General features: G+C 67.2%; 98 protein-coding genes and 1 pseudogene (1 of these 99 running past the window's edge). 54 read left to right on the top strand and 45 right to left on the bottom strand.

The genetic code is table 11. The annotated features are described in order from the left end of the window. The first annotated feature begins 688 nt into the window (after window positions 1-688). On the top strand, window positions 689-1,102 hold the full coding sequence (locus AvAM_RS13000) for a YkgJ family cysteine cluster protein (RefSeq protein WP_015011832.1): 414 nt from the start codon (window positions 689-691) through the stop codon (window positions 1,100-1,102). 77 nt (window positions 1,103-1,179) lie between these two features. Here the strand turns inward: AvAM_RS13000 and AvAM_RS12995 are convergent, their stop codons facing one another. From AvAM_RS12995 to AvAM_RS12975, 5 genes are all read right to left on the bottom strand, one after another. Further along, complete coding sequence (locus AvAM_RS12995; RefSeq protein WP_137747448.1) at window positions 1,180-2,820, bottom strand: AMP-binding protein; 1,641 nt, start codon at window positions 2,818-2,820, stop codon at window positions 1,180-1,182. 91 nt (window positions 2,821-2,911) lie between these two features. After that, window positions 2,912-4,234 (bottom strand): serine hydrolase, encoded by a 1,323-nt coding sequence (locus tag AvAM_RS12990; RefSeq protein WP_137747447.1) that lies wholly within the window; start codon window positions 4,232-4,234, stop codon window positions 2,912-2,914. A gap of 73 nt (window positions 4,235-4,307) precedes the next feature. Continuing rightward, window positions 4,308-4,880: a thioredoxin family protein gene (locus tag AvAM_RS12985; RefSeq protein ID WP_137747446.1), complete on the bottom strand. Its 573-nt coding sequence runs from the start codon at window positions 4,878-4,880 to the stop codon at window positions 4,308-4,310. A gap of 37 nt (window positions 4,881-4,917) precedes the next feature. Beyond that, window positions 4,918-5,640, bottom strand: coding sequence for a cytochrome c biogenesis CcdA family protein (locus AvAM_RS12980; RefSeq protein ID WP_137747445.1), 723 nt, complete (start codon window positions 5,638-5,640; stop codon window positions 4,918-4,920). Then, window positions 5,637-6,143 carry a DUF2147 domain-containing protein gene (locus AvAM_RS12975; protein ID WP_137747444.1) on the bottom strand — a complete coding sequence of 169 codons (507 nt, stop codon included), beginning with the start codon at window positions 6,141-6,143 and terminating at the stop codon, window positions 5,637-5,639. Before AvAM_RS12975 ends, AvAM_RS12980 begins: the two co-directional genes overlap by 4 nt. A gap of 179 nt (window positions 6,144-6,322) precedes the next feature. Here AvAM_RS12975 and AvAM_RS12970 point away from each other — a divergent pair, with 179 nt between their 5' ends. Genes AvAM_RS12970 through AvAM_RS12960 form a run of 3 tightly spaced genes read left to right on the top strand, consistent with a single transcriptional unit; the run spans window position 6,323 to window position 9,270 of the window. Next, window positions 6,323-7,081, top strand: a complete 759-nt coding sequence (locus AvAM_RS12970; RefSeq protein WP_137747443.1) for a response regulator — start codon at window positions 6,323-6,325, stop codon at window positions 7,079-7,081. Beyond that, entirely contained in the window at window positions 7,078-8,397 is a 1,320-nt protein-coding gene (locus tag AvAM_RS12965; protein WP_137747442.1) for an ATP-binding protein, read from the top strand. Before AvAM_RS12970 ends, AvAM_RS12965 begins: the two co-directional genes overlap by 4 nt. Before the next feature lie 60 nt (window positions 8,398-8,457). Further along, complete coding sequence (locus tag AvAM_RS12960; RefSeq protein ID WP_249368104.1) at window positions 8,458-9,270, top strand: DUF72 domain-containing protein; 813 nt, start codon at window positions 8,458-8,460, stop codon at window positions 9,268-9,270. On the opposite strand, the gene AvAM_RS12955 is transcribed toward AvAM_RS12960, so the two are convergent. Next, window positions 9,248-9,550: an acylphosphatase gene (locus AvAM_RS12955; RefSeq protein ID WP_137747441.1), complete on the bottom strand. Its 303-nt coding sequence runs from the start codon at window positions 9,548-9,550 to the stop codon at window positions 9,248-9,250. The two genes, AvAM_RS12960 and AvAM_RS12955, sit on opposite strands and share 23 nt — an antisense overlap. Before the next feature lie 69 nt (window positions 9,551-9,619). Here AvAM_RS12955 and AvAM_RS12950 point away from each other — a divergent pair, with 69 nt between their 5' ends. The 3 genes from AvAM_RS12950 to AvAM_RS12945 all read left to right on the top strand — a co-directional run bounded on the left by AvAM_RS12950 (window position 9,620) and on the right by AvAM_RS12945 (window position 11,606). Further along, entirely contained in the window at window positions 9,620-9,898 is a 279-nt protein-coding gene (locus tag AvAM_RS12950; RefSeq protein ID WP_137747440.1) for an ATP-binding protein, read from the top strand. 47 nt (window positions 9,899-9,945) lie between these two features. Continuing rightward, window positions 9,946-10,092, top strand: coding sequence for a hypothetical protein (locus AvAM_RS25660; RefSeq protein ID WP_171012212.1), 147 nt, complete (start codon window positions 9,946-9,948; stop codon window positions 10,090-10,092). A gap of 122 nt (window positions 10,093-10,214) precedes the next feature. After that, a complete protein-coding gene (locus AvAM_RS12945; protein WP_137747439.1) occupies window positions 10,215-11,606 on the top strand; it encodes a homoserine dehydrogenase in 1,392 nt (463 codons plus the stop codon). Window positions 11,607-11,707: 101 nt separating this feature from the next. On the opposite strand, the gene AvAM_RS12940 is transcribed toward AvAM_RS12945, so the two are convergent. Beyond that, window positions 11,708-12,343 carry an FMN-binding negative transcriptional regulator gene (locus AvAM_RS12940; protein ID WP_137747438.1) on the bottom strand — a complete coding sequence of 212 codons (636 nt, stop codon included), beginning with the start codon at window positions 12,341-12,343 and terminating at the stop codon, window positions 11,708-11,710. 2 nt (window positions 12,344-12,345) lie between these two features. After that, the gene (locus AvAM_RS12935; RefSeq protein WP_137747437.1) at window positions 12,346-12,825 is read right to left on the bottom strand and encodes an OsmC family protein; all 480 of its coding nucleotides are present in this window, start codon (window positions 12,823-12,825) and stop codon (window positions 12,346-12,348) included. 76 nt (window positions 12,826-12,901) lie between these two features. Here AvAM_RS12935 and AvAM_RS12930 point away from each other — a divergent pair, with 76 nt between their 5' ends. Next, a complete protein-coding gene (locus AvAM_RS12930; RefSeq protein WP_137747436.1) occupies window positions 12,902-14,359 on the top strand; it encodes a PLP-dependent aminotransferase family protein in 1,458 nt (485 codons plus the stop codon). A 32-nt stretch (window positions 14,360-14,391) separates the two neighbouring features. Here AvAM_RS12930 and AvAM_RS12925 read toward each other — a convergent pair whose 3' ends face one another. Beyond that, window positions 14,392-15,492, bottom strand: coding sequence for an MBL fold metallo-hydrolase (locus tag AvAM_RS12925; protein WP_137747467.1), 1,101 nt, complete (start codon window positions 15,490-15,492; stop codon window positions 14,392-14,394). Between the two features lie 120 nt (window positions 15,493-15,612). Here AvAM_RS12925 and AvAM_RS12920 point away from each other — a divergent pair, with 120 nt between their 5' ends. The 3 genes from AvAM_RS12920 (at window position 15,613) to AvAM_RS12910 (ending at window position 18,975) form a co-directional block, all read left to right on the top strand. Then, entirely contained in the window at window positions 15,613-16,311 is a 699-nt protein-coding gene (locus AvAM_RS12920; protein ID WP_137747435.1) for a TetR/AcrR family transcriptional regulator, read from the top strand. Between the two features lie 68 nt (window positions 16,312-16,379). Further along, window positions 16,380-16,958 carry a gamma carbonic anhydrase family protein gene (locus tag AvAM_RS12915; RefSeq protein WP_137747434.1) on the top strand — a complete coding sequence of 193 codons (579 nt, stop codon included), beginning with the start codon at window positions 16,380-16,382 and terminating at the stop codon, window positions 16,956-16,958. A 148-nt stretch (window positions 16,959-17,106) separates the two neighbouring features. Beyond that, complete coding sequence (locus tag AvAM_RS12910) at window positions 17,107-18,975, top strand: radical SAM protein (protein ID WP_137747466.1); 1,869 nt, start codon at window positions 17,107-17,109, stop codon at window positions 18,973-18,975. 211 nt (window positions 18,976-19,186) lie between these two features. Here AvAM_RS12910 and AvAM_RS12905 read toward each other — a convergent pair whose 3' ends face one another. Beyond that, on the bottom strand, window positions 19,187-20,605 hold the full coding sequence (locus AvAM_RS12905; RefSeq protein ID WP_249368102.1) for a hypothetical protein: 1,419 nt from the start codon (window positions 20,603-20,605) through the stop codon (window positions 19,187-19,189). An 89-nt stretch (window positions 20,606-20,694) separates the two neighbouring features. Here AvAM_RS12905 and dinG point away from each other — a divergent pair, with 89 nt between their 5' ends. Next, the gene (dinG, locus tag AvAM_RS12900) at window positions 20,695-22,857 is read left to right on the top strand and encodes an ATP-dependent DNA helicase DinG (protein ID WP_137747433.1); all 2,163 of its coding nucleotides are present in this window, start codon (window positions 20,695-20,697) and stop codon (window positions 22,855-22,857) included. A 50-nt stretch (window positions 22,858-22,907) separates the two neighbouring features. Continuing rightward, a complete protein-coding gene (locus AvAM_RS12895) occupies window positions 22,908-23,264 on the top strand; it encodes a zinc ribbon domain-containing protein YjdM (protein WP_137747432.1) in 357 nt (118 codons plus the stop codon). 18 nt (window positions 23,265-23,282) lie between these two features. On the opposite strand, the gene AvAM_RS12890 is transcribed toward AvAM_RS12895, so the two are convergent. Together AvAM_RS12890 and AvAM_RS12885 are read right to left on the bottom strand one after the other, a co-directional pair. Continuing rightward, window positions 23,283-24,317 carry a M28 family peptidase gene (locus AvAM_RS12890; RefSeq protein WP_137747431.1) on the bottom strand — a complete coding sequence of 345 codons (1,035 nt, stop codon included), beginning with the start codon at window positions 24,315-24,317 and terminating at the stop codon, window positions 23,283-23,285. Between the two features lie 69 nt (window positions 24,318-24,386). Continuing rightward, window positions 24,387-25,808 carry a serine hydrolase gene (locus AvAM_RS12885; RefSeq protein WP_137747430.1) on the bottom strand — a complete coding sequence of 474 codons (1,422 nt, stop codon included), beginning with the start codon at window positions 25,806-25,808 and terminating at the stop codon, window positions 24,387-24,389. 138 nt (window positions 25,809-25,946) lie between these two features. On the opposite strand from AvAM_RS12885, the gene AvAM_RS12880 reads away from it, so the two are divergent. The 4 genes from AvAM_RS12880 (at window position 25,947) to AvAM_RS12865 (ending at window position 28,153) form a co-directional block, all read left to right on the top strand. Continuing rightward, window positions 25,947-26,558, top strand: a complete 612-nt coding sequence (locus AvAM_RS12880) for a PolC-type DNA polymerase III (protein ID WP_137747429.1) — start codon at window positions 25,947-25,949, stop codon at window positions 26,556-26,558. 177 nt (window positions 26,559-26,735) lie between these two features. Continuing rightward, complete coding sequence (locus AvAM_RS12875) at window positions 26,736-27,317, top strand: NnrU family protein (RefSeq protein WP_137747428.1); 582 nt, start codon at window positions 26,736-26,738, stop codon at window positions 27,315-27,317. A 78-nt stretch (window positions 27,318-27,395) separates the two neighbouring features. Further along, entirely contained in the window at window positions 27,396-27,659 is a 264-nt protein-coding gene (locus AvAM_RS12870; RefSeq protein WP_056643594.1) for a DUF3297 family protein, read from the top strand. Beyond that, on the top strand, window positions 27,656-28,153 hold the full coding sequence (locus AvAM_RS12865) for a ribonuclease HI family protein (RefSeq protein ID WP_137747427.1): 498 nt from the start codon (window positions 27,656-27,658) through the stop codon (window positions 28,151-28,153). Before AvAM_RS12870 ends, AvAM_RS12865 begins: the two co-directional genes overlap by 4 nt. A 22-nt stretch (window positions 28,154-28,175) precedes the next feature. On the opposite strand, the gene AvAM_RS12860 is transcribed toward AvAM_RS12865, so the two are convergent. The 6 genes from AvAM_RS12860 to AvAM_RS12835 form a co-directional block, all read right to left on the bottom strand. Further along, the gene (locus AvAM_RS12860) at window positions 28,176-28,703 is read right to left on the bottom strand and encodes a GFA family protein (RefSeq protein WP_137747426.1); all 528 of its coding nucleotides are present in this window, start codon (window positions 28,701-28,703) and stop codon (window positions 28,176-28,178) included. 47 nt (window positions 28,704-28,750) lie between these two features. Continuing rightward, on the bottom strand, window positions 28,751-30,043 hold the full coding sequence (locus AvAM_RS12855; RefSeq protein ID WP_137747425.1) for an RNA polymerase sigma factor: 1,293 nt from the start codon (window positions 30,041-30,043) through the stop codon (window positions 28,751-28,753). A 6-nt stretch (window positions 30,044-30,049) separates the two neighbouring features. Further along, a complete protein-coding gene (locus tag AvAM_RS12850; protein WP_137747424.1) occupies window positions 30,050-30,457 on the bottom strand; it encodes a VOC family protein in 408 nt (135 codons plus the stop codon). 60 nt (window positions 30,458-30,517) lie between these two features. Beyond that, a complete protein-coding gene (locus AvAM_RS12845) occupies window positions 30,518-31,054 on the bottom strand; it encodes an SRPBCC family protein (protein WP_137747423.1) in 537 nt (178 codons plus the stop codon). Between the two features lie 33 nt (window positions 31,055-31,087). Continuing rightward, the gene (locus AvAM_RS12840; protein WP_137747422.1) at window positions 31,088-31,504 is read right to left on the bottom strand and encodes a YciI family protein; all 417 of its coding nucleotides are present in this window, start codon (window positions 31,502-31,504) and stop codon (window positions 31,088-31,090) included. Window positions 31,505-31,715: 211 nt separating this feature from the next. Next, window positions 31,716-33,044, bottom strand: coding sequence for a M20 family metallopeptidase (locus AvAM_RS12835; protein ID WP_137747421.1), 1,329 nt, complete (start codon window positions 33,042-33,044; stop codon window positions 31,716-31,718). Between the two features lie 112 nt (window positions 33,045-33,156). On the opposite strand from AvAM_RS12835, the gene AvAM_RS12830 reads away from it, so the two are divergent. The 4 genes from AvAM_RS12830 to AvAM_RS12815 all read left to right on the top strand — a co-directional run bounded on the left by AvAM_RS12830 (window position 33,157) and on the right by AvAM_RS12815 (window position 39,101). Beyond that, window positions 33,157-34,041, top strand: coding sequence for a LysR family transcriptional regulator (locus AvAM_RS12830; RefSeq protein ID WP_137747420.1), 885 nt, complete (start codon window positions 33,157-33,159; stop codon window positions 34,039-34,041). Between the two features lie 501 nt (window positions 34,042-34,542). Next, on the top strand, window positions 34,543-36,591 hold the full coding sequence (locus AvAM_RS12825) for a TonB-dependent siderophore receptor (protein ID WP_249368100.1): 2,049 nt from the start codon (window positions 34,543-34,545) through the stop codon (window positions 36,589-36,591). Between the two features lie 3 nt (window positions 36,592-36,594). Beyond that, window positions 36,595-37,155, top strand: coding sequence for a YfiR family protein (locus AvAM_RS12820; RefSeq protein WP_137747419.1), 561 nt, complete (start codon window positions 36,595-36,597; stop codon window positions 37,153-37,155). Beyond that, window positions 37,152-39,101, top strand: a complete 1,950-nt coding sequence (locus AvAM_RS12815) for a bifunctional diguanylate cyclase/phosphodiesterase (protein WP_137747418.1) — start codon at window positions 37,152-37,154, stop codon at window positions 39,099-39,101. Before AvAM_RS12820 ends, AvAM_RS12815 begins: the two co-directional genes overlap by 4 nt. Before the next feature lie 10 nt (window positions 39,102-39,111). Here the strand turns inward: AvAM_RS12815 and AvAM_RS12810 are convergent, their stop codons facing one another. Beyond that, window positions 39,112-39,477: a YciI family protein gene (locus tag AvAM_RS12810; protein ID WP_137747417.1), complete on the bottom strand. Its 366-nt coding sequence runs from the start codon at window positions 39,475-39,477 to the stop codon at window positions 39,112-39,114. Between the two features lie 417 nt (window positions 39,478-39,894). Here AvAM_RS12810 and leuA point away from each other — a divergent pair, with 417 nt between their 5' ends. From leuA to AvAM_RS12790, 4 genes are all read left to right on the top strand, one after another. Further along, on the top strand, window positions 39,895-41,574 hold the full coding sequence (gene leuA, locus AvAM_RS12805; RefSeq protein WP_137747416.1) for a 2-isopropylmalate synthase: 1,680 nt from the start codon (window positions 39,895-39,897) through the stop codon (window positions 41,572-41,574). Between the two features lie 132 nt (window positions 41,575-41,706). Beyond that, window positions 41,707-42,210, top strand: coding sequence for a C40 family peptidase (locus tag AvAM_RS12800; RefSeq protein ID WP_137747415.1), 504 nt, complete (start codon window positions 41,707-41,709; stop codon window positions 42,208-42,210). Window positions 42,211-42,384: 174 nt separating this feature from the next. Then, window positions 42,385-43,485, top strand: a complete 1,101-nt coding sequence (locus AvAM_RS12795; RefSeq protein WP_137747414.1) for a 3-deoxy-7-phosphoheptulonate synthase — start codon at window positions 42,385-42,387, stop codon at window positions 43,483-43,485. 310 nt (window positions 43,486-43,795) lie between these two features. Then, window positions 43,796-48,682: an EAL domain-containing protein gene (locus AvAM_RS12790; RefSeq protein ID WP_137747413.1), complete on the top strand. Its 4,887-nt coding sequence runs from the start codon at window positions 43,796-43,798 to the stop codon at window positions 48,680-48,682. 1,174 nt (window positions 48,683-49,856) lie between these two features. On the opposite strand, the gene AvAM_RS12785 is transcribed toward AvAM_RS12790, so the two are convergent. Continuing rightward, window positions 49,857-50,414, bottom strand: coding sequence for a Spy/CpxP family protein refolding chaperone (locus AvAM_RS12785; RefSeq protein WP_137747412.1), 558 nt, complete (start codon window positions 50,412-50,414; stop codon window positions 49,857-49,859). A 352-nt stretch (window positions 50,415-50,766) separates the two neighbouring features. Between AvAM_RS12785 and AvAM_RS12780 the strand changes: the two genes are divergently transcribed. Beyond that, window positions 50,767-51,831, top strand: a complete 1,065-nt coding sequence (locus AvAM_RS12780) for a recombination-associated protein RdgC (protein ID WP_137747411.1) — start codon at window positions 50,767-50,769, stop codon at window positions 51,829-51,831. Window positions 51,832-51,882: 51 nt separating this feature from the next. Here the strand turns inward: AvAM_RS12780 and AvAM_RS12775 are convergent, their stop codons facing one another. From AvAM_RS12775 to AvAM_RS12730, 10 genes are all read right to left on the bottom strand, one after another. After that, window positions 51,883-52,632 (bottom strand): gamma-glutamylcyclotransferase, encoded by a 750-nt coding sequence (locus AvAM_RS12775; RefSeq protein WP_137747410.1) that lies wholly within the window; start codon window positions 52,630-52,632, stop codon window positions 51,883-51,885. A 16-nt stretch (window positions 52,633-52,648) separates the two neighbouring features. After that, window positions 52,649-53,395 (bottom strand): pirin family protein, encoded by a 747-nt coding sequence (locus tag AvAM_RS12770; protein WP_137747409.1) that lies wholly within the window; start codon window positions 53,393-53,395, stop codon window positions 52,649-52,651. Window positions 53,396-53,518: 123 nt separating this feature from the next. Beyond that, window positions 53,519-53,926 carry a DUF3592 domain-containing protein gene (locus AvAM_RS12765; protein ID WP_137747408.1) on the bottom strand — a complete coding sequence of 136 codons (408 nt, stop codon included), beginning with the start codon at window positions 53,924-53,926 and terminating at the stop codon, window positions 53,519-53,521. Window positions 53,927-54,009: 83 nt separating this feature from the next. Further along, the gene (locus AvAM_RS12760) at window positions 54,010-54,810 is read right to left on the bottom strand and encodes an enoyl-CoA hydratase/isomerase family protein (protein WP_137747407.1); all 801 of its coding nucleotides are present in this window, start codon (window positions 54,808-54,810) and stop codon (window positions 54,010-54,012) included. 101 nt (window positions 54,811-54,911) lie between these two features. Then, entirely contained in the window at window positions 54,912-56,711 is a 1,800-nt protein-coding gene (locus tag AvAM_RS12755) for a long-chain fatty acid--CoA ligase (RefSeq protein WP_137747406.1), read from the bottom strand. Between the two features lie 178 nt (window positions 56,712-56,889). Then, the gene (locus AvAM_RS12750) at window positions 56,890-57,708 is read right to left on the bottom strand and encodes an ABC transporter ATP-binding protein (protein WP_094289924.1); all 819 of its coding nucleotides are present in this window, start codon (window positions 57,706-57,708) and stop codon (window positions 56,890-56,892) included. A 13-nt stretch (window positions 57,709-57,721) separates the two neighbouring features. Continuing rightward, the gene (locus AvAM_RS12745; protein WP_137747405.1) at window positions 57,722-58,903 is read right to left on the bottom strand and encodes an ABC transporter substrate-binding protein; all 1,182 of its coding nucleotides are present in this window, start codon (window positions 58,901-58,903) and stop codon (window positions 57,722-57,724) included. 17 nt (window positions 58,904-58,920) lie between these two features. Next, window positions 58,921-59,958, bottom strand: coding sequence for a branched-chain amino acid ABC transporter permease (locus AvAM_RS12740; protein WP_137747404.1), 1,038 nt, complete (start codon window positions 59,956-59,958; stop codon window positions 58,921-58,923). A 10-nt stretch (window positions 59,959-59,968) separates the two neighbouring features. After that, the gene (locus AvAM_RS12735; RefSeq protein ID WP_137747403.1) at window positions 59,969-60,859 is read right to left on the bottom strand and encodes a branched-chain amino acid ABC transporter permease; all 891 of its coding nucleotides are present in this window, start codon (window positions 60,857-60,859) and stop codon (window positions 59,969-59,971) included. Then, on the bottom strand, window positions 60,856-61,701 hold the full coding sequence (locus AvAM_RS12730) for an ABC transporter ATP-binding protein (protein ID WP_137747402.1): 846 nt from the start codon (window positions 61,699-61,701) through the stop codon (window positions 60,856-60,858). Before AvAM_RS12730 ends, AvAM_RS12735 begins: the two co-directional genes overlap by 4 nt. A 156-nt stretch (window positions 61,702-61,857) precedes the next feature. Here AvAM_RS12730 and AvAM_RS12725 point away from each other — a divergent pair, with 156 nt between their 5' ends. Further along, window positions 61,858-62,691 carry a TetR/AcrR family transcriptional regulator gene (locus AvAM_RS12725; protein ID WP_137747401.1) on the top strand — a complete coding sequence of 278 codons (834 nt, stop codon included), beginning with the start codon at window positions 61,858-61,860 and terminating at the stop codon, window positions 62,689-62,691. Window positions 62,692-62,756: 65 nt separating this feature from the next. Here the strand turns inward: AvAM_RS12725 and cueR are convergent, their stop codons facing one another. Both cueR and AvAM_RS12715 read right to left on the bottom strand, forming a co-directional pair. Continuing rightward, window positions 62,757-63,281 carry a Cu(I)-responsive transcriptional regulator gene (cueR, locus tag AvAM_RS12720; RefSeq protein WP_249368099.1) on the bottom strand — a complete coding sequence of 175 codons (525 nt, stop codon included), beginning with the start codon at window positions 63,279-63,281 and terminating at the stop codon, window positions 62,757-62,759. 142 nt (window positions 63,282-63,423) lie between these two features. Beyond that, entirely contained in the window at window positions 63,424-63,630 is a 207-nt protein-coding gene (locus AvAM_RS12715; protein WP_137747400.1) for a heavy-metal-associated domain-containing protein, read from the bottom strand. Window positions 63,631-63,797: 167 nt separating this feature from the next. Here AvAM_RS12715 and AvAM_RS12710 point away from each other — a divergent pair, with 167 nt between their 5' ends. The 4 genes and pseudogenes from AvAM_RS12710 (at window position 63,798) to AvAM_RS12700 (ending at window position 69,076) form a co-directional block, all read left to right on the top strand. Further along, on the top strand, window positions 63,798-66,146 hold the full coding sequence (locus AvAM_RS12710; RefSeq protein WP_137747399.1) for a cation-translocating P-type ATPase: 2,349 nt from the start codon (window positions 63,798-63,800) through the stop codon (window positions 66,144-66,146). A gap of 118 nt (window positions 66,147-66,264) precedes the next feature. Then, window positions 66,265-67,914, top strand: a pseudogene (locus AvAM_RS12705) (methyl-accepting chemotaxis protein); the annotation flags it as partial. Next, window positions 67,906-68,277 carry a CZB domain-containing protein gene (locus tag AvAM_RS25900; protein WP_375708155.1) on the top strand — a complete coding sequence of 124 codons (372 nt, stop codon included), beginning with the start codon at window positions 67,906-67,908 and terminating at the stop codon, window positions 68,275-68,277. The pseudogene AvAM_RS12705 and the gene AvAM_RS25900, both read left to right, overlap by 9 nt. Before the next feature lie 220 nt (window positions 68,278-68,497). After that, window positions 68,498-69,076 (top strand): hemerythrin domain-containing protein, encoded by a 579-nt coding sequence (locus tag AvAM_RS12700; RefSeq protein ID WP_137747397.1) that lies wholly within the window; start codon window positions 68,498-68,500, stop codon window positions 69,074-69,076. 292 nt (window positions 69,077-69,368) lie between these two features. Here AvAM_RS12700 and AvAM_RS12695 read toward each other — a convergent pair whose 3' ends face one another. Next, window positions 69,369-70,472, bottom strand: a complete 1,104-nt coding sequence (locus tag AvAM_RS12695) for an alkene reductase (RefSeq protein ID WP_137747396.1) — start codon at window positions 70,470-70,472, stop codon at window positions 69,369-69,371. A gap of 340 nt (window positions 70,473-70,812) precedes the next feature. Between AvAM_RS12695 and AvAM_RS12685 the strand changes: the two genes are divergently transcribed. Then, window positions 70,813-72,048, top strand: a complete 1,236-nt coding sequence (locus tag AvAM_RS12685) for a YbfB/YjiJ family MFS transporter (protein WP_137747394.1) — start codon at window positions 70,813-70,815, stop codon at window positions 72,046-72,048. Between the two features lie 8 nt (window positions 72,049-72,056). Here the strand turns inward: AvAM_RS12685 and gstA are convergent, their stop codons facing one another. From gstA to AvAM_RS12665, 4 genes are all read right to left on the bottom strand, one after another. Next, window positions 72,057-72,665: a glutathione transferase GstA gene (gstA, locus tag AvAM_RS12680; protein ID WP_137747393.1), complete on the bottom strand. Its 609-nt coding sequence runs from the start codon at window positions 72,663-72,665 to the stop codon at window positions 72,057-72,059. Window positions 72,666-72,847: 182 nt separating this feature from the next. Continuing rightward, window positions 72,848-73,618 (bottom strand): class II aldolase/adducin family protein, encoded by a 771-nt coding sequence (locus AvAM_RS12675; RefSeq protein WP_137747392.1) that lies wholly within the window; start codon window positions 73,616-73,618, stop codon window positions 72,848-72,850. Window positions 73,619-73,791: 173 nt separating this feature from the next. Next, window positions 73,792-74,253: a carboxymuconolactone decarboxylase family protein gene (locus tag AvAM_RS12670; RefSeq protein ID WP_137747391.1), complete on the bottom strand. Its 462-nt coding sequence runs from the start codon at window positions 74,251-74,253 to the stop codon at window positions 73,792-73,794. 149 nt (window positions 74,254-74,402) lie between these two features. Then, window positions 74,403-75,323, bottom strand: a complete 921-nt coding sequence (locus AvAM_RS12665; protein WP_137747390.1) for an RNA polymerase sigma-70 factor — start codon at window positions 75,321-75,323, stop codon at window positions 74,403-74,405. 182 nt (window positions 75,324-75,505) lie between these two features. On the opposite strand from AvAM_RS12665, the gene AvAM_RS12660 reads away from it, so the two are divergent. The 3 genes from AvAM_RS12660 (at window position 75,506) to AvAM_RS26030 (ending at window position 78,087) form a co-directional block, all read left to right on the top strand. Further along, window positions 75,506-75,931: a DUF4087 domain-containing protein gene (locus tag AvAM_RS12660; protein ID WP_137747389.1), complete on the top strand. Its 426-nt coding sequence runs from the start codon at window positions 75,506-75,508 to the stop codon at window positions 75,929-75,931. 508 nt (window positions 75,932-76,439) lie between these two features. After that, window positions 76,440-76,808 carry a VOC family protein gene (locus AvAM_RS12655; RefSeq protein WP_137747388.1) on the top strand — a complete coding sequence of 123 codons (369 nt, stop codon included), beginning with the start codon at window positions 76,440-76,442 and terminating at the stop codon, window positions 76,806-76,808. A 205-nt stretch (window positions 76,809-77,013) separates the two neighbouring features. Beyond that, a complete protein-coding gene (locus AvAM_RS26030; protein WP_137747387.1) occupies window positions 77,014-78,087 on the top strand; it encodes a hypothetical protein in 1,074 nt (357 codons plus the stop codon). Between the two features lie 28 nt (window positions 78,088-78,115). Here the strand turns inward: AvAM_RS26030 and AvAM_RS12645 are convergent, their stop codons facing one another. The 4 genes from AvAM_RS12645 to AvAM_RS12630 all read right to left on the bottom strand — a co-directional run bounded on the left by AvAM_RS12645 (window position 78,116) and on the right by AvAM_RS12630 (window position 80,366). Then, window positions 78,116-78,370 carry a YkgJ family cysteine cluster protein gene (locus AvAM_RS12645; protein WP_137747386.1) on the bottom strand — a complete coding sequence of 85 codons (255 nt, stop codon included), beginning with the start codon at window positions 78,368-78,370 and terminating at the stop codon, window positions 78,116-78,118. A gap of 78 nt (window positions 78,371-78,448) precedes the next feature. Next, window positions 78,449-79,066: an NADPH-dependent FMN reductase gene (locus tag AvAM_RS12640; RefSeq protein WP_137747385.1), complete on the bottom strand. Its 618-nt coding sequence runs from the start codon at window positions 79,064-79,066 to the stop codon at window positions 78,449-78,451. Between the two features lie 113 nt (window positions 79,067-79,179). Next, window positions 79,180-79,710 carry a DUF1772 domain-containing protein gene (locus AvAM_RS12635; protein WP_137747384.1) on the bottom strand — a complete coding sequence of 177 codons (531 nt, stop codon included), beginning with the start codon at window positions 79,708-79,710 and terminating at the stop codon, window positions 79,180-79,182. 56 nt (window positions 79,711-79,766) lie between these two features. Beyond that, window positions 79,767-80,366 (bottom strand): Crp/Fnr family transcriptional regulator, encoded by a 600-nt coding sequence (locus tag AvAM_RS12630; protein ID WP_249368097.1) that lies wholly within the window; start codon window positions 80,364-80,366, stop codon window positions 79,767-79,769. Between the two features lie 152 nt (window positions 80,367-80,518). Between AvAM_RS12630 and mnmG the strand changes: the two genes are divergently transcribed. From mnmG to AvAM_RS12555, 15 genes are all read left to right on the top strand, one after another. Next, the gene (gene mnmG / locus AvAM_RS12625; RefSeq protein ID WP_137747382.1) at window positions 80,519-82,504 is read left to right on the top strand and encodes a tRNA uridine-5-carboxymethylaminomethyl(34) synthesis enzyme MnmG; all 1,986 of its coding nucleotides are present in this window, start codon (window positions 80,519-80,521) and stop codon (window positions 82,502-82,504) included. After that, window positions 82,501-83,184: a 16S rRNA (guanine(527)-N(7))-methyltransferase RsmG gene (gene rsmG, locus AvAM_RS12620; protein ID WP_171012211.1), complete on the top strand. Its 684-nt coding sequence runs from the start codon at window positions 82,501-82,503 to the stop codon at window positions 83,182-83,184. The genes mnmG and rsmG overlap by 4 nt, the downstream gene beginning before the upstream one ends. A gap of 117 nt (window positions 83,185-83,301) precedes the next feature. Continuing rightward, complete coding sequence (locus AvAM_RS12615) at window positions 83,302-83,916, top strand: LysE family transporter (protein ID WP_137747380.1); 615 nt, start codon at window positions 83,302-83,304, stop codon at window positions 83,914-83,916. A gap of 24 nt (window positions 83,917-83,940) precedes the next feature. After that, window positions 83,941-84,753, top strand: a complete 813-nt coding sequence (locus AvAM_RS12610; RefSeq protein ID WP_137747379.1) for a ParA family protein — start codon at window positions 83,941-83,943, stop codon at window positions 84,751-84,753. A 34-nt stretch (window positions 84,754-84,787) separates the two neighbouring features. Next, a complete protein-coding gene (locus tag AvAM_RS12605) occupies window positions 84,788-85,330 on the top strand; it encodes an alpha/beta hydrolase (RefSeq protein WP_137747378.1) in 543 nt (180 codons plus the stop codon). After that, window positions 85,327-85,596 (top strand): hypothetical protein, encoded by a 270-nt coding sequence (locus AvAM_RS12600; RefSeq protein WP_137747377.1) that lies wholly within the window; start codon window positions 85,327-85,329, stop codon window positions 85,594-85,596. The genes AvAM_RS12605 and AvAM_RS12600 overlap by 4 nt, the downstream gene beginning before the upstream one ends. A 25-nt stretch (window positions 85,597-85,621) precedes the next feature. Next, complete coding sequence (locus tag AvAM_RS12595; RefSeq protein WP_137747376.1) at window positions 85,622-85,918, top strand: cupin domain-containing protein; 297 nt, start codon at window positions 85,622-85,624, stop codon at window positions 85,916-85,918. A gap of 43 nt (window positions 85,919-85,961) precedes the next feature. Then, on the top strand, window positions 85,962-86,888 hold the full coding sequence (locus tag AvAM_RS12590; RefSeq protein ID WP_137747375.1) for a ParB/RepB/Spo0J family partition protein: 927 nt from the start codon (window positions 85,962-85,964) through the stop codon (window positions 86,886-86,888). A 238-nt stretch (window positions 86,889-87,126) separates the two neighbouring features. Next, the gene (locus AvAM_RS12585) at window positions 87,127-88,461 is read left to right on the top strand and encodes a hypothetical protein (protein ID WP_137747374.1); all 1,335 of its coding nucleotides are present in this window, start codon (window positions 87,127-87,129) and stop codon (window positions 88,459-88,461) included. Window positions 88,462-88,480: 19 nt separating this feature from the next. Beyond that, window positions 88,481-89,227, top strand: coding sequence for a class I SAM-dependent methyltransferase (locus AvAM_RS12580; protein WP_137747373.1), 747 nt, complete (start codon window positions 88,481-88,483; stop codon window positions 89,225-89,227). Between the two features lie 321 nt (window positions 89,228-89,548). Next, entirely contained in the window at window positions 89,549-91,087 is a 1,539-nt protein-coding gene (locus tag AvAM_RS12575; protein WP_137747372.1) for a COG3014 family protein, read from the top strand. A 35-nt stretch (window positions 91,088-91,122) separates the two neighbouring features. After that, on the top strand, window positions 91,123-91,530 hold the full coding sequence (locus tag AvAM_RS12570; protein WP_063462219.1) for a YcfL family protein: 408 nt from the start codon (window positions 91,123-91,125) through the stop codon (window positions 91,528-91,530). Window positions 91,531-91,572: 42 nt separating this feature from the next. Further along, entirely contained in the window at window positions 91,573-92,190 is a 618-nt protein-coding gene (gene lpoB, locus AvAM_RS12565) for a penicillin-binding protein activator LpoB (protein ID WP_137747371.1), read from the top strand. Window positions 92,191-92,210: 20 nt separating this feature from the next. Beyond that, window positions 92,211-93,173: a hypothetical protein gene (locus AvAM_RS12560; RefSeq protein WP_137747370.1), complete on the top strand. Its 963-nt coding sequence runs from the start codon at window positions 92,211-92,213 to the stop codon at window positions 93,171-93,173. A gap of 6 nt (window positions 93,174-93,179) precedes the next feature. Then, complete coding sequence (locus tag AvAM_RS12555; RefSeq protein WP_137747369.1) at window positions 93,180-94,292, top strand: alpha/beta hydrolase; 1,113 nt, start codon at window positions 93,180-93,182, stop codon at window positions 94,290-94,292. Here AvAM_RS12555 and AvAM_RS12550 read toward each other — a convergent pair. From AvAM_RS12550 to AvAM_RS12540, 3 genes are all read right to left on the bottom strand, one after another. Next, window positions 94,270-94,902: a flavin reductase family protein gene (locus AvAM_RS12550; RefSeq protein ID WP_137747368.1), complete on the bottom strand. Its 633-nt coding sequence runs from the start codon at window positions 94,900-94,902 to the stop codon at window positions 94,270-94,272. The two genes, AvAM_RS12555 and AvAM_RS12550, sit on opposite strands and share 23 nt — an antisense overlap. Before the next feature lie 157 nt (window positions 94,903-95,059). Beyond that, the gene (locus tag AvAM_RS12545; protein WP_137747367.1) at window positions 95,060-96,604 is read right to left on the bottom strand and encodes a hypothetical protein; all 1,545 of its coding nucleotides are present in this window, start codon (window positions 96,602-96,604) and stop codon (window positions 95,060-95,062) included. A gap of 83 nt (window positions 96,605-96,687) precedes the next feature. Then, entirely contained in the window at window positions 96,688-97,629 is a 942-nt protein-coding gene (locus AvAM_RS12540; protein WP_137747366.1) for a helix-turn-helix domain-containing protein, read from the bottom strand. Window positions 97,630-97,694: 65 nt separating this feature from the next. Here AvAM_RS12540 and AvAM_RS12535 point away from each other — a divergent pair, with 65 nt between their 5' ends. The 3 genes from AvAM_RS12535 to AvAM_RS12525 all read left to right on the top strand — a co-directional run bounded on the left by AvAM_RS12535 (window position 97,695) and on the right by AvAM_RS12525 (window position 99,884). Next, on the top strand, window positions 97,695-98,966 hold the full coding sequence (locus tag AvAM_RS12535; protein WP_137747365.1) for an MFS transporter: 1,272 nt from the start codon (window positions 97,695-97,697) through the stop codon (window positions 98,964-98,966). Between the two features lie 62 nt (window positions 98,967-99,028). Next, a complete protein-coding gene (locus tag AvAM_RS12530; RefSeq protein ID WP_137747364.1) occupies window positions 99,029-99,268 on the top strand; it encodes a helix-hairpin-helix domain-containing protein in 240 nt (79 codons plus the stop codon). Between the two features lie 103 nt (window positions 99,269-99,371). Beyond that, entirely contained in the window at window positions 99,372-99,884 is a 513-nt protein-coding gene (locus AvAM_RS12525) for a DUF1993 family protein (RefSeq protein WP_137747363.1), read from the top strand. 37 nt (window positions 99,885-99,921) lie between these two features. Here AvAM_RS12525 and AvAM_RS12520 read toward each other — a convergent pair whose 3' ends face one another. Next, entirely contained in the window at window positions 99,922-100,383 is a 462-nt protein-coding gene (locus tag AvAM_RS12520; RefSeq protein WP_137747462.1) for an Lrp/AsnC family transcriptional regulator, read from the bottom strand. A gap of 237 nt (window positions 100,384-100,620) precedes the next feature. Between AvAM_RS12520 and ggt the strand changes: the two genes are divergently transcribed. After that, window positions 100,621-101,973: the 5' portion of a gamma-glutamyltransferase gene (gene ggt / locus AvAM_RS12515; protein ID WP_137747362.1), read on the top strand. It continues 525 nt past the right edge of the window; the window shows 1,353 of its 1,878 coding nt (coding positions 1-1,353); the start codon lies at window positions 100,621-100,623; its stop codon lies beyond the right edge, outside the window.

The following is a 101,973-nucleotide window of genomic DNA, read 5'->3' as shown; positions in this document are numbered from 1 at the left end:
CGCAGGAGGGGGCCTCGCCTGACGGCTCGGGAATACCAACTACCAGTTCAAAAAAAGGAGGTGCTACCGAACCATCCAACCTATAGTTATCCACAGCTGGCTTCTAATGGAACCAGCTTCAGCCCCTGGTCAATGTTCGACTGGCACTGCTGATCACGATTGCACTGGCGCTAACAGGTCTCGCTACGAAAAATTGTCGCCCAGCAGCTAATTTGGACTGCTCCCGAGCCTCTTTTGTCGCCCAGCAGCTAGGTTGTGGCCTCTTTTGTCGCCTAGCAGCTATGTTGCGACTGCAAACCTGGCGCGCTGGACAGCGGGGTGCTTGAGCACGCAGCTAACCGATGGGTAGTTCTGCCCCGTGACAGCCGCCCCTTGCAGTCCAAAGCCGTCACTGCGGACATGGGTGGCGCGCCATGAGGGATGTGAGATTGGGTAGGGCACTTGAGGAGCGTGCGGCAGAATCTCAGATTACGCTTACCATCGTCTCATCCGATGCATCAGAGGCCTCCGGAAGCGGTTGATTCTTATAGCTTGAGAGTCTCACCTTATGGGTCTAGCTACAGATTGCTCCGTGGCACCGCAAGAAAACGCTCCCAAGGGAGCGTTTTCTTTTGACATGCCAGAGGAACTTGGATGAAGCTGGCGTTCCACTAAGCACCACCATTGCATGCTTTAACAATCCCACCCCATGCGCTCCCCCATCGCCATCGTTGACGTAGACCGCCTGGACACCTGGACCCGCTACCGTGCAGGCCTGTGCGACACCTGTGCGGCCAACTGCTGCACGATGCCGCTGGAGGTGCAGCTGTCGGACTTGGTGCGGCTTGAACTGGTGGACCCGTTCGAGGCGGAGCATGAGGAAATCCGCCACATTGCCAAGCGGCTGCAGAAGGCACGGCTGATTGACCACTTCAACCACAAGAACGCGATCTTCACGATGGCGCGGCGGGCGAGTGGGGACTGCAACTTTCTCGACCCCAAGACGCGGCTGTGCACGGTGTATGACAAGCGGCCCGAGACCTGCCGCCTGCACCCGCAGAAGAAGAGCCCCAAGCCGGGTTACTGCGCCTATGGGGCGCGGGATCTGCAGCGGCGGGGCTGATGACAGACAAGCGCTGAGGTGGCTCGCATCTCTAATCTGCGCGAGTCCACCGCCGTCTGAAACTGCGCCCCGCACGCTCACGCCATGTCGCGCAGCTCACGGCGCAGGATTTTGCCGACGCTGGACTTGGGCAGGGCCTCCACAAACACGATCTGCCGGGGCACCTTGTAGGCAGTGAGCGATGCACGGCAGTGGGCGGCAATGTGGTCTGCATCCACCGGTGGCACAGTGCCCGCCGCGCGCACCACATACAGCCGCAGTGCCTCGCCCGTTTTCTCGTCCGGCACGCCGATGCAGGCGCATTCCAGTACGCCGGGGCAGGCGGTGGCCACGGCTTCGACTTCGTTGGGAAAGACGTTGAAGCCCGAGACGATGACCATGTCCTTCTTGCGATCCACGATCTTGAGGAAGCCGCGCTCGTCCAGCTGGCCGATGTCGCCGGTGCGGAAGTAGCCGTCGGGTGTGAAGGCGGCGGCGTTGGCCTCGGGCTGCTGCCAGTAGCCGCCCATGACCTGGGGGCCTTTCACGCAGACCTCGCCGGGCTGACCCAGGGGCGCCGGGTGGCCCTGGTCGTCCAGCAGCCGCACATCCGTCGAGGGCAGGGGCAGGCCGGTGCTGCCGCTGAAGGCGGTGACCCATGCGGGGTTGAAGGCCACCACGGGGCTGGTCTCGCTCAGGCCGTAGCCTTCGCGGATGAACTGGCCGGTGATGGCCTGCCAGCGGGCCGAGACCGAGGGCAGGATGGCGGCACCACCGCCGCCCGCCAGCCGCAGGTTGGAAAAATCCACGCCCTGCGTGCCGGGGTGCGCCGCCAGCCCGGCGTACAGCGTGTTGACGCCCATGAACACGCTGGGGCGCGCGGCGTTCAGCACATGGATCAGCGCGTCCAGGTCGCGTGGGTTGGGCACCAGCCAGTTGCGCGCACCCACCGCAAAGTAGCTGATCATGTTCACCATCAGCGCAAAGATGTGATACAGCGGAATAGCCGTGACGATGACCTCTTGCGCGGGGCGCAGGGCATCGGGCACGAAGGCCTTGAACTGCTCCACGTTGGCCACCAGGTTGCGGTGCGTGAGCATGGCGCCCTTGGACAGGCCGGTGGTGCCCCCGGTGTACTGCAGGAACAGCAGGTCGCCCCCTTCCAGCACGGGCGGCGCAAAGGGCAGGGTGGCGCCCTCGGCCAGTGCGCGCGCAAATGAGGTGGTGGTGTGCAGGTGGGCATCCACCGGGGGCCCGGGTAGGTCGGCTGCGGTGCCGTCGCCGGGCGCCACGGTGATGATGCTGTGCAGTTCCACCCGGTCCTGGATGGCGGCCAGGGTGGCGGTAGACCCGGCATAGATCACCATCACCCGAGCCCCTGCGTCCAGCAGTTGGTGCTCCAGCTCGCGCGGGGTGTAGAGCGGATTCACGTTGACCTGCACGCAGCCCGCGCGCGCAATGCCCAGCATCGCGATGGGGAAGGCCATCAGGTTGGGGCACATCACGGCAATGCGATCGCCCTTGCGCACGCGCAGCACATTCTGCAGGTAGGCCGCAAAGGCACGTGATTGCTGGTCCACATGCGCATAGGTCAGCGTCTGCCCCATGCAGGTGAATGCAGGCCGGTGCGCGTAGCGCTGCATGGCGGCACACAGCAGGTGCACGACGCTGGGGTGGCTGTCGGGGTCGATGTGGGCGGGGATGGTGCCGTAGCTGGCCAGCCAGGGTTGGGGGGACATGGTGCAAAGGTCCTCATGGGGTGAAGTGGGGGCTGGACATTGGGTCGGCCACAAGGGCCGCAATGGCCCAGCCCAGGGTTGTGCGCAACGCTCAGCGCACAGCCTTGGCCAGTGCGGCAAAGGCCTGCCGATCCAGCGCGTGGGTGAAGGCGGTGTTGGGCACGGGGTGGGTCGAGAGCTTCACCACCACCAGCTCGGCCGCTGGGTTGATGTGGATGTGCTGGCCCATCAGGCCCTTGGCCTCGAAGCTGCCGTCAGCATCGTGGGGCAGCCACCACTGGTTGTGGTACGAGTAGCCCGCACGCATGGCGGTGCCGGGGGCCTTGCTGAACTTGGCGGGGTCGGCGCCCTTGCGCAGCTCGGCAATGGTGGCGGGCGAGACGATCTGCTGGCCGTTGAAGCGACCGTTGGATCGCAGCATTTCACCCAAGCGGCCCAGGTCGCGCAGGGTGGCGTTCACGCCCACGCTGGTGGCCTGGCCGCCGTTGGCATCGGCAAACACATAGGCGTCTTCCTGCGCGCCCAGCTTGGACCAGATGCGCTCGGACAGCAGGGTGGCGTAGCTCTTGCCGGTCACGCGCTGCAGCAGCCAGCCCAGCACCTCCGTGTCCACCGATTTGTAGGCAAATGCGGTGCCATGCTCACCGTCCTTCTGCACGGTGGGCAGGTGCTCGGTCATGCTCTTGGCCACGGTGATGCCCGGGGGCGCAGGCTGCAGGCCTGCAGCGGCCAGGTACTGGAACACGCCCGAGGTGGGGTCGGCAAAGTTCTCGGCGTATTTCACGCCGGTGGTCATGTCCAGCGTCTGCTGCACAGTGGCATCGGCCCAGGCGCTGGTGGCCAGCTCGGGCAGGTAGCGGGGGATGAGCGCGTTGGCATCAATCGCGCCTTCATGGATCAGCTCGGTCACCAGCAGACCTACCAGCGACTTGCTCATGGACCACAGCACGTGGGGCTGCTGCGGCTGCATGCCGATGTGATGGCGCTCGTACACCACACGGCCCCGGTGCAGCACCAGCAGGCCGTCGGTGTAGGTGGCCTTCTGCCAATCGGCCAGCGTGGTGGGCGCGCCCTTGTCGTCGGCAAACGCCAGGGTGTCGAGCAAGGCACGCGGCGCGGCGGGCAGTGCGCTGGGCGCAGCCGCACCGCGCCAGATGGTGGCCGTGGGCCCCAGTTCGCGCAGGTGCTGCGCGGCCCAGCGCACATTGGGATATTTGAGGATGTTGGCCAGCCGCACGATCTTGTCGGGCGGCGGGGGGAAGCCCTGCATCAGCTGCAGGGTCACGGGGTTGGTCGCGTCCGGCGGCGGCAGCTGCGGGGCCTGGGCCTGGCTGGCGGGTGCTACGCCCAGCAGGGTGCAGGCCAGGCCGATGGCGGTGAACGAGTGGGTCAGGTGGTGATGAAAGTGGCGCATGGTGAAAAGACCTCGGTCAATGAATGTGGAATGAGGGAGGAACAGGAAAAAGAAATGGAATCGGTCGGGCAGATCAGCCCCGCGCGGCCAGCAGCGTGCGAATCACGCCCTCGGTGCGCTCGTACTCGCCTTCGCCAAAGTGCTTGTAGCGAATGCGGCCCTGCGCATCGATGAGGTAGGTGGCGGGCCAGTACTGGTTGCTGTAGGCCTTCCAGGTGCCATAGCGGTTGTCCTGCGCCACGGGGTGCTTCACGCCATAGCGGCGCATGGCCGCCTCGACATTGCTGGCTGAGCGCTCGAACGGAAACTCGGGCGTGTGCACGCCCACCACCGTCAGGCCCTGGGGCGTGTACCGCTCGGCCCAGCGGTTCACATGGGGCAGGGTGCGGATGCAGTTGATGCAGGCATAGGTCCAGAAGTCCACCAGCACCACGCGGCCGCGCAACTGCGCCAGGCTCAGCGGTTCGGAGTTGAGCCAGCGCTCGATGCCGGTGAACTCGGGCGCAGCGCCCAGGTCGGGCAACGCTGCGGCGGGACTGGCGGGGCCCGCTGCATACGCCAAGCCAGGGGCAGCCAGTGCAGCGGCCATCGACGCCAGGAAAGCGCGGCGCTCGGAAAAGTGCGATGAAGAGGGGTGCAATGTCATGGTGAAAGCTCCTTGCAATCGGGTGGGGTGTCGCCCTTTACAGGCCGCCCCAGCCCGAGGGATAGAACTGCGTGAGCCAGGCGGTGATCTGCCCATCCACCTCCCACAACATGGCCAGCGCGACGGCAATGACCACCACGCCAAACACCTGCTGCACGCGGTGTGCGTGGCGTGCAATGCGGCGCACATGGTTGGCTGCAGCCTGGCCGCCGTAGGCAATGGCCAGCATGGGCAGCGCGGCGCCGGTGGAATACGCGAGCAGCAGCACGGCAGTGCCCACGCCCGCAGGCTCGGTGGCGATGAGGGTGAGGATGGAGGCGAGCACGGGCCCGGCGCAGGGCGTCCAGACCGCACCCAGGCTCAGGCCCAGCAGCAGCCCGCCCCAGTTGCCGCCCCCGCTGCCCATGCCCAGGCTGGCCACTCGGCTGAGCACGCCGCCCGCGTGCGAGCTGAGCCACTGGAACGGCCGGGGCCACACCGTGAGCACGCCAAACACCAGCAGCATCACGGCGGCAAAGCGGCGCAGGCCTTCTTGCGACACACCCAGCACCTGCGTGAAGCTGCTGAACAGCAGTGCCACGGCCGCGAACGACAGTGCAAAGCCCAGGGCGATGAACAGCGGGCGTGTGCGCTGTGCTGAGTCGGTACCGCTCACCGAGGCCCCCAGCACCACGGGCAGCATGGGCAACACGCAGGGCGCGCCCACCGTGAGCATGCCGGCGGCCACCGCCAGCCATGGCGAGGTGGTGGCCATCGTCATTGCGCGCTCCCGTGCTCGGCCGCTGGGCGGCGCCACACCTGCGTCTTGCCAAACAACGGGATGCCCACGTAGGCACGCACCAGCAGTTGCTCGGGCTCAGCCGGGGTGAGGTGGGCGCGGTAGGTCTTGGCGTTTTCGCGGTTGTAGATCTCGCCCTGGTACTCGCTGTTCCCGCCCTCCGCCGGGCGCAGGCCAGACAACAAAATCATGCCCAGCGCGGGCCGCACGTCAACAGCGGCCATGTCGGTGCCCGGCGCGCTCATGGAGCGGTTGGCCAGCACACGCACCACCTTGCCGCACAAGGTGTTGCCCCCGCCCGGGTTGCAGGGGGCGATGTTCACCTCCAGGTTGCCGCTTTCGGTGATCCAGAGGCCCAGCGGGGCCTTGGGTGGGGATGCAGGTTGGGCGGCAGCGGCGGGCTGCGCCTTGGCTGCCTCTTGAGCGCTGGCTGCATGCGCCAGGCCCAGTGCCAACAAAGCGGCCACGGCGATGGGGAATTTCATGGCAGGGTCCTCGTGAAGTTCAGGAAGACGCCATTGAAGCCAGCGCAGGTATCGGCGATTTGTCTGGCCAGGGCCGTTTGGTATGCGTGCTTGTCGATGCACGGGGCAGACAAGTTCAGATACATACGGGCCCGAAGTCGCCCCACCGCGTGCAGGCCAAAGCCCGGACAATGGCCGCCATGACGACGCCCCCGCCCGACCACATCCTGATCGTCGATGACGACGCCGGCATCCGCGAACTGGCTGCCGAATACCTGCAGCGCCAGGGCCTGCAGGTGAGCGTGGCCGCCGACGGGCGGCAGATGCGTGAGGTGCTGGTCACGCAGCGCATCGACCTGCTGGTGCTGGACCTGATGCTGCCGGGTACCGACGGCATCACCCTGTGCCGTGAGCTGCGCAGTCCCGGCGCGCCGCCGCTGCCCATCATCATGCTCACCGCGCGCAGCGACGAGGCTGACCGCATCCTGGGCCTGGAGCTGGGTGCAGACGACTACCTGGCCAAACCCTTTGCCGCGCGCGAGCTGCTGGCACGCATCCACGCCGTGCTGCGGCGCACGCGCATGCTGCCGCCCAACCTGGCCGTGGCCGAACCCGCGCGCCACCTTGCGTTTGGCGACTGGCGGCTGGACACCACGGCACGCCATCTGCTCGATGCGACGGGCGCGGTGGTGGCGCTGTCGGGCGCCGAGTACCGGCTGCTGCGCGTGCTGCTGGACCACCCGCAGCGCATCCTCACGCGCGACCAGCTGCTGCAGCTCACGCAGGGGCGCGATGCCGACGTGTTCGACCGCTCCATCGACCTGCTGGTGAGCCGCGTGCGCCAACGACTGGGGGATGGTGCACGCGGCTCGCGCTACATCAAGACGGTGCGCAACGAGGGCTATGTGTTCTGCGCCGATGTGCAAGCTGCGGCGACACCAGCAGGAGCCGCGCCATGACGCTGAGCTGGTGGCCGGGCTCGCTGTTCGGGCGCATCCTGCTGGTGATGGCACTGGGCCTGGCGCTGGCACATGCGCTGACGTTTTTGCTCGCGTTCACCGAACGCAGCATGACCATGCGGCGGGCCATGGTGTCGTATTTCGCCAGCGACGTGGCCAGCTCGGTTGCCATGCTGGAGCGCCTGCCCGCCTCCGAGCGCGCGCAGTGGGTGGACCGGCTGGCGCGCCGCAACTACCGCTTTGCGCTGGCCGAACCGCTGGACGCCCCCGCAGACCCGTCCCAACTCGCACGCCTGGTCGCCAGCGCTGTGGCAGCCACACTGCCTGCCGACCGGGCCGTGCAGGTGATCGACCCCCGCGTGCCGGGCACCGAGCTGCGGCTGCAGCTGCGTCTGGCCGATGGCACGCCCCTGGCCGTGGACATGGACGAGCCCCGGCTGCAGATCTCGCCCTGGGTGCTGGGCGCACTGGCGCTGCAGCTGGCGCTGCTGGTGGGCCTGTGCGCCTGGGCCGTGCGCGCAGCCACGCGGCCCCTGCGCACGCTGGCCGATGCGGCCGATGCGCTGGGGGCCGACCGCCCCGCCGTGCCCTTGGCTGAAGACGGTCCGCGCGAGGTGCAACGCGCCGCCGTTGCCTTCAACCATATGCAGCAGCGCATCCAGACACATCTTCAGGAGCGCATGCAGATCCTGGCCGCCGTTTCGCACGACCTGCAAACACCCATCACCCGGCTGCGCCTGCGCGCCGACCTGCTGGACGACACCACGCTGCGCGACAAGCTACACGCCGACCTGGCCGAGATGCAGTCGCTGGTGGAAGAGGGCATTGCCTACGCGCGCTCATCGCAGGCGGTGCGCGAGCCCCCGCAGCGCGTGAACCTGCGCGCGCTGGTGGAAAGCATCGCGCGCGACTACGCCGACGCGGGCCTGCCGGTGCAAGTGCTGCAGGCGGTGGATGTGACCTGCGACACCCGCCCCCAGGCCCTGCGCCGCCTGCTGTGCAACCTGTTGGACAACGCGCTCAAGTTTGCGGGTGCTGCCGAGCTGACGCTGGAGGTGGAGAGGCCAGGCCAGTGGCTGGTACGCGTGCTTGATCGCGGGCCCGGCATCCCCCAGGCCGACCTCGCCACCGTGCTGCAGCCCTATGTGCGGCTGGAAGATTCGCGCAACCGGGGCACCGGTGGCACGGGACTGGGCCTGGCCATTGCCAGCGAACTGGCCAAGGCCCTGGGAGGCCGCCTGGTGCTGGAGCCGCGGGCGGACGGCGCGCAGGGGCTGGAGGCGCGGGTGGAGCTGCCAGAGGCCCTCCCGGCATAGGCATGCGCACCAGCGCCGCTGCTACAGTGGCCGCTCCGTGGACTCTCAAAGGACACCGCCGTGGACACCTCTGCTAGCACCCGCCAGAGCGAGATCAGCGCAAGCAATCGGCACATCCGCGTCGGCATCGGCGGCTGGAACTTCGAGCCCTGGCGCGGCAACTTCTACCCTGCGGGCCTGGCCCAGAGCAAAGAGCTGCAGTACGCCAGCCGACAGCTGACTGCCATTGAGGTCAACGGCACCTACTACAGCACCTTCAAGCCGCCCACCTTTGCCAAGTGGCGCAATGAAACGCCTGAGGGCTTCGTGTTCTCGCTCAAGGCCAACCGCTTTGCGACCCACCGCCGCGTGCTGGCAGACGCGGGCGATTCGATCGCGCGGTTTGTCGAGAGCGGCCTCTCGGAACTAAAGGACAAGCTCGGGCCCATCGTGTGGCAGTTCATGCCCACCAAGGCGTTTGAACCGCAAGATTTCGAGGCCTTTCTGGCCCTGCTGCCGCAGCAACTGGACGGCCTGCGGTTGCGCCACGCGCTGGACGTGCGCCACCCGAGTTTTGCGACGCCAGCGTTTGTGGCGCTGGCGCGCCGGTATGGCTGCGTGCCTGTGTGCACCGACTCCGACCAATTTCCGGCCATTGCGGATGCAGAGGCCGACTTTGCCTACCTGCGGCTGATGCGCAGCCAGGCCGACGTGCCCACGGGCTACACGCCCGAGGCGATTGCGCAATGGGCGCAGGGCGTGCGCACCTGGACCAGCGGCGAGCGACCGCGCGATGTGTTTGTGTACTTCATCAACGGCGCCAAGGAGCGTGCGCCTGCCGGGGCAATAGAGTTGCTGCGGCAGCTGGGCGCTACACCGTCTCGCGCTGTGTGAAGCCCTGCGGCGCCTCGCCACCGTCGGGCACATTGCCCACCACCACGCGGTCCACACGCGCATGCTCCGGCCCCTGGTGCGCCCAGTCGATGAGGGCCAGCACGGCGGGTTCCGGGCCCCAGGCGCAGGCCTCCACACGGCCATCCTGGCGGTTGCGCACCCAGCCCGTCACGCCCAGGCGCTCGGCGGCCTGCACCATGGACCAGCGGTAGCCCACACCCTGCACATGGCCGGTGATCAACAGATGGCGGGTAATGGTGGAGTTGGGTTCTGCGTTCATGGGGGCACTGTAGCGCGCGCCTTGTAGATCGCAGGTTCCAGCGGCACACTGCCCACCACACGGCACTCCATGACCACCACCGCCCCCAAGGCACTGCCCACCATCGACCCCCAGCGCTGCACCGGCTGCGGCTGGTGCATTGCGGTATGCCCGCCGCATGTGCTGTCGCTGCAGCTGTTGGGCGCGGGGCCCTGGGGCCCCAAGTGCTCCACCCTGCACGATGCGCCGGGTTGCACCGGGTGTGCGCTGTGTGCGATGCGCTGCCCGTTCGATGCGATCCGCATGGTGCGCACGGTTGCAGGCGATGCCCATGAGGCCATCACGCCACAGGCTGATGGAGACGCGTGATGGCGGGTTGACAGGCCCCAGCCCGCATCCGGTACACTGCGCCCTTCATGTCGTACACCGCCATCCCCTCCACCACACACGCCGCTGCCTTCCAAGGCATGGGCATGATGCCGCCCGCATCCACGCGGGCCAATGGTGAGCAGCGGGCACTGGGTGCACGAATGATTACCACCATTACCGCCGCGGCCACCTGAGCACGCGCAGGTGGCCGTTTCGGCAGCCACCTGGTGATCGCTCTCTTCTCCCCCAAGACGAATGCACGAAACCCAGCTCTGGCAGCTGGGTTTTTTTGTTTGTTCGTTAGCCGGAGAAGTCCATGTACCGCGATCCCGTCCAGTCCCTTGAAGCCCCATCGTTGCCGTCGTCCGCCACGGCCATGCGCCCCCTGCGCGTGGGCATGATTGGCATTGGCACCGTGGGCGCAGGCACCTTCCGTGTGCTGGCGCGCAACCAGGCGCTGATTGCAGGCCGTGCGGGTCGGGGCATCAAGATGGTGGTGGTCTGCGCCCGCAGCCTGGCCCGCGCGATGAGCGTGGTGGGCAAGGACGTGGCCCTGACCAATGACCCGATGCAGGTCGCCACGCACCCCGATGTGGATGTGCTGGTCGAGGCCGCTGGCGGCACCGGCACCGCGCGCGACTGGGTGCTGGCCGCCATCCGCGCGGGCAAGCATGTGGTCACTGCCAACAAGGCGCTGCTGGCCGAACATGGCAACGAGATCTTTGCCGCCGCGCGCCAGCATGGCGTGGCCGTGGCGTACGAAGGCGCGGTGGCGGTGAGCATCCCCATCGTCAAGGCGCTGCGCGAGGGCCTGACGGCCAACCGCATCGAGTGGGTGGCGGGCATCATCAACGGCACCACCAACTTCATCCTGAGCAAGATGCGCGACGAGGGCGTGGGCTTTGCCGAAGCATTGGCGCAGGCCCAGGCGCTGGGCTATGCCGAGGCCGACCCGACGTTTGACATCGAGGGCATCGACGCCGCGCACAAGATCACGCTGCTGGCGGCCAATGCGTTTGGCATGCCGGTGCGTTTTGCCGATGCGCAGGTGGAAGGCATCACCGCACTGCAGGGCCTGGACGTGGCCTGCGCCGAGCAGCTGGGCTATCGCATCAAGCTGTTGGGCGTGGCCAGGCGGCGCAAGGACGGCGAGGTGGACGGCGTGGAGCTGCGCGTGCAGCCCGCGCTGGTGCCCGCCACACATTTGCTGGCGCATGTGAACGGGTCGATGAACGCCGTGATGGTCAAGGGCGATGCCTCGGGCGTGACGATGTACTACGGCGCGGGTGCGGGGTCGGAGCAGACCGCCTCGGCCGTGATTGCCGACCTCGTGGATGTGGCGCGGCTGCAGGGCACACAAGCTGCGCAGCGTGTGCCGCACCTGGGGTTCCACGCCGACGCGGTCAACGACAGCCTGGCTGTGCTGCCGCGCGCCGCCGTGCACACGCGCCACTACCTGCGTGTGCCCGTGCACCAGGCCCAGCAGATCGAGGCCGTGGGCGCCTGGCTGGCGGCGCAGCAGGTGCCGGTGCTGCGTGTGGAGCTGGCGTGCGAGAAAACTGCGCCTGTGGGCGCGGGCCCGCAGGTGCTGGTGCTGACGGACGCAGTGGCGCAAAGCACCGTGGACCTGGCCGTGCACGCACTGGCCGCACACCCGGCCGTGGCCGGGCCCGTGGCGGCGCTGCGGGTGGAGATGCTGGAAGGGTGAACGGGGTCGCCGCGGTGGGAGAAATATGAACAAAATGGCCGTTTGCGCGCGTCCATCAAGCGCAAAAAGCTACACATTTCATAGCATCATCTCTACACCGCTCAGGCCATCAGTCCGCCCAGCACCAGCGCCGCCATGTCCTCGGCTGCGGGTGTGCCTTCGGCCATGAGGCCCTGCACCACGCCTGCGCGGTCGGTGTCGGTGCGGTTCTGGCTCACCTTCCAGATGCCCTCCCAGCGCTCCACCGCCAGCTCGATGCCCACGATGGCGCGCAGCAGCTTGTCGATGTAGTCGGGCGGGGCATCGTCGATGCGCCAAGGCTCGGGGCGGTGGGCTTCGTGGCGCTCGCTCAGGGTGTGCAGGATGGCGCGCAGGCGCACCGGGTCGTCCACCGCGCTCAGGCGGCCGTGCGCATGCACAGTGGCGTAGTTCCAGGTGGGCACCTGCTTGCCGTCGAGCGCCTTGGACGGATACCACGAGGGCGAGACATAGGCCTGCGGGCCGTGGAACACCGCCACCGCCGTCTGCGGCAGCAGCGGCCACACGCCGTTCGCACGGGCCACGTGGCCGATCAGCGTGCCGTGGGGGCCGCGCGCGGGGTCGAGGTACAGCGGGATGTGGTTGACGTGCAAAGCACCCTCAAACGCAACCACCAGCGTGGCCAGGGGTTGCGCATGCACCAGTGCGTGCAGGGTGGTGGGGTCGGTGACTTGGAATTGCCGGTTGGGGTTGGCCATGGTCAGGCGCCTTCCACTTCGAGCACGGGCGCGCAGTCGATCTGTGTCTTGACCGAATTGGCCAGAAAACACGATGCGTGCGCGCGGTGGTGCAGGTCGTCCAGCTGCGCAGCACTGGGCGCGTGGGCCGCGTCAAAGCATGTGACGGGGCGCAACTGCACGTGGGTGACGACCAGCTGGCCCTCAGCGTTCTTTGCCATGGTGCCCACGGCCGCGTCGGTGTAGCGGTTGAGCCGATAGCCCGCACGGCAGGCGAAGTCCAGAAACCACAGCATGTGGCAACTCGACAGCGCGGCGACATAGGCTTCTTCCGGGTCCACCGCCGCCGCATCGGAATACGGCAACGGCACCACATGGGGCGACGACGACGCGGCCACGGTGGCCCCGCCATCGAACTGCCAGCTGTGGGCACGGTGGTAGCGCTTGTCCAGAAAATCGTCGGTGCCACGGGTCCAGGTGATAGTGGCGGTGTGCTCGGCCATGAGAGTCTTTCGTCCGGGGGTTTCTAAAATGGTTCTTCAGTTTATGGCTTCATCGCCACAACCAAGGGGCCAATTCATGCCAGTTGCCGGAGCCAATTCAGGCACCACAGCCACCCCGAACGGGCGGCAGGGCCAGCTGCGCCAGCAGGTGTACGAGCAGCTGCGCAGCGCTATCGAGCAGGGCCGGCTGCCTGCGGGCATGCGCCTGCCGCCCTCGCGCGAGCAGGCGGGCAGTCTGGGGGTGTCGCGCAACACGGTGCTGTGGGCCGTGCAGCGCCTGCAGGCCGAAGGCTATGTGGAAGCGCGCGTGGGTGACGGCACCTATGTGTCGCAGGCGGCAGGCACGGCGCCCGCGCAGGGGCTGGTGGCGCCGCCCCGGGGGCTGTCGCGGCGCGGGCAGCTGATTGCCGAAACGGCGGCGCGCTGGCGGCCACCGCATGTGGCGGCGCGTGCATTTCGCATCGGCGCGCCCGAGGTGGAGACCTTCCCCTTCGCGCTGTGGGACCGCCTGGCGCGCCGGGCCAGCCCCGGCCAGCGCAGTGCCCGCGCGCAGTACCTGGACCCTGCGGGCGACCCCGACCTGCGCCAGGCCATTGCGCTGTGGCTGTGGGCCTCGCGCGGCATCCGCTGCGATGCGGCGCAGGTGGTGGTGTGCTCGGGCTCGCAGCAGGGCATCGACCTGATTGCGCGGCTGCTGCTGGACGTGGGCGACGAGGTGCTGGTGGAAGACCCCGGCTACCCCGGCATCCGCGCCAGCCTGCTGGCCCATGGTGTGCAGGCACGGCCCGTGGCGCTGGATGCGCAGGGTCTGTGCATCGCCGAAGGCGCCGCGCAATGGCCCGGCGCGCGCATGGCCGTGGTCACGCCCACGCACCAGTTCCCCACGGGCGTGTGCATGGGCCTGGCGCGGCGCCAGGCGCTGCTGCAGTGGGCACGCACCCACGATGCCTGGGTGGTCGAGGACGACTACGACGGCGAATTCCAGTACGGCAACGCAGCGCAGCGTGTGCCCGCGCTGTGCAGCCTGCCGGGCTCGGAGCGCGTGCTGTACGTGGGCACCTTCAGCAAGACGCTGCACCCCGGCCTGCGCCTGGGTTTTGTAGTGGTGCCGCCCGCGCTGGTGGAGGCCTTTGCCATGGCCCGCGCGATCACCGACCGGCACGCGCCGGGCGATACGCAGGCGGTGCTGGCACGTTTTATTGCCGAGGGCCATTTGCTGCGCCACCTGCGCCAGATGCGCGAGCTGTACCAGGAGCGTCAACGCATCCTGATCCATGCTTTGGCCGACGCCAGCGATGGCGCCCAGCGGCTTGCCCCCAGCGACCGGGGCATGCACCTGCTGCTGGAAAGCACGCCAGGCAGCGACGACGAGACCCTGAGCCGCAAAGCGCTCACGGCCGGGGTGATGCTGGCGCCGCTGTCGCGCTACGCGATGCAGTCGCAGCGGCGCGGCTGGCTGTTTGGCTACGCGGGCTACAGCGAGGCCGAGATTGTGGGCGCTGCGCGTATGGTGGCGCGGCTGGCTCAGCTTTGAGACAAGGCCTTTGAAGCAAAGGCCTTGGTGCCTCAGGATTGCGCCGGTACACGGGCAGCCACGCCCTGGCCCTCGGTCATCACCGCAGGGCGCGCCTGCGGCTGGGGGCCCTTCCACCACTGCTGCGACAAAGCAGGCTGGCGGATGTCCAGCCGCTCGCCCATGACCGGCGCCACCAGCGGCACGCCGGCTTTCGCAGCCAGGGCGGTGATGCGGTCGAACGGGTCCGTCCAGGCGTGCAGCGCCAGGTCGAAGGTGCCGTTGTGGATGGGCATCATGTGGCGGCCCTTCACGTCCAGGTGGGCCTGCAGGCTTTCCTCGGGCTGCATGTGCACGTCGGGCCACTGGGCGTCGTAGGCACCGGTTTCGATCAGGGTCAGGTCGAACGGGCCATAGCGTTCGCCAATGGCCCTGAAGCCGTCGAAATAGCCGGTGTCGCCACTGAAGAAGATGCGCGTGTCGTCGGCCTGGATCACCCACGACGCCCACAGCGTGCGGTTGCCGTCCGACAGGCTGCGGCCCGAGAAATGCTGCGCGGGCGTGGCCACCAGCTTCACGCCTGCGATGGTGGTGCCCTGCCACCAGTCGAACTGCTGCACCTTGGCAGCAGGCACACCCCAGCCGATGAGGCGGTCGCCCACACCCAGCGGCGTGACGAAGTGCGCCACCTTGGGGGCGAGCTTCTGGATGGCGTCGTAGTCCAGGTGGTCGTAGTGGTCGTGCGAGAGCACCACGCCGGTGATGGGCGGCAGCTCGTCGATGCTGAGCGGCGGCGCATGAAAACGCTTGGGACCCATGAAGGAGAACGGCGAGGCGCGCTCGGAGAACACCGGGTCGGTCAGCCAGAACTGGCCCTGCAGCTTGAGCAGCAGGGTGGAGTGGCCCAGGCGCCACAGGCTCCGATCGGGGGCCTGGAGCAGGTCCGCCTGCGTGAGCGGCAGCACCTGGGGCGGCTCTGCGGGCACGGCGTCGGCGGGTTTTTCGGTCATGAAGCGCCACATGATGGCCAGGGTCTTGCCCAGACCCGGCGCCTGGCGCGGCGCCGCGTTGCGGAACTTGCCTTCGGTGTACTGGGGCGACTGCTCGTACGAGCTGGCCGGCAGGGTGGTGCAGGAAAGAATGCTGTAGGCCATGGCGATCAGGACAGTGATGAGGACGAGGATTCGGAGCATGGAAGTGCCCTTCGGAAAATTACACTGCACAGTGTAGTTCACTTTTTAAAAAAGTAAACTGCCCGGTGTAAAATTTTGCCTATGACCGAGGCCCCCACCGTTCCCCCCACCCGCCTGACCGACCGCAAGCGCGACGCCATCGTGCAGGCCGCCATTGCCGAGTTCCGCGAACATGGTTTCAGCGGCACCAGCATGGACCGCGTGGCCGCAGCGGCCGATGTCTCCAAGCGCACGGTGTACAACCATTTCCCCAGCAAGGAAGAGCTGTTCGAGGCCATCCTGTGGCGCCTGTGGGACCGCAGCCATGCCGAGGCCGACATTGCCTACGACGCCCAGCGCCCGTTGCGCGCGCAGCTGCTGGCCGTGCTGGAGCAGAAGATGGAGCTGCTCAACGACACCAGCTTCATCGACCTCTCGCGTGTGGCCATCGCCGAGATGATGCACACGCCCGAGCGTGCCCAGGCCATGGTGGCGCGCCTGTCCGAGAAGGAAGAGGGGCTGCCGCGCTGGATCCGCGCCGCCCAGCAGGACGGCGCCCTGCGCGCGGGCGTGGACCCGCAGTACGCCGCCCACCAGCTGCACGGCATGGTCAAGTCGTTCGCCTTCTGGCCCCAGCTGGCCATGGGGCGGGCGCCCCTCACCGCCGCCGAGCAGCAGCAGGTGCTGGGCGATGCGGTGGACATGTTTCTGGGCTTCTACGCAGTGCAGCCCGCCGCGGAGCCCCCCCGCACCGCAGCGGCCCCTGCCAAGCGCGCGGCCCGCACAACCAGGCCGCGCTGACCACATCCCAGGTGCCTGAACTACGCTCGCCACCACCCCTTCGTTTCTTCTTCCCGAGCCCCTCACCCATGCCCATCGCCCCCTATCTCGACACCCAGCCCACGCTCGACACCGGCGTTTTCATCCACGATTCCGCCCAGGTCATCGGCGACGTCACCCTGGGCCGCGACAGCTCGGTGTGGTGCAACGCCGTGCTGCGGGGCGACGTGAACCGCATCACCGTGGGTGTCTGCAGCAATGTGCAGGACCTGACGATGGGCCATGTCTCGCACCGCAACGCGGCCAAGCCCGAAGGCTCGCCGCTGGTGATTGGCGACTACGTGACCATTGGCCATTCGGTGATCCTTCACGGCTGCCGCATCGGCAATGAATGCCTGATCGGCATGGGCTCCATCGTGATGGATGACGCCATCATCGAAGACCGCGTGATGCTGGGCGCGGGCAGCCTGGTGTCGCCAGGCAAGGTGCTGGAAAGCGGCTACCTCTACATCGGCCGCCCGGCGGTGCGCCAGCGCGCGCTGACCGATGCGGAGATTGCCTACCTCAAGTATTCGGCCGAGCACTATGTGCGGGTAAAGAACAACTACCTGACGGGCACGCCCCACGCGGCTGCCGTGCCCCCTGCGCCCCCCGCCCACCAGGGATAAAGCCGGGCCGGGATAATCGGGGGTTCCACGACCCCGGCGGCGGCACCGCATCGCCCCATTGCCTGTTTTCACCATGTCTGCCGTCGCCCCCCCCTTGCCTGCTTCACCCGCTTTACTTGCCCAGCGCGTGCTCTCCGTCATCCCCCCGATGACGCAACTGAACACGCCGTACCCCTCCACCGCCTACCTCACGGGCTTCCTGCGCTCGCGCGGCATGACGGCGTTGCAGGAAGACCTGGCGCTGGCCCTGGTGCTGCAACTGCTCTCGCCCGAAGGGCTGCGTGCCGTGGCAGACAAGGTGGATGCGCTGCCCGCCAAAAAGCAGAGCCCTGCCGTGCAAAGTTTTGCGGCGCAAAAAGACCGTTACCTCGCCACCATCGGCCCCGCCATTGCCTTCCTGCAGGGGCGCGACAGCACACTGGCCCACCGCATCGTGGGCCGCAACTACCTGCCCGAGGGCCCGCGTTTTGCCACGCTCGACGTCTATGTGGACGACGAAGGCGGCGACCCGCTGGGCTGGGCCTTTGGCGCCCTGGGCCTGCACGACAAGGCCAAGCACCTGGCCACGCTGTATCTGAACGACCTGGCCGACGTGCTGCGCGACGCGGTGGACGAGCGCTTTGAGTTTGTGCGCTACGCCGAATCACTGGCGGGCAGCCAGCCCACGTTCGACCCGCTGGCCAACGCCCTGGCTGCGCCGCCCACGCCTGTGGACGAGATGCTGGAGCAGCTCACGCACGATGCGATTGCCAAGCACCAGCCCACGGTGGTGCTGCTGTCTGTGCCGTTCCCCGGTTCTGTCTACGCAGCCTTCCGCATCGCCCAGGCCATCAAGGCGCGGCACCCACACATCGCCACCGTGCTCGGCGGCGGCTTTGTGAACACCGAACTGCGCGAGCTGGCCGACCCGCGTGTGTTCGACCACTTCGACTACGTGACGCTGGACGCGGGCGAGCGCCCATTGCTGGCGCTGCTGGAACACCTGCGCGGCGAGCGCGGCCGCCAGCGTTTGGTGCGCACCTTCGTGCGCGGTGACGATGGCGCAGTGCAGTACATCAACATGATGGAGGCCGATGTGGCGTTTGCCGAGGTGGGCACGCCCACCTGGGATGGCCTGCCGCTGGACCGCTACCTGTCGCTTTTGGACATGCTCAACCCCATGCACCGGCTGTGGAGCGACGGGCGCTGGAACAAGCTGACCGTGGCACACGGCTGCTACTGGAAGAAGTGCAGCTTCTGCGATGTGAGCCTGGACTACATCAGCCGCTACGAGGGTGCGAGTGCCGCCGTGCTGGCCGACCGCATCGAGCAGATCGTGCGCGAGACGGGGCAGACGGGTTTTCACTTTGTGGACGAGGCCGCACCGCCCAAAGCGCTCAAGGCTCTGGCCACCGAACTCATCGCGCGCAACGCAGGCATCAGCTGGTGGGGCAATGTGCGCTTTGAAAAAACCTTCACGCCCGAGCTGGCCGAGCTGATGGCCGACAGTGGCTGCATCGCGATCTCGGGCGGGCTGGAGGTGGCGTCGGACCGGCTGCTCAACCTCATGAAAAAAGGCGTGTCGGTGGACCAGGTGGCGCGTGTGACCCGGGCCTTCACCGACGCAGGCATCCTGGTGCATGCCTACCTGATGTACGGCTTTCCCACCCAGACGGTGCAGGACACCGTGGACGCGCTCGAATACGTGCGCCAGCTGTTCGCCAACGGCTGCATCCAGAGCGGCTTCTTCCACCGCTTTGCCTGCACCGTGCATTCACCCGTGGGCAAGAACCCCGAGGAATACGGCGTGACCCTGGCGCCGCTACCCCCGGGCGACTTCGCCAAGAACGACGTGGCCTTCATCGACCCCACGGGCGTGGACCACGACGCGCTGGGCGGCGCGCTCAAGAAAGCCATCTACAACTACATGCACGGCATCGGGCTGGAGGAAGACGTGCGCAGCTGGTTCCCATTCAAGGTGCCGAAGACGACGGTGCGGCGGGACCGCATTGAGCGGGCGCTGCGCGAGCGGGGGTAAACGCGGCTCGAGGCGACGCTGGCGTTTCCGTCAGCAAAGTTGAGGAAAAAAATGGCCTCACCGCCTGATGGATAAGCGTTAATAGCTATTAATTTGATAGCAAACAACGTCTGGCCTGCGTACCCTTTCCGAAACTGCCTGGGCGCCCCTTGCAACTTTGGGCGCGCGTGGTGTTCACGCGCCGTTCGGTGCAGGCGTGCGGAGCCTGCTGTCACCAGTACAGCCACCGCTCCAGCGCATTGAGCACGATGATCACGATCACGCCGAGCAAGAAAAGGATCGCCTTGCGGCGCGCCTCCGGGCTCACCACCAGCTTGTAGACCGTGTACGCGGCGAGCGTGCCCACAAAAGGCGCTGCGATGGCGGCCCCGGACATGATGATCGCTGCGAGCTTGCCCCAGCCGTCGGTCCCGCCCATGGTCCAGATGGAACGCAAGGCGATCGCGCTCGGGATGGCCAGCCCCAACCACAGCACCCAGGACGCTACCGCCACGCTGACGTGGTGCGCGATCACGCCATAGAGCGCCATGGCGCCCAACACCCCGACCCAGAAGATCAGCCGCTTGAGCCAGAGCGGCTGGGGCTCGGCAGCGCGGCGTGCGGCAGCAGCTTCCTGGGCCTTGCTAGCCTCTGCGGCCGCCGCCTGGGCACGTTGTTGTTGCTGCTGGTTCTCAGCGGATTCACGGAGGCCGCGCAGGAAGCCATCCACCGCCGGGTTGTCCACTTGCACAAGGATGCGGACGGTGCGCGACAGGGCCTGGTCGTGCTGGGGAATGACGGTCTGCAGCGCCGCCCCCTGGCTGAACCAGTGCCCCATCTGCGCCCGCCAGCTGACGCCAGCGGGTGGCAGCCCGTAGCCGCCCTCAACCACACTGCAGAGGTAGTGCTGGGTGCTTTGCGGCGGCACCCACTGGCGCGTGCTGTAGCGGGGCAGCGCGCATTGCATCAGCGGCGCTGCGGGCTGCAGGCCAGGGCTGCCCAGCTGCAGCGCGAATTCCGGCAGGGGCAGGGGTTCGGCCAGCGCGTTGCGCACGCCCAGCCACAGGTACAGCCCCCGGGGCCGCCCATCCTGCGCCCGCCGCACCCACAGGCCCGGCCCCTCCTGCACCAGCTCGGCCCCCAGCGCATCCAGCTCGGGCGGGCGGGGCACCTCGGGGCCATCGCGGTCCCATTCGGCCCGCAACTGCTTCGCCTGCAGGATGGCGGTCCACACGGCCCGGGCGCGGCGCTCCAGAAAGTAAGGGTCCAGCTCCCGGCCATGGGCAATGGCGGCTTCGATGCTGCTCCCGGCCGGTGTTGGCGCACCTTCCAGCGCCCGCAGCCAATCGTCTGCCAAGGCCAGCCGCAGATAAATCGCATCCGCCTCCTGGCCCACGGCCTCGGCCGCGCGCCCCCAGGCAAACCGTGCCGAATCGGTGGGGTCCACCTGCTGCGCGAACAAGCGCTGGCGCTCCTGGGCCTTGTCTGCCCGCGCCACCGCTGGCGGCGTTTTGGTTTGTGCCCCGGCCCCCCCGCTGGCCGCCAGCCAGATCACCAGCACCGCCCAGCCCAGCCATTGCGCAAGGGCTGGATGCCACGCCCTTGCCCCGTGCAGACCAAGGCCTGCAACCTGCGCCGTTCTCCCTCGCATCGCATCCCCTTTTTAGGTGTCGTCGTGCGCGGATTGTGGGGCCAAGGGGTTGCGGCGGCCAGGCCGTCTGGAGCATGCGACACTACTGTATGTCTCAACAGGTGTGGGCCGCGCAGGCCCTTGAATCTTTCGATGCGGTGGTGCAGGCCACCGAAGGTTTCCGCAGCCGTGCTGGCCAGCGGCTGATGGCCGAGCAGGTGGCGCGCACGTTCAGCAGCGCCACGCTGGGCAAGGTGGATGAAGAAAGCGGTGAAGACGCGCCCACGCGCTCCATTGCCGTCATCCAGGCGGGCACGGGCGTGGGCAAGTCGCTGGCGTACTGCGCGCCCGCCATTGCGCTGGCGCTGTCGCGTGGCACGCGGGTGTTGATCTCCACGGCCACGGTGGCGCTGCAGGAGCAGCTGGTCAACAAGGACCTGCCCGCGCTGGCCGCGCTGATGCCGCAGCCTTTCAAGTTTGCGCTGGCCAAGGGGCGCGGGCGCTATGTGTGCAAGCTCAAGCTCGACCGCCTGGCGGGCACGGGCGAGGCGGAAGAAGAGGCGGACGACGACCTGTTTGCCGAAGAAGAAGCCGCCGCCCGCGCCAAGCGCCCCCGGCACGAGACCGAGGCGCGCATCCAGTTCTATTCCACGATGGCGCAGACGCTGTCGAAGGGCGCGTGGGATGGTGACCGCGACAGCCTCGATACACCGCCCGAGCCCGAGGTGTGGAGCCCCGTGGCGGCCGAGGGTGCCTCGTGCACCGGCAAGCACTGCCCGGCCTTCAGCCAGTGCACCTACTACGACAAGCGCAAGGAGCTGGTGGGTGCGCAGGTGATCGTGGCCAACCACGATCTGCTGCTGTCGTCGCTGGGCGCGCGCGTGCTGCCCGAGCTGGACAACTGCCTGTTGGTGCTGGACGAAGCCCACCACCTGCCATCGACCGCTTTGGATCAATTCGCGTGCAGCATGGACCTGTCACGCATCACCTGGATTGAGCGCCTTGCCAGCCGGGGCCTGCGCATTGGCGCGCTGCTGGAGGTGGAAGAGATCGCCGACATCCCCAAGCACTCGGCCCAGCTGCGGCAAACGCTGCAGGACCTGGCGCGCATCGTGATGGATGTGTACGGCGCCCAGCTCAAGAGCCAGCCCAGCGCCTGGGGCCCGGCGCGCGTGCGCGTGCCCCGGGGCGAATTGCCCGAGCAGTTGATTGCGCCGCTGGGCCTGCTGGCCGCCAGCGCCGAGGGCTTCCTCGACGCCCTGCGCGCCATCAGCAAGGCCCTGCGCGCCGAGATGCGCGACAAGCCGGACGAGGCCAAGCGCCTGTCCACGCTGTACGCACAAATCGGCATGCTGGCCCCGCGCCTGGAAGAGCTGCACGCCACGGCACAACTGCTGCTGCAGGACGCGCCCGAGGGCGCCGTGCCCGCCGCCAAGTGGTTCACGCTGGAGGTGGATGGCGACTTCATCGTGGTCAAGGCCCACGCCAGCCCCATCCTGCCCGGCACCACGCTGCGCAACCACCTGTGGAGCGCGGTGCGCGGCGCGGTGCTGACATCGGCCACGCTCACCAGCTGCGGGCACTTTGATTTCTTCCTGCGCGAGGCGGGCCTGCATGGCGATGAGGCCACCACCACGCTCGAAGTGCCCAGCCCCTTCAACTACGCCGCGCAGGGCACGCTGATTGCGGCCGAGACGCGCGCCGACCCCAAGAACGCCGCGCAGTTCACCACCGAGATGGTCGATGCGCTGCTGCACGACATTGCCCGCGTAGAGTACGGCGCGCTGGTGCTGTTCACCTCGCGCGAGCAGATGCGCCAGGCCGTGGACGCACTGCCCACCGCCATGCGCAGCGTGGTGCTGGTGCAGAACGCACTGCCGCGCACGCAGCTGCTGCGCCGCCACCGCGAGCGGGTGGACAACGGCGAGCCCTCGGTCATCTTCGGCATGCAGTCGTTTGGTGAGGGGCTGGATTTGCCAGGGCGATTGTGCGAATCGGTCTTCATCACCAAGCTGCCCTTTGCCCCGCCCGACGACCCCGTGGGCGAGGCCCGCGCCGAATGGCTGCGCGCCGTGGGCCGCGATCCCTTCAGCGAACTGGTGGTGCCCGCCACGGCCATCCGCCTCGCGCAATGGGTGGGCCGCGCGATCCGCACCGAAGAAGACCAGGCCCATGTGTACTGCTACGACAAGCGCCTGGTGCGCACCAGCTACGGGCAGCGCCTGCTCAAGGGCTTGCCGCCGTTTGCGCTGGAGCAACGCGCACCTCTGTAGCCCCTGTACAGTCGCCAGCCCTTGTCACCACCACAATCAGAAAGAAAACCATGCCCCACACCGTGCCCGCCTGCCCCCAATGTGGCCTGGAGAACACCTACCCCGATGGCAGCAACTACGTGTGCCCCGACTGCACGTTTGAGTGGCCGCAAGTGGCCGATGCTGCGGACGCCGACACCGATGCAGGCGACGGCGTGGTGCGCGACGCGAATGGCAACCCCCTGGCCGATGGCGATGCGGTGATCCTGGTGAAGGACCTCAAGGTCAAGGGCTCGTCGTCCACGCTCAAGAAGGGCACCAAGATCAAGAGCATCCGCCTGGTTGATGGCGCCGATGGCCATAACGTGGACTGCAAGACCGACCTGGGCAGCATGCTGCTCAAGTCGGAGTTTTTGAAGAAAGCCTGACCGAGCGACCGAGCCCGTTCAGCGTGGCGACTGCGCAAGATCGCGCACCACCCCTTCCAGGCCCTGCACCACGCGGGCCAGTCGGTCGTAGTCCACCTTGTCGGGCGTGTCCTCGCGCGTGTGGTAGTGCGGGTAGCGGTAGGGGGCGGTGTCGGTCACCATCAGCGCGGGGTAGCCCGCGTCGATGTAGGCTGCGTGGTCTGAATAGTCCACGCCGGGGATGAAACGCGGCGCCGCAATGCCTTCGGACGGAAACGCCGCATGCGAACGGAACGACCGGACCACCTGGCGCGCCAGTCCCAGGTCCGGCGTGGTCGCGACGAAGGAAATGAAATCACCCTGCGAGGGGTAGAACTGGTTCAAGGGCCAGGGGTACTTTTGGGACCCTGGTGCGCCCGAGTAGTACCCCATGGTCTCCAGCGACAGCATCGCCACCACCGGCGCCCCACGGGCCCGCAAGGCCTGGGCGTGCACCTGGCTGCCCATCTGCGGGGTCTTGAAGAAGGGCGGCTCTTCGTGGGTGTAAAGCACAAACATCACATCTGCCTGCGCGGTGGCGCCCAGGTGCTTGAGGCTTTTGGCCAGCGCCAGCACGGCGGCGGTGCCCGTGGCGTTGTCGTTGGCGCCGGGTGTTTCGTGCGCCGAGTCGTAATGGGCACCGACCACCACCAGGCGCTGCCCCGGCGCGCTCTGGCTGGGCACCGTGACCTCCAGGTTGCGCACCACCGCACCGCGCGCCTTGAACTCCTCGCGCCGGACTGGGTAGCCGTACGCAGCCAGCTCTGACTCCAGATAGGTCGCCACGGCCTCCAGGGCGGCAGGGTGCTGGGCGTTGTGCTCCTGCGCGGCAATCACCGCCACATGCTGGCGCAACTGCTGTGCCAGCGCCTGCTGCTCGGCGGTGGCCGACGGAAGCGCGCCACGGTGCGAGCTGCCGGGCATGGTGGTAACCGCCAGGATGGCGGCCAGCAGCAGGCCCAGCACGGCGGCGAGGACGCCGGTGATGCGCAGCAGGCTGTGCCCCAGGCGCAGGGCGATCTGTGAAATTTTCATGCTGTTGTGTTCATTGGCACTGCGTGCCCATTGCGCATTCGCCCCTGCGCATGCGCAAGGGGGCACCCATCACTTTGGTGAAGTATTGCGACGCGGGCGCGCCTTGCGATAGCGGCGGGTGGCCTCGGCCAGCATCGCGTCCTTGGGCAACAGCTGGGTGCCGCCCACCCACAGCTCGGTGGCGGCGCCGCTGGCGTCGCGCACGCGCCGCACTGGCTGGCCCGGGCTGGCGTAGGCCGAGGCTTTCTGAACCACGCCGGTGTCACGACCGGTGACGGCCAGCTCGGTGGTGGCGGCGTTGAAGGGCACGAACATGGCGGGCACCACCTGGCACACCACCTTGCCCATGGGCACCAGGTCGCTCGCGCCCCACAGGCTCCACCAGCGCCCCGCCCAGGCGGCTTCCTTCCTGCCCGGCGCACCATGCTGCTGGAACGCAAACAGGATGCTGGCAATGCCTTCCACCCACTCGGTGGACAGACCATCCTGCGCGTTGGTGAGCACGGTCACCGTCAAATCGAGCGCGGGGTAGCGCGCTGTGCGCGACAAGAACCCCTGCAGGCTGCCGGTGTGGCCCATCCATTCGCGCGGGCCCGGCGCGCTGAGCATGGTTCCCAGCCCGTAGTGGGACTCGAACAGGTTGCAGGGGTCGCGCCAGCGGCGCTGGGCCATCTCGCGGCGGCTGGCGGGCGAGAGGATGCTGCGCGGGCTGTCCGGCGCCAGCTGCGAAAAGAAGCGGGCCACATCCGACGCGGTGGACACAAACCCGGCCGCCGGGGCCATGGCGTCGCATGGGTTGTCGCCCGGCACGATCAGGCGCTGGCCGAACGGAAACTCGCTGCTGTGGCCCACAGCCATCGGGGCGCTCCGCGCCAGGCGCGGCATGTCGGGCACGGTTTCCTGCAGGCCCGCAGCATCGATCACGTGGCGGACCATCCAGCTGGTGTACTCCGTGCCGGTGACCTGCTCCATCATCAGCCCCAGCAGCCCGTAGCCGTGGTTGGAATACTTGAGCTGCACCCCTGACTCCAGCGGAGGCTTGGCGCGCAGATCCGCCAGCAGCTCAGCGCGGGAGAGATACGGCCGCCGGTCCAGAAACTGGCCTGCATCGGGGCCGTCGCGCGTCACGCCCGCACTGTGCGACAGCAGCTCGCCAACGCGCGCCCCGGCCAGGTCCTTGTGCAGGCCCTCGACATAGCGGCCAATGGGGTCGTCCAGCCCGACCTTGCCCTGCTCGCGCAGCAGCATGACGCCCGCTGCGGTGAAGGTCTTGGAGTGCGAGGCAATGCGCAGGCGGTGCCGGGGCGTGAGGGCTTGGTGGGTGCGCATGTCGGCCACGCCCAGCGCCAGCTCCGCCACCGTTTCGCCGCCGCGTGCAATGGCCACGGAGCACCCGGGCTGGCGGTAGCGCTCCAGTTGCAGGTCCAGCCATTGCGGCAGGTAGTCCAGCGCGGCGTGGAGCCAGGCGGGTGGGGTGGCGTTTTTCTTCATGGTGTGCTCGGCTCCATGCATCCAGAAACAGGGTGGGGCAGTGTAGGCCACGCACTTTGGTGGGCCTGCGGGCACGCAGGCCCACAAGATTGCAGGTCAGGTGCGGCGGCACAATCCTTCTTTTTCGCACGCAGGCCCATGTCCCCCATCGCCGTCATCGACTTTGAAACCACCGGCGTCTCGCCCGGCCAGGGCGCACGTGCGACCGAGGTGGCCATCGTGCTGCTGGAGGGCGGCCAGGTGGTGGACCGGTTCCAGAGCCTGATGAAAACCGGGGTGTGGATTCCGTCGTTCATCACCCAGCTCACCGGCATCACCAACGCGATGGTCAACGCCGCGCCCGACGCGGCCGGGGTGATGCAGGACGCCGCGCGTTTTGTGGGCGATGCGCCCATGGTGGCGCACAACGCGGCGTTCGACAGCAAGTTCTGGCAGGCCGAGCTGGCGCTGGCGGGGCTGCCCGCACCGCAGCCGTATGCGTGCACGGTGCTGCTGTCGCGGCGCCTGTACCCCGAGGCGCCCAGCCACAAGCTGGGCACGCTGGTGGACTACCACGGCCTGCCGCGCACAGGCCAAGCCCACCGGGCGCTGGCCGATGCCGAGATGGCCGCCGCGCTGCTGGCCCGCATGCAGCACGACCTGCGCACGCGCTGGCGCGTGGCCGAGCCCAGCCATGCGCTGCTGCAAACGCTGCAGCGCTGTGCCAAACCGGCCGTGGGGGCGCTGCTGGCGCGGCACGCGGCGGTGTAGCCACGGCCCGCACGGAGCGCATCCATCCACGCTTTGATACTACTAATTTGATAGCTATCAGGGCATGATGGACGCGCGCAGAAGGCCTTTTTTATTCAAATTTCTTGCATACTGGGACTGCCGCAGCCCGGTGCCGGGTGGCTGCGCCCACAACAACCCCCGATGAAAGGTCTTGCCATGGGAATTCTGGTTTTGGGACTGGTGCTGTTTCTGGGTGTGCACTCGGTGCGCATCGTGGCCGACGGCTGGCGCACGCAGACGCTGGCGCGCATGGGCGAGATGCCGTGGAAAGGGCTGTATTCGCTGGTGTCGGCCGTGGGCCTGGCGCTCATCGTCTGGGGCTATGGCCTGGCGCGGCAGCAGCCCGTGGTGCTGTGGGTGCCGCCCATCGGCATGCGGCACGCGGCGGCGCTGCTCACGCTGATCGCCTTTGTGCTGCTGGCCGCCACCTATGTGCCGCGCAATGCCATCAAGGCCCGGCTGCACCACCCGATGGTGCTGGGCGTGAAGGTGTGGGCGCTGGCGCATTTGCTGTCCAACGGCAACCTGGCCGACGTGCTGCTGTTTGGCAGCTTTTTGCTGTGGGCCGTGCTGAGCTTTCGCGCCGCGCGCCAGCGCGACCGGGCGCAGGGCACCGTGTACGCGGCGGGCAGCGCTACAGGCACGGCAGCGGCTGTGGTGGTGGGCGCAGTGGCCTGGGTGGGCTTTGCGTTCTGGGGCCATGCGTGGCTGATCGGCGTGGCGCCGCTGGGGCGGTGATCGAACGCCGGGACGACCCGCAGCGCAAATGCCGGAGAATCCGCGCTTTGCGTTTTCTCCTTTCTCGCTGAGACCTCTATGACCGAAGCCACCACCCCCAACACCCCCGCCCAGCCCCCCCTGCCCGACCACCTGTCGGTCAACCCCCGCAGCCCGCACCACGTGGCCGCCGTGTTCGAGCACGACATCGGCATCCGCCTCAATGGCAAGGAGCGTTTTGATGTGGAGGAATACTGCATCAGCGAAGGCTGGGTGAAGGTGCCCGCCGGCAAGACGCTGGACCGCAAGGGCCAGCCGCTGCTCATCAAGATCAAGGGCACGGTCGAAGCGTTCTACAAGTGACCGCTGCACGAGCGGCCACACCGCTCGCCCCCGGCGCCTGGGTGATTCACTGCGATGGCAGCGCCTGGCCCAACCCCGGTCGCATGGGCCTGGGTGCGGTGCTGACGGGCCCCGACGGCACCGTGCAGCACCAGATCTCCGAAGCCACCACCTTCACCGGCTGCAACAACGAGGCCGAGTTGCGCGCGCTGATGTGGGCGCTGCAGTGGCTGGCGCTGCAAGGCATCGCAAACTCAACCCCGGTACACGTGTTCAGCGACAACAGCGTGCTGGTGGAGCAGTTGGGCGGCCACCCCAAGGCACCGATTGAGCGGCTGGCAACGCTGTTTGACGAAGCACGCGAGGCACTGCGGCAGTTCGCACAAGCCGAGGTGCAGTGGATTCCCCGCCACCGCAATGGCGCGGCCGATACGCTGGCCCGCGCCGCCCTGGGGCTGGCGCCCAAGGCCGCCACGCCACAGGGGCAGGCGCTCAAAAAGCGCCGCAGGCGCTGAGCACCCCGCCCGGCACACGCCATCAGGCCGGATCGAGCCCTGCAGCCGCCCGGTAGGCCTGGATGCGCGGCAGCAGCGCCTGGCGACGGGCGATGCTTTGCGCGGGCCACAACCCATCGCGTTCGTAGTATTCCGCCACGGCGGGTGTCCCCGGCGGCAGCACCACCCAGGGCTGTTTGGAGGCCGTGAAGATGTGGATGTCGGGCGGCAGGTGGTCCGGCACATCCAGCGTGCCCACGCGCACAAAGGCCATGAGGGGCCCCGCGCCTGCGTAGTGGCTCCAGACCGCCACCTGGCAGTGCGGGCACCGCGCAATCTTTTGGCCCATACCGCTTTCTGACGGGGTGTGCACCATCGCGGGGGCACCTGCGAGCAGTTCCACGCGGTCGGCCTCGATCATCGCGTTCAGCGCAAAGGCAGCGCCGCTTTCGCGCTGGCACCAGCGGCAGTGGCAGCAGTGCACAAACAGCGGAGGCGTGAGCAGGCGGTAGCGCACCTGGCGGCAGGTGCAGCCGCCTTCCAGTGGGTATTCAGGGGCAGCGTGCAGCATGGAGAGATGTCCTTGAAACGTGGGGAGGGTGGGCACAACACCGGCCTTCAGCCGCAGGCACGGGCCAGCAGCAGCGCCTTTTCCTGCGCGTTGCGGGTGAGGCTGGCTGCGCGCTCGAACTCGGCACGCGCTTCATCCCCCCGGCCCAGCTTGGCCAGCAGGTCGCCGCGCACGCTGGGCAGCCAGTGGTAGTGGCGCAGCAGGGAGTCGCCAGCCAGCGCATCGACCAGCGCCAGCGCGGCGGCGGGCCCCTCGGCCATGCCCACGGCCACGGCGCGGTTCAGCGCCACCACGGGCGAAGACGCAACCTGCAGCAGGGCGTCGTACAACGCCACGATGTGGGGCCATTCGGTGTCTTGCGCCTGCCGGGCGCGTGCGTGGCAGGCGGCGATGGCGCCCTGCAGTGCGTATGGTCCCCAGGGCTTGCCGGTGCGCGCCAGCTGCTCGGCCTTGTCCAGCGCCGCCAGGCCCCGGCGCACCAGCAGGTGGTCCCATCGCGCGCGGTCCTGGTCCATGAGCAGCACGGGCTGGCCTTGTGCATCGGTGCGCGCGGGCAGGCGCGAGGCCTGGATTTCGAGCAGGGCCACCAGGCCTTGCACTTCGGGCTCGTCGGGCACCAGGCTGGCCAGCACCCGCACCAGGCGCTGGGCCTCGCCGCACAGTGCTGGGCGCATCCAGTCGTCGCCCGCCGTGGCGGCATAGCCTTCGTTGAAGATGAGGTAGATCACCTCGAGCACCGAGGCCAGGCGCGGCGCACGCTCGGCCGCGCCGGGCACCTCAAACGGCACATGGGCGGCCGTGAGGCTGCGCTTGGCGCGCACGATGCGCTGGGCCACGGTGGGCTCAGGCACCAGGAAAGCGCGCGCGATTTCGGCCGTGGTGAGGCCGCCCAGCAGCCGCAGCGTGAGGGCCACGCGCGCCTCGGTGGGCAGCACGGGGTGGCAGGCGGTGAAGATGAGGCGCAGCAGGTCGTCGCCAATGTCGTCCTGCTCGGCGTGCATGAGGGTGTCCACCACGTCGGGCGCGTACTGCGCCTGCAGCGCTTCGAGGTCGTGGCCCAGTGCCTCGTGCTCGCGCTGGTGCAGGGCCTGCTGGCGCAGGTGGTCGATGGCGCGGCGCTTGGCGGTCGTCATGAGCCAGGCGGCCGGGTTGGCGGGCAGGCCGTCTTTGGGCCAATGCTCCAGCGCAGCGACCAGCGCGTCCTGCGCCAGCTCCTCGGCCCGACCCACATCGCGCGTCATGCGCGCCACGCTGGCAATGATGCGTGCGGCCTCGATGCGCCACACCGAGTCGATGCTGCGGTGCAGGGCGTCACGGTCGGGCTGGGCGGGTGCGCTCACTGGCCGTCAGCCCAGGGCCTGGCTCGCGTCCACCATGTGCACAAACTCCCAGGTGTGGCCGTCCAGGTCGTCAAAGCTGCGCGAGTACATGAAGCCCAGGTCCTGCGCCGGGCGCGGCGTAGTGGCGCCTGCGGCCACGGCTTTGTCCACCAGGGCATCAACCTCTGCACGGCTTTGGCACGAGAAACACACCAGCACTTCGGAGGTCGTGCGCGCGTTGGCAATCGCCTTGTCGGTGAAGGTTTGGTAGAAGCTCTTGACCAGCAGCATCACGAAGAGGTTCTCGCCCACCACCAGGCAGGCGCCCTGGTCGTTGGTGAACTGGGGGTTGAACTCGTAGCCCAGCGCGCGGAAGAACGCCTGCGAGCGGGCCATGTTCTCGATGGGCAGGTTCACGAAGATCTGTTGGTGCATGAAGTGCTCCTGAAGAAAGGGGAAGGTATAGGGAAACGCGGGGTTTGCAAAGAAGGGGGCTCAGGTCGCAGGCTTTTGCGCCACGGCCTGCAGGTTGGCCAGGCCGTCCTCGAAGTCCTGCCCCACCATGCGGTCCATGTTGAAGAACAGGTGGGCGATCTTGGCGAGGTAGGGCACCGGGCCCTGCATGGCCCAGGTCACGCGGGTGGCGCCGGGGCCCTCGGGCAACAGCGTGAACTCAACCTGGTTGTGGGCTTCGAACGGAGCTACAAAATCGAGCTTCATCGCCACGCGCGCCGGGGCGGTGGCGTCCACGATTTCCATGCTGCCGGTGCCCACCTTGTCACCCTGCCAGGCGTAGCGTGCGCCGGGGCCGGTGGTGGTGGCGCTGTATTCGCCCTGGATGGCGGGGTCCTTGCGTTCGTAGGGGTTCCAGGTGTTGAACTGGCGCAGGTCGTGGATGAGCCCGTACACCCGCTCAGGCGATGCGGAAATCACCCGGCTGCGTTCCACGCGGAAGGTGTCGGGGCGCGTGGCGGCATAGGCCAGCAGCAGGGCCAGGGCGGCGAGCAGCACGAGAGCAATGGTCTTGATCATGGTGGGGTCTCCTGTGTCACAAGGCGCCAGGGCTCAGACCCGTGCGGCGTCGAGGTCGCGAAAGCGCTGCACGGCCTCGCCGGGTGCGAAGTCGTCCAGTTCAAAAACCGGGCGCACTTCAATCTCGGTCTCCAGGTCCTCGCCGCGCGGGTTGGGGAAGCGGCGCGCCCATTCCATGGCCTCTTCGCGGGAGCGTACCTGGATCAGCGTGTAGCCCGCCAGCAACTCCTTCGTTTCGGTGAAAGGGCCATCGACGACCGTGCGCTCGCCCCCCTTGCCGTAGCGCACCCGCCAGCCCTGGGCGCTGGCCTTCAGGCCCACGCCGTCCAGCAGCACGCCCGCGCGGGCCAGTTCTTCGTGGTAGGCGCCCATGGCGGCAAGCAGGTCCTCGCCGGGCATGACACCGGCTTCGCTCTCGGGGCTGGCTTTCACCAGAATGATGAATCGCATGGCAGATCTCCTGTGGGGGTGGAACACGCTGCGCAGAGACGGGAAGGGAAGGAAGAATTTCTCTGCGCTCATCCTCCACGACGGGCGACCGGGTGCGAAATCGACACGGGTTTCGCAAATTCAGGGTTTGTACTTAGGAAATTTTCATTCCCAATGAAAAACAGCCCATGCCGGACCCGGCATGGGCTGATTGCGAAGGGCGCCGCAGTGGTCAGCGTTTGGCTGCCGGGTTCTGCGCCATGTACGCCAGCGTGGCGCTGGTGAGGGCCCGCACGCCGATGCGCAGGGCTTTTTCGTCGATCACGAACTCGGACGAGTGGTTGGGCGCACCGGACTTGTCGCCAAAGGGCGAGGCATACAGGTTCCAGAACACCACGGGCACACCGCTGCCGCCGAACGACCCGAAGTCCTCCGAGCCCATGGAGGGCAATACCTCCCTGGCCTTGTCGGCACCACCAGCCGCTGCGGCGAACGCGGGGGCCAGGGCTGCAGTGATCTTCGGGTCGCTGACCACCACCTCGTAGCCGGTGTCGATGGTGACCTCGGCCGTGAGGCCCGCGCTCTCGGCGATCTTCTGGGCTTTGAGGCGGATGCTCTCGTGCGCGACCTTCTGGTTGCGCGCCGACAACGAGCGCACAGTGCCGCCGATCTCGGCCGTGTCGGGCAGGATGTTGACGCGGTTGCCGCTTTGCAGCAGGCCCACGGTGACCACCGTGGGGCCGTCCAGCGGGTCGATCTGCTGGCTGATGATGCCCTGCAGCGCGAGCACGATCTCGGCCGCGGTCAGCGTGGGATCCTTGGCCGTCCAGGGCGAAGAGCCGTGGCCGCCCTTGCCCTGGAGCTTGATGTTGAAGACATCGCCGCTGGCCATGAAGCTGCCAGCGCGGTAGGCCAGGGTGTTGCCCGGTGCGCGGGCACTGATGTGCTGGCCCATGACGACATCGACCTTGGGGTTGTCGAGCACCTTGGCCTCCATCATGGCCTTGGCGCCGCTGGGCACGGGGCCGGGGCCCAGTTCCTCGGCCGGCTGAAACAGGAAGACCACGGTGCCTGCAAGCTCGCTGCGCACGCTGGAGAGCGCCTGCGCCGCGCCCAGCAGCATGGCGACGTGGGTGTCGTGCCCGCAGGCATGGGATACGGGGGTCTCGTTGCCGCGCCACTGCGCGCGCGCGGTGGACTTGAAGGGCAGGTCGTTGCGCTCCTGCACGGGCAGGGCATCCATGTCGGCGCGCAGGGCCACCACAGGGCCGGGCTTGCCGCCGCGCAGCACGGCCTTGATGCCGGTCTTGGCGATCCCAGTCTGGATTTCGATGCCGGGCATCTTCGCCAGTGCGGCCGCAACGTAGGCAGCTGTCTGCACCTCTTCGTAGGACAGCTCGGGGTGCTGGTGGATGTGGCGGCGCCAGGCGATCACCTGGGGCTCGGCCGCGTCGGACAGGGCCAGCACGCGCTGGGCCAGGGGGGATGCCGCCGTCTGGGCGTTGGCGGACAGGGCCAGGCTGGCCAGCAATGCGGCGAGCGGCAGGAGCCGGTATTTCATGGGGGAACCCTTCGGGATGGACAAGAACGCCAGCCACTCTAGCGTCGAGCCCATGCCGCGAACAGTCACAATTTCGTTGTCGTGAAAACTAAAATGCATCACCGCATTCCCCATGAAACCGCACCAGCTCAAAGCCTTTCTCACCGTGATGCAACTGCGCAGCATCCGCCAGGCGGCGAATGCGCTGTTCATCACGCAGCCTGCGATCTCGCGTGCGATCCGCGAGCTGGAGGAGAGCCTTCAGGTGCCACTCTTCGTGCGCGGCGCCCAAGGCGTCACGCCCACCGAATACGGCCTGGCCTTTGAAAAACGTGCGCGCCTGCTGGAGCAGGAGGCCGAGCGCGCACGCGATGAGCTGCGCCAGATGCGCGACGGCCAGCTCGGTTGCGTGCGCGTGGCGGTGTCGTCCGTTCCCGCGATGGCGCTGCTGCCGCAGGCACTGGCGCTGTTCCGCGCCGAACTACCCGCCACGGCGCTGGAGTTCAGCGAAGGCCTGGCACCCCTGGTGCTGCCCGCGCTGCGCGAGGGCTTGCTGGACCTGGCACTGGTGCAGCACCGTGTGGAGCGCATCGGCCCCGAACTCGATTGCGAGGAGCTGCTCACCACGCCGCTGGCCATCTGCGCGCGCGTAGGCCACCTGCGCGCACGGGTGCGCAGCCTGGCCGCGCTGCAGAACGAGGAGTGGGTGGGCTGGGACCGCGCCATGGTCGAAGACCTGTTCGCCGGCAGCGGCGTGCCCGCGCCAGAGCGCATCGTGGTCAGCCGCTCGATGGAGATCACGCGTGCGCTGGTGGGGCGGGGCGACCTGATCAGCGTGTTCGCCCGCCCGGCGCTGGACCGCGAACTGGCGCGCCATGGCATCCGCGCCATCCCCGTGCAGACGCGCCTGCCGGAACTCACCATCAGCGCCATCACCCGAAAGGGGGCCCTGCCCACGCCAGCCGCAGGCAAATTCCTGGCCGCCGTGCGCCTGGCAGCCCGGTCACTGCAGCACTAAAAGCAAGATTCTTGACGGGCAGGTTCAGCCACACGCCAGAACCTGCACGCGCCCCGTCCCGGGTGCTGCACCTGGTGGCGGCAAGCGAGACAAATACCCGGGTTTTCGCTGGCGCATGGGGTCTTTGGCTCCAGGCTCCCGGCCCCATCCTTGCGATCCCGCGCAGAGGAAAAGGACAATGGAACAACACTGCTGCGGTCCCTGCTGCGCTTCAGCGCCGACGGGCGGGGGGCTGGATCTCCGCCGCCCAGGCCCGGGAACGGGGTAAGGACTGAAGGCAGCACCTGTGGATGTGTGGGGGCTCATCCTGGTCTGCAACGCGTGCTTCTCACCCAATGCGTGCAAGGGATGATCCTAGGGACATCACCAATGCGGGGCCCTGTGATCCGCAGCATCCCGTCGATACAATTTGTAAAGAAAAAAGACCTGTACCTGTCCCACCCCGGATCCATCGACAGACACGCGCCCCTACGCCTGCCTGCCCTACACGGAGGCCAGCCCATGGCACGAGGATCTAGAAGAATGCTGCAGCGGCCACCACCGCACATGCCGACCTTGCGGCGGCTGTTTGCCAAGGTGTTGGCACTGCTGTGTGCCGGGGGCCTGCAAGCGCAAGCCCAGGCCCAGGCGGCGGTGGCCGACCTGCCGCTGGAGCAGCTCATGCAGATGCAGGTCACCACGGCCAGCCGCTATGCACAGACCGCACTCGAAGCCCCCGCCGCCGTGAGCGTGGTCACGGCCGACGACATCCGGCTGTTGGGCTACCGCACGCTGGCCGATGTGCTGGGCAGCATGCGCGGGCTGTACATCTCCTACGACCGTGCCTACCACTACCTGGGCATGCGGGGCTTTGCGACCCCGGGCGACTACAACACGCGGGTGCTGCTGCTGGTCAACGGGGTGCGCTTCAACGACAACCTCTACGACCAGGCGGGCATCGGCACCGACTTTCCGCTGGACCTGGACCTGGTGGACCGGGTGGAATTTGTGCCCGGGCCCGGGTCGGCGGTGTACGGGGCCAACGCCTTCTTTGGTGTCGTCAATGTGATTACACGCACGGGCCGCCAGCTGACCGGGCCACAGGTGAGCACCGAGGTGGGCAGCCATGGCAGCGCCAAGCTGCGGTTGTCGGTGGGCACGGTGGATGCGCTGGGGGCGGACTGGCTGGTTTCGGCAACCCGGGCCACCAAACGCGGGGCCGATCAGCGCTACCCCGCGTTCGACACCCCTGCGAACCCGGGCGGCGTGGCGCAGCGGCTGGACTATGACCGCAGCACCCAGCTGTTTGTGCGCCGGGCCCACGAGGGGCTGGCGCTCACGCTGGCCCATGGCGAACGCACCAAGGGCGTGCCCACGGCGGCGTTCTCGCAGGTCTTCAACGATCCGCGCTCGCGCTTCATCGACCAAAGCACCCTGCTGGCGGCGGAATACACCACGCAGCTGCAGCCCACACTGGCCTTCACCGGGCGCCTGCATGCAGGCCGCTACCAGTTCGTGGGCGACTATGTGTACGACTACCCGCCCGTCACGCTGAACCGCGATGTGGGCACTGGCCAGTGGTGGGGCACCGAGTGGCAGTGGGTCAGCACGGCGCTGGCGCGCCACAAGCTGTCCTGGGGCCTGGACTACCGGCGTGACACGCGCATCGACCAGACCAACATCGACATCGCGCCGCCCGCGCAGTACCTGGACGTGCGCCGCAAAGGCGATGTGCTGGGCCTGTACTTCCAGGACGAATTCGCCCTCAGCCCCGACCTCACGCTCCATGCCGGGCTGCGCTGGGGCAAGCAGTCGGGCAGCGCGAGCGCCGTCCACCCGCGCCTGGGGCTGGTGTACTGGTGGAACCCCAGCACCGCCGTCAAGCTGCTGCACGGCACGGCCTACCGGCCGCCCAATGCCTACGAACGCGACTACCGCGTGGACCTGCCCGGTGGTGTGGTGGATGGGGCGGGCCTGCGCTCCGAACGCGTGCGCACCACCGAGCTGGCGCTGGAACACGCACCCACCGGCGCCAGCCGCTTGCTGCTGACGGCATTCCGCTCGTCCGTGACCGACCTGGTCGTACTGGACACCGCCAGCCATGCGGACCGGCTCACGGTGGGCAACACCCGCGCGGTGCGGGTGCACGGCCTGGAGGCCGAAGCCGAACAGCGCTGGCAGGGCGGGCAGCGCCTGCGCATGGCCTATGGCTGGCAGCGGGCGCACGACCCCTCACAGGCGGGCCCGCTGACCAACGCCCCCCGGCACCTGCTCAAGCTGCAGTGGTCGGACACCCTGCACCAGGCCACCGGGCCCGTGGTGGGCGTCGGGCGCTATGCCATCGAAGCCATCGGCATCGGCCCGCGCAGCACCGTGCGTGGCACGCGCCTGCCGGGGCATGTGCTGACCAACATGACCTACACCACGCGCATTGCCGGCACCGATGTGTCGGTGGGGGTCTACAACCTGTTCGATCGCAGGCATTCGGACCCGGCCTCGTTCGAGATCCGGGAAGACGCCGTGCGGCAGGACGGGCGGACCTACCGCATCAAGCTCACCTACGCGTTCTGAGCCATGTGCCACACCCTGCGCCCCCACAGCAAGCTGGTGAAGCTGGTGGCCTGGCTGTGGGTGGCGCTGTGCACGGCAGGCTGGGGCGCAACCCATGCCAACGAACCCGTGGGCGAGCTGGAGCTGAAGGCCGCCTACATCTTCAACTTCATCCAGTTCATCGAATGGCCCGACAGCGAAGGCGACTCGGCCCAGGAGATGAGCCTGTGCGTGTCGCCCTTCAGCCCCCTCAAACGCCCCCTGAGTGCGCTGGAGGGCAAGCCCGCGGGCAAGGGCCGCACGCTGCGGGTGAGACTGCTGGAGCCCGGCAACCTGCGCCAGTGCCGGGTGGTGGTGCTGAACAACATGGATGTCGAACCCGCGCTGCGTGCGCTGCGCACCCTGCCTGCGGCACACGGGGTGCTCACGGTTTCCGATGAGCTGACTTTCGTGAATCCGGAAATCGTCATCGCACTCGCCCAGCGCGACGGGCGCATTGTGTTCGGCATCAGCCCCGATGCGGCCTCCAAGGCGGGGCTCACCATCAGCTCCAGGCTGCTGCGCCTGGCCCGGGCGGGCAAATGAACATCCCGCCACCCGCGCCCGCCGCCCCGGCACCGGCACCGGCACCGGCACCGGCACCGGCTCCGCTGCTGCCGCCCATCCTGCTGTCCTCGCGGCTGGTGGCCACGGGCATCCTGTCGGCCGGGCTGGCGCTGCTCACGGTGGTGCTGGCACTCACGGGCATGGACTACTGGAGCACCCGCAGCTCCATGCTGCAGGACAGCCGCGTAGAGGCCGCCATCGTGGCCGACAACGTCTCGGCGGCGGTCATGTTCCGCGATACGGGCACGGCCAACGAAATGCTGGGTGCGCTGCGCGCGTCCTCCATGGTGCTGGCGGCGGGCGTGTACGACACCGACGGCGTGCTGTTTGCCCACTACGCACACAACCGCGACCCGAACTTTCCGACCACGCTGCATGCGACGGGCATGGACGGTGCGCTGGAGCGCTCCGGCTGGGAAATGCTGGAGATCACCCGCGCCATCCCGGGCGCTGCGGGCACGGCCAATTCGCTGGGCACGCTGTACATCCGCAAATCAATGCGGGAGGTGCACACCCGGCTGGCCATCCGCTTTGCCAGTGCGCTGCTGGTGGCCGTGTGCGCCATGGCGGTGGCCACGGCCATGGTGCTGCGCAGCCGCGCCGCCGTGCGCGAGGCCGAGCAGCGGCTGCACACGCTGGCCCACACCGACGCCGTCACCGGCACCGGCAACCGCCATGCGTTCAACGAGCGGCTGGCCGCCGAACTGGAACTGGCCCGTGGCATGGGGCACAGGGTGGCCCTGGTCTACATCGACCTGGACAACTTCAAGACACTCAACGACACCTTCGGGCATGCCGCAGGCGACGGCCTGCTGCGCCAGGTGGCCCAGCGCCTGCAGTCGGTGGTGCGCAGCGCCGACACCATCGCACGCCTGGGGGGCGACGAATTCGCGCTGATCCTGCGGCTGGACATGGACGACGCCGCGCTGCAGAAATACGCGCAGCGCATCATCGGCGTCTTCCAGGCGGCCTACACCGAGGTGGGGCAGCAGATGAACGTCACCGGCAGCGCAGGCATCGCCACCTTTCCCGACGATGCGCCCGACATCAACGCCCTGGTGAGCAACGCCGACACCGCCATGTACCGCGCCAAGGAGATGGGCAAGAACCGCTGCGTGCGCTTCGAGCCGTCGATGAACCAGGCCGCGGTGCGGCGCCAGGCCATCGAGCATGCGCTGCGCGCCGAGCTGGAGCAGCAGGGCGGCGGGCTGGCGCTGCACTACCAGCCGCTGTTTGCCGCCCGCGGCCAGGCCCTGGTAGGGGCCGAGGCCCTGCTGCGCTGGACCCATGCCGAACTGGGCGCGGTGCCGCCGCTGGAAGCCGTGTCGGTGGCCGAGGACTGCGGCCTCATCGTGCCGCTGGGCTACTGGGTGCTGCGCACCGCGTGCCGCGATGCCGCGCGCTGGACTGCACGCGGGCCGCTGCGGGTGGCAGTCAACATCTCGGCGCGCCAGCTGGGCGACCCGCAGTTCCTCGAACGGGTGATGGACATCCTGCGCGAGGAAGGCCTGCCTGCCCACCTGCTCGAAATCGAACTCACCGAAACCGTGCTCATGGAAAACATGGAGGCAGGCGCGCACACGCTGCACCGCCTGAGCCAGCTGGGCATCCACCTGGCCATCGACGATTTCGGCACGGGCTACTCGTCCCTGGCCTACCTGCGCCAATTGCCCATGCGGCGCCTGAAGATCGACCGCAGCTTTGTGCGCGATCTGCCCGAGCAGGAACACAGCCGCACCATCGTCACCGCCATCGTGGCGCTGGCGCATGGCCTGGGGCTGCAGGTGACTGCCGAGGGGGTGGAAACCCCGCAGCAGGCCGACTACCTGGTGCAGCAGGGTTGCGATGTGCTGCAAGGCTATGTGTTTGCGCGGCCCATGCCCGCGCCACAGTTTCTGGCCCTGCAGGCCGACGCCAGCGCCTAGCGCGGGGCCGTCAGGCCACGGCGCCGTGGTAGCAGGGCGCGACCTCGCGCACCTCCACGGTGGCCCACTCGGCGGCGGGGCATGCGCGCGCAATGGCCACGGCCTCGTCGCGGGTGGCGCAGTCCAGCAAATAAAAGCCGCCCACCATTTCCTTGGTCTCGGCAAACGGCCCATCCACCAGCCGGGTCTGGCCCTCGCGCACCTGCAGGCGCACGGCCTGGTCGGTGGAGGCCAGCGACTCGGAGGCGCGCAGCAGGCCCCGGGCCTGCAGCCCTTCGCCAAAACGCTGCATGCGCGCATAGGCCTCCTGCCCACCCGCCAGCCCCCGCTCGGCGCGCTGGCCGTGGGGTTCCATGATGAGCAGCATGTAGGGCATGGGGTGTCTCCTGAACAGAAGTTAGAAAGGGCACAGGGCAGGCCCGGGTCGCCATCCTACCAGCGGTAAATACTATTAATTTGATAGCTATAAGCGCTTACCTATCGCGCGGCAGCGGCATTTTTTGTTCATATTCTTGCGCTTTGCTGCAGGCCTGTGCTATCTTCGAGCCCCTATGCAACGCAGCATGCTCCTATCCACCCTATCGCTAGGCCTAGTGCCTGGCCGGGGTCTGCCTGCGTTCGCCACCCTCGTTGCCTGACTCGCTCAGCGCAACACCTGATCTCCCCCTGACCCCGGCCCGCGAACCAGCCTTTGCATACGCAAAGGGCTGCAGGGGATGTCACACGTTTTGTTTTTCATTCGTTGTTGACCTGCAGTGCCCCTGCGCACTGCACACCGTTCGTGGAGCCCCTCATGATTGCCAAGCCCGCCACCAAGTACCAGCCCATCGCCCCCATTGCGCTCGCCGACCGCCAATGGCCCAGCCGCAGCATCACCCGCGCCCCTGTGTGGCTCTCCACCGATCTGCGCGACGGCAACCAGGCGCTGTTCGAGCCCATGAACGGCGAGCGCAAGATGAAGCTCTTCGAGGAGCTGGTGCGCATCGGCTTCAAGGAGATCGAGGTCGGCTTTCCGGCCGCGTCGCAGACCGACTTTGACTTTGTGCGCCGCCTCATCGACGAGAACCTGATCCCCGACGACGTGACCCTCATGGTCATGACCCAGTCGCGCGAGGACCTGATCGCGCGCACGGTGGAAGCCGTGAAAGGCGCACCCCGCGCCATCGTGCACCTCTACAACGCCACCGCGCCCGCCTGGCGGCGCATAGTGTTCGACATGAACGTGACGCAGGTGATGCAGCTCATCAGCCACCACGTGGGCTACCTCAAGCAGCTCACCGATGCCCAGCCCGAAACGCAGTGGACCTTGCAGTACTCCCCAGAGACCTTCAGCGCCACCGAACTCAGCGTGTCCCTCAAGGCCTGCCAGACCGCCATCGCCACCTGGGGCACAGGCCCTGGCCGCCCCATCATCATCAACCTGCCCACCACAGTGGAGAACGCCACGCCCAACGTGTTTGCCGACCAGATCGAATGGATGGACCGGCACCTCAGCCCCCGCGAGCACATCGTGCTGTCGGTGCACCCGCACAACGACCGGGGCACGGGCGTGGCGGCGGCCGAGCTGGCGATGATGGCCGGTGCCGACCGCGTGGAAGGCTGCCTCTTCGGCAACGGCGAGCGCTGTGGCAATGTGGACATCGTGACCCTGGCGCTCAACATGTACACGCAGGGCGTGCACCCGGGCCTCGACTTCTCGGACATCACCTCGGTCGCGCGCATTGCCGAGGAATGCACGGCCTTGCCGGTGCACCCGCGCCACCCCTATGCGGGCGACCTGGTGTTCACCGCGTTCTCGGGCTCTCACCAGGACGCGATCAAGAAGGGCTTTGCCGCGCAGGACCCGAACGCCTTGTGGGAAGTGCCGTATCTGCCCATCGACCCGGCCGACCTCGGCCGCACCTACGACAGCGTGATCCGCGTGAACAGCCAGTCAGGCAAGGGCGGCATCGCCTTCTTGCTGGAGCGCGAACACGGCGTGGTGATGCCGCGCCGCATGCAGGTGGAGTTCAGCGCCGTGGTGCAGCGCCAGACCGACGCGAGCGAAGGCGAGATGACGGGCGATGCGCTGTGGGCGCTGTTCCAGGGCACCTACCTGCACGCCCCCGCGCAGGCAGCCATCACCTGCCACAGCCACCGCATCGATGAAGACGGCCAGGGCATCGAGCTGGACGTGACCATCGACGGCACGCGCCAGACACTGCGCGGCCAGGGCAACGGCCCCATTGCCGCCACGGTGGATGCCCTCGGCCTGCCGCTGCGCGTGGACCACTACGAGGAACGCGCCACCGGCACGGGCGCCAACGCGCAGGCGCTGGCGATTGTCGAAGCCGCGATGGAGGGCGTGGTCGGTGCCACCTTTGGTGCGGGGGCCAGCCACAACATCGTGACGGCCTCGGTGCAGGCCATCGTGAGCGTGGCCAACCGCTTGATGGCGCGGCGCACCGCGCCCCAGGCCGTGGCGGTGGCATAGGACCCAGGGCTCTACCAAAAAGATAGCTGCTGGCGCTCGATGGACGCGCGCTGGCGGCATTTTTTGCCAATATCCCCAGGCCAGCGGTGGAGTAGGGGCCCACACCGCGCCCCATCCAGTACCCTTGCGCCCATGCGCGTTTTTCACCGCCTGGCTTTTGCCACCTGCACCGCTGCCCTGCTGGTCCTTGCCGGATGTGGCACGTCGCGGCCTCCGCCCACCCCGGTTTCCACCGCGCCGTTGCGCACCACGCCACCGCTCTCGGCCGAGCAAGCGCACGACATCGCCATCCATGCCCTGGGCCTGGTGGGCACACCCTACCGCTTTGGTGGCAACACGCCCGACTCGGGTTTTGACTGCAGCGGACTCATCGGCTACGTGTACCGCAACCAGGTGGGCACACCACCGCCGCGCACGGTGGCGCAGCTCAACACCTGGGGCTATCCCATCGAGGGCAGCGACTTGCGCGCGGGCGACCTGGTGGTGTTCGGCACGGGCCGCCAGCCCAGCCATGCGGGCATCTATGTGGGCGAAGGGCGGTTTGTGCACGCGCCGTCCACCGGCGGCACGGTGCGGCTCGATCACCTGCAGTCGCGCCACTGGGCGCGGCAGAATGCGGCGTACCGCAGACCGTAGCCGCTCCCCCCTGAGTCGCCTTCGGCGCCTTCCCCCTGAGGGGGACGACGCACTCGCTGCGGGGCGGCCCTTGCTCTGCGTCTCTCGCGCTGGGCCGCGCCAGTGCCGACGGCCATGCCCTGGTTCGATCGCCAAAAGGGGCTGGAATCCAGCTCCGCGACAATCGGGGCCACCATGACCCACGCACACCGCTCCGCCACCCCCATCTCCACCCACGACACCACGCGCATTGATGACACGCGCATCAAGGCCGTGCGCCCGCTGATCACGCCGGCGCTGCTGCAAGAGTGGTTGCCCACGCCCGATGCGGCGCTGACCCTGGTTGAATCCAGCCGCGCCGCCATTTCGCGCATCCTGCATGGGCAGGACGACCGGCTCATCGTGGTGGTGGGGCCCTGCTCCATCCACGACCATGGCCAGGCCATGGACTATGCGCGCCAGCTCAAGGTACAGGCCGATGCACTGCAGGACGACCTGCTCATCGTGATGCGCGTGTACTTCGAAAAGCCGCGCACCACCGTGGGCTGGAAGGGCTACATCAACGACCCGCACCTGGATGGCAGCTTTGCCATCAACGAAGGGCTGGAGCTGGCGCGCCAGCTGCTGCTGGATGTGCTGGCGCTGGGGCTGCCGGTGGGTACCGAGTTTCTGGACCTGCTCTCGCCGCAGTTCATCAGCGACCTGGTGAGCTGGGGCGCGATTGGCGCGCGCACCACCGAGAGCCAGAGCCACCGCCAGCTGGCCAGCGGCCTGAGCTGCCCCGTGGGTTTCAAGAACGGCACCGACGGCGGCGTGAAGGTGGCGAGCGACGCCATCCTGGCGGCGAGCGCCGCGCACGCCTTCATGGGCATGACCAAGATGGGCCAGGCCGCGATTTTTGAAACGCGCGGCAACAACGACTGCCACGTGATCCTGCGCGGTGGCAAGCAGCCCAACTACAGCGCCGCCGATGTGGATGCGACCTGCGCCGTGCTCAAGGCCGCAGGCCTGCGCGAGCAGGTAATGATCGACGTGAGCCACGCCAACAGCAGCAAGCAGCACCAGCGCCAGATCACGGTGGCCGAAGATGTGGCGCAGCAGATTGCGGCGGGCGATGCACGCATCACCGGCCTGATGATCGAGAGCCACCTGGAGGAAGGCCGCCAGGACATCGTGGCGGACCAGCCGCTCAAGCCCGGCGTGTCGGTGACCGATGCGTGCATCAGCCTCGCGCAGACGTTGCCGGTGCTCGGCAGCCTGGCCGCCGCCGTGCGCGCCCGCCGCAACCACCGTTGACAGCAATCCAGTAACAATCCGCCACCAGTGGCGGCAGGCACGCCACCGGGCGTGTGGCCCCCGGTTCATCTGGGGCAAACCCCCATTCAGCGCCCCCGCAGGGGGTGTCTGTGCGGTGTAGCATTGCCCCTTTGAACCTTGGGGCTGCCGCCCCCTGGATTTTTACCCGTGGTGCAAGCGTTCAGCGTGTGCCCGCCTGCTGTCCGACTGCCTTGTTGATCCCGCTGCCCTGCGCCTGCCCAGCCACCCCGGTCGCCCTGATCCGGCTGTGCCGATGCGCGCGCCTGGGCTCCGTGCTTGCCTGACGACCATGCCACCAGCGCAAGCCACCGCAGAAGCCGCAAGGCTCCAGGCACTGCAGTCTTACGCGATCCTCGACACCCCGGCCGAAGAAAGTTTTGACCAGCTGGCCAAGCTGGCCGCGCAGGTATGCCACTGCCCGATGGCGGTGGTCAACTTTGTGGACCATGAACGCCAGTGGTTCAAGGCCACGGTGGGCGTTCCCTTCCGCGAAACCGACCGTGCGATTGCGTTCTGCGCCCACGCCCTGAGCGGCAGCCGCGAGCCCCGGGTGGTGCCCGACACCACCCTGGACCCCAGCTTTGCCAGCAACCCGCTGGTGCTGGAAGAACCCCACATCCGCTTTTATGCCTGCGTGCCCCTGGTCACGAACGAGGGGTTTGCGCTGGGCACCCTGGCGGTGCTGGATGGTGTGCCGCGCAGCCTCTCGCCCGAACAGCTGGAAGGCCTGCGCATCCTGGCTGAGCAGACCATGATGCAGCTGGAGCTGCGCCGCCAGAAGCAGCTGCTGGGGGAACTCGTCCAGCAGCGCGACCGAATGCACGCCGAGCTGGCCGCGCAGGGTGAGGCACTGCGTGTGACAGGGCAGATTGCACGGGTCGGCGGCTGGAGCATCGAGCTGCCCGGCATGCAGCTAAGCTGGTCAGAGGAAGTTGCTGTCGCCTATGGCATTGCCCAGCGCACGGGAACGGCAGCCCAGCTGCTGCAGCTCTACACCCCGGCCCACAGGGCGGCAATGCAAAGGGCATTCGACGATTGCATGCTCAGGGGCCGCCCTTTTGACATTGAGGCCGAGGTGGTAATGCCCGGCGACCGGCATTTCTGGGTGCGCACGGCGGGCCAGGCCGTGTGTGATGCGAACGGCCGCCTCGTCCGTGTGCAGGGCGCTTTCCAGGACATATCAGCGCAGCACCAGGCCTACCAAGCGCGGCAGTTGAGTGAAGAGCGTTTTCACCTCGTAGCGCGCGCCACGGCCGATGCCGTATGGGACTGGAACCTGCATAGCGACACGATGTGGTGGAACGAAGGTATGCAGAACCTGTTTGGCGTGCCACTGGACCAGCTGCCGCCCGACAGCACCTCGTGGACCTTGCGCCTGCACCCCGACGACAGCGCGGCGGTGCTCGACGGCATCCAGGCTGCCATCGACGGCACGGCCAACCACTGGTCGGACGAATACCGTTTTCGCCGCCAGGATGGCAGCTACGCCTGGGTGCTGGACCGGGGCTTCCTGATCCGCGACCTGCAGGGCAAGGCTGTGCGCATGGTGGGCGGCATGACCGACATCAGCGCCCAGAAGCTGGCCGACCTGGACGCCCAGCGCGATGCGCAAAACCATGCCGAGCTGCTGCAGGTGCAGCAGCGCATCTCGTCGCTGGACATGCCCTTGCCCGAGGTGCTGCAGCTGGTTGCCAGCACCGTGCTGCGTCAGACCCATGCGCGCGGCGCGATGGTGGAGCTGCTGCAGGGAGGCCGCCAGCTGGTGGCACAGGCCTCGGCGGGCGACCATGTGCGGCCGGTGGGCAACCTGCTGCCCGTAGACCAGAGCCTGCTGTGGCCCGCGCTCAGCCAGGGCCAGACCGTGGTGTGCAACGACACCGAGGCCGAGGGCTGGGACATGGCCTCGATGCCCCACCGCCACGGCGTCCTGTCGGTGATGGCCGTGCCGCTGCGCAGCGGCGATGCCATCGTGGGCTCGCTCAAGGTCACCTCGGACAAGACCAACGCGTTCTCGCGCCGCGATGTGGCCCACCTGGAGATCCTCACCGAATCCCTGGGCGCCATGGTGCAGCTGCGCCATGTGGCCGGGCAGTTGCACGCGTCCGAGTTGCAGTACCGCATGCTGTTTGACGAGCACCCGCACCCGATGTGGGTGTACGACAAAGAGACGCAGCGGCTGCAGGCAGTAAACCGGTCGATGGAAACCCACTACGGCTACACCGAGGCCGAGCTGCTGACCATGCAGATGACCGACCTGTGGCCTGCTGAACGGCGCGATGCCATCCGCGCGTCCATCGACGCCATCCCCATGGACCAGCGCAACAAGCCGGTCATCAGCCGCCATGTCAAAAAAGACGGCTCGTTCATGGATGTGGAGATCACGGCGGGCAGCATCAGCTTCAATGGCCGCCCGGCCCGGCAGGTGCTGGCCACCGATGTGACCGAGCGCCTGCGCACCGAGCGCGAACTGGCGCGCATGGGCCGCGCGCAGCGCCTCTTGAGCGCCTGCAACGAAACGCTGGTGCGCGCCACCTCCGAAACAGCCTTGCTGCAGGCCATCTGCCAGATTGCGGTGGACATCGGCGGCTACCGCATGGGCTGGGTGGGGTTGGCGCTGGACGATGAACGCAAGTCCATCCAGCCCGTGGCCCACGCGGGCTACAACGAACACTACCTGGAGAACCTGCACCTGTCCTGGTCGGCCGACGACCGCTATGGGCGCGGCCCGGCAGGCATGGCCATCCGCTCGGGCCAGCCCGTGATCGTGCAAGACATCCGCACCGAAGGCGACTTTGCCGACTGGACCGAGCGCATGCTGGACAACGGTTTCCACGGCGTGATCTGCCTGCCCCTGCGGCACCGTGACCAGGACCGTGCCTTTGGCCTGCTCTACCTGTACGCCCCCGACATCCTGCAGATCAGCCCCGAGGAGGCCGCGCTGCTGCAGGAGCTGGCCAGCGACCTGGCCTTTGGCATTACCAGCCTGCGCGCGCACAAGGCGCAGCAGCGGCTGCAGGCCTCGGTGCTCAAGGTGGCGGCGGCCGTGTCGGCCAGCACAGGCACCGAGTTTTTTGTGCAGCTGGTGCGCAACATGGCCGACGCGCTGGATGCGCAAGGCGGCTGCGTGGTGCGGTTGCTGCCAGCCACCGCCAAGGACCAGCCGCCCCGGGTGGCGACGCTGGCTGCCGTGCTCGACGGCCAGATGCTGCCCAACGACGAATACTCCCTGGCGGGCACCCCCAGCCTGCTGCTGATGGCGCAGCGCACCCATGTGGTGGCCGACAAGGTGCAGCAGCTCTACCCCGAGGCACCCATCCTCGCCAAGGTAGGCGCCCAGGCCTATGCAGGCCAGCAGCTGTGCAATGCCGACGGTGAGGTGGTGGGTATCGTGTTCGTGCTGTTCCGCCAGCCGATTGCCGAAACCGACTTCATCGCCTCCACGCTGCAGATCTTTGCCTCGCGCGCCTCGGCCGAGATCGAACGCCAGCTGGCCGATGCCCGCATCCGCCACCAGGCCTCGCTGCTGGACAAGGCACAGGATGCCATCGTGGTGCGCGACCTGGAGCACCGCGCCATCTACTGGAACAAAAGCGCCGAGCGCCTGTATGGCTGGTCGCAGCTGCAGGCACTGGGCCAGTCCATCGATACCCTGCTCTACGACGACCCCACCCATTTCCACCACGCCACCCGGACGGTGCTGGAGCAGGGCGAGTGGACGGGCGAGATCGTGCAACGCCACCGCAACGGCAGCACCATCGAGGTCGAAGGCCGCTGGACGCTGGTGCGCGGCGACGATGGGCAGCCGCAGTCCATCCTGGCGATCAACACCGACATCAGCCAACGCAAGGCCAATGAGCGCGAGATCCAGCGCCTGGCGTTTTACGACGCACTCACCGGCCTGCCCAACCGCATGCTGCTCATGGACCGCATGCACCAGGCCCTGGCCACCGCGCAGCGGCGCCAGCAGGGCGGGGCGCTGCTGTTCATCGACCTGGACAACTTCAAGACCTTGAACGACACCCTGGGCCATGACCAGGGCGACCTGCTGCTGCAGCAGGTGGCGCAGCGCCTGAACACCTGCGTGCGCAGCGTGGACACGGTGGCACGGCTGGGGGGCGACGAGTTTGTGGTCATGCTGGAAGAACTCAGCCCCAAGCCGCACGAGCTGGCGCTGCACGCCCGCAGCGTGGGCGAAAAGATACTGACCATGCTGGCCGTGCCCTATGCGCTGGAGGGCTACCAGTACCGCAGCACGCCCAGCATCGGCATTGCGCCCTTTGCGGGCGAGCTGACCAGCGTGGGCGAACTGCTCAAGCAGGCCGATCTGGCCATGTACCAGGCCAAGACGGCGGGGCGCAACACACTGCGCTTTTTTGACCCCGACATGCAGGCCGTGGTCACGGCCCGCGCCGCGCTGGAGGCCGACCTGCGCTCGGCCCTGGCGCAGGATGAATTCTTGCTGCACTTTCAGCCGCAGATGCGCCACACCGGCCAATGTGTGGGGGTGGAAGCGCTGGTGCGCTGGGCCCATCCACAGCGGGGCATGGTCTCGCCTGCGCAGTTCATCCCGCTGGCCGAGGAGACCGGGCTCATCCTGCCCCTGGGCCGCTGGGTGCTGCACAACGCCTGCCAGCAGCTGGCCAGTTGGCAGCAAGACCCGGCCCTGGCCCACCTGACCATGGCCGTGAACGTGAGTTCGCGCCAGTTCCGCCATGCCAGCTTTGTGGACGATGTGGCCAGGGTGCTGGCGATCACGGGCGCCCCATCCGGCCAGCTCAAGCTGGAGCTGACCGAAAGTGTGCTGGTGGAGGACATGGAAACCACCATCGCCACCATGGAAGCGCTGCGCAGCTATGGCGTGGGTTTTTCTCTGGACGACTTCGGCACCGGCTACTCCAGCCTGAGCTACCTCAAGCGCATGCCGCTGGACCAGCTCAAGATCGACCAGAGCTTTGTGCGCGACCTGCTGACCGACCCGAACGACGCGGCGATTGTGGACACCATCATCGGCCTGTCGCGCAGTCTGGGCCTGGAAGTGATTGCCGAAGGCGTAGAGAGCACCGAGCAACGCGAGCTGCTGGCCCGCGCAGGCTGCCAGCTCTACCAGGGCTACCTGTTCAGCCGCCCCCTGTCTGTGGACCTTCTGGACGCCTTCCTGCGCACACCGGCGGCGTAGGGCCCTTTCTTTTCTCTGCTTTTCCCGCAGACCTGGACCGAACCGCAGCCAAGGCTGCGGTTTTTTTTCGCCCTTTTTGTCCTTCTCGCCCCCCTTTCGTCCCGTTTGACCTGTGCAGGGACGGCTGGCCATCACCCCGAGGCCCCGACATGCGGTGACGGCCACGCATGGGGTCCCCTGCCGCGGTGCTCCGGACCCCGGAGAAGTTGTTCCCTGTCTTTCTTCTTATATCTTTTATAAATACATAGTCGTAGTAGTAAGGGGCGGCCCCCGCTGTGGACAACCGGGTTTTCTGCTGCCCTGGCGGGCACTTAGCACCGCGCCAACCCTGTGCACCAACCCCTGCTGCCGCTGTCCCGGCAACGGGGACAAAAGCCCGCAGGCGGCGTTTTCTGTGGATAACCCCTGGCTTGTGCCAAAACTATCCCCAGTTTTACGCACCGGGCGCCAGGGCGTGAAATTTTTGATTCAAATTGGGCCTCTGCGCTCATTGGGTAAACTTTTTTAGCTATCAATTGTGTAGCTAACGGAGTGCTATGCAGGGCACCCATCGTCCCCGCACACGGCACCCGTCCCGGCCAGACGCAGGTGTTGGCGCCGTCCGGGCCCCGTCGCCGGATGGAATCCCTCCCGTTTTTTGATCCGTTCTCCGAATCGGGCCGCTACCCCCACCTTCCTGCGTCTCACAGAGGGTGGATGGGGCCCCGAAATGGCAGTTCTGGTTGTTCTTTAATAGCTTTATAGATAAATAGCAGTAGTAATAGAGCAGCCCCGTTTCTGTGGACAAACCCTTTTTCCTGAATGCTGGCGCGGGTTTGCGTCGCCGCAAAGTCTGTGCGGCGGGCTGCACAAAGCCCGGGGCCCACAGACAACAACTTTGCGGCGGTGCCTTTTTGTGTGGATAACCGCCCGGTTGTGCCAGAACTCTTCCCAGACTTATCCACAATCCGGGCGCAGGCACTGGTTTTGGGGGCCTGTGGATGGGCATCCTTGGCCTTGTGCTGCGTTTGCAGCGGGTCCTCTGGTGGCTCGCCAGCCCCACAGCCCTATAGCCCCATAGCCGGGCAGAGCGCAAAAAAACCCGGCGTCCTGGGGAGGAGCGCCGGGTGGGCGGGGATATGGGGTGATGTGCGGAGCCGCGCCGTGGAGGCTGGCCCGCTGGTGCCTGCGTGGCTTACTGCGCTGGTGCCGGGCCGGGTTTGCCGCCCGCGCCGCCGTGGTGGCGTTCACCCGGGCCACCGTGGCCCCCATGGCGGCCTTCGCCGCCCTTCATGTCGCCCATGCGGTGCCCACGGTGCGCCTGGGCATCAAAGGTCTTTTGCTGCTCGGGCGTCAGTGCGGCATAAAAGGCCTTGGTGGCCTCGCCCCGGCGGTCGGCTTCGGCGGCATGCTGGGCGCGCAGGGCCCGCATGCGGTCGATGCGCTCGGGGGTGGTGAGCTTGTCCATGTCCTGGCGGTCCAGGCGGGCGGGGCGCTCGCCGGGCTGCAGGGCGGTGGTGAAGCTGGTCCAGGCGGGTTCCTGGGCGGCGGTCAGCTTGAGCTGGGCCTTGAGTTCGGCTAGGTGCTTGGCATGGCGCTGGGCGTGGTCGCCGTGGCGGCGCTCGTGCCGGGCGTCAGGGGCCTTGGCCGAAGCAGCAGGGGGCGCAGCAGGCGGCTGTTGCGCCAGAACGGGCAGGGCCATGGCTGCCAGCAGGGCGGTGGCAGCAAAACGGCGTTGGAAGGTGGATGCCATGGGAGGGTGTCCTTTCACGGGGGTTGGCTCGCTGCAACGACCGTTTCAGCGATTGAGGGCCAGTGTCCGCCCCGCATGTATCGCCGCCGTGCGCGTTGGATGAGGCTGTGTAAAGTTGTGCCAAGAAGCTCCATCGGGGTGCGGCCTGTTCCCATGGTCCATCATGGTCAAAATGCTGCTTTCCGCGCAATGGATAAGTCTTTATAGCTATTAAATTTGTAGCTTTTGACAGGCGTCAAGCCGCAGCCACCCCGGGCCTGCATCAGGCCCGGGGTGGCGACCGCCGACAATGGCGAGTTCCGAGCCCGTTGGCTTGCTTTTTATTCACTAACGACCCAACAAAAGGTTTTCCGTGTTCAAGAACATGATCGTGTACCGCATTGCACCGCAATGGCAGGTGGAATTGACGCAGGTCGAAGAGGCGCTGGCCAAGGCGCCCTTCATGGAATGTGGCGCCACGCAGGAAAAATCCCTGGGCTGGGTGCCGCCGCGCGGCGATGCCCACGGCCCGCTGGCCGAGTCGGTCGGGGGCCAGTGGATCCTGCGCTTCATGGTCGAATCCAAAGTGCTGCCCGGCAGCGTGCTGGCGCGCAAGGTCAAGGAAAAGGCCGAACGCATCGAGCAGGAAACCGGCCGCAAGCCCGGCAAGAAGGAAAGCAAGGAGCTCAAAGACGAGGCCAAGCTGGACCTGCTGCCCATGGCCTTCACCAAGCAGGGCTCGATGTGGGTGTGGATCGACACCGCCTCACGCCTCCTGGTGCTGGACACGTCCAGCCAGGGCCGGGCCGACGAGGTGGTCACGCTGCTGGTCGAATCCCTGCCCGGCCTGTCGGTGTCGCTCATCAACACCCAGACCAGCCCCCAGGCCGCCATGTCCCACTGGCTCAAGGAGCAGGAGCCGCCCGTGGGCTTCACGGTGGACCGTGAATGTGAACTCAAAAGCGCGAACGAAGAAAAAGCCGTGGTGCGCTACGCCCGCCACCCGCTCGACATCGAAGAGGTGCAGGCCCACATCGACGCAGGCAAGCTGCCCACCAAACTCGCCCTCACCTGGGACGACCGCGTGAGCTTCATGCTCACCGAGGGGCTGCAGATCAAGAAGGTGTCGTTCCTCGACACCGTGTTTGAAGGCACCAAGGCCGACGACGGCGGCTTTGACACCGACGTGGCGATTGCCACGGGCGAGCTGGTCAAGCTGATCCCCGACCTTATCGAGGCGCTGGGGGGCGAGGCTGAGAGTGGTGTGGCCAGTGCCGCCGATGCGGTGGCAGCCACTGCAACTGCTGCTGTTCCAAACACGGCTGCACCACGGGCTTCGGCGCCCACGGCACCTGCACGTAAATCAGCGGGAGGTGGCGTGGTGACCGGGCCCCCGGAGGCCCCGGTGGACACGGACCCGGAAGCAGCGCCGTTTTGAGCTGATCACGCCCGGCGCACGGGACATCTGCCAGGTGTTTCCGTGCCGCGCTCAGCGGGCATGTCCGCAGGCTGTGGCATACACCAACGCTGCCAGCGCACGCACATACCCATCCTCCACCCCCAGCACATCCAGCTGCCGCACGAGCTGATCCAGGTAGTCGCGGTTGCTGCCAATGCGGCCGCAGGCTCGGGCGATGGTGGCAGCGGTGGATTGCATCGACAGGCCGTCCTGGTGGTGGGGGTGCCGGGTGTTGGCGACCAGCACCAGCGCCTGCACCGTGCCCTGGGGGGTGGGCAGGGCCAGCAGCGCGGGGCAGTAGGCGCCGGTGATCATCTCGCGGCGCCAGAGCAGGCGGGATTCGGCGTCTACCAGCGGGGCAGGGATCCGGAAAACCAGGCCTTCGCAGGCCCCGTCGGTGTCCGGCTCCAGCGTCAGTACCAGCCCGGGGCAGTCGGGTGTGCCCCGGCCTATCGTGGTGCCCAGGGAGAAACGGCGTGCATACCCTGGCAGGTGTGCGCGGCGCACCTCGGCAAAGTGAAAGCCCGGGTTCCACATCAGCGAGCCATAGGCAAACACCCACAGATCCTGCTGCTGGGCCGTGATGGTGGCAAGCACGTCGCGGCGGGATTGCTCCACCTCGCTGTCGGGCAGGCGCCAGTGGGCGGGCAGGCCCTGGCTGCGCGCCTGGGCGTCCCATTCGGCCAGCACCTCGTCGGTCAGGCGCAGGCCCGAGGCGCTGGCCGGGGTGAGCCGGTTTTGCAGTTCGGGCAGGTGGGTAAAGGCGTTGGGATGGGGCATGGTGGCGGGCTGTGGGTTATCGGCGGGCCAGATCGAACACCAGCACCTCGGCGCCTGCGCCGTTGGCCAGGGTCAGCTGGTGTTCGTTTTCCAGCAAGGCACCATCGCCAGCGGCCAGTGGCACGCCGTTGACCTGCACGGTGCCCCGCGCCAGGTGCACGTAGGCCAGGCGTTGGGGGTCGAGTGGCTGGGTGGCGCTCTCTGCGTCGCCGTCGAACAGGCCTGCCCAGAGGGAGGCGTCGGCATTCATGCTGACCGAGCCCTCCAGGCCCTTGCGCGAGGCAATGCGCACCAGGCGGCCCCGGCGGTCTGCGGCCGGGAAGTGTTTTTGTTCGTAGCTGGGGCGGATGCCCGTGAACAGGGGCTTGAACCAGATCTGCAGGAAGTGGGTGTCCTGGTCCTGCAGCGCGTTGAACTCGCTGTGCTGCACGCCCCAACCCGCACTCATGCGTTGTACATCGCCGGGGCGCAGGATGCCGGTGGGGGCGGGCGAAGGGGTGATGCCGTCAGCGTGGCTGCGTTGCGCCACGTTGTCCTGGTGGGCCAGCGCGCCGCTGAGCACATAGCTCACGATCTCCATGTCGCGGTGTCCGTGACTGCCAAAGCCCTGGCCGGGGGCCACCGTGTCGTCGTTGAGCACCAGCAGGTTGCCGTGGCCCTGGTGGCGCAGGTCGAAGTAGCTGCCAAACGAAAAGCTGTGGGCGCTGTGCAGCCAGCCGGTGGAGGAGCGGCCCCGGTCGGAGGCGGCGCGGACGGTGATCATGGTCCAAACTCTAGATGACGCCTTCCCGGCCATCAATGGCTGGCCGTCGAACTCACTGTCCTGGCGCCCAGACCAATATCCGGTGCCTGTGCACTGGCCTGCTGATGCAATCCGATCTGGTGGTCAGAGAAGAAGGAGCGCGGCCAGGGCCAAGGCGCCGCCCACCAGCACCAATGTCCAGGACGAGGCCTGCTTCACGAACACGAAGCTGCTCGGGTCGTTCGGCAGGTAGGCGATCTCCACGGGGCGGTTGGCCTTGAATTCGGCCAGCACCTCTTCCGGGAAGCTGTGTTTGACGACCATCTGCTGTCCGCTCTCCGTCTTGAAGCGGAACTCGGCGGTGTAGGTGGAAGAGCCGCTTTTCTTGAATTCGGTGTACTGCGTGATGGGCTCCACCACGGCGTGTTTGCCGATCTTCAGTGTTCTGGACAGCTCGGACCGTTCCTGCATTCCAAAAGCGATGAACACGATCCCGGCGAGGACGCCCAGGATTTTGAACAGCAGCTTGCCTTGTTGACGCGATGGCTTCATGCGCTCACTCCCCCCGTTTTGGCTGGAGTGTAAGGGCGCGGAATCATTGGCGCTGGTGAAGCGGGCAGCGCAGCCGCAGGCATTTACCGGCCCGCAAACGACGGGCTCTGGCGCTGGTGAAACGCCTCTACCCCCGCGCGGAAGTCTTCGGTGCCTGCGCAGCGCACAAAGGCGTCTTTTTCTGCGGCCAGCTGCTCGGGCAGCGTGTGGTCCATCGATGTGCGCATCAGGCGTTTCATGGCGCCGTAGGCCAGCGTCGGACCATTGGCCAGGCGCTGGGCCAGGGCGGCGGTGGCGCTGTCCAGTTCGGCAGCGGGCACCACGCGGTTGATGAGACCCAGGCGCAGGGCGTCGTCGGCCGTGAAGGCCTCGCCCAGCAGCGCAATCTCCAGCGCCTGGCGAACACCCACGATGCGCGGCAGCGCCCACGAGGCGCCCACATCGCAGCTGGTGCCGAGGTTGATGTACGCCAGGTTGAAGCGTGTGCCTTCGGCAGCGATCACGTAGTCGGCCATCAGCACCAGGCTCAGGCCCGCACCGGCGGCCGCACCGTGCACCTGTGCGATGACAGGCGCGTTCATCTGCGCGAGCAGCAGCAACGCCTGGTTCAGTGGCGTGAGGATGTCGATGGCGCCCTGCACCGGGTCGGCGCGTAGCGTGGCCAGGTCGCCCCCGGCCATGAAGCCCCGGCCGTTGCCACACAGCACCACGGCGCGCACACCGGGGTCGGCGGCGAGGGACTGCACGGCGGCGAGGAAGGCGTTGGCCATGGGCACGTCGATGGCGTTGAGCGCCTCGGGCCGGTTGAAGCGCAGCGTGGCGATGGCGCCGTCACGCTCCAGCAGCAAGGGGGGAATGGTGGGGGTGGCTGCGGTGTTTTTCATCTCAAATAAGCCTTCTGCGCGCGCCAGTAAAGCGCTTATAGCTCCTGTTTTGATAGTGAACGGACCAGGCGGGTCTTGCAGGTCTGTCCATCAACCCGTGTTCAGCCGTACAGCGCCTCGATCTCGGCCGCGTAGGTTTTGTAGATGCTGGAGCGGCGCACTTTCATCGTTGCGGTCACCTCACCATCGTCGTGGTCCAGCTCCTTGGTGAGCAGGTGGAACTTGCGGATTTGCGAGACCTGCGCGAGGCGCTGGTTGCCCTGGTTGATTTCGGCGTCGATGAGGCCACGCACCTCGGGGTGCTCCACCAGCGAGCGGTAGTGCGTGAACGGAATGCGCCGCGCCTCGGCCCATTTGCCCACGGTCTCGTAGTCGATCATCACCAGCGCGCCGACAAACTTGCGCGCCTCGGCCACGATGATGCATTCCTTGATGAAGGGGCTGCCCTTCATCGTGTTCTCGATTTCGGAGGGCGTGAGGTTCTTGCCGCCCGCCGTGATCATTATGTCTTTGAGGCGGTCCACGATCTTGATCTGGCCTTGCTCTTCGCGCACCACGTCGCCGGTGTGCAGCCAACCGCCCACGATGCTGTTGGCCGTGGCCTCGGGGTTCTTGTAGTAGCCCGAAAACACCATGTCGCCTTTGAGCTGCAGTTCGCCGTTGTCGGCAATGCGGTGCTCCACGCCCTGCGTGGGCACGCCCACGGTGCCCACCACCACGTGGTTCAGCTGATGGCCCGTGACCATGCCGGTCGATTCGGTCAGGCCATACACCTCAATGAGCGGCACGCCCAGCACGCGGAAAAAGCGCACCACGTCGGGCGGAATGGGTGCGGCGCCGGTGAGGGCGACGTGTGCATTGCGCAGGCCGATGAAGTTCTGCAGCGCGCGGAACACCAGCCAGTAGCTGGCGGCATACGTGAGCTTGTCGCCAGCGCTCCAGTTGCTGCGCGGCTTTTCGGCCAGTGGCTTGCAGGCGTTGTAGGCCTTGTGGAACAGCGCGCGGCGCAGGCCACCAGTCTCTTGCAGCTTGATGTGGATGGCGGCGTGCAGCTTTTCCCAGATGCGCGGCACGCCGAGGAACATGGTGGGTGCGACTTCGCGCAGGTCTTCCTGCACGGTGCGGATGGATTCGCCAAAGTTCACCTGCGAGCCGATGTACATGGGCACAAAGCTGGTCAGCATCTGCTCGGCCACGTGGCACAGCGGCAGGTACGACAGGTGTGTGGTGTCCCGCGACAACTCCAGCCGGTCCACGATGCCCGGCACCACGCCCCGGATGTTGCGGTACGAAATCATCGCGCCCTTGGGCTTGCCGGTGGAGCCCGAGGTGTAGATCATCAGGCCCACATCGTCGAGCCGCTGGCGCGCCAGGGCATCGTCGATGATGGCTTGTTGGCCCGACGCCGCGCCCAGTTGCTCCACCTCGTCAAACGTGGTGATGAACTGCCGCACCTCCGGCGCAAAGCTGCGCAGGCCCTTGGTCTCCATGACCACGATCTTTTTCAGGCGCGGCAGCTCGGGCAGAGCGGCCAGCAGCTTGTCGGTCTGCTCTTGGTCTTCACAGACCATGATCTCGATGTCGGCATGGCCCACCACATAGGCCACCTCGTTGGTGGGGCTGGTGGGGTACACACCCACCGTCACGGCGCCCACCAGGCCCGCGCCCATCTGCGCCAGCACCCATTCAATGCGGTTCTCGGCGATCACGCCCACATGCCCGCCCGCAGGCAGGCCCAGCGCCCGCAGGCCCAGGCCGAAGTGGCTGGCGCGCTGGTGGTACTGCGCCCAGGTGAAGGGCTTCCAGATGCCGAAGTCCTTTTGCCGGATGGCAATGCGCTGCGCGTCGGTGCGCGCGCGCTCGCGCAGCATCTGGGGCAGGGTGAGGTCAGGGAGAGTCATGACAGTCGTCCATGGCGCAACGCGCCGACCAAAGCCGGTGAAACGGGCCCGTATCTCTCCCTCTCCCCCCGTGGGAGAGGGCCGGGGAGAGGGGGTGTTTGATGCGGGCGCAGCGCCGGTGGCTGCCCCCTCTCCCCAACCCCTCTCCCGCCAGGGGCGAGGGGCTCTTGGATCCGGCTCATGACAGCCAGCGCTTTCTGCGCTTGTAGTGTTTGATGTCCTTGAAGCTTTTCGCCTCGCCACCACCGCCCATGCCCAGGTAGAACTCGCGCACGTCGGGGTCGTTGGCCAGGCGCTCGGCCGTGCCGTCGATCACGATCTTGCCGTTCTCCATGATGTAGCCCCGGTGCGCCACGGCAAGCGCCACGGTGGCGTTCTGCTCCACCAGCAGCATGCTGGTGCCGCGCTCGGCGTTGATGCGCGCGATGATGGTGAAGATGTCTTCGACCAGCTTGGGAGACAAGCCCAGCGAGGGTTCGTCGAGCAGGATGAGCTGGGGCTGCGCGATGAGTGCGCGGCCAATGGCCAGCATCTGTTGCTCACCGCCTGACAGATAACCGGCCAGGCCCTTGCGCCGTTCGTGCAGGCGCGGGAAGTAGCTGTAGACCAGGTCGAAGTCCGGCGTTGCATCCTTGCGCCCCGTGAGCGCATAGGTCGCCGCCACCAGGTTCTCTTCCACCGTGAGGTCTTCAAACACGCGGCGGCCTTCCATCACATGGCTCAGGCCGTTGCGTACCAGCTGCTGCGGGGCCACGGCGGCCGTGGGCTGGCCGTTGAAGTGGATGCTGCCACTTTCGACCACACCATCCTCCAGCGCCAGCAGGCCCGAGATCGCCTTGAGCGTGGTGCTCTTGCCCGCGCCGTTGCTGCCCAGCAGCGCCACGATCTGCCCCCTTGGCACGGCCAGCGACAGGCCGCGCAGGGCCTGCACCACCTTGTTGTAGATGACCTCGATGTTGTTGACTTCGAGGACGTGGGCCGGGGTTGGCTGGGTCATGGCAACAGCAGGGTCAGAGCTTGATCCAGTCGGAGGCCGCAACCATCTTCTGGGCCTTCATGTCCGCGCGGTACACGCGGCCCACGGGGATCGAGTTGCCGCTGATGGTGATCGGCACGCCGATCAGGCCACCCGTGTCGAAGTCCTTGATGGAATTGAGCGCCGCCTTGAGGTTGGGGCCGGTGAGCGGTTTGCCCGCATCCAGCGTGCGCTTGGCAGCCTCGGTGAACAGCATGGCGGCCAGGAAGCCCTGGATGTAGGCCGTGCTCTGGTACTCGGGCCGCATGGCACGAATCTTCTCCAGCATGGGCGCCTTCTCGGTGTCGTAGTAGTAGCGGTAGGGCATCACGCCCATGAAGCCGTCGGCGGCCTCGCCCATCTTCATGACGGTGGAGCTGTCCATGGTCCAGAACGTGCCCATCCACTTGCTGGTCATGCCCTGTTGCTTGCCCTGGGTGATGAACTCGGGGATGGGGGCGAGGATGTAGCCGTGGAAGATGGTGTAGTCCGGCGCTGCGCGACGCAGTTTGATGACCTCGCCCGACACGTCCACGCTGCCGGCGGGCGTCATGATCTTGATCGGCACCGACAGGCCGAGCTTCTTGGCCTCGGCCTCGCTTTTCTCGATAGGGTCGCGGCCGAATTCCGAATCGGAGTACACGAAGGCCACTTTGGCGCCGGGCTTCTCTTTGGCGATGTGCTTGAGCAGGATGCCGAACATCTCGGTGTAGTCGGGGCCGACCAGAAACTGGTTCGGGTACTTCTTGGGGTCGTTGAGTTCGGTGGCAAACGACGCGCCGGCCATGAGGATGTTGCCGTTGCGGTCCAGCTCGGGATTGATGGTCTTGGAGAAGCCCGTGGAGTCGCCGTAGTACAGGTTGACCTTGTTCTGGCTGGTGATCTTCTTGAACGCGGCTACCGACACATCGACCTTGTAGCCCGTGTCTTCGGGCACATACTTTACCTTGCGGCCCTTGATGCCGCCCGCGTCGTTGAGCATCTTCACGTAGTCGCCCATGCCCGCGTTGATGCCCACGCCCGCAAATGCGAACACGCCGGTGAGTGGGATGGAGCCGCCGATCACGATCTCTTCAGCGCCTTGGGCCAGCACCGACAGTGGGCTGGTGAGGGCGGCGGCGCCAGCGGCTCCGAGCAAGAGTTGGCGGCGCTGGATGGAAGTGCGTGGTGTGTCCATAGTTGTCTCCATTTGATTTAGTTGCGGAAGGGCCAGAGATGGAAGAAACGGCGGATGCGCCGCCACACTTCGGCCAGGCCATGGGGCTCGAAGACGAGAAAACCGATGATGAGCAGGCCAAAGATGACCGTGCGCACGGGCGAGAGGAACACCGTGAGTTCGCTGCCGCCGGGCATCAGGTCCACCACGAGCTTGAGAAGCTCGGGCACCATGGTCATGAACACGGCGCCGAGGATGCCGCCCAGGATGGAGCCCATGCCGCCGACGATGATGGCCGCGAGGAAGAAGATGGACATGAGCAGCGGAAAACTCTCGGGCGTGACCACGCGAAAGAAGTACGCCCACAGCCCGCCTGCCACGCCCGCGTAAAACGACGACAGACCAAACGACAGCAGCTTGTAGCGCAGCAGCGGTATGCCCAGCACCTCGGCCGAGATGTCGCGGTCGCGGATGGCGATGAAGGCCCGGCCCACACGTGTGCGGAACAGGTTGGCCGCACCCAGCAGCATCAGGATAGTGACGGGCACGATGAGCCAGTACAGGCGGAACGAGGTGTCGAGCGCCATGCCGAACAGCTTGGCGGGTGGCACGCTCAGGCCCCCGGTGCCGCCGGTGAACTTCCAGTTGGCAAAGATGAAGTGCGCGATGAACGATGCGGCAATGGTGGCAATCGCCAGGTACAGCCCCTTCACGCGCAGCGAAGGGATACCCACCACGATGCCGCCGAGCATGGCGACGAAGCCCCCGGCCAGCAGGTTGAGCACAAAGGGTGTGCCCACCTTGGTTTCCAGCACGGCCACGGTGTACGCGCCCAGGCCCATGAAGGCGGCCTGCCCCAGGCTGACGAGGCCCGTGTAGCCCGTGAGGATGTTGAGGCCCGTGGCGCTGGCCACATTGATGCTGACCAGGCAGGCCAAGTACAGCCAGTAGTCGCTGGCCATGAAGGGGAACAGCACCAGCAGCGCGGCGCCCACGGCCAGCCACACTTTTTGTGTGCGCGAGTCGAACAGCGCCGCGTCGGCGATGTAGGTTTCCTTGAGGGTTCCGATGCGCATGGGGTCGGCCTTAGAGTCTCTCGATTTCGTGGGTGCCGAACAGGCCGTACGGCCGCACCAGCAGCACCGCCACCAGCACGATGAAGGTGGCCAGCAGCTTGTATTCGCCGCCCAGGTAGGCCCCGGCCAGCGCCTCGATCAGGCCGATCAGGATGCCGCCTACGAGCGCGCCCAGCACGCTGTCGAGCCCGCCCACGATGACCACCACCAGCACTGACAGCCCGAACACACCCATGCTGGACGAGATGCCGCCAATCGAGCCGACGATGATCCCGGAGATGGCCGCCAGCATGGCCGATGCCACCCAGGCCAGCGAGAACACACGCGGCACGTTGATGCCCACTGAATACGCGGCCGCCTGGTCACTCGCCGTGGCGCGCAGGGCCACGCCACCGCGCCAGAAGCGGAACACCACCAGCACGGCTGCAATGAACACGATGGCAATCACGGCACCCCAGAACACCTTGGGCGCGAGGAATGCGTCGCCCACCATGATGGGCTGCGTGGGCATGAAGTCGGGCAGGCGGCGCTGGTCGGCCGTCCAGATCATCTCGACCAAGCCCACCAGCACCGAGGCCAGGCCCACGGTGACCATGAACACGGAAATCGGCGGCTCACCCAGCAGCGGGCGGATCATGGTGCGCTCGATCACTGCACCCAGCAGGCCTGTGCCCAGCACGGCGGCGGGGATGGCCAGCCACAGCGGCAGCGCGAACATCGATGCAAAGGTGAAGAACAGGTAGGCGCCCACCATGAGCAGCTCGCCGATGGCGATGTTGACCACGCGGGTGGCCTTGTAGACCATGACGAAAGCCAGTGCGGCCAGTGCGTATAGACCGCCCCCGGCGATGCCGGTGAGGCTGATCTCAAACAGGTAGGCCCAGTCGAAGTTGTCCGTCATGCGGTGGTCACCCCCTGCAGCTTGGCGCGCAGGTCGCCCACGTCGCCTGCGCCCAGGTAGGCGCGGATGACCTCGGGGTTGGCCTGCACGGCGGCGGGTGTGCCCTGGGCAATGACCTGGCCGAAGTTGAGCACCACCACGTGGTCCGACAGGTCCATCACCATGCCCATGTCGTGCTCGACCATGAGCACTGTCACGCCCCATTCTTCGCGCACATCGAGGATGAAGCGCGCCATGTCTTCGGTCTCTTCGCGGTTCATGCCGGCCACGGGTTCGTCCAGCATCAGGATCTGCGGCTGCATGGCGAGCGCGCGTGCCATTTCCACGCGCTTTTGCAGGCCGTAGGGAAGGGCCGAGACGGGTGCGTGGCGGATGTGGTCGATTTCGAGAAAGTCGATGATGCGCTCCTCGATGTCGCGGCGCAGTTCGGCCTCTTCGCGGCGCGCGCGGCCCAGGTAGAACAGTGCGTCGAGCACGTTGGTCTTAAGGTGCGCGTGGCGGCCGAGCTTGATGTTGTCCAGCACCGTCATGCCGCGAAACAGCGCAATGTTCTGAAAGCTGCGGCCCAGGCCCAGCTTGGCGCGCTGCGGCGCGGGTACGCGGGTGATGTCCTGGCCCTGAAAGCGGATAGACCCCTGGCTGGGCCGGTAAAAGCCCGAGATGGTGTTGAACAGCGAGGTCTTGCCCGCACCGTTGGGGCCGATGACGGCGGTGATGGAGCCGGGCAACACGTCAAAGCCCACGCCGGTGAGCGCCTTGACGCCGCCGAACGCAAGGGTCACGCCCTCTACCTGGAGCAGGGGCGATGCGGAAGAAGAAGGGCCGGAAGGGGTTGTCTCCATTGGCTTTCTAATACGGGTTGTTCGCAGCTTCTGGACAGAAATTTCTCGCGGACCCTGTAGAAATTTCCTACTTCTGCGTAAACTGTTTACTCGTGAGTAGATTCTGGAAGCCGCCACCCCGTTCAGCATCCGTACTTTCCCGAGGAATCGCCACCCATGCCCCAGGCCAAAGCGGCATTGACCCGACGCAGCAGCAAAAGCAGCACGAGCAGCGGCAGCAGCCCCCAGCGCGCGGTCCCCAAGCCTTCATCCGCAGCCCCGGGGCCCGACGACGCGCCCGCTGCCGCTTCGCCCTGGGCCCCGGTGTCGCACCGTGAACGCCAGCGCGAAGCCAAGCGCAACGCCGTGCTGCAGGCAGCGGCCCAGCTGTTCAACGAACGCGGCTTTCACGCCACCTCGCTCGACGACATCGCCGCGCGCCTGAACGTGACCAAGCCCACGCTGTACTACTACGTGAAGAACAAGGACGAGATCCTGCTGCAGTGCGTGCGCCAGGGCCTGGACATGATGCTGGAGGGCATCGAGGCGTCGCGTGCTGCAGGCGGCAAGGCCATCGACCAGCTCATGACCTGCATGCAGGTGTACGCGCGCATCGTCACCATGGACTTCGGCATGTGCCTGATCCGCGTGGGCGACGAACAGGTGCCCCCCGAAAGCCGCAAGGAACTGCGCCGCCTCAAGTCCGCCATCGACCAGGAGTTCCGCCGCCTGGTGGCTGAGGGCGTGGCCGAGGGATCGATCCAGCCCTGCGACCCCAAGATCACGGCCTTTGTGATTGCGGGTGCGCTCAGCTGGATCGGCCGCTGGTACCAGCCCGGCGGCGAGTACACGGCCGAGCAGGTGGCGCAGCAGTGCATTGCGACCTTGTGTGGCGGGGTGCTGCGGCGGCCTGCGCAGGCTGCTGTGCCGGGGGCGGTGCCCGCCCCGGCCGTCCAGCGCAAGGTGGGTGGCATCAAGGTCAAGTCCCCGGCGCGGCCCGGCAAGGCCTGATACCTCTCCGGGGACAGGGTTTCAATGTTTTTGGCCTCTACCGCGCGATGGGTATGTCTTGTTAGCTATTTATTTGATAGCATCTTGCGCGGTACTACGCTGCGGGGTTCGCTGTTCCCCGCCGCCAGGTCGTCGAGGATGGGGCAGTCGGGCCGGTCGTTGCCCTTGCAGCAGGACACCAGGGTCTGCAGGCTGCGCTGCATGGCCTGCATCTGGGCGATGCGTTCGCTCAGTTCGTCGATGTGTTGCTGCGCGATGCGCTTGACCTGGCTGCTGGCGCGGCTGCGGTCGTGCCACAGGCCCAGCAGCTCGGCGATTTCTTCCATCGAAAAGCCCAGGTCGCGGCTGCGGCGGATGAAGTGCAGGGCGTGCACGTCGGCCTCGGTGTACTGACGGTAGCCGCTGTCGGTGCGCGCCACACCGCTGATGAGGCCCAGCGATTCGTAGTGCCGCACCATGCGCGCCGAGATGCCTGCGCGCCGGGCGGCGACGCCGATGGGCACGGGCCAGGAGATGGCGCGGGGCGCGGCTGGTTTGCCAGGCGTGGGGGCCGGGGTAGTGCGTGCGTGCTGGGGCGTTGGCGTGGTCATGGTGGGCCCTTTGGGGGGAGGGGCAGTAGTGCGTATTCGCGTTCATCCATCGCAACCGTTCGGGCTGAGCTTGTCGAAGCCTCGCGCGGCGCTTCGACGGGCTCCGCGTGAACGGGTTGAGATTTTTGAATACATACCCGTATCAGGCCGCGACGGTGTAGCCTTCTTCGGCAATGGCGGCGGCCAGGGCCTCGCGGGGGGCGGTGCTGTCCACGTCCACCTTGCCGCTGGCGCGGTCGATGCGCACCTGGGCGTCGGGGTCTACCTGCTGCACGGCCTGGGTGACGGCGCGTTCACAGTGGCCGCAGGTCATGCCCTGCACTTGGAAAGTTGTGGTGGTGGTTGCCATGGGGTGTCCTTGTTGGGTTTGGAAATGTGGCCGTGGATGCGACCGAAGCGAATGTTGAAGCTTGACATCGTGGCAGAGTCAACCGGGCCTGAAGGCACTCATGGTGTGAGGGTTGATCAAAATCAATGCTTGACCTTGCCATCACGTCAAGGATCAGCATCCCCGCCATGAACACCATCACCACCCCTCCCACCATCGCGCCCGGGTCTGTGCACTCGCTGGACCTGGGCATTTCTGGCATGACCTGCGCAAGCTGCGTGGGCCGTGTGGAGCGCGCGCTGCGCAAGGTGCCGGGCGTGCAGGAGGCCTCGGTCAACCTGGCGACCGAGTCTGCGCGCATTGCCTTTGTCACGCAGGTCGGCGCCGACGCTGCCGCCATGGAGGCGGTGCTGCGCCGCGCGGTGCGCAACGCGGGCTACGAGCCGCGCGCGGCGGGGCAGGAGGATGCACCGGAGGACCTGTCGCCCTGGGCGGGGTTCCTGCCCGTGGGCATCGGCCTGCTGCTGTCGGCGCCGCTGGTGCTGCCGATGATCGGCGACCTGTTGGGCCAGCACTGGATGCTGCCCGCCTGGATGCAGTTTGTGCTGGCCACGCCGGTGCAGTTCATCCTGGGTGCGCGCTTTTACAAGGCGGGTTGGCATGCGGCCAAGGCGCTGAGCGGCAACATGGACTTGCTGGTGGCATTGGGCACCAGCGCGGGCTGGGGCCTGTCGATGTGGCTGTGGCTCACAGCGCCCACGGACCACCCGGGGCATGTGCCGCACCTGTACTTCGAGGCGTCGGCCGTGGTGGTCACGCTGGTGCTGCTGGGCAAGTGGCTGGAGGCGCGCGCCAAGCGCCAGACCACGGCGGCCATCCGTGCGCTGCATGCGCTGCGGCCCGATGTGGTGCATTTGCTCACCAAGCAGGGCGAGGTGGATGTGCCGGTGTCGGAAGTGCTGGTGGGCGACCAGCTGGTGGTGCGGCCGGGCGAGCGCATCCCGGTGGACGGCACGGTGCACGAGGGCCACACGCAGGTGGATGAATCCATGCTGACCGGCGAGCCCCTGCCAGTGGCGCGCGATGTGGGCGCGGCGCTGACGGGTGGATCGATCAACGGCGATGGCCGCATCGTGATGGCGGTGACGGCCGTGGGCGCCGAGACGGTGCTGGCCCAGATCATCCGGCTGGTGGAAGACGCCCAGGCGGCCAAGGCGCCCATTCAGCGGCTGGTGGATGAGGTGTCGGCCGTCTTTGTGCCCGTGGTGCTGGGGGTGGCCCTGCTCACCCTGCTGGGCTGGTTGTGGATGGGCGCAGGGGCCGAGGCGGCGCTGATCCACGCCGTGGCGGTGATGGTGATTGCCTGCCCCTGCGCGCTGGGTCTGGCCACGCCGGCGGCCATCATGGCGGGCACGGGGGTGGCGGCCAAACATGGCATCCTGATCAAGGACGCGCAGGCGCTGGAGCTGGCACACAAGGTGGACGTGGTGGCCTTCGACAAGACCGGTACGTTGACTGTGGGGCGGCCCCGTCTCACGGCGTTTGAGGTAGTGCCCGGCCTGGATGACAGTGCGGTGATGGCTGCGGTGGCTGCTGTGCAAAGCGGCAGCGAACACCCGCTGGCGCGCGCGGTGGTGGCGGCTGCTGGCGAGCGCCAGATCCACATGGCCACAGCCCAGGACGTGCGCGCCGTGCCCGGTCGTGGCACCGAGGGCGAGGTGGACGGCCAGAGCTACCTGGTGGGCAGCCTGCGCTGGATGCAGGAGCTGGGCGTGGGCTTGGGCCCGCTGTCTGACCGTGCGGAGGCGTTGCAACGCGAAGGCGCCACGGTGTCCGCCGTGGCCCAGCGGGTCACGGAAGGGTTGTTGAGCGGCGCACGGCCGCCCGAAGCCGCGAAGGCCCCCTTGGGGGGCAGCGAGGACACGCCAGTGCCGAGCGTGGGGGCCCACTATGTCTTGCGCGCGGTCATGGCCTTTGGCGACGAGCCCAAGCCCGGTGCGCGCGAGGCGCTGGCGGCGCTGAAGGCGCGCGGCATCCGCGCGGTGATGGTGTCGGGCGACAACCGGGGCGCGGCAGAGGCCATGGCCCGCCGCCTGGGGCTGGACCCGGCTGCGGGCGAGGTGATGGCCGAGGTGCTGCCGGGCGACAAGGCGGCCAAGGTGGTCGCGTTGCAACAAGGCGCCGATGGCAAGCGCCATCATGTTGCGATGGTGGGCGACGGCGTTAACGATGCCCCCGCGCTCGCAGCGGCCGATGTGGGCATGGCGATGGGCAATGGGACCGATGTGGCCATGCATGCGGCGGGCGTCACGCTGATGCGCGGCGACCCGATGCTGGTGGCGGCGGCGCTGGACATTTCGCACCGCACGGTGATGAAGATCCGCCAGAACCTGTTCTGGGCGTTTGCATACAACGTGGCGGGCATTCCGCTGGCGGCGCTGGGTTATCTGAACCCGATGGTGGCGGGGGCGGCCATGGCGCTGAGTTCGGTCAGCGTCATGGCGAATGCCCTCTTACTCAAGCGCTGGCGCATGTGATAAATACGTACAGCACGGTCATCGATGTCTGGCAAACTGCAACGATTTGTTGCGAATCCGTGGCCTCGGGGGAGGTGCGGCGACCGCATTGACATAGCTATATCAAGGACGACAGATCATGAATCTCTTCTCGCTCATGCGGCAGTTCACCATACGCTTGCGCATGCTGGGCGCCATCGGCGTGGTTCTGGGGCTGCTGGGGCTGCTGGGGGGCGCGGGCATGCTGGGCATGTTCCGCATCCACGACATGAGCCAGAACTTCATGGACCACTCGTTCGCCAAAGTGAGCAACATGGCCGAGCTGCGCGGCGAGATGGGCGCCATCCGCCAGTTCGAGAAGGACATGATCATCGGCTACGAAAAGCCCGAGGCCGTGAAGGCCGCCCACACCAAGTGGCTGGCCAGCCATGACAAGGCCAAGAAGATCGCGAGCAAGTTCCTGGAAGGGGGCGAGGATGCCGACAACGTGGTGGTGCGCAACATCATCACCAAGCTCGACAGCTACAAGGACCTGTTTGCCCATGTGGCGCGCCAGCTCGAAGCCAGCGGCTACGACACCGCCACCATCGCCAACCGCATGAGCGGCAAGGCCGTGGCTGAATTCGATCTGGCCGACAAGCTCATGGCCGAGCTGGACACCGTGCTGCGCAACGAGGTCACGCAATCCGTGGCACAGCAGGGCGAGGTGTCCAACCAGACCAAGTGGCTGTTTGTGCTGGCCGTGCTGATCACGGTGGTGGTGGTGGTGCCCACCACGCTGATGAACATGAACTCCATCTGCAAGCCCCTGGAAGATGCGCGCAAGATGGCGCAGGCCATTGCGGGCGGTGACCTGTCGCAGCACATCGCGGCCGAAGGCAAGGATGAAGTGGCCGACCTGCAGCGCGCACTGCGCGAGATGCAGCAGGGCCTGGGCGCTCTGGTGGCGCAGGTGCGCGATGCCAGCGGCAACATCGCCACGGCCAGCCAGGAGATCGCCACGGGCAACCAGGACCTGTCGCAGCGCACCGAACAGACGGCCAGCAACGCGCAGGAAGCCGTGTCCTCGCTGTCACAGCTCACCTCCACCGTGCAGCAGACGGCATCGTCCTCGCAGATGGCCAACCAGCTCGCGGCCTCGGCCTCGCAGATGGCCACACACGGCGGCGGCGTGGTGCAGCAGGCCGTGGCCAGCATGCACGAGATTTCGACATCGAGCCGCAAGATCGGCGACATCATCGGCCTGATCGACTCCATTGCCTTCCAGACCAACATACTGGCGCTGAACGCTGCCGTGGAAGCCGCCCGCGCAGGCGAGCAGGGCCGGGGTTTTGCCGTGGTGGCGAGTGAGGTGCGCAGCCTGGCGCAGCGCAGCGCCGCAGCGGCCAGCGACATCAAGGGCCTGATCCAGAGCAGCGTGACGGCGGTGGATGGCGGCGTGCGCCATGTGGAAGAAGCGGGCACCGCCATGAAGGACATCGTGAGCAGCGTGCAGCGCGTGGGCGACATCATTGGCGAGATCACGGCGGCGGCGTCCGAGCAGTCGGCCGGCATCGGCCAGGTGAACAGCTCGGTGGGCGAGATCGACCGCATGACGCAGCAGAACGCCGCGCTGGTGGAGGAGTCTGCCGCCGCCGCCGATTCGCTGCGTGAGCAGGCCGCGCGCCTGTCGCAGGTGGTGCAGCAGTTCCGCCTGGCCGACAGCGGGCACGCTGCAGCAGTGGGGCATTTTGCGGGTGGGCACTCCATGGCGCTGGCCCCTGCGCCTACGGCCAGGGCGCTGGCGGCCCCGTCTAGCCAGGGCATTGATCTGGAGTCTGCCATCAAGGCCCACGCGCAGTGGCGCGCCAAGCTGCGCAATGCCGCCCAGCAGCGTGAGCATCTGGATGCGGACACCATTGGCCGCGATGATTGCTGCGAATTGGGCCGCTGGCTGCATGGCAAGGGGCAGGGCTCCTATGGCGCACTGCCGGCCTTCCAGTCACTGGTGGACCGGCACCGTGAATTCCATGAGGTGGCGGGTGGAATCGCCAGGACCATCAACCGGGGCGCCTACGCTGAAGCCGAGGATGCACTGGCAGGCAACACGCGGTTCTCGCAGGCCTCCAGTGCGGTGGGTGCAGCCATCGTTTCGCTGCGCAACCAGCTTTGAGTACCTGGCTGACGCGCTGAGCCCGTTTGTCCCCCTGGCGCCCTGTGCGCGCAAGGCCCTGCAGGCGTGGCTTGCGGGGCCTTTGTTTTTGGCGGGCTGCGCTGCGGTGCGGACGGTACGCCGCCCTGCCCAGCACCCGGTTTGTTGACTTGCGTCATGAGAGGCCGCGCGCAGCCGTGGCACCCTTGGCCCTGTTGTTCATTCTGCTGGAGCGTGCGCCATGCCATCGATCAGCCTGCGAACCATTCGCGAAGAGCATGCGTCGCTTTCGGCCGTGCTCCACTCCCTGCGCCTGATGCTCGACCAGGGCCCCGGTGACGAGCCCGCCGCGTTTTTTGATGTGATGCGGGCGATGCTGTTCTACATCGACGAGTTTCCCGAGCGGCAGCACCACCCCAAGGAATCGCAGTGGCTGTTCCCCCGGGTGGCCGAACGCTCGCCCCAGGCCGCCGAGGCCATCGCCCAGCTGGAGCGCGACCACGCAGGCGGCGAGGCCGCCGTGCGCGAGCTGCAGCACCTGCTGCTGGGCTGGGAGCTGATGGGCGATGCGCGGCGCGAGGTGTTTGCCCAAGCGTTGCAGACCTACATCCGCTTCTACCTGGACCACATGCGCCTGGAAGAGTCCGTGGTGTTGCCTGCGGCCCAGGAATGCCTGCAGCCCGGCGACTGGACGGCCATCGACGCGGCCTTTGCCAGCAACACCAACCCGCTGGCCCCCGGCAAGCCGCGCGACGCGGCGTACGACCGCTTGTTCACGCGCATCGTGATGCGGGCGCCCAGTCCCATCGGGTTGGGATGAGTTGTTCGCGCACATCACCTCCACAACCAAACCGTTCACGCTGAGCTGGTCGAAGCGCTGTGCGGGGCTTCGACCAGCTCAGCCCGAACGGTAATCTCAGTTATCCATAGCGCTGCGCGCCACCCGCAGCGGATGAAACTGGCGCGGCCAAGGCCAGCGTCCCCGTGCAAGGGCCGCCAAGCCGTGGATGCGGCGCTTCGCTTGCGTGCACCGGGGGCATCCCCCTCACCGCATTGCGCAGCAATGCGAGAGAGAGGGGGAAGGCGCGAAGCGACTCAGGGGGTGTTTCATTTCAAGCGCTGAGCGCCGGATAGTCCGTATACCCCTCCGCCCCACCGCCATACAGCGTGGCACGGTTCACCTCGTTGAGCGGTGCGTTGGCGTGCAGGCGCGCCACCAGGTCGGGGTTGGCGATGAAGGGGCGGCCAAAGGCCACGATGTCGGCACCCTGGGCCAGGGCGGTGTCGGCCAGTTCGCGGGTGTAGGCGTTGTTGACCATCCAGGCGCCCTGGCCACCCGCTGCGCGGTAGGCGGCCTTGAGCGCGGCGTAGTCGAAGGGGCGGCCTTCCACCTCGCGCGGGCCACCAGTGGCGCCTTCGATGAGGTGGAGGTAGGACAGGCCCAGGGGGCCGAGCTGGCGCACCACGTAGTCGAACAAGGGCTGCGGATCGGCATCGACGATGTCGTTGGCGGGCGTGACGGGCGAGAGGCGGATACCGGTGCGGCCGCCGCCGATTTCTTCGGTGATGGCGCGGGTCACTTCCAGCAGCAGGCGGGCGCGGTTCTCGATGCTGCCGCCGTAGGCGTCGGTGCGCTGGTTGGCGCCGGTCTTGAGGAACTGGTCGATGAGGTAGCCGTTGGCGGCGTGGATCTCGACGCCGTCAAAACCGGCCTCGATGGCGGCGCGGGCTGCGCGGCGGTAGTCGGCCACGATGCCGGGGATCTCGGCCAGCTCCAGCGCGCGGGGCATGGAGGTGGGCGTGAAGGTGGGCACGCCGTCCTTGATGAGCACGGTCTTGGTGTTGGCCTGCACGGCCGAGGGCGCCACGGGTGCGGCGTTGCCGGGCTGCAGGTCGGTGTGCGAGACGCGGCCCACATGCCACAGTTGCACCACGATCTTGCCGCCTGCGGCGTGCACGGAAGATGTCACCTTCTTCCAGCCCGCGATCTGCTCGGGCGCATACAGGCCGGGCACGTCGGCATAGCCCTGGCCCTGCTGGCTGATGGCGGTGGCCTCCGAAATGATCAGGCCCGCGCTGGCGCGCTGTGTGTAGTAGGTGGCGACCAGGTCGGTGGGGATGGCATTGGGCGAGCGGTTGCGCGTGAGCGGTGCCATGGCAACGCGGTTGGCCAGTTGCAGGTCACCGGCTTGGATGGGGTCGGAGAGAAAAGGCATGGGTCGAGGCTTTCGGAAAAAGGTTGCAGACCATCGAAGGAACGGGCGCAAGCGTAATGCTGCAGCGCAAAACTTGCAGCGCACATGCGTCAACAAGGCTTCTGTTTTTGTGCTAACCGCGCGGGCGTCGTCGGCGGCTTGGGTGTCTTGGTACCGGTGTGCATTCAAAAATATCTACACCAGCCGTTCACGCTGAGCCTGTCGAAGCGCTGCGCAGGGCTTCGACAGGCTCAGCCCGAACGGTTCTTTTCTCTCTCCGGGCTCGCACGAGCATCCCTCAGAGCATCACCGGGCGCAGGCCCGGGCGCGATCTGCCAGGGTGCGGCAGAATCAAAACGCCATGCCCACACGCCCCGCCCCTGTTGACGTTTCTGCAACTTCCACGCCACCCCTTTCCGCCCTGTGGCTGGCTGTGGCGCTGTCCATGGGGGCGGCGATCTCGCTGGGCATCACGCGGTTCTCCTATGCCTTGCTGCTGCCACCGATGCGCGAGGACCTGGGCTGGTCGTACACCCTGGCTGGGGGCATGAACACGGCCAATGCGCTGGGCTACCTGCTGGGCGCGTTGGCCACGCCGCTGCTGCTGCGGCGGGTGGCGCCGGGCCGGGTGCTGTTGGTGGGGGCGGTGCTGGCGTCGGTGTTCATGGGGCTCAGCGGCTTTTTCACTGCCGCGCCCTGGCTGCTGCTGCAGCGCCTGCTGGCGGGGGTGGCCAGTGCGCTGGTGTTCATCGCCGGGGGGCTGCTGGCCGCGCGGCTGGGCGCGCACGAACCCGGGCGCAGCGGCCTGCTACTGGGGCTGTACTACGGGGGCACGGGCTGGGGCATCAGCCTGTCGGCGCTGCTGGTGCCGGGCGTGCTGGCGGCAGCGGGGGCCGTGCCGCACCCCTGGGCGTGGGCCTGGTGGGCGCTGGCGCTGGCCTGCGTGGCTGCCACGGCAGTGTTGTGGTGGCCCGCCCAGGCGCTGCAGGTGCTGGCGCCGCCACCGGCCAGCCCCACGGCGTTCAACATCACACCGCCCCCCGCCAAGCTGCGCTGGCGGGCGCTGGCCCCGGCGCTGCTGGGCTACGGGCTGTTTGGCGTGGGTTACATCGGCTACATGACCTTTGTGGTGGCACTGCTGCGCGAGCAGGGCGCCAGCGGGGGGGCGGTCACGGGCTTCTATGCGCTGCTGGGGCTGGCCGTGGTGCTGTCGTCGCGCATCTGGGCCGGGCTGCTGGACCGCAGCCGGGGCGGCGAGGCGCTGGCGCGGCTGAATGCGCTGCTGGGGGTGGCCACGGTGCTGCCCGCGCTCACGGGCGCCTGGCCCGTGGTGCTGGCCTCGGGGCTGCTATTTGGCGGTGTGTTCCTGTCGGTGGTGGCATCGACCACGGCGCTGGTGCGGCACAACCTGCCGCAGGCGCTCTGGGCCAGCGGCATCAGCGCGTTCACCATCGTGTTTGCAGCGGGGCAGATCGTGGGGCCCACAGTGGTGGGCTGGATCGCCGACGGGCCCGGGGGCCTGGCGCGCGGGCTGGTGTTCTCAGCCTGCGCGTTGTGGGTGGGGGCGCTGGTGGCTTGGCGGCAGCGCCCCTTGTAGCCCCAGCCTTACTTCAGCAGTCCTTCGGCCTTCATCGCGGCTTGCACGGCGGGGCGGGCGCCCACGCGTTCGCGGTAGGCCGCCAGGTTGGCCAGGCCGGAGATGTCGAGCTTGGTGGGCTGCGTCCAGTTGGTCACGGTGAACAGGTAGCCGTCGGCCACGGTGAATTGGTCGCCCATCAGGTACTGCTTGCCCGCAAGCTGGCTGTCCACCCACTGCAGGCGCTGCAGCAGGCGCTCGCGCACCATGGGCTTGTACTCCTCGGGGGTGGCGGGGTTGAACAGGGGGCTGAAGCCTTTGTGCAGCTCGGTGCCGATGAAGGTCAGCCACTCTTGCAGGCGGTAGCGCGCCAGGGTGCCGTTGGCGGGGGCGAGCTGCTTGTCGGGCACCTGGTCGGCGATGTATTGCACGATGGCCGGGCCTTCGCGCAGGCGCTCACCGTTGTCCAGCTCCAGCAGGGGCACGTAGCCCAGCGCATTGATGGTGTAGTAGTCAGTGCCATCTTGCAGCTTGTGGCTTTTGGTGCTGGCCAGCACAGGGGTGTAGGCCAGTCCCGCTTCGTGCAGGGCGATGTGGGGGGACAGGGAGCAGGCCCCGGGGGAGTAGTACAGCTTCATGGGTCGGTCCTTGAAAACAACGGTCGGAAACCGCCGATGCTATGCGCTGTGCAGCTTTTTTGCTGGCGGCCAATGCTGCACAGGCCCCGGGCACGGAAACTGGCACGACCTAAGCCAGTGCCGCCGTGCAAGGGCCGCCCCGCCGCACGGGCGGGGAAGACGCCGAAGGCGACACAGGGGGGTTAGGTGTCGTAACCAGGCGCCTCGCGCTGCACCTTGCGCAGCAGCGCAGGCCAGGCAAACGCGCCACCCAGGCCGCCCGTCTGCACGCGCATGGCCTGGGCCACGCCGCTCACAATCTGGGGGTTCACGCTGGTCAGCGAGCCACCGGCCTGGGCGTCGATCTGGATGCGGCAGGTGTTCTCGAAGGTGTACATCGACAGGAATGCGTCGGCAATCGTCTTGCCCACGGTGAGCAGCCCGTGGTTGCGCAGCATGAGGAAGTTGGCCTCGCCCAGGTCGGCCTGCAGGCGCGGCTTTTCCTCGTCGCGAAAGGCCACGCCTTCGTACTCGTGGTACGCCAGCGAGCCCAGCACAAAGGTGCTTTGCTGGCTGATGGGCAGCACACCGCCCTTTTGTGCACTGACCGCCACGCCCGCGCGCGTGTGGGTGTGCAGCACGCAGCCGGCCTCGGGCCGGGCCTCGTGCACGGCGCTGTGGATCACGAAGCCCGCAGGGTTCACGGGGAAGGGCGAGTCGTGCAGCTTGTTGCACTGCATGTCCACCTTGATCAGGCTGGATGCCGTGATCTCCTCGAACATCAGGCCATAGGGGTTGATGAGGAACTGGTGGTCGGGGCCCGACACCGATTCGGGCAGCTTGGCGCTGATGTGGGTGAAGACCAGGTCGCTCCAGCCGTAGAGGCTCACGAGCCGGTAGCACGCGGCCAGGTCGCAGCGCAGCTGCCATTCTTCGGGGCTGACGCTGGCTTGCAGCGAGGGGATGGTGAGCATGGGGTGGTGTCTCCGCTGTTGTGGGTTTTGAGAGGCACCACTGTAGGCCGCCCGCGCGCGGGTGACTGTCAGCCAGGCTACACAGAGGGGGTGAGGCCTGGGTTTCTTTGGCTATAAAAATAATAGCTAGCGAGGCAATGCAGTCGCGCGGTAACGGCTTGTTTTTCTTGCAATCACACAGCGGGCGTCGCAGGAATCGGCGCACGCATGCCTGCGTTGATCAGGTTCCAGCCGTTGATGATCGCAATCACAAAACCCAGGTCGGAGATTTCCGCATCGCTGAACACGGCCTGCAGCCGGGCGAACTCTTCGTCGCTCGCATCGCTGTGGGGCGTGGCGGTGATGATCTCGGCCCAGCGCAGTGCGGCGCGCTCGCGCTCGCTGAAAAACGGCGCCTCGCGCCAGCCCGCCACCGCGTTCAGGTGGCGCGGCTCCATGCCGTCCTTGACCAGCACATGCCAGTGCATGTCCATGCAATAGGCGCAGCCGTTGATCTGCGAGACACGCAAGAACACCAGCTCGGCCAGGCGCAGGCCCAGCGGGCCCTTCTTGACGGTTTCGGACAGGTTCACCAGGCCCATGAAGGCCTTGGACGAGAGCTGGTGGTAGGGGAGGCGGGCGGTGTGCTGGGACATGGAAAACTCCTGAAGGGTTGGAAAGAAAACAAACTGCTCTGGAAGATGCCGCAGCGAACGGGCTGCTGCCGCCTTCCATACCCTTCAAGACGTTGCGCGGTGCGCGCTTGTGACAGGTGGGCCCGCAAAAAACCGTCGCTTCTTTGGCCTCAGCGTTCGTCCAGCACCGCTGGCACCCCCACCAGCTTGTCCGGGTTGCGCACCGCATAGATGCCCACGATGTGTTCGCCTTCCATCACGAACGCCTGTGCGCAGTCGAGGCGGCCATTGGCGTAGTACAGCAGGCCCGGCTCGCCATTGATGAGGGCCATGCGGTAGGCCAGCTGCGCGCCCAGGCGGCGGTACTGCGCCCAGTACAGCATGGCAATGCGAAACCGCCCCACCAGCGGTTTGGGGAACGAGGCCACCTTGCCGCCACCGTCGCCGATGAGCTGCGCGTCCTCGCTCAGCAGCGCCTCGATGGCGTTGCGGTCGCCGCTTTGGGCTGCGACCATGAAGCGCTGCAGCAACTGGCGGTGCACGGCGTGTGGCACCTCAAAGCGTGTGCGCGCCTGCTGCACGCGCTCGCTGGCGCGGTGCACCATCTGGCGGCAGGCGGCCTCGGTCTTGCCCAGCTGTGCGGCGATCTCGGGGTAGTCGTAGTCGAACACCTGGCGCAGTAAAAAGGCCGCGCGCTCCTCCGGCCCCAGCCGCTCCAGCACATACAAAAAGGCCACCGACAGCTCGCCCGCCAGCTCGGCAGCTGCTTCGGGCGTGTGGTGGTGTTGCGCATCACCGGTGGTGGGGTCCTGCAGCTGCACCAGCGGCTCGGGCAGCCACCAGCCCACATAGGCCTCGCGCTCGGCCTTGAGCGCACGCAGCCGGTCGATGGACAGGCGCGTGACCACCGTCACCAGCCAGGCCTCGGCCGACTGCAGGGTGGCAGGGTCCTGGCGGCTCCAGCGCAGCCAGGCGTCCTGCAGCACATCCTCTGCATCGGCGCGCACGCCCAGCATGCGGTAGGCAATGCCGAACAGGCGCGGGCGCAGGGTGGTGAAGGGGTCGGCGGAGGTGGGGGCAGAAAGCGTCATGGCAGCGAAGCGTGGAGGTAGAGTGTGCGCCCAAAGCACCGGATCGGGCGGGGCCTGGGCATAGACGCGCAGGGCGGCGGCTGTGTGACACCAGCGCATCAATCACTTCTGTTTTGATAGCTGTCAGGGCATGATGGACGCGCCGAAGAGCCCTTTTTCTTTCAATCCAAAGAGGACTACCCATGTCACCTGCTCCCACCCCGCTGCAGCGCCACGCCCCCCGCCTGGCGCTGGGCGCCACGCTGCTGGGCTTCGCCCTAGCTGCCATCGCCCAAAACACCGCACAGCCCTCCGTGCCATCGACCAGCCGCGCTGCCCCGCCGGAAAACCGCTGCGGCTGGTTCCACAACCCCACGCCCGGCAACGCCACCCTGACCGACCGCGACGGCGAGTGGGTGATCAGCACCCAGGCGGGGCCCGAGGCCGAGGGCGACTGGCCCGTGTTCACCGACGCGCAATGGAAGAAGACCAACGGCCACTACGGCCACGGCTGTGCCTGCATGAAGGTGGTGGTGGACCGCCGTGAACAGCGGGTGCTGCGCATCGCGTCGGCGACGGCCAAGCCGCTGAAGGCGTGCCGGGAGGATCGGGCGCTGCCGAGGCCGTGAGCTAGATGGAGTGGTCTTGACTTGGCTAGGTCCGAAGCGATGATGGGTTTCTTTCTGTGGCCAGCGACCTTCAAAACAAGGGATAGCGCAATGACTGGGTGGGAGTTTGTATTGGTGTTGGCTTGGCTGTTGCTGCCCCCACTGCTGTTAGCCACAGGCTTCCTGTTTTTGCTTCACAAGAGGAATCCGGGGCGAACGGTGCGACGCACCATTGGGGCTGTCGCTGTCTTGTTTTTGGTGTCGATGTGCTTTGCTGTAGGGATGATCATCCTTGGACCGGCAAGCCTGAACAGGTATTTGGGTATGCGTGATGAGCCATTTATGTGGGCGCCGTTCGCTTTTATCGCAACCTTCCTGGCCTTGCCTTTTGCAGTCTGGTGGGTCTCTCGTAGACATTCGTGAAATATGAGGCAAGGTCGATCAACGCCATGCCCGCAATAGTGGCCCGAAACGGCTTGCCAATTGCAACGTCTGTATTGATCTTTGTTTTCTAACCTAGGAGCCCCCCATGCCCCACACCCTGAACTGGTTCGAGATCCCCGTGACCGACTTTGCGCGCGCCAAGGCCTTTTACGAGACGGTGCTGGGCATCAGCATTGCGCCCATGGCCATGGGCCCGACCATGATGGGCATGTTGTCCACCGACCCCAACGCCGTGGGCGGCGCCATTGTGCAGGGCGAGGGCGGCGTGCCGTCGCAGAACGGGACCATGGTGTACCTGAACGGCGGCGATGACCTGGGCCCCTTGCTGGCGCGTGTGTCGCAGGCCGGTGGCCTGGTCGTGGTGCCCAAGACGGAGATTGGCAACGGCTTTGGCTTTTTTGCTCACTTTGTGGACACCGAGGGAAACAAGGTCGGTTTGCATTCGATGGGCTGATTCTTGGATCTGTGAGATCCGCTGCATTGGCGGGCCTGGCTGGGTCCGCCGAGTCTGCGGTTTTGCGGGTTTGCCGCATCGGCGCGGTGGGTCTGCCCCACGGTGCCTGCGCTGGCTTCCACCATGCCTGTTGACCGTGGATGGTTTGGATAGAAAAGAGCCTCCACAAAAAGCGCTTGTTAAAAACACCCCAAAAAACACACCGATGACCCAGCCACACTACCCCCCCACTGCGGCGCCCGCACCCTGGCGCGAATCTTTTCTGGGCGGCTCGCCGCAGGCGGAAGCCGCGCTGTTTCGCACGCTGGCTGAGCAAATGCGGGCCGTGCAGATGCGCAACCAGCAGGCCAGCGGGCAGAGCCGCCCCGGCCGCACGCTGCATGCGCAGATGCTGGCGGGCATGGTGGGCGCGCGGCTGGAGGTGAACCCCCAACTCGCGCCCGGCCTGGCGCAGGCGCACTTTCAGCCGGGGGCGGTGCTGGCTTGCGACCTGCGGCTGTCGTTTGCCAGCGGGCTGGCGCACGGCGGGCTGCAGCGTGACATGCGGGGCGCAGCCCTGCGCCTGCACCTGCCGCAGGGCGGGGCGCATGAAATCTTGTTGACCAACTTCCCCGTTTCTCATGCACGCGACGCGCGCCAGTTTGTCGAGATTGCTACCCTGATGACCGGGCCCAAGGCGCTGATGCCGCTGAAGATGCTGCTGCGCCTGGGGCCGGGCGAGACGCTGCGCGTGCTGCGCAATCTGTCGGCCGCCACGGGGGGGCTGCGGGGCCTGGCCGAGGAAAATTTCTGGTCCCGTGGGGCGCTGTTGTGGTCCGAGGCCGGGCCGGTGCGCCTGAAGCTGCACCCGGCGGCGGCCGTGGGGGGCGTACCCGCAGAGGGCGAGTCTGTGGCCGCGCATTTTGCGCGGCTGCTCGCATCGCAGGACCTGGCCTGGCACCTGTCGGCCCAGCGCTACCAGGACGAGACCCGCACGCCCATTGAGGATGGTTGCACGGGCTGGTCTGACGCCGATGTGCCGTGGGAGCGTGTGGCCACCCTCACGGTGCCGCGCCAGGACCTGGGCACGCCAACCGCAAGCGCCCAGGCGCAGGCCCTGGATGCCACGCCCTTCAACCCCTGGCATGCGCCCCAGGCGTTCCGGCCCCTGGGCAATCTGAACCGTGTGCGGCGCGACATTTATGCGGCCAGTGCACAGCGCTGGGCGGGGCGCGATGGGGGCGGTGGCGGAGGTGGGAGAGATGGAGCCGCTGGCGCGCCGCCGCATTCGGCGCGTTGAGGGGCTTTAGAACGTGTTTACGATCTTTTCAGGGCCGCGTCAGGTCTTCGAGCCGCGCCAGGTATTGCATGGCGTGGTCGCGGTCTTCGCCGCACATGGCGGCTGAGGGTTGTAGCCCCCCGCACACGGCGGGCCGCTCGGGCTGCCCAAAAATAAGGCAGCGTGCGTCATCCCCCAGCTGGATGCAGCGCACCCCCGCCGGTTTGCCGTGCGGCATGCCCAGGATGGGTGAGCTGATGGAGGGGGCGGTGCAGCAGGCGCCGCAGCCAGGGCGGCAATCCATGGGTTTTGCTATTATTTGTATAGCTTTCAGGGCTTGTGGGGCAGGCGCAAGGGCTTGTTTTGGCCCCTGTTTCAACGCTTATTGGCCCGCAACGGCATCGCCATGCAGACGGGCCGACGCCCAGAGCACCTGGTCCACCACGGCGCGCACGCGGTCGCGGTGGGCTGGTTGGATGAGGGCACCGCTGTCGTCAAACGCGCTGCCCGCCGAACCCAGCGCAAACGCCTTGGGCGCAAGCCAGCATTCGGCATTGATGAGCAGGGGCGCCAGGTGGCTTTGTGAGCGCAGGCCGCCCAGGGCGCCGGGCGAAGCGCTGAGCATGCCCACCACCTTGCCGCGAAAACTCTTGCCGCCGTCCTGCCAGTCGGGGTTGCCTTTGACGGGGCTGGAGGCCCAGTCGATCGTGTTCTTGAGCAGGGCGGTGTAGCTGCCGTTGTATTCGGGCGAGCAGATGACCCAGGCGGGGTGCTGCCACATGATTTCCTTCAGCCGGATCACATCGGCGGGTGTGCCCTGGGCTTCGAGGTCGGCGTTGTACAGCGGGATGTCGAAGTCGGACAGCTCCATCAGCGTGACGCTGGCCCCCGCATCGCGCGCGATGGCGGCGGTGGCGTGGGCCAGTTTGCGGTTGAAGGACTGCTGGCGCGTGCTGCCGGCAAAGACGAGGAGGGAGGAGGGGGTGGTGGTGTGGGGCATGGTGCTTGCGATTGAATCACAGGGGCGCGGCAGGAATCCTGCAAGCGGGGAGTGCGCTGCGGTTTTTTGACTCAGTGCTGCGCGGGGGATGACGGCGGCCAGCGTTGCCCGCGTCAGCCTGGCATCCGGCGACCGGCCAGCCGGCCCACCAGCGTGCCCAGCGACGCCCCAAAACACCCCAGGCTGAGCCACGCCCGCCACAGGTTGGCGGCATTCCACCGGTCGCGCACCTGGGCCCAGTCGGCGGGCAGGGCCTGGGGGTTCCAGGCTTCGGTGGTGTAGTTGAGTGGCAGGTTGACCTGCTGGGTAAAGAACACGATGCCCAGCAGGTAGGCCACGCCGACCAGGGCCAGCAGGCGCCACCACAGTGCGCGGTGTTGCCGCCACGCCGTGGCCAGGGCCAGCGCACACCACAGCGGTGGTCCGAAGAACAGCACAAAGAACAGGGCGTGCCGCACGTTGCGGTTGAAGGCGGACTGCACGGTGGCGTAGGTCGCCCCGTCCATCTGCAGCATGGCCAGGTTGACGTTGGCGCTGTAGGTGCCGAAGAACCCGGCCATGAGACCGAGCCAGAGCACGGCGAGGGTGTGGGAGATCAGGGCGAGCAGGGCGGGCGTGGGGTGGGCACGTAGGGCAGTTGTCATGGGCGCGGGCATTTCGTGAGATGCCCGCAGTCTGCCGATGAGCCGCCCCCAGCGCCTTATCCTTTGATAAGCCCCATCTCACTGCGCAGGCGCGACAGCGACACATCGGTCACGCCCAGATAGGACGCGAGATGCTTGAGTGCGATGCGTTCCGCCCAGGCCGGGTGTTGCTCCAGCAAGCGGGCGTAGCGCTGGCGGGCGCTGAGCTGCAGGAACTCCTGCTCGCGCTGCATCTTGCCGTCGAGCAACGCGCACAGCGCCCGGTGCTCCAACGCAGCCCACGGGGCCCAGCCCGCACTGGGAAGTGGAGCATCTGCATCAGCAGGGAAGGGCAGGGTCCACACCACGCTGTCTTCCAACGGTTCCACGTGAAACATCACCGGCTGCTGGCGCAGCGTGGGGGTCATGGGCCAGCACAGCGCGCCGTCCAGAAAGAAGTTCTTGTTGGACTCTGCGCCGTCGCGGTCCAGGTAGTACAGCCGCAGCGCGCCGCGCTCCACCCACCACAGGTGCCGCCAGTGTTCGCCCGCGCGGATCAGTGGCTGGCCGCGTTGCCGCTGCAGGCACTGGGCGCTGGTCCACCAGGTCTGTACGGCTGTCGGTGGCGGGCCGAGCAACTGGGTCAGGAAGAGGGTGAGGGGCGTAGAAACAGACACGGTCTGCACAAAGTGGGAAAATCGCGGGTTGCCTGCTGGGGCGCCAGGTGCGCCCGCCACCAGCATGCCCGGTGAACGGCGCTTTGGATAAGGTTGCCCGCATTCACCGGGTGTTTTGATTATCGGGCCCGCCAGGCCTCGGAGTGTTCCCCATGTTGTACCCCCAGGAATTTGATGTGATCGTTGTCGGCGGTGGCCATGCAGGCACCGAGGCCGCGCTGGCCGCTGCACGCATGGGCAGCAAAACGCTGCTGCTGACCCACAACATCGAGACGCTGGGGCAGATGAGCTGCAACCCCAGCATCGGCGGCATCGGCAAGGGCCACCTGGTGAAAGAGGTGGATGCGCTGGGCGGCGCCATGGCGCTTGCCACGGACGAGGGCGGCATCCAGTTCCGTATTCTCAACAGCTCCAAAGGCCCTGCGGTGCGTGCCACGCGGGCGCAGGCCGACCGCATTCTGTACAAGGCCGCCATCCGTCGCATGCTGGAGAACCAGCCTAACCTTTGGTTGTTCCAACAGGCGGTGGACGACCTGATGGTGGAGGGCGACCGCGTGGTGGGTGCCGTGACGCAGGTGGGCATCCGTTTCCGCAGCCGCACTGTGGTGTTGACGGCGGGCACCTTTCTGGACGGCAAGATCCATGTGGGCCTGAACAACTACGCTGCGGGCCGGGCCGGAGACCCGCCTGCCGTGTCGCTGTCGGCGCGCCTCAAGGAGCTGAAGCTGCCGCAAGGGCGCCTGAAGACGGGCACGCCACCGCGCATCGATGGGCGCAGCATCGACTTTTCGAAGTGCACCGAGCAGCCCGGCGACGGCATGCCCGGTGGCGTGAACGAGGGCACCGTGCCCGTGTTCAGCTTCATGGGCAATGCACAGATGCACCCCCAGCAGGTGCCCTGCTGGATCACCCACACCAACGAACGCACGCACGAGATCATCCGCAGCGGCTTTGACCGTAGCCCCATGTTCACCGGCAAGATCGAGGGCGTGGGCCCGCGCTACTGCCCGAGCGTGGAAGACAAGATCAACCGCTTTGCCGACAAGGACAGCCACCAGATCTTCCTGGAGCCCGAAGGCCTGACCACGCACGAGGTCTACCCCAACGGCATCAGCACCAGTCTGCCGTTCGACATCCAGTACGACCTGGTGCGCAGCATGCCGGGGCTGGAAAACGCACACATCCTGCGCCCCGGCTACGCCATCGAATACGACTACTTCGACCCGCGCTCGCTCAAGAGCAGCTTCGAGACGCGTCAAATCCAGGGCCTGTTCTTTGCCGGGCAGATCAACGGCACCACCGGCTACGAAGAGGCTGCGGCCCAGGGCCTGTTCGCAGGCATCAACGCCGCGCTGCAGTGCCGGGGCGATGCGCCCTGGCTGCCCGGCCGGGACGAGGCCTACCTGGGCGTGCTGGTGGATGATCTGATCACCAAGGGTGTGACGGAGCCCTACCGCATGTTTACCAGCCGGGCCGAGTTCCGCCTGCAGCTGCGCGAGGACAACGCGGACATGCGCCTGACCGAAGTGGGGCGCCAGATGGGTCTGGTGGACGATGCGCGCTGGGATGCTTTCAGCCGCAAGCGCGATGCTGTTTCACGTGAAACAGAGCGCCTCAAGGCCACCTGGGTGAACCCGCGCAACCTGCCCGCCGTCGAATCCGAGCGCGTGCTGGGCAAGAGTATTGAGCACGAATACAACCTGTTCGAACTGCTGCGCCGCCCCGATGTGAGTTACGCCAACCTAATGTCGATGGACGGTGGCAAGTACGCATCGGCGGATGTTTCACGTGAAACCCTGGGCGACCTGAGCGCATCGGTGCTGGAGCAGGTGGAGATTGCCGCCAAGTACGCGGGCTACATCGACCGCCAGAAGGGCGAGGTGGAGCGCGCCGCGCATTTCGAGAAGCTGCGCTTGCCGCCCGACCTGGACTACATGCAGGTCACGGCCCTGAGCATCGAGGCACGCCAGGTGCTCAACCGCCACCGGCCCGAGACCCTGGGCCATGCCTCGCGCATCACGGGCATCACGCCCGCGTCGATCTCGCTGCTGATGGTGCATTTGAAGAAGGGCGGGTTCAAGGAATTTGCCGTGGCCCCGGCAGCGCCCGCCAAGGCAGAAGGCGAAGTGGCGGCATGACGATGGCGGTGAATACCCACTACGACAGCCTGCGCCAGCAACTGCAAGCTGGGGCCGATGCCCTGGCGCTGGGCTTGAGCGATGTGCAGGTCGGGCTGTTGATGGACTTCCTGGCGCTGCTGCAGAAGTGGAACAAGGTCTATAACCTGACGGCCGTGCGCGACCCGCAGGAGATGATGACGCACCACCTGCTGGACAGCCTGGCCGCTGTAGCACCCCTGCGGCGGCATGTGGCGGGCCTGCAGCAGGGCGGGGTGGCGGCGGTGAAGCTGCTGGATGTCGGATCGGGCGGCGGCCTGCCCGGCGTGGTGTTTGCCATCTGCTGCCCCGAGGTGGATGTGAGCTGCGTGGACACCGTGGGCAAGAAGGCCGCGTTCATCCAGCAGGCGGCGGTGGCGCTCAAGCTGCGCAACCTGCACGGCGTGCATGCGCGGGTCGAGACGCTGACCACGCCGTTCGACCTCATCAGCTGCCGCGCGTTTGCCTCACTGCCGGACTTTGTCACCTGGTCGCGCAGCGCACTGGCCGCGCCCCATGGGGGGTGGCTGGCCATGAAGGGCAAACACCCCGAGGACGAAATCGCCGCGCTGCCTGCGGATGTGGCGGTGTTTCACGTGGAACAGCTCGCGGTGCCGGGCCTGGATGCCGAGCGCTGCATCGTCTGGATGAAGCCGGTCTGATGGCCTCGGCGCTGCGGTGCCGACTTTTCGACAGCCAGGGCAGGGGGCTCGCGTAAACTCGGCTGCTCACCCGGGTGCATCTTTCCGTCGCACCCTCCCCGCGCACCAGGAGAAACCATGTTCGGCATCGCAGACTACGGCGCCTTCGTCGCTGCCATTGTGTTGTTCCTGCTCATCCCAGGCCCTGGCAATCTGGCGCTCATCACCTCCACCAGCAAGGGCGGCATACGGGGCGGTTTGGCCGCCACCATGGGCGTGATTGCGGGTGACCAGGTGCTGATGTGGGCGGCGGTGGCCGGTGTGGCCACGCTGCTGGCCACCCACCCGGCGGCTTTCAACGCCGTGCAGTGGCTGGGCGCGGCCTACCTCGCGTGGCTGGGCTTCAAGATGGTCACGGCCAAGCCGGGCGCCCAGCCCATCCTGAACATCGAGCCGCGCCACTACTTCAAACAGGCCGGGCTGATCACCTTGCTCAACCCCAAGGCCATCGTGTTCTACATGGCGTTCTTTCCGCTGTTCGTGGACCCGGCCCGGCACCAGGGCATGCTGACCTTTGGCGTGATGGCGGCCACGGTGGCGGCATTGACGTTTCTCTATGGCCTGGTCGCGGTGCTGCTCACGCACTTTCTGGCCGAGCGCATGCGCGCCAACCCGCGCATCGGCCGCGCGCTGGAAAAGATCGCGGGCGTCTTCCTGATCGGCTTTGGCATCAAGCTGGCCATCTCCAAATAACACCACACGGACTGCAGCACCCACATGGCCAAGATTTTTTGCGTTGCCAACCAGAAGGGCGGCGTCGGCAAGACCACCACCACCGTCAACCTCGCTGCCGGCCTGGCCAAGATTGGCCAGCGCGTGCTGATGGTGGACCTGGACCCGCAAGGCAATGCCACCATGGGCTCGGGCGTGGACAAGCGCAGCCTCGACCTCACGGTGTACGACGTGCTGCTCGAATCCGCTTCGGTGAAGGAGGCGGCCGTGCTGTCGGACAAATGTGGCTACTGGGTGCTGGGCGCCAACCGCGAACTGGCGGGCGCCGAGGTGGAACTGGTGACGCTGGAGCACCGCGAAAAGCGCCTCAAGGCCGCGCTGGCCGAGGCGGATGCCGACTTCGACTTCGTGCTCATCGACTGCCCGCCCAGCTTGAGCATGCTCACCCTCAACGGCCTGTGCAGCGCCCACGGCGTGATCGTGCCCATGCAGTGCGAATACTTCGCGCTGGAAGGGCTCACGGACCTGGTCAACACCATCAAGCAGGTGCACGCCAACCTCAATGCCGACCTGCAGATCATCGGCCTGCTGCGCGTGATGTTCGACCCGCGCATCACGCTGCAGCAGCAGGTGAGCGACCAGCTCAAGGGCCACTTTGGCGACAAGGTGTTCAACAGCGTGATCCCGCGCAACGTGCGCCTGGCCGAGGCGCCCAGCTATGGCCTGCCCGGTGTGGTGTTTGACCCGGCCGCCAAGGGCAGCCAGGCGTTTGTCGAGTTTGCCGAGGAGATGGTCGAGCGCGTGAAAAACATGCCTGCTGCAGCCTCTTCCATGGCAAAAATGCCTGCCTCCGCCTGATAGGCAAGCGTTAACAGCTATTAAATTGATAGTGATGAAGCCCGCCACCATCCTGCTGCTGCCCGGCTGGCAGAACTCCGGCCCCGACCACTGGCAAAGCCGCTGGGAGTCCCGCCACGGTGACCAGCGCGTGGAGCAGCACGACTGGATGCGCCCGCTGCGCGGCGACTGGTCGGCGCGCCTGGAAGAGACCGTGGCCGACGCTGAGGGCCCTGTGGTGCTGGCAGCGCACAGCCTGGGCTGCATCCTCACCGCCTGGTGGGCGGCGCACACCCGCCACGCGGCCAAGGTGCGCGGTGCACTGCTGGTGGCCCCGGGCGATGTGGAGCGGCCCGACCTGGCCGCGCAGATCCACGGCTGGGCACCCATTGCGCGCCAGCCGCTGCCGTTTCCGGCCGTGCTGGTGGGCAGCCGCAATGACCCGTACTGCAGCTTCGAGCGCGCTGAGGGGTTTGCCCAGGCCTGGGGTGCGCGGTTTGTGGACTATGGCGAGCGCGGGCACATCAATGCCGAATCCGGGCTAGGCGACTGGGACGAGGGGCGGGGCTGGCTGATGCAGCTCGCCACCCCGGTATGAGCCGCTGGGCCTTTTGGCGCAAGCGCCCGCCAGTGACGGCGGGCGATGCTGTCCCTCCACCTCGGCGGGTCACGGCTGACTTCTACTGGCTTGGCGACGCCTTGCAGCTGGCGCTGGCCTGGCTGCTGCCCAGCGGGGCGGTGGTGGTGGGTGCGCTCGGGCAGTTCATGCTGGCCCTGGTGCTGCTCACGGTGGCCTTCGGCGTGTGGCTGCGCCTGTGGCGGAGCCGAAAAAAGCGCCGTGCCATGGGCCGTGCGGCGCGTTGACAACCCCCTGTACTGTTTCGCACCCATGTCCAAAATCTCTCTCGCGGCCATTGCTGACCAATTGCCCCGCGCCTGGAACTCCACCGTGGTGGGCCGCGCCGCAGGCGCCAACCTCAAGGTGCTGCGCATGGACGACGCGGCCTATCCCGACGAATCGCACGACTTTGACGAGGCCCTGCTGGTGCTGGATGGCTGCATGCGCCTGGACCTGCAAGGGCAGGTCACCGAGGTGAACGCGGGCGAGGTGTTCATCGTGCCCGCAGGCGTGCCCCACGCCGTGGCGCCTGGCAGCCACGGCACGCTGGTCATCATCGACCGCTGAAGATTTCCCTCTCCCCATTTCCTTTTCGAGAAGAAGACATCGCATGGTCACCAAAAAACCCAAGGGCCTCGGCCGAGGCCTGGAGGCCCTGCTGGGCCCCAAGGTCGAAGACAAAGTGGAGCAGGCCCAGGCTGCCGAAGCAGGCCTGCCCAGCAGCCTGCCGCTGTCCGAACTGGTGCCGGGTGTGTACCAGCCGCGCACGCGCATGGACGAAGGCGCGCTGTACGAGCTGGCCGAGTCCATCAAGGCCCAGGGCATCATGCAGCCCATCCTGGTGCGGCGCCTTACGGACGGCGAGCACGCGGGCAAGTACGAAATCATCGCGGGCGAGCGGCGCTTTCGGGCCTCGCGCCTGGCGGGCCTGGCCGAGGTGCCGGTGCTGGTGCGCGATGTGCCCAACGAGTCTGCGGCCGCGATGGCGCTCATCGAGAACATCCAGCGCGAAGACCTGAACCCGCTGGAAGAAGCCCAGGGCCTGCAGCGCCTGGTGCGCGAATTTGGCCTCACGCACGAGCTGGCCGCGCAGGCCGTGGGCCGCTCGCGCAGTGCTGCCAGCAACCTGCTGCGCCTCTTGAACCTGGCCGAGCCCGTGCAGACCATGCTGATGGCGGGCGACATCGACATGGGCCACGCGCGTGCGCTGCTGGCGCTGGACCGCGCCGCGCAGATCACGGCGGGCAACCAGATCGCGGCCAAGAAGCTGTCGGTGCGCGAGGCCGAGGCACTGGTGAAAAAGCTCAGCGCCGAGTTCAGCCTGGTGCCCCAGAAGCCCAAGAAGGAAAAGTCGCGCGACCTGAAGCGCGTAGAAGAAGAACTGTCGGACCTGCTCATGGCCGAGGTCGAGGTGCGCGTCAAAAAACGCGTCAAGCGCCATGGCCGCGTGGAAGACATGGGCGAGCTGGCGATCCAGTTCGGCTCGCTCGAAGCGCTCAACGGGCTGATCGACCGCCTGCGGGGCGAGAAGGTGTGAAGAACCCCGCACCGTGGGCGCCGCTTCTGTTGCGGCGCAACCATGCGTGAAATAGCGCACGGAAACGGTTTCCAGCCGTAACTTGCGCAGGCAAAATGCGTCTGTGCGGGGCCTACACTGCGCTGCGTTCAACACACCCGGGTTGACCGCAAGGCCTCTTCACAGGGCGGCGACAATGCCGCGCTGCGGCCCACGATGGTTTGCCGGGTGATTCCTGTATCTCCTGGAACAGACCACCATGACCTCTTTGCGCTTTGTCCTGACCCCCGCCTGCCTAGCCGTTGGCCTGAGCATCGCCAGCCTGGGCGCCCAGGCCCAAAACACCAAAACCCCCAAGGTCCAGCTGTGGATGGACCTGTCCACCGGCACCATGGCGGGCATGCCCGAGATGGACAGCCTGCCCGGCGGCGGCGGCATGCTCGGCGGCCTCATGGGGGGCGGCGCGCAGGGCAGGGCAGGCAACGGCAACACCGCCTATGGCCATGCCCGCGCCATGTCCGTCATGCCGCCGCGTGTCATCGACATCGCCCTGCACAACAGCTTGCGTCCCGGCGTAGAAGCCAGCCAGGCCATCCCGCCCGGCATGCGCATGGGTGAATCCCTGCCGCTGATCCCGCCGCGTGCCCAGCCCACCCAGACCGAGCCCGGTGACGTGCCGCAGGAATACCAGCAGCACCAGCCCAAGGGCCGCATCCTGCTGTACTGGGGCTGCGGCAGTGCGGTGCGTGCGGGCCAGCCGCGCGTGATCGACCTGGCGCGCGCCAAGCCAGCCGACTACGCCCAGGCCTTTGCAGGCCGCGCCGTGCCCGACCGGGGGCCGCGCGTGGGCCCGGCCTATGCGCTGTACCCCAACGAACGCAACCAGGTCAGCCTGTCGCGGGACAGCTCGGTGGTGGGCGACCACCAGGTGCGTGGCGATGGTGTGCCTGCCTCCATGAAATTCACGCTGGGCGCGGCGCAGGACCTGATGCCCGCCATCGACCTGCGCACCACCGGCAAGCCGCAGGACAGCATGGGCACCAGCTGGCAGCCCGTGCGCAACGCGCGTGCCTACTACCTGCATGCCATGTCGCAGAACGGGGACGACCTCATCATGTGGTCCAGCGCCGAAACGCCCGACACCGGCATGGGCCTGTTCGACTACCTCTCGCCCGCCACCATCGACCGCTGGCTCAAGGAGCGCGTGCTGCTGCAGCCCGAGACCACGCAGTGTGCGATTCCTCAAGGCATCTTCGCGGGCGGGCGCGATGCCACGCCCATGCTGCGCATGATGGCCTACGGGGGCGAAAGTCACATCGTGTACCCACCCCGCCCGGCCGACCCCAAGGCCGCGTGGGAGCCCGAATGGTCGGTGCGTGTGCGTGTGAAGTCGCACACCATGGCCATGCTGGGCGAGGAGATGCAGGGACAGCGCGGGGGCATGGGCGCTGCCGCCCCGGCGGGCGCCGGTGGCGGAGCTTATTCGAGCGGCATGGGCAGCGGCCAGGCCGCAGGCGGTGCACCCTCGGATGCGGGCACCCCTGGCGAGGTGGTGAACCCCGTCAACCTGCTGCGCGGCCTGTTCGGTCGCTGATCCAGAAAGAACACACCCCATGCTTGCCCTGCGCATGCCCTGGCCCTTGCCCGCGCTGATGGCGTGGGCGGGTGCGTGGCTGATTTTTGTCGCGCTGCAACGCGCGGCCGTGCCGCCCGTGGGGGCCTTGCTGGCCGCCTGCCTGCTGGGTACGGCCGCCAGTGTGCTGGGCGGCAGCTGGTGGCGGCGGGGGTTGATTGCGGCGGGGTTCCCCTTGTCGCTGGCGCTGCTGGGGGCGGCCAGCCTGCCAACATGGGCGTGGCTGGTGCCGCTGGCGCTGCTGTTGCTGGTGTACCCGCTCAACGCGTGGCGCGATGCGCCGCTGTTCCCCACCCCACGCCACGCGCTGCAGTCCCTGGCCGTGCAGGCGCCGCTGCCTCTGGGCGCACGCGTGCTCGATGCGGGTTGTGGCCTGGGCGATGGACTCAAGGCCCTGCGCCACGCCTACCCTGCGGCCCAGCTGGAGGGGCTGGAGTGGAGCTGGCCGCTGCGCCTGCTGTGCGCCTTGCGCTGCCCGTGGGCCCGGGTGCAGCGTGCCGACATGTGGAAGGCCGACTGGAGCACCTACCAGATGGTGTACCTGTTCCAGCGGCCCGAGAGCATGGCCCGCGCGGCTGCCAAGGCCCAGGCCGAGCTGGCACCCGGCGCGTGGCTGGTGAGCCTGGAATTCGCCGTGCCCGGCTGGTTGCCCAGCGCCCAGCTGCGTGCGCCCGGTGGGCGTGTGGTGTGGCTGTACCGTATGCCACTGAACCGCGTGGAGGGCTGAGATGCACCACGCCCTGCTTTTGTTTCAGCCTGTGTCCCAGGCACCGAACGGTTACAGAAAAGATACAAGCTTTTGCTACATTGCGCGGCTGGCTACAACCCCATACACAACAACCAAGAAACTCACAGCCAGAGGGGGTCGCACACAGCACGTATCCGCGCCGGGAGGGGGCGCACGGGCTGCCAGCACCCGCCTTGACCGGACTTCCACCACGCACGCCGTATTCGCCGCACCCTCCCTTTGGCGGGGCTGTCGCGCGGCTGCGCATGGGAAGCGCGGTGTGTTTCTGGTGAGCAACCGACCGATCTGCAAGGAGCATCCATGACCGCCCACCCATCTCGTTTCCGTCCGCGCCTGCTGTGGGTGCTGGCGCTGAGCGCTGCCCTCACCGGCTGCGCCACCATGCAGAGCCACGACAAGCTGGCCACCGACATGCAGACCGCCGGCCGCTCGGGGGGCATTCCTGCTGCCATCGCCCAGCTCGAAAGCACGGCCAAGACCGAAGAGGAAAAGACAGCGCTGCTCTACAACATGGAACGCGGCGAGTTGCTGCGCATGGACCGCCGCTACCCCGACAGCACCAACGCCTTCCTGCTGGCCGACAACAAGGTCAAGGAATGGGAAGAGACCGCCAAGACCAACCCCAGCAAGCTCATGGGCACCGTGGGAGCCGCGCTGATCAGCGAGCGCCTGAAGGTCTACGAAGGCCAGGACTACGAAAAGGTGTGGGTGACCACGCGCCTGGCGCTTAACCGCATGGCCGTGGGCGACTTTGAAAACGCCCGCGTGGACATCAAGCGCACGCACGAACGCGAAGCCATCATTGCCGAGTTCCGCGCCAAGGAAACCCTGGCAGCTGAAGAAGAAGCCAAGTCCAAGGGCGCCACGTCCGGCGGCAAGGAACTGAACGGCTACCCCGTCGAGACGCTCAACGACCCCGAGGTGCTGGCGCTCAAGAACGGTTACCAGAACGCGCTCAGCCACTACCTGGCTGGTTTCCTGTACGAAATGCTCAACGAGCCCGGCCTGGCCGCGCCCGGCTACCGCAAGGCGATTGAACTCAAGCCCGAAACGGCCGTGCTCGAAGAAGGCCTGCGTGGCCTGGACAACCGCACCGGCTTCACCTGGAAGCGCCGCCAGCGCATGACCGACGTGCTCTTCATCGTCGAAGCCGGTGACGCCCCCGCGCGCAAGCCCAAGGCCTTCACCATCCCCGTGCCCACCGGGCGCGGCCTGGTCACGGCCAGCATCTCCTACCCCGTGATCGAGCCTTCCAAGGATGCGCTGCTGACCACCATTTCTGCGGCGGGCACCGACCTCAAGCTCGAAAAAGTGGTGGACGTGAACGTGATGGCACGCCGCGCGCTCAAGGACGAAATGCCCGGCATGGTGCTGCGCGGCTTCACCCGCGCCGTGGCCAAGGGCGTGCTGCAGAACGAGCTGCAAAAGCGCGGCGGCCTGATCGGCGGCATCATCGGCGCGGCCGCCTCGGTGGCCACCGAGCAGGCTGATGACCGCATGTGGCGCATGCTGCCCGGCCGCGTGTACGTGGCCCGTGGCTACCTGCCGCCCGGCGAACACCTGGTGAGCGTGAACGGCCGCCAGCTGCCCCAGCCCATCAAGATCGACGGCCAGTACGCCCTGGTGCCCCTGCGCATGTACGACAACAGCGTTCTGACCGGCGACGTGGCCATGCTGGGCCAGTTGCCCACCGTGGCCGCTGCGCCCCAGCCTGCCCCCGCCGCAGCGGCGGCACCCGCTGCCCCGGTGCGCACCACCAACAACAACCGCACCCGCCCCGTGCCCGCGTCTACCGTCAAGCCCACGGCAGCCCAGCCCGCAGCGGCCGCCAAGAACTGATCCCTGTTTCCGACCCCATTCAAGGAGCCTTCGGCATGAGAAACCGTTTTGTCCCCGCCGCGATCCCCACCGTGCTGTGCGCGGGCCTGATCGCCCTGGCCACCAACGCCAGCGCCCAACTGCATGACCCAGCCACCCCGCTGGCAGTTGCCTCCAAGGTCGCCCTGCGTGGCGAAGCCAACAGCATCGCCGTGCGTGAGATGCGCATCGTGCGCAAGAACGACATCCTGGTGGTGCAGGCCGACATGGCCAATATGGGTCGCACCGACCGCACCGTGTTCTACCGCTTCAAGTGGCTGGACAACGTGGGCAACCAGGTGGGCGATGGCGAGTCCTGGAAGCAGATGAGCGTGCTCGGCCTGGGCCAACAGACCGTCAAGAGCGTGGCGCCCACGTCTGCGGCTGTCGATCTGCGCCTGGAAATGAATGTGGAGCCGCGCTGATCGCGCCGCCCACCCCGATTGTTGAGTGAGGAGTTGAAAACCATGACCACCCAGAACCGTATCCAGCGCACTGCGCTCGTCCTGGCCCTCGCGGCCGGCACCCTGGCCCTGTCGGCCTGCCAGAACCTGTCCTCGCCCACCGTGCGTTTTGACCGCCAGGTCAACTACGGCGACGCCAAGGCCGTCGAACTGGTGACCAACGAATTCGGCTCCACCGACCTGCAGATGATTGCCGAGAAGATGACCGGCGGTTTGCTCGAAACCGGCATCTTCCAGGGCCGCCCCACGGTGACGATCTCCACTGTCAAGAACAAGACCAGCGAGTACATCGACACCACCAACGTGATGAACTCGATCCAGACCTCGCTGGTCAAGTCAGGCAAGGTGCGCTTTGTGCGTTCCATCAACGAAATGCAGGCCGGTGTGGACGAGCTGCAGCGCCAGAACCAGAGCGGCCTGTACAAGCAGGGCACAACCGCCAAGGTCGGCCAGATGACCGCCGCCAAATACAGCATGGAAGGCGAGCTGACCAGCATCGTCAAGCAGAACAACGCCACCAAGGACGTGTACTACAAGTTCACGCTCAAGCTGTTTGATGTGCAGGAAGGCACGATCGAATGGCAGGACGAGAAAGAAATCAGAAAGACCAGCAAGCGCTGATCTTTCACAAGGAGCACACCATGCAACGAAGAATCACCCTCCACGCGGCCCTGGCCGTGATTGCGGCCACTACGCTGGCCTGGGGCACGGGCGCCCAGGCGCAGCAGCCCGGCGCGGCGCCCAAGATCGCCGTGACCGACCTGGCCTACGCCCAGCGCGTGTCCGAATACTTCTTGGCCGGTACCTACCAGCGCAGCAGCCAGATGAGCGCTGGCGGCAGCCACAGCGGTGGCTACAGCCACGGCCCCTATGGCGGTGGCGGCTCGCACTCGGGCAGCCACTCGATGCAGGCGTCCGAGCAGGCCAGCGGCACCTACGTGGCCGGGCGCTACAGCTACATCGAACAGCGCGAGCTGGGTGGCTACACCAACGACATCAAGGGCGCCATCCTGCAGGGCACGTACTTCCGCCTGATTCAGGGCAAGGGCTTTGACGCGGGCAAGCCCCAGCCGAGCAAGGCCGAGCAGGTGCTCAACCAGGTGCAGGGCGGCAAGATGGCCACGCCCCAGGTGCAGCCCCAGGTCAACGACGTGATCACCCGCATCAAGAAGGGCGAGTTCAACGGCGCCGACTACGTGCTGTTTGGCGTGGTGTCGAGCATCGAGTTCACCGATGCGCTCTCGCCCCTGCAGGGCACCACCAGCGCCACGCGCCAGTACGGCCTGCAGCTGCTGGCGGACTTCTCGCTCATCAACACCAAGACCTACGAGATCAAGGCCGCGTTCTCCGCCCAGGGCGAAGGCAACGACACCAAGATTTTGTCGATCCGTGGCGACATCGCCCCACCCAACCGCGCCAAGGTGATGCGCGAAACCTCGCTGTCGCTGGCGCAGGACGTGTACCAGCAGCTCGCCGGGCAGCTGGGTTACACCGACGCCAATCTGGCGCGCGGCGTGCGCCCGCCGCCGGTGTACCAGCAAGGTGGCCAGCCCATGCCCGTGCCGCAGCCCCAGCAGCCCGAGCAGGTGCTGATCCTCAAGTAAGCCGCCGTGCGCCCCACCGTGCACCAGCAACCCCTGGGGGCACCGGCCAGTGCGGCGCCCGCCCTCTCCAAGGCCAGCCCTGCGCTGGCCTTTTTTGCGTCTGCCGCCCTGACCTTGGTGCTGGCCGGTTGCGCAGCCTCGCACGTACCTCAGAGCGCGATTGCGGCACCAACAGACCCTCTGCCGCCCGCCACCGCGCAGGGCCCGGCACCGGGCGCTGGCTTCGTCCGGCAGACCTTGCCCGGTGCGAGCGGCGCGACGCTCCAGGCACTGCAGCGTGGCGAGCGCACGGCACCCCTGCGCTACCGCGTGATCGTTGTTCCCGGTTCGGGTTGCGCGGGCATGGAGCCGATCGCGGAGCGCTACTTTGCCGGCCTGCTGCACGCGCAGGTGCTGGTGCTGCACAAGCCGGGCGTAGACCCCGGAGCCCGCACCGCCCCCGCCGACTGCCCGCACAGCTTTGTCTTGCGGGACCGGCATTCCACTTGGCTCGCACACGCCCGTGTGGCCCTGCGTGCGGATGCGCTGTTGCGCCAGGGGCAGCCCGCGCTGCCGCAGCTGCTGGTGGGCATCTCTGAAGGGGCCGAGCTGCTGCCTGCGCTGGCGCCCGAGGTGCCACAGATCGCAGGCTTGGTGCTCATCGGCTCCAGCGGGCTGGACCCGCAGGAGGCCGGGGCATTGCAGGCCCGCCGCCTGGGCGTGCAGGGCGACTGGGCAGCGCTGGGCCAGATCGTGGCGGGCGCTCCGCACGACAGCGTGGTAGTGCAGGGGCGCAGCCTGGGTTACTGGCGCGACCTGTGGAACTGGCCGCTGACCCTGCCCCTGCTGCAAGGTCCCTGGCCGCTGCTGCAGGTGTGGGGCAGCGACGATGCGCTGGTGCCCGCCGTGGCCTACACACGTTTTGCGGAGCTGGCTGCCTTGCGCACCGTGCCCTACTGCGCGCGGCGCATCGACGGTGCCGACCACGGCCTGCAGCGTGCCGCCGCAGGGGTGGACGGCGTGCAGCAGGTGTGGGCCTGGACCGAGCAATGGGCCCGTCAACCGGCCGCCGGGCTGTGTGAGCCGCTGCGACTGCTACGAGAGCAGCAGCAGGTTCCTAGCGCGGCCGGTACATCCTGAACAACTGCTCCGGCCCCACCGTGAAATAGTCCGCCGGGCCGCCGCCGCGCAGGATATGCCCCGCGTTCGCGGTGTCGTAAACACCGTCTTTCAGCAGCGCCTGATCGATGTGCACAGCCACCACCTCGCCCAGCACCAGCCAGGTGTCCACCTGGGCCCCGTCCGCCCCCTGCAGCTGCAGGATCTGCGTGCTGCGGCATTCAAAGGTGACCGGGCTTTCGGCCACGCGTGGCGGGCGCACGCGCGTGGAGGGCAGGGGGGTGAGGCCGGTCAGATCGAACTCGCTCACTTCAGGTGGCACGGCGGCGCAGCTCTGGTTCATCACCGCGGCTAGGTCGCGGGTTGCCAGGTTCCACACAAACTCGCCGGTGGCCTGCACATTGCGCACCGTGTCCTTGTAGCCAATGCTGGCAAAGCCCACGATGGGCGGCACGTAGTTGAAGGCGTTGAAGAAGCTGTAGGGCGCCAGGTTGGTGGCGCCTGTGGCGTTTTGCGTGGAGATCCAGCCAATGGGGCGCGGCCCCACGATGGCGTTGAACGGGTCGTGCGGCAGGCCGTGGCCCTGGCGGGGTTCGTAGCTGTGGAAGGTGCGTGCGGGCGGTGGGGTCATGGGGCTTTGTGGGCAGGGGCAGACAGCCAGTACCTTAGCGGCAGACGCCGCACGCTGCGGTCACGGGGGTATCAAGGCGCTCACTTTTTAATAGCTATTCACGCTTATTGGATGAGCGGAGAGGGCTTTTTGGAGTGCTGAAGTACCGACCCTTGGCTCAGCGGGTCGGGCTGGGCGCGGCGCAGATGCCGGGGGTTGCGCGTGGCGGAACGGTGCACACCATGCGCAGCTGTGCGGAGAACGTGCCCTGGCCGATGCCGGAGCTGGACGCCGTCAACCAGGAGACCTGCTGGCGCACGCGCTCCAGCGCCGCGCGAACCTCTGCCTCGCTGCCGCTTCCCTCCAGCTCGACAAGCTGGCCGCGCTTGCCGTCGCGCAGCAACAGCTTGGTCAGCGTTACCCCGTTGCCCAGCACCGGGCGCAGCGCGTCTTCCACCTGTTGTTGGGTGTAGGTGCTGCCGGTCGCTGGCAGGCACACGCTGCGGTCACCCGGCGCCGCGCACAGAAAGGTGACCAGCACGCGGTAGGCTACCTGGTCTGCCTCGCGCCGGACCCAGGCCACCTGCGAACTGCGCACCTCGCCCGAGCGCTCCAGCGCTTGTGCCCATTCGCGCACGGCCGCGTCATCGGGTGCGCGGCCTTCCAGCGCCGCACCGTCCTTCCACAGGTCGATCTTGCCCAGGGTCACGCCGCGTGGCAGCAGCGGCTGCAGCACATCGCTGACACGCTGGCGCGGCGAGACGGGCTCACCGCTGGCAGCCTGCGCGCCCGGGGGAGGTGGAGCGCCAGGGTCGGGCGTTGGCAGTACCGGCCGGGGGCCGGCAAGGCCCATCACCTCCTGTTGCAGCGCGCGGGTTTCATCCCGCAGGGCGCTGGTCAGGGGCATGGGGTTCACGCGGCCCGCAGGCACTTTGAGCGCGCTGACGGGGCCATCGATCCAGATCGGGTATTCCAGTGCGATCTTGCCCGGCGCGCTGGCCGGCTGGTAGTAGCCTGCTTCTGTGTCTGCGCCCATGCGGATGGAAAACCGTGCCCGGGTGGTGGTGGCTGACACACCCACGTGGCGCGCATCCATGTCGTGGAACAGCAGCGCTGTGCTGCGTTGCGAGCTGGCTAGCTGCAGCCACTGGACCTGTCCTGTACCACCCGCCACCACCGATGCGTTGGAGCTCACGCTCAGCAGCCCCGGGCGCGCCTCATGGAACCACAGCTTCATGCCGTGGCTAGGGTTCAGGCTCATGCGCAATACCGGCAGGTCCACCCGGTCAAAAAGCACCTTCAGGTTGTCACCGCGCAGCAGCAGTTCGTGGGCTGTGGCCAGCTGCAGCGTGAAGCACACTGCAGTGTTGTCAGCGCCCACGCGCGGGATGGTCGACGCACCCTGTGTGGCGCTGATCGTCACGTCGTACGGTCTGGGGCGGCTGCTACCGTGGCGGTCCGCACTGTAGGTGGTGTCGGCGATCTGGAACGTTCCTCGCCCGAGGAACAGCCGGTTCTCCGCACCCGACACCACGCGCACCGTGCAGTCGTTGGCGATGATGTGCACATGCCGCAAGTTTCCCAGCCGGCCCGTGGCCGGGTCCCAGGGGCGCTCGCGGGCGTCGCGCAGCAGGTTGGCGCGTTCAATCAGCGTGTCGGGTGTGACGTCCAGCGACGCGGCGTGGGCCAGTGCAAGGGGCGCGCACACCAGCGCGACCAACATCAGGGAACGAAGAGTGCGTGGAGTGCGAAGGGGTGTCATGTTGTCCCATGGTACCGATGCACGGGCCCCTGTACTCACCTCCCTCACTGCGGTACCGGCTGCTGCTGCCCCAGAAACCGCCCCGGCGGCTGCCCCACCGACTTGCGCACCATGGCGCTGAAGGCGCTGGGGCTGTAGCCCAGTTCGGCGGCGATCTGGCCCATGGGCATGCGGCCGGCGGCCAGCGACACGGCCTTGGCCAGGATGACCTGCTGGCGCCATTGGGTAAAGGTGCTGCCCAGCTCGGAGCGGAACAGGCGCGCCACGGTGCGGGGGCTGGCGCCGGTGTCCTGCGCCCAGTCGGCCAGGGTGTCGTGGCGCGTGGGGTCGGCCAGCACGGCTTCGCAGAGGTGGCGCAGGCGCTTGTCCTGGGGCAGGTCCACGCCCAGCTTCACGGCGGCGGCGCGGGCCAGTTCGCCCCTGACCAGGGCGCTCAAATGCTGTTCGCGCCGCAGGTCGGCGGTGCTGATCGCGGGGCCGCCGTCGGGCGCGGTGGGCATCTCGCGCACCAGGGCACGTAGCAGGTCAGACACCTCCAGCACGCGGCACTGGCGCCAGGCGTCTTCGTGGTCGCGTGGCACGCCGGGGCCGCAGCGGCCCCGGGGCTGGTGGAAGTACAGCGTGCGCAGGTCGGCGTCTTCGACCATGGTCACGGCATGTTCCACGCCGGGCGGAATCCACAGCGCGCGCGAAGGGGGCACGATGTAGGTGCCGTGGTTCACCGTGAGCCGGATCACGCCCGTGGTCGATATCGCTACCTGCGCCCAGGGGTGGCTGTGCGGCATCACCTGCGTGTCGGCGGCCAGCCAGCGCAGCTTGGCGCGCACCGGGCGGGCGGCGGTGGGCACAAACAGCTCGGGCGTGAGCGAGTCCACGTACGACATTCCGCGCGGCTTGCCAGCGGGCGCACGGGGCACGACCTGGGCCGCAAAATGCTCCACCCCCGGTTCGGCGGGCGATGCGTGGTCGGTGGGCGGGTTTGGCATGTTTGCGATAGAAGTTGTCTGCCTATCGTAAACCTGCCGAGGCCATGCTGCCTAAGATCAAGCCCATGACTGCTTCTTCTTCCAGCACCCTCGCCAACCCTGTCCCCTTGCGGCAGGACGCCCGCACCATTGGCCTCATCGGCCTGGCCCACGGCAGCTCGCACTTCTTTCACATGCTGCTACCGCCGCTGTTTCCGTGGCTGATCGGCGAGTTCGGCTTCAGCTATTCCGAGCTGGGCCTGCTGGTGTCGGTGTTCTTCGTGATTTCGGGCGTGGGTCAGGCGCTGTCGGGTTTCATCGTGGACCGCGTGGGCGCGCGGCCGGTGATGTTTTTTGCGCTGTCGAGTTTTGCCGCCGCCGGCCTGGCCGCCGGCACCGCGCAGGGCTATACCGGGCTGCTGCTGGCGGCGGCGTTGGCCGGGCTGGGCAATGCGCCGTTCCACCCGGTGGACTTCACGATTCTGAACAAACGCGTGTCGCCGCAGCGTCTGGGGCATGGCTTTTCGGTGCACGGCATCAGCGGTAACCTGGGCTGGGCCACGGCGCCGGTGTTCATGGCGGGCATTGCCACGGCCACGGGCTCGTGGCGCACGGCTTGCCTGTGCGGGGGGCTGTTGGCCCTGGTGGTGCTGGCCATCATGGTGTGGAACCGCGACGCCATTGACGACCGGCAGGGCAGCTGGGCACACCAGGCCAAGGGCGGGGCAGGGGCGGCCGCCAAGCCCGAGCATCCCATGGCCTTCCTCAAGCTGCCTTCGGTGTGGCTGTGTTTCTCGTTCTTCTTCTGGAGCACCTGTGCGCTCAGCGCCATCCAGAGTTTTGCCAGCCCCGCGCTGCAGTCCATGTACGGCCTGCCGCTGAGCATCACGGCCATGGTGGTCACGGGCTACATGCTGTGTGGCGCGGCGGGCATGCTGGTGGGCGGTTTTCTGGTGGGCCGCGTGCAGCGGCTGGAGAAGATCATTTCGGTGTGCCTGCTGGGGTCGGCTGCGCTGCTGGTGGTGGTGGGCCTGGGGCTGCTGCCCGGCATGGCGGCGGTGGTGGTGGCCTCGGTGGCGGGGCTGGGCACGGGCCTGGCGGGCCCCTCGCGCGACATGCTGATCAAGCGCGCCGCGCCCCCCGGCGCCACCGGCCGGGTGTATGGCACGGTGTATTCGGGGCTGGACCTGGGCTTTTGCCTTGCAGCCCCCGCATTTGGCGCCATGCTGGACCATGGCATGACCTCGGGCATCTTCTACGGCTCGGCCTTCACGCTGGCGCTGAGTGTGGTGTCGGCGGCGCTGGTGGGCGTGGGGGTGGCGGCGCGGGCTGCGCGGCCGCTGGCGACGCCCGCCTGAGGAACGCTGGACGGTTCACGGGCACGTCCGCTGGGTTGGCCTGGCTCCTGCATACTCGGACCATGCCATTTCCTATCGAAGAACGCCGCGCCCTGCTCAATGTGAAGGGCGTGGGACCGACCGTCGTCACCCGGCTGGAACAGATGGGCTTTGAATCGCTGGCGCATCTGGCCAAGGCCAATGCCCTGGACATTGTGTCCACGGCCTCGGCGATGGTGGGCTCCACCTGCTGGAAGAACAGTCCCCAGGCCCGTGCTGCCATTCAGGCGGCCATTGCACTGGCCCAGTCGCGGCCTGCTTGACCTTTCTGCTGCAAGCCTGGGTCGGGTGTGTTGCAATGCGGCCCGACGGTGGGCCCCAAGCGCCCCCGGCTGCTTGCCTCACACCACTTCCAGGACCTCCCCCATGACCTCGCCCATCTACAACGCCAGCATCCCCGTGTTCCGCCAGATGCTGGGCTCGCTCAAAGACATCCTCGCCCAGACCGAGGCCCACGCCACGGCGCGCAAGATTGAGCCGGACGCGCTGCTGCAAGCCCGGCTGTTCCCCGACATGTTCCCCCTGGCACGCCAGGTGCTGATTGCCTGCGACTTCGCCAAGGGCGTGGCCGCGCGCCTGGCCGGGGTGGAGGTGCCGTCCTTCCCCGACGCCGAGCGCCCCGGTTTTGCCGAGTTGAACGAACGCATTGCCACCGTGCTGGCGTTTGTGGAAAGCCTGCCCGAGGCCGCGTTTGCCGAGGCCGCCACGCGCACCATCACCATCCAGCCCGGCACGCCGCGCGAAAAGCAGTTTGTGGGCGAGCACTACCTGCTGCACTACGGCCTGCCGCAGTTCTTCTTCCACGTGAACGCGACCTACGCCATCGCGCGCCACAATGGCGTGGAGCTGGGCAAGCGCGACTACATGGGCAAGTACTGACCCGGGCCTGCGCGCAGGCGGCTGCCCCCCGGGGTGGCTACTGCGCGTAGTTCAGCGGCAGTGCGGTGGTGAACTTGATCTCTTCCATCGCAAAACTCGAACTCACATCCGACAGCGCTACGGCCTGCGTGAGCCGCTTGTAGACCGCGTCATAGGCGCGGATGTCGGGCACCACCACGCGCAGCAGGTAGTCCACATCCCCGCTCATGCGGTAGAACTCGACGATCTCGGGGATGTTCATCACCACGTCGCGCAGGGTCTCGAACCACTGCTGGTGGTGCTGGTTGGTCTTCATGGCCACGAACACCGTCACCCCCACATTGACCTTGCGCGGGTCCACCAGCGCCACGTGGCGGGTGATGTAGCCCTTCTCGCGCAGCCACTGGATGCGCCGCCAGCAAGGGGTGTTGGAGAGGTTCACCGCATCGGCCAGTTCGGCCAGCGGGGTTTCGGCGTCCTGCTGCAGCAAAGCCAGCAGTTGGCGGTCAATGGAATCCAGATTCAGTTTCACGGCGCATATGAAAAATCGTTTCTCGTATTTGGCGATAAGCGGGGCATAAAAGCAAAATGATTTTCATGTCCGTGTCACATACTGGACGGGCGTTTCTGGCACGGAATCTGCGGTCCATGTCCCGCAGTTCCAGGGCCTGGCACCCACTGTGGTGCGGCGTGCTCCGTGCCCCCCCGTGGTCCGCGCTCACCTTTTCCTTTCCTTCTCTTCCAAGGACTTTCATCCATGACGGCTTCTGTCTTTCGACGCAAACCCTATGCCCTGGGCCTGAGCATCGCCGCGCTGGCCGTGCTGGCCGCCTGTGGGGGCAGCGATGGCCCCACCACCCCGGTGGCCACGCCCGAGCCCGTCGAGCAGTACGTGCCGCCCGAGCCGCCCTCGGGCTACACGCCCAAGACCATCAGCTACGCCAACAAGGACATGGTGGCGGCAGCCAACCCGCTGGCGGTGAAGGCGGGCGTGGACATTCTGGCCAAGGGCGGCACCGCTACCGATGCCGCCATTGCGGTGCAGATGGTGCTGAACCTGGTGGAGCCGCAGTCCTCGGGCATTGGAGGCGGCGCCTTCATGCTGCACTTTGACAAGGGCGCCAACAAGCTGCTGGCCTACGACGGCCGCGAGACAGCGCCCAAGGCCGCCACGCCCAACCTCTTCATCGGTGCCGATGGCAAGCCGCTGGCGTTTCTGGCGGCGGTAGATGGCGGCCTGTCGGTCGGCACGCCAGGCGTGCTGCGCATGCTCGAAGCCGCGCACAAGGCGCACGGCAAGCTGCCATGGAAGGACCTGTTCGAGCCCGCCATCAAACTCAGCGAAGACGGCTTTGCGATCTCGCCGCGCATGAGTGTGTCGATCGCCGGATCGGCTGCGCGCATCAAGGCCCAGGGCGAGCCCGGCGCCAGCTACTTCCTCAACGCCGACGGCACGGCCAAGGCGGCGGGCACGCTGCTCAAGAACCCCGAACTCGCTGCCACCCTCAAGGCCATTGCGGCAGGTGGTGCCGACGCGTTCTACAAGGGCGACATTGCCAAGGACATCGTGGCCAAGGTCACCAGCCACCCCACCAACCCCGGCAAGCTCGCGCTCGATGACCTGAGCAGCTACACCCCCAAGGTGCGCGAGCCCGTGTGCGGCGTCTACCGCGTGTTGTACCGCGTGTGTGGCATGCCCGCGCCCAGCTCGGGTGGCATTGCGGTGCTGCAGACCCTGGGCTTGCTGCAGGGCTTTGACCTGGCGGCCATGAAGCCCAACACGCTGGACTCGGTGCACCTGGTGTCAGAGGCCTATCGCCTGGCCTACGCCGACCGCGCGCTGTATGTGGCCGACCCCGACTTCGTGAGCGTGCCCCAGGCCGGCCTCATCAACGCCGACTACCTCAAGGAGCGCGCCAAGCTCATCAGCATGAGCAAGAGCATCGGCACGCCCGTGGCGGGCACACCACCGGGCGTGAGCGGTGCCAAGGGGCGAGACAACTCGCTGGCCCTGCCATCGACCACCCACCTGTCCATCATCGACAACGCGGGCAATGCGGTGTCCATGACGACCACGATCGAAAACGGCTTTGGCAGCCTGCAGATGGTG

Origin of the sequence: Acidovorax sp. NB1, from assembly GCF_005405905.1 — a bacterium.
In the GTDB taxonomy this organism is placed as follows: Bacteria; Pseudomonadota; Gammaproteobacteria; order Burkholderiales; family Burkholderiaceae_C; genus Acidovorax.
The sequence above is the reverse complement of the archived record's forward strand: the minus strand, read 5'-3'. Positions and strand labels throughout refer to the sequence as shown.

Bases quoted from the DNA above. Each gene is read 5' to 3' on its own strand.
- AvAM_RS12955 (WP_137747441.1), bottom strand. From the start codon at position 9,550: ATGAACGCAGAACCCAACTCCACCATTACCCGCCATCTGTTGATCACC.
- AvAM_RS12610 (WP_137747379.1), top strand. From the start codon at position 83,941: ATGGCCAAGATTTTTTGCGTTGCCAACCAGAAGGGCGGCGTCGGCAAG.
- mnmG (WP_137747382.1), top strand. From the start codon at position 80,519: ATGTTGTACCCCCAGGAATTTGATGTGATCGTTGTCGGCGGTGGCCAT.
- AvAM_RS12570 (WP_063462219.1), top strand. From the start codon at position 91,123: ATGAGAAACCGTTTTGTCCCCGCCGCGATCCCCACCGTGCTGTGCGCG.
- AvAM_RS12785 (WP_137747412.1), bottom strand. From the start codon at position 50,414: ATGGCATCCACCTTCCAACGCCGTTTTGCTGCCACCGCCCTGCTGGCA.
- AvAM_RS12685 (WP_137747394.1), top strand. From the start codon at position 70,813: ATGCCCACACGCCCCGCCCCTGTTGACGTTTCTGCAACTTCCACGCCA.
- AvAM_RS12665 (WP_137747390.1), bottom strand. From the start codon at position 75,323: ATGACGCTTTCTGCCCCCACCTCCGCCGACCCCTTCACCACCCTGCGC.
- AvAM_RS12890 (WP_137747431.1), bottom strand. From the start codon at position 24,317: ATGAAAATTTCACAGATCGCCCTGCGCCTGGGGCACAGCCTGCTGCGC.
- AvAM_RS12540 (WP_137747366.1), bottom strand. From the start codon at position 97,629: ATGCCAAACCCGCCCACCGACCACGCATCGCCCGCCGAACCGGGGGTG.
- AvAM_RS12840 (WP_137747422.1), bottom strand. From the start codon at position 31,504: ATGCGATTCATCATTCTGGTGAAAGCCAGCCCCGAGAGCGAAGCCGGT.
- AvAM_RS12770 (WP_137747409.1), bottom strand. From the start codon at position 53,395: ATGATCACCGTCCGCGCCGCCTCCGACCGGGGCCGCTCCTCCACCGGC.
- AvAM_RS13000 (WP_015011832.1), top strand. From the start codon at position 689: ATGCGCTCCCCCATCGCCATCGTTGACGTAGACCGCCTGGACACCTGG.
- gstA (WP_137747393.1), bottom strand. From the start codon at position 72,665: ATGAAGCTGTACTACTCCCCCGGGGCCTGCTCCCTGTCCCCCCACATC.
- AvAM_RS12700 (WP_137747397.1), top strand. From the start codon at position 68,498: ATGCCATCGATCAGCCTGCGAACCATTCGCGAAGAGCATGCGTCGCTT.
- AvAM_RS12750 (WP_094289924.1), bottom strand. From the start codon at position 57,708: ATGACCCAGCCAACCCCGGCCCACGTCCTCGAAGTCAACAACATCGAG.
- AvAM_RS12575 (WP_137747372.1), top strand. From the start codon at position 89,549: ATGACCGCCCACCCATCTCGTTTCCGTCCGCGCCTGCTGTGGGTGCTG.
- AvAM_RS12820 (WP_137747419.1), top strand. From the start codon at position 36,595: ATGTGCCACACCCTGCGCCCCCACAGCAAGCTGGTGAAGCTGGTGGCC.
- AvAM_RS12985 (WP_137747446.1), bottom strand. From the start codon at position 4,880: ATGACATTGCACCCCTCTTCATCGCACTTTTCCGAGCGCCGCGCTTTC.
- AvAM_RS12595 (WP_137747376.1), top strand. From the start codon at position 85,622: ATGTCCAAAATCTCTCTCGCGGCCATTGCTGACCAATTGCCCCGCGCC.
- AvAM_RS12800 (WP_137747415.1), top strand. From the start codon at position 41,707: ATGCGCGTTTTTCACCGCCTGGCTTTTGCCACCTGCACCGCTGCCCTG.
- leuA (WP_137747416.1), top strand. From the start codon at position 39,895: ATGATTGCCAAGCCCGCCACCAAGTACCAGCCCATCGCCCCCATTGCG.
- AvAM_RS12930 (WP_137747436.1), top strand. From the start codon at position 12,902: ATGCCAGTTGCCGGAGCCAATTCAGGCACCACAGCCACCCCGAACGGG.
- AvAM_RS12735 (WP_137747403.1), bottom strand. From the start codon at position 60,859: ATGACGGACAACTTCGACTGGGCCTACCTGTTTGAGATCAGCCTCACC.
- AvAM_RS12640 (WP_137747385.1), bottom strand. From the start codon at position 79,066: ATGCCCCACACCACCACCCCCTCCTCCCTCCTCGTCTTTGCCGGCAGC.
- AvAM_RS12645 (WP_137747386.1), bottom strand. From the start codon at position 78,370: ATGGATTGCCGCCCTGGCTGCGGCGCCTGCTGCACCGCCCCCTCCATC.
- AvAM_RS12790 (WP_137747413.1), top strand. From the start codon at position 43,796: ATGCCACCAGCGCAAGCCACCGCAGAAGCCGCAAGGCTCCAGGCACTG.
- lpoB (WP_137747371.1), top strand. From the start codon at position 91,573: ATGACCACCCAGAACCGTATCCAGCGCACTGCGCTCGTCCTGGCCCTC.
- AvAM_RS25660 (WP_171012212.1), top strand. From the start codon at position 9,946: ATGTCGTACACCGCCATCCCCTCCACCACACACGCCGCTGCCTTCCAA.
- AvAM_RS12905 (WP_249368102.1), bottom strand. From the start codon at position 20,605: ATGCGAGGGAGAACGGCGCAGGTTGCAGGCCTTGGTCTGCACGGGGCA.
- AvAM_RS12970 (WP_137747443.1), top strand. From the start codon at position 6,323: ATGACGACGCCCCCGCCCGACCACATCCTGATCGTCGATGACGACGCC.
- AvAM_RS12535 (WP_137747365.1), top strand. From the start codon at position 97,695: ATGACTGCTTCTTCTTCCAGCACCCTCGCCAACCCTGTCCCCTTGCGG.
- AvAM_RS12695 (WP_137747396.1), bottom strand. From the start codon at position 70,472: ATGCCTTTTCTCTCCGACCCCATCCAAGCCGGTGACCTGCAACTGGCC.
- AvAM_RS12560 (WP_137747370.1), top strand. From the start codon at position 92,211: ATGCAACGAAGAATCACCCTCCACGCGGCCCTGGCCGTGATTGCGGCC.
- AvAM_RS12880 (WP_137747429.1), top strand. From the start codon at position 25,947: ATGTCCCCCATCGCCGTCATCGACTTTGAAACCACCGGCGTCTCGCCC.
- AvAM_RS12895 (WP_137747432.1), top strand. From the start codon at position 22,908: ATGCCCCACACCGTGCCCGCCTGCCCCCAATGTGGCCTGGAGAACACC.
- AvAM_RS12775 (WP_137747410.1), bottom strand. From the start codon at position 52,632: ATGCCCCATCCCAACGCCTTTACCCACCTGCCCGAACTGCAAAACCGG.
- AvAM_RS12545 (WP_137747367.1), bottom strand. From the start codon at position 96,604: ATGTTGGTCGCGCTGGTGTGCGCGCCCCTTGCACTGGCCCACGCCGCG.
- AvAM_RS12830 (WP_137747420.1), top strand. From the start codon at position 33,157: ATGAAACCGCACCAGCTCAAAGCCTTTCTCACCGTGATGCAACTGCGC.
- AvAM_RS12755 (WP_137747406.1), bottom strand. From the start codon at position 56,711: ATGACTCTCCCTGACCTCACCCTGCCCCAGATGCTGCGCGAGCGCGCG.
- AvAM_RS12920 (WP_137747435.1), top strand. From the start codon at position 15,613: ATGACCGAGGCCCCCACCGTTCCCCCCACCCGCCTGACCGACCGCAAG.
- AvAM_RS12730 (WP_137747402.1), bottom strand. From the start codon at position 61,701: ATGGAGACAACCCCTTCCGGCCCTTCTTCTTCCGCATCGCCCCTGCTC.
- AvAM_RS12590 (WP_137747375.1), top strand. From the start codon at position 85,962: ATGGTCACCAAAAAACCCAAGGGCCTCGGCCGAGGCCTGGAGGCCCTG.
- AvAM_RS12795 (WP_137747414.1), top strand. From the start codon at position 42,385: ATGACCCACGCACACCGCTCCGCCACCCCCATCTCCACCCACGACACC.
- AvAM_RS12850 (WP_137747424.1), bottom strand. From the start codon at position 30,457: ATGCACCAACAGATCTTCGTGAACCTGCCCATCGAGAACATGGCCCGC.
- AvAM_RS12965 (WP_137747442.1), top strand. From the start codon at position 7,078: ATGACGCTGAGCTGGTGGCCGGGCTCGCTGTTCGGGCGCATCCTGCTG.
- AvAM_RS12945 (WP_137747439.1), top strand. From the start codon at position 10,215: ATGTACCGCGATCCCGTCCAGTCCCTTGAAGCCCCATCGTTGCCGTCG.
- AvAM_RS12765 (WP_137747408.1), bottom strand. From the start codon at position 53,926: ATGAAGCCATCGCGTCAACAAGGCAAGCTGCTGTTCAAAATCCTGGGC.
- AvAM_RS12615 (WP_137747380.1), top strand. From the start codon at position 83,302: ATGTTCGGCATCGCAGACTACGGCGCCTTCGTCGCTGCCATTGTGTTG.
- rsmG (WP_171012211.1), top strand. From the start codon at position 82,501: ATGACGATGGCGGTGAATACCCACTACGACAGCCTGCGCCAGCAACTG.
- AvAM_RS12845 (WP_137747423.1), bottom strand. From the start codon at position 31,054: ATGATCAAGACCATTGCTCTCGTGCTGCTCGCCGCCCTGGCCCTGCTG.
- AvAM_RS12915 (WP_137747434.1), top strand. From the start codon at position 16,380: ATGCCCATCGCCCCCTATCTCGACACCCAGCCCACGCTCGACACCGGC.
- AvAM_RS12995 (WP_137747448.1), bottom strand. From the start codon at position 2,820: ATGTCCCCCCAACCCTGGCTGGCCAGCTACGGCACCATCCCCGCCCAC.
- AvAM_RS12815 (WP_137747418.1), top strand. From the start codon at position 37,152: ATGAACATCCCGCCACCCGCGCCCGCCGCCCCGGCACCGGCACCGGCA.
- AvAM_RS12740 (WP_137747404.1), bottom strand. From the start codon at position 59,958: ATGCGCATCGGAACCCTCAAGGAAACCTACATCGCCGACGCGGCGCTG.
- AvAM_RS12980 (WP_137747445.1), bottom strand. From the start codon at position 5,640: ATGACGATGGCCACCACCTCGCCATGGCTGGCGGTGGCCGCCGGCATG.
- AvAM_RS12550 (WP_137747368.1), bottom strand. From the start codon at position 94,902: ATGACCCCACCGCCCGCACGCACCTTCCACAGCTACGAACCCCGCCAG.
- AvAM_RS12760 (WP_137747407.1), bottom strand. From the start codon at position 54,810: ATGAAAAACACCGCAGCCACCCCCACCATTCCCCCCTTGCTGCTGGAG.
- AvAM_RS12710 (WP_137747399.1), top strand. From the start codon at position 63,798: ATGAACACCATCACCACCCCTCCCACCATCGCGCCCGGGTCTGTGCAC.
- AvAM_RS12585 (WP_137747374.1), top strand. From the start codon at position 87,127: ATGACCTCTTTGCGCTTTGTCCTGACCCCCGCCTGCCTAGCCGTTGGC.
- AvAM_RS12835 (WP_137747421.1), bottom strand. From the start codon at position 33,044: ATGAAATACCGGCTCCTGCCGCTCGCCGCATTGCTGGCCAGCCTGGCC.
- AvAM_RS12870 (WP_056643594.1), top strand. From the start codon at position 27,396: ATGACCGAAGCCACCACCCCCAACACCCCCGCCCAGCCCCCCCTGCCC.
- AvAM_RS12670 (WP_137747391.1), bottom strand. From the start codon at position 74,253: ATGTCCCAGCACACCGCCCGCCTCCCCTACCACCAGCTCTCGTCCAAG.
- AvAM_RS12660 (WP_137747389.1), top strand. From the start codon at position 75,506: ATGTCACCTGCTCCCACCCCGCTGCAGCGCCACGCCCCCCGCCTGGCG.
- AvAM_RS12525 (WP_137747363.1), top strand. From the start codon at position 99,372: ATGACCTCGCCCATCTACAACGCCAGCATCCCCGTGTTCCGCCAGATG.
- AvAM_RS12940 (WP_137747438.1), bottom strand. From the start codon at position 12,343: ATGGCCAACCCCAACCGGCAATTCCAAGTCACCGACCCCACCACCCTG.
- AvAM_RS12600 (WP_137747377.1), top strand. From the start codon at position 85,327: ATGAGCCGCTGGGCCTTTTGGCGCAAGCGCCCGCCAGTGACGGCGGGC.
- AvAM_RS12745 (WP_137747405.1), bottom strand. From the start codon at position 58,903: ATGGACACACCACGCACTTCCATCCAGCGCCGCCAACTCTTGCTCGGA.
- dinG (WP_137747433.1), top strand. From the start codon at position 20,695: ATGTCTCAACAGGTGTGGGCCGCGCAGGCCCTTGAATCTTTCGATGCG.
- AvAM_RS12935 (WP_137747437.1), bottom strand. From the start codon at position 12,825: ATGGCCGAGCACACCGCCACTATCACCTGGACCCGTGGCACCGACGAT.
- AvAM_RS12715 (WP_137747400.1), bottom strand. From the start codon at position 63,630: ATGGCAACCACCACCACAACTTTCCAAGTGCAGGGCATGACCTGCGGC.
- AvAM_RS12885 (WP_137747430.1), bottom strand. From the start codon at position 25,808: ATGAAGAAAAACGCCACCCCACCCGCCTGGCTCCACGCCGCGCTGGAC.
- AvAM_RS12990 (WP_137747447.1), bottom strand. From the start codon at position 4,234: ATGCGCCACTTTCATCACCACCTGACCCACTCGTTCACCGCCATCGGC.
- AvAM_RS12635 (WP_137747384.1), bottom strand. From the start codon at position 79,710: ATGACAACTGCCCTACGTGCCCACCCCACGCCCGCCCTGCTCGCCCTG.
- AvAM_RS12925 (WP_137747467.1), bottom strand. From the start codon at position 15,492: ATGGCCTACAGCATTCTTTCCTGCACCACCCTGCCGGCCAGCTCGTAC.
- AvAM_RS12605 (WP_137747378.1), top strand. From the start codon at position 84,788: ATGAAGCCCGCCACCATCCTGCTGCTGCCCGGCTGGCAGAACTCCGGC.
- AvAM_RS12530 (WP_137747364.1), top strand. From the start codon at position 99,029: ATGCCATTTCCTATCGAAGAACGCCGCGCCCTGCTCAATGTGAAGGGC.
- AvAM_RS12810 (WP_137747417.1), bottom strand. From the start codon at position 39,477: ATGCCCTACATGCTGCTCATCATGGAACCCCACGGCCAGCGCGCCGAG.
- cueR (WP_249368099.1), bottom strand. From the start codon at position 63,281: ATGACCACGCCAACGCCCCAGCACGCACGCACTACCCCGGCCCCCACG.
- AvAM_RS12655 (WP_137747388.1), top strand. From the start codon at position 76,440: ATGCCCCACACCCTGAACTGGTTCGAGATCCCCGTGACCGACTTTGCG.
- AvAM_RS12975 (WP_137747444.1), bottom strand. From the start codon at position 6,143: ATGAAATTCCCCATCGCCGTGGCCGCTTTGTTGGCACTGGGCCTGGCG.
- AvAM_RS26030 (WP_137747387.1), top strand. From the start codon at position 77,014: ATGACCCAGCCACACTACCCCCCCACTGCGGCGCCCGCACCCTGGCGC.
- AvAM_RS12875 (WP_137747428.1), top strand. From the start codon at position 26,736: ATGGGAATTCTGGTTTTGGGACTGGTGCTGTTTCTGGGTGTGCACTCG.
- AvAM_RS12910 (WP_137747466.1), top strand. From the start codon at position 17,107: ATGACGCAACTGAACACGCCGTACCCCTCCACCGCCTACCTCACGGGC.
- AvAM_RS12580 (WP_137747373.1), top strand. From the start codon at position 88,481: ATGCTTGCCCTGCGCATGCCCTGGCCCTTGCCCGCGCTGATGGCGTGG.
- AvAM_RS12860 (WP_137747426.1), bottom strand. From the start codon at position 28,703: ATGCTGCACGCTGCCCCTGAATACCCACTGGAAGGCGGCTGCACCTGC.
- AvAM_RS12675 (WP_137747392.1), bottom strand. From the start codon at position 73,618: ATGCTCACCATCCCCTCGCTGCAAGCCAGCGTCAGCCCCGAAGAATGG.
- AvAM_RS12825 (WP_249368100.1), top strand. From the start codon at position 34,543: ATGGCACGAGGATCTAGAAGAATGCTGCAGCGGCCACCACCGCACATG.
- AvAM_RS12950 (WP_137747440.1), top strand. From the start codon at position 9,620: ATGACCACCACCGCCCCCAAGGCACTGCCCACCATCGACCCCCAGCGC.
- AvAM_RS12725 (WP_137747401.1), top strand. From the start codon at position 61,858: ATGCCCCAGGCCAAAGCGGCATTGACCCGACGCAGCAGCAAAAGCAGC.